General features: G+C 57.6%; 102 protein-coding genes, 2 tRNA genes, 3 rRNA genes and 7 pseudogenes (2 of these 114 running past the window's edge). 46 read left to right on the forward strand and 68 right to left on the reverse strand.

Going from position 1 to position 114,370, the window contains the following annotated elements; genetic code table 11:
• The 5 genes and pseudogenes from TSA66_RS26215 to TSA66_RS13615 all read left to right on the forward strand — a co-directional run.
• Nucleotides 1-237 carry the 3' portion of a DUF2933 domain-containing protein gene (locus TSA66_RS26215; RefSeq protein ID WP_198358800.1) on the forward strand. It extends 33 nt beyond the left edge of the window, so 237 of the gene's 270 nt are visible here — the last part of the coding sequence; its start codon lies beyond the left edge, outside the window; its stop codon occupies nt 235-237.
• Nucleotides 234-893 carry a methyltransferase family protein gene (locus TSA66_RS13605; RefSeq protein ID WP_040040428.1) on the forward strand — a complete coding sequence of 220 codons (660 nt, stop codon included), beginning with the start codon at nt 234-236 and terminating at the stop codon, nt 891-893. The genes TSA66_RS26215 and TSA66_RS13605 overlap by 4 nt, the downstream gene beginning before the upstream one ends.
• 87 nt (nt 894-980) lie before the next feature.
• A pseudogene (locus tag TSA66_RS13610) lies at nt 981-3,602 on the forward strand (heavy metal translocating P-type ATPase); the annotation flags it as partial.
• 485 nt (nt 3,603-4,087) lie between these two features.
• A complete protein-coding gene (locus tag TSA66_RS26945; RefSeq protein ID WP_084199613.1) occupies nt 4,088-4,489 on the forward strand; it encodes a hypothetical protein in 402 nt (133 codons plus the stop codon).
• Nucleotides 4,490-4,641: 152 nt separating this feature from the next.
• Nucleotides 4,642-5,034 (forward strand): DUF302 domain-containing protein, encoded by a 393-nt coding sequence (locus TSA66_RS13615; protein WP_040040429.1) that lies wholly within the window; start codon nt 4,642-4,644, stop codon nt 5,032-5,034.
• A 411-nt stretch (nt 5,035-5,445) separates the two neighbouring features.
• Here the strand turns inward: TSA66_RS13615 and TSA66_RS25620 are convergent, their stop codons facing one another.
• From TSA66_RS25620 to metE, 6 genes and pseudogenes are all read right to left on the reverse strand, one after another.
• On the reverse strand, nt 5,446-6,828 hold the full coding sequence (locus TSA66_RS25620; protein ID WP_157691691.1) for a hypothetical protein: 1,383 nt from the start codon (nt 6,826-6,828) through the stop codon (nt 5,446-5,448).
• Between the two features lie 327 nt (nt 6,829-7,155).
• On the reverse strand, nt 7,156-7,722 hold the full coding sequence (locus tag TSA66_RS27735; RefSeq protein WP_232429374.1) for a transposase: 567 nt from the start codon (nt 7,720-7,722) through the stop codon (nt 7,156-7,158).
• A complete protein-coding gene (locus TSA66_RS27740; protein WP_232429373.1) occupies nt 7,689-8,555 on the reverse strand; it encodes a transposase in 867 nt (288 codons plus the stop codon). Before TSA66_RS27740 ends, TSA66_RS27735 begins: the two co-directional genes overlap by 34 nt.
• Before the next feature lie 420 nt (nt 8,556-8,975).
• Nucleotides 8,976-9,911 (reverse strand): annotated as a pseudogene (locus tag TSA66_RS13630) (IS110 family RNA-guided transposase); the annotation flags it as partial.
• Between the two features lie 3 nt (nt 9,912-9,914).
• Nucleotides 9,915-10,701, reverse strand: a protein-coding gene (locus TSA66_RS26225) for an IS5 family transposase (protein WP_408639505.1) whose coding sequence is annotated in 2 segments (ribosomal slippage) — nt 9,915-10,374 and nt 10,373-10,701 — 789 coding nt in all. Because the reading frame shifts where the segments join, the coding sequence is not laid out codon by codon here.
• Between the two features lie 362 nt (nt 10,702-11,063).
• Nucleotides 11,064-13,355, reverse strand: a complete 2,292-nt coding sequence (gene metE, locus TSA66_RS13645) for a 5-methyltetrahydropteroyltriglutamate--homocysteine S-methyltransferase (protein ID WP_040040432.1) — start codon at nt 13,353-13,355, stop codon at nt 11,064-11,066.
• A gap of 101 nt (nt 13,356-13,456) precedes the next feature.
• Here metE and TSA66_RS13650 point away from each other — a divergent pair, with 101 nt between their 5' ends.
• Nucleotides 13,457-14,401: a LysR family transcriptional regulator gene (locus TSA66_RS13650; RefSeq protein ID WP_052452322.1), complete on the forward strand. Its 945-nt coding sequence runs from the start codon at nt 13,457-13,459 to the stop codon at nt 14,399-14,401.
• A 150-nt stretch (nt 14,402-14,551) separates the two neighbouring features.
• Here TSA66_RS13650 and TSA66_RS13655 read toward each other — a convergent pair whose 3' ends face one another.
• Nucleotides 14,552-15,067, reverse strand: a complete 516-nt coding sequence (locus tag TSA66_RS13655) for a lipocalin-like domain-containing protein (protein ID WP_040040433.1) — start codon at nt 15,065-15,067, stop codon at nt 14,552-14,554.
• Nucleotides 15,068-15,456: 389 nt separating this feature from the next.
• Nucleotides 15,457-16,503 (reverse strand): S49 family peptidase, encoded by a 1,047-nt coding sequence (locus tag TSA66_RS13660; RefSeq protein ID WP_157691692.1) that lies wholly within the window; start codon nt 16,501-16,503, stop codon nt 15,457-15,459.
• A 425-nt stretch (nt 16,504-16,928) separates the two neighbouring features.
• Between TSA66_RS13660 and TSA66_RS13665 the strand changes: the two genes are divergently transcribed.
• A complete protein-coding gene (locus tag TSA66_RS13665) occupies nt 16,929-17,312 on the forward strand; it encodes a hypothetical protein (RefSeq protein WP_040040434.1) in 384 nt (127 codons plus the stop codon).
• 102 nt (nt 17,313-17,414) lie between these two features.
• On the opposite strand, the gene TSA66_RS13670 is transcribed toward TSA66_RS13665, so the two are convergent.
• The 30 genes from TSA66_RS13670 to TSA66_RS13815 all read right to left on the reverse strand — a co-directional run bounded on the left by TSA66_RS13670 (nt 17,415) and on the right by TSA66_RS13815 (nt 48,783).
• Complete coding sequence (locus TSA66_RS13670; protein WP_040040435.1) at nt 17,415-20,216, reverse strand: conjugal transfer protein TraG N-terminal domain-containing protein; 2,802 nt, start codon at nt 20,214-20,216, stop codon at nt 17,415-17,417.
• Between the two features lie 37 nt (nt 20,217-20,253).
• Nucleotides 20,254-21,693 carry a conjugal transfer protein TraH gene (locus tag TSA66_RS13675; RefSeq protein ID WP_040040436.1) on the reverse strand — a complete coding sequence of 480 codons (1,440 nt, stop codon included), beginning with the start codon at nt 21,691-21,693 and terminating at the stop codon, nt 20,254-20,256.
• 12 nt (nt 21,694-21,705) lie between these two features.
• The gene (gene traF, locus TSA66_RS13680; protein ID WP_084199617.1) at nt 21,706-22,539 is read right to left on the reverse strand and encodes a conjugal transfer protein TraF; all 834 of its coding nucleotides are present in this window, start codon (nt 22,537-22,539) and stop codon (nt 21,706-21,708) included.
• Nucleotides 22,540-22,549: 10 nt separating this feature from the next.
• Entirely contained in the window at nt 22,550-22,924 is a 375-nt protein-coding gene (locus TSA66_RS13685; RefSeq protein WP_040040437.1) for a hypothetical protein, read from the reverse strand.
• A complete protein-coding gene (gene traN, locus TSA66_RS13690) occupies nt 22,921-25,317 on the reverse strand; it encodes a type-F conjugative transfer system mating-pair stabilization protein TraN (RefSeq protein ID WP_040040438.1) in 2,397 nt (798 codons plus the stop codon). Before traN ends, TSA66_RS13685 begins: the two co-directional genes overlap by 4 nt.
• Nucleotides 25,318-25,319: 2 nt before the next feature.
• The gene (gene trbC / locus TSA66_RS13695) at nt 25,320-26,321 is read right to left on the reverse strand and encodes a type-F conjugative transfer system pilin assembly protein TrbC (protein WP_198358802.1); all 1,002 of its coding nucleotides are present in this window, start codon (nt 26,319-26,321) and stop codon (nt 25,320-25,322) included.
• On the reverse strand, nt 26,311-27,330 hold the full coding sequence (locus TSA66_RS13700) for a TraU family protein (protein WP_040040439.1): 1,020 nt from the start codon (nt 27,328-27,330) through the stop codon (nt 26,311-26,313). Before TSA66_RS13700 ends, trbC begins: the two co-directional genes overlap by 11 nt.
• The gene (gene traW / locus TSA66_RS13705; RefSeq protein ID WP_040040440.1) at nt 27,327-27,950 is read right to left on the reverse strand and encodes a type-F conjugative transfer system protein TraW; all 624 of its coding nucleotides are present in this window, start codon (nt 27,948-27,950) and stop codon (nt 27,327-27,329) included. Before traW ends, TSA66_RS13700 begins: the two co-directional genes overlap by 4 nt.
• A 3-nt stretch (nt 27,951-27,953) precedes the next feature.
• The gene (locus TSA66_RS13710) at nt 27,954-28,283 is read right to left on the reverse strand and encodes a hypothetical protein (protein ID WP_157691693.1); all 330 of its coding nucleotides are present in this window, start codon (nt 28,281-28,283) and stop codon (nt 27,954-27,956) included.
• Nucleotides 28,284-28,295: 12 nt separating this feature from the next.
• Entirely contained in the window at nt 28,296-28,889 is a 594-nt protein-coding gene (traF, locus tag TSA66_RS13715) for a conjugative transfer signal peptidase TraF (protein ID WP_040040441.1), read from the reverse strand.
• Nucleotides 28,886-29,239 carry a hypothetical protein gene (locus TSA66_RS13720; RefSeq protein ID WP_040040442.1) on the reverse strand — a complete coding sequence of 118 codons (354 nt, stop codon included), beginning with the start codon at nt 29,237-29,239 and terminating at the stop codon, nt 28,886-28,888. Before TSA66_RS13720 ends, traF (TSA66_RS13715) begins: the two co-directional genes overlap by 4 nt.
• Nucleotides 29,236-31,815, reverse strand: a complete 2,580-nt coding sequence (gene traC, locus TSA66_RS13725; RefSeq protein WP_084199619.1) for a type IV secretion system protein TraC — start codon at nt 31,813-31,815, stop codon at nt 29,236-29,238. The genes TSA66_RS13720 and traC overlap by 4 nt, the downstream gene beginning before the upstream one ends.
• 35 nt (nt 31,816-31,850) lie before the next feature.
• Nucleotides 31,851-32,474: a TraV family lipoprotein gene (locus TSA66_RS13730; RefSeq protein ID WP_084199621.1), complete on the reverse strand. Its 624-nt coding sequence runs from the start codon at nt 32,472-32,474 to the stop codon at nt 31,851-31,853.
• A complete protein-coding gene (locus TSA66_RS13735) occupies nt 32,474-33,265 on the reverse strand; it encodes a DsbC family protein (protein WP_232429478.1) in 792 nt (263 codons plus the stop codon). The genes TSA66_RS13730 and TSA66_RS13735 overlap by 1 nt, the downstream gene beginning before the upstream one ends.
• The gene (locus TSA66_RS13740) at nt 33,252-34,664 is read right to left on the reverse strand and encodes a TrbI/VirB10 family protein (protein ID WP_040040444.1); all 1,413 of its coding nucleotides are present in this window, start codon (nt 34,662-34,664) and stop codon (nt 33,252-33,254) included. The genes TSA66_RS13735 and TSA66_RS13740 overlap by 14 nt, the downstream gene beginning before the upstream one ends.
• A gap of 2 nt (nt 34,665-34,666) precedes the next feature.
• Entirely contained in the window at nt 34,667-35,458 is a 792-nt protein-coding gene (locus TSA66_RS13745) for a type-F conjugative transfer system secretin TraK (protein ID WP_084199623.1), read from the reverse strand.
• Complete coding sequence (gene traE / locus TSA66_RS13750; protein WP_052452326.1) at nt 35,403-36,011, reverse strand: type IV conjugative transfer system protein TraE; 609 nt, start codon at nt 36,009-36,011, stop codon at nt 35,403-35,405. The genes TSA66_RS13745 and traE overlap by 56 nt, the downstream gene beginning before the upstream one ends.
• Nucleotides 36,012-36,029: 18 nt before the next feature.
• Entirely contained in the window at nt 36,030-36,329 is a 300-nt protein-coding gene (traL, locus tag TSA66_RS13755) for a type IV conjugative transfer system protein TraL (protein ID WP_040040445.1), read from the reverse strand.
• A gap of 33 nt (nt 36,330-36,362) precedes the next feature.
• Entirely contained in the window at nt 36,363-36,704 is a 342-nt protein-coding gene (locus TSA66_RS13760) for a hypothetical protein (RefSeq protein ID WP_040042595.1), read from the reverse strand.
• Between the two features lie 342 nt (nt 36,705-37,046).
• Nucleotides 37,047-37,739 (reverse strand): OmpA family protein, encoded by a 693-nt coding sequence (locus TSA66_RS13770; RefSeq protein WP_040040447.1) that lies wholly within the window; start codon nt 37,737-37,739, stop codon nt 37,047-37,049.
• On the reverse strand, nt 37,736-38,275 hold the full coding sequence (locus TSA66_RS13775; RefSeq protein ID WP_052452327.1) for a lytic transglycosylase domain-containing protein: 540 nt from the start codon (nt 38,273-38,275) through the stop codon (nt 37,736-37,738). Before TSA66_RS13775 ends, TSA66_RS13770 begins: the two co-directional genes overlap by 4 nt.
• Before the next feature lie 156 nt (nt 38,276-38,431).
• Nucleotides 38,432-38,908 carry a hypothetical protein gene (locus tag TSA66_RS13780; protein ID WP_040040448.1) on the reverse strand — a complete coding sequence of 159 codons (477 nt, stop codon included), beginning with the start codon at nt 38,906-38,908 and terminating at the stop codon, nt 38,432-38,434.
• Between the two features lie 1,381 nt (nt 38,909-40,289).
• Complete coding sequence (locus TSA66_RS28010; RefSeq protein ID WP_269748386.1) at nt 40,290-40,415, reverse strand: hypothetical protein; 126 nt, start codon at nt 40,413-40,415, stop codon at nt 40,290-40,292.
• A 297-nt stretch (nt 40,416-40,712) separates the two neighbouring features.
• Nucleotides 40,713-41,342, reverse strand: a complete 630-nt coding sequence (locus TSA66_RS13785) for a DUF4400 domain-containing protein (protein WP_052452328.1) — start codon at nt 41,340-41,342, stop codon at nt 40,713-40,715.
• Nucleotides 41,339-43,252: a conjugative transfer system coupling protein TraD gene (traD, locus tag TSA66_RS13790; RefSeq protein WP_040042598.1), complete on the reverse strand. Its 1,914-nt coding sequence runs from the start codon at nt 43,250-43,252 to the stop codon at nt 41,339-41,341. Before traD ends, TSA66_RS13785 begins: the two co-directional genes overlap by 4 nt.
• Nucleotides 43,233-44,999, reverse strand: a complete 1,767-nt coding sequence (mobH, locus tag TSA66_RS13795) for a MobH family relaxase (RefSeq protein ID WP_052452329.1) — start codon at nt 44,997-44,999, stop codon at nt 43,233-43,235. Before mobH ends, traD begins: the two co-directional genes overlap by 20 nt.
• Nucleotides 45,000-45,234: 235 nt before the next feature.
• Nucleotides 45,235-45,867, reverse strand: coding sequence for a FlhC family transcriptional regulator (locus tag TSA66_RS13800; protein WP_052452330.1), 633 nt, complete (start codon nt 45,865-45,867; stop codon nt 45,235-45,237).
• 9 nt (nt 45,868-45,876) lie between these two features.
• On the reverse strand, nt 45,877-46,215 hold the full coding sequence (locus TSA66_RS13805; protein WP_040040449.1) for a flagellar transcriptional regulator FlhD: 339 nt from the start codon (nt 46,213-46,215) through the stop codon (nt 45,877-45,879).
• Between the two features lie 307 nt (nt 46,216-46,522).
• Nucleotides 46,523-47,590, reverse strand: coding sequence for a DUF932 domain-containing protein (locus TSA66_RS13810; protein ID WP_040040450.1), 1,068 nt, complete (start codon nt 47,588-47,590; stop codon nt 46,523-46,525).
• Between the two features lie 179 nt (nt 47,591-47,769).
• Entirely contained in the window at nt 47,770-48,783 is a 1,014-nt protein-coding gene (locus TSA66_RS13815) for a DUF7146 domain-containing protein (protein ID WP_040040451.1), read from the reverse strand.
• Between the two features lie 606 nt (nt 48,784-49,389).
• Between TSA66_RS13815 and TSA66_RS13820 the strand changes: the two genes are divergently transcribed.
• Together TSA66_RS13820 and TSA66_RS13825 are read left to right on the forward strand one after the other, a co-directional pair.
• Nucleotides 49,390-50,079 (forward strand): AcaB family transcriptional regulator, encoded by a 690-nt coding sequence (locus TSA66_RS13820; RefSeq protein WP_157691694.1) that lies wholly within the window; start codon nt 49,390-49,392, stop codon nt 50,077-50,079.
• 800 nt (nt 50,080-50,879) lie between these two features.
• Entirely contained in the window at nt 50,880-51,065 is a 186-nt protein-coding gene (locus TSA66_RS13825) for a hypothetical protein (protein ID WP_040040452.1), read from the forward strand.
• A gap of 108 nt (nt 51,066-51,173) precedes the next feature.
• Here TSA66_RS13825 and TSA66_RS27325 read toward each other — a convergent pair whose 3' ends face one another.
• Together TSA66_RS27325 and TSA66_RS27330 are read right to left on the reverse strand one after the other, a co-directional pair.
• Nucleotides 51,174-51,923, reverse strand: a complete 750-nt coding sequence (locus TSA66_RS27325; protein ID WP_198358806.1) for an RNA-guided endonuclease InsQ/TnpB family protein — start codon at nt 51,921-51,923, stop codon at nt 51,174-51,176.
• A 122-nt stretch (nt 51,924-52,045) separates the two neighbouring features.
• Nucleotides 52,046-52,393, reverse strand: a complete 348-nt coding sequence (locus TSA66_RS27330; RefSeq protein WP_198358808.1) for a hypothetical protein — start codon at nt 52,391-52,393, stop codon at nt 52,046-52,048.
• A 973-nt stretch (nt 52,394-53,366) separates the two neighbouring features.
• Between TSA66_RS27330 and TSA66_RS13835 the strand changes: the two genes are divergently transcribed.
• The 9 genes and pseudogenes from TSA66_RS13835 to TSA66_RS26950 all read left to right on the forward strand — a co-directional run.
• Nucleotides 53,367-54,897, forward strand: a 16S ribosomal RNA gene (locus TSA66_RS13835).
• Between the two features lie 63 nt (nt 54,898-54,960).
• Nucleotides 54,961-55,037 (forward strand) — tRNA-Ile (locus tag TSA66_RS13840).
• A gap of 10 nt (nt 55,038-55,047) precedes the next feature.
• A tRNA-Ala gene (locus tag TSA66_RS13845) sits at nt 55,048-55,123 on the forward strand.
• Nucleotides 55,124-55,396: 273 nt separating this feature from the next.
• Nucleotides 55,397-58,272 (forward strand): 23S ribosomal RNA (locus TSA66_RS13850).
• Nucleotides 58,273-58,418: 146 nt separating this feature from the next.
• Nucleotides 58,419-58,531 (forward strand): 5S ribosomal RNA (gene rrf / locus TSA66_RS13855).
• The 16S, 23S and 5S rRNA genes sit together here with 2 tRNA genes alongside, the layout of an rRNA operon.
• Before the next feature lie 198 nt (nt 58,532-58,729).
• Nucleotides 58,730-59,155 (forward strand): IS66-like element accessory protein TnpA, encoded by a 426-nt coding sequence (gene tnpA / locus TSA66_RS13860; RefSeq protein ID WP_040038455.1) that lies wholly within the window; start codon nt 58,730-58,732, stop codon nt 59,153-59,155.
• Entirely contained in the window at nt 59,131-59,481 is a 351-nt protein-coding gene (gene tnpB, locus TSA66_RS13865; RefSeq protein WP_040038456.1) for an IS66 family insertion sequence element accessory protein TnpB, read from the forward strand. The genes tnpA (TSA66_RS13860) and tnpB overlap by 25 nt, the downstream gene beginning before the upstream one ends.
• Before the next feature lie 31 nt (nt 59,482-59,512).
• Nucleotides 59,513-61,084, forward strand: a complete 1,572-nt coding sequence (tnpC, locus tag TSA66_RS13870; protein WP_040039297.1) for an IS66 family transposase — start codon at nt 59,513-59,515, stop codon at nt 61,082-61,084.
• Between the two features lie 146 nt (nt 61,085-61,230).
• Nucleotides 61,231-61,381, forward strand: a pseudogene (locus TSA66_RS26950) (IS5/IS1182 family transposase); the annotation flags it as partial.
• Nucleotides 61,382-61,491: 110 nt separating this feature from the next.
• On the opposite strand, the gene TSA66_RS13875 reads toward TSA66_RS26950, so the two are convergent.
• Both TSA66_RS13875 and TSA66_RS13880 read right to left on the reverse strand, forming a co-directional pair.
• Nucleotides 61,492-63,153, reverse strand: coding sequence for a sensor domain-containing protein (locus TSA66_RS13875; RefSeq protein WP_052451974.1), 1,662 nt, complete (start codon nt 63,151-63,153; stop codon nt 61,492-61,494).
• 363 nt (nt 63,154-63,516) lie between these two features.
• On the reverse strand, nt 63,517-64,947 hold the full coding sequence (locus tag TSA66_RS13880) for an aminotransferase-like domain-containing protein (protein WP_040038586.1): 1,431 nt from the start codon (nt 64,945-64,947) through the stop codon (nt 63,517-63,519).
• Between the two features lie 284 nt (nt 64,948-65,231).
• On the opposite strand from TSA66_RS13880, the pseudogene TSA66_RS26230 reads away from it, so the two are divergent.
• The 4 genes and pseudogenes from TSA66_RS26230 to TSA66_RS13895 all read left to right on the forward strand — a co-directional run.
• A pseudogene (locus TSA66_RS26230) lies at nt 65,232-65,366 on the forward strand (cytochrome ubiquinol oxidase subunit I); the annotation flags it as partial.
• 138 nt (nt 65,367-65,504) lie between these two features.
• Nucleotides 65,505-66,584, forward strand: coding sequence for a histidinol-phosphate transaminase (hisC, locus tag TSA66_RS13885; protein ID WP_040038584.1), 1,080 nt, complete (start codon nt 65,505-65,507; stop codon nt 66,582-66,584).
• The gene (locus tag TSA66_RS13890; protein WP_040038583.1) at nt 66,581-66,913 is read left to right on the forward strand and encodes a CidA/LrgA family protein; all 333 of its coding nucleotides are present in this window, start codon (nt 66,581-66,583) and stop codon (nt 66,911-66,913) included. The genes hisC and TSA66_RS13890 overlap by 4 nt, the downstream gene beginning before the upstream one ends.
• Nucleotides 66,910-67,626, forward strand: coding sequence for an LrgB family protein (locus tag TSA66_RS13895; RefSeq protein ID WP_040038582.1), 717 nt, complete (start codon nt 66,910-66,912; stop codon nt 67,624-67,626). Before TSA66_RS13890 ends, TSA66_RS13895 begins: the two co-directional genes overlap by 4 nt.
• A gap of 267 nt (nt 67,627-67,893) precedes the next feature.
• Here TSA66_RS13895 and TSA66_RS13900 read toward each other — a convergent pair whose 3' ends face one another.
• The 6 genes from TSA66_RS13900 to TSA66_RS13925 form a co-directional block, all read right to left on the reverse strand.
• Entirely contained in the window at nt 67,894-68,085 is a 192-nt protein-coding gene (locus TSA66_RS13900; protein ID WP_040038581.1) for a DUF2970 domain-containing protein, read from the reverse strand.
• 141 nt (nt 68,086-68,226) lie between these two features.
• Entirely contained in the window at nt 68,227-68,496 is a 270-nt protein-coding gene (locus TSA66_RS13905) for a hypothetical protein (RefSeq protein ID WP_040038580.1), read from the reverse strand.
• 3 nt (nt 68,497-68,499) lie between these two features.
• Nucleotides 68,500-69,147, reverse strand: a complete 648-nt coding sequence (locus TSA66_RS13910) for a cytochrome c oxidase subunit 3 family protein (protein ID WP_198358648.1) — start codon at nt 69,145-69,147, stop codon at nt 68,500-68,502.
• 46 nt (nt 69,148-69,193) lie between these two features.
• The gene (gene ccoG / locus TSA66_RS13915; protein WP_040038579.1) at nt 69,194-70,591 is read right to left on the reverse strand and encodes a cytochrome c oxidase accessory protein CcoG; all 1,398 of its coding nucleotides are present in this window, start codon (nt 70,589-70,591) and stop codon (nt 69,194-69,196) included.
• Nucleotides 70,592-70,671: 80 nt separating this feature from the next.
• Nucleotides 70,672-71,187, reverse strand: a complete 516-nt coding sequence (locus TSA66_RS13920; RefSeq protein WP_040038578.1) for a DUF934 domain-containing protein — start codon at nt 71,185-71,187, stop codon at nt 70,672-70,674.
• Between the two features lie 19 nt (nt 71,188-71,206).
• Nucleotides 71,207-72,868 carry a nitrite/sulfite reductase gene (locus tag TSA66_RS13925; RefSeq protein ID WP_040038577.1) on the reverse strand — a complete coding sequence of 554 codons (1,662 nt, stop codon included), beginning with the start codon at nt 72,866-72,868 and terminating at the stop codon, nt 71,207-71,209.
• A gap of 670 nt (nt 72,869-73,538) precedes the next feature.
• Here TSA66_RS13925 and TSA66_RS13930 point away from each other — a divergent pair.
• The 3 genes from TSA66_RS13930 to TSA66_RS26955 all read left to right on the forward strand — a co-directional run bounded on the left by TSA66_RS13930 (nt 73,539) and on the right by TSA66_RS26955 (nt 76,006).
• Nucleotides 73,539-74,048: a c-type cytochrome gene (locus tag TSA66_RS13930; protein ID WP_332309919.1), complete on the forward strand. Its 510-nt coding sequence runs from the start codon at nt 73,539-73,541 to the stop codon at nt 74,046-74,048.
• Nucleotides 74,049-74,062: 14 nt separating this feature from the next.
• The gene (locus TSA66_RS13935) at nt 74,063-75,346 is read left to right on the forward strand and encodes a c-type cytochrome (RefSeq protein WP_084199153.1); all 1,284 of its coding nucleotides are present in this window, start codon (nt 74,063-74,065) and stop codon (nt 75,344-75,346) included.
• 396 nt (nt 75,347-75,742) lie between these two features.
• Nucleotides 75,743-76,006 carry a hypothetical protein gene (locus TSA66_RS26955; protein WP_157691539.1) on the forward strand — a complete coding sequence of 88 codons (264 nt, stop codon included), beginning with the start codon at nt 75,743-75,745 and terminating at the stop codon, nt 76,004-76,006.
• Here TSA66_RS26955 and TSA66_RS13940 read toward each other — a convergent pair.
• Together TSA66_RS13940 and TSA66_RS13945 are read right to left on the reverse strand one after the other, a co-directional pair.
• Nucleotides 76,000-76,401, reverse strand: coding sequence for a GYD domain-containing protein (locus tag TSA66_RS13940; RefSeq protein ID WP_040038575.1), 402 nt, complete (start codon nt 76,399-76,401; stop codon nt 76,000-76,002). The genes TSA66_RS26955 and TSA66_RS13940 overlap by 7 nt on opposite strands.
• Before the next feature lie 338 nt (nt 76,402-76,739).
• Nucleotides 76,740-77,216 (reverse strand): NuoB/complex I 20 kDa subunit family protein, encoded by a 477-nt coding sequence (locus TSA66_RS13945; protein WP_040038601.1) that lies wholly within the window; start codon nt 77,214-77,216, stop codon nt 76,740-76,742.
• A gap of 259 nt (nt 77,217-77,475) precedes the next feature.
• Here TSA66_RS13945 and TSA66_RS13955 point away from each other — a divergent pair.
• A protein-coding gene (locus tag TSA66_RS13955; RefSeq protein ID WP_408639464.1) for an IS3 family transposase occupies nt 77,476-78,614 on the forward strand; the annotation gives its coding sequence in 2 pieces (ribosomal slippage) (nt 77,476-77,734 and nt 77,734-78,614; 1,140 coding nt in all).
• Nucleotides 78,615-78,719: 105 nt separating this feature from the next.
• On the opposite strand, the gene TSA66_RS13960 is transcribed toward TSA66_RS13955, so the two are convergent.
• Nucleotides 78,720-79,067, reverse strand: a complete 348-nt coding sequence (locus tag TSA66_RS13960) for a hypothetical protein (protein WP_040038572.1) — start codon at nt 79,065-79,067, stop codon at nt 78,720-78,722.
• Nucleotides 79,068-79,295, reverse strand: coding sequence for a hypothetical protein (locus TSA66_RS13965; protein WP_040038571.1), 228 nt, complete (start codon nt 79,293-79,295; stop codon nt 79,068-79,070). It abuts the gene before it with no gap.
• 287 nt (nt 79,296-79,582) lie between these two features.
• On the opposite strand from TSA66_RS13965, the gene TSA66_RS13970 reads away from it, so the two are divergent.
• On the forward strand, nt 79,583-80,278 hold the full coding sequence (locus TSA66_RS13970; RefSeq protein ID WP_052451973.1) for a hypothetical protein: 696 nt from the start codon (nt 79,583-79,585) through the stop codon (nt 80,276-80,278).
• An 84-nt stretch (nt 80,279-80,362) separates the two neighbouring features.
• A complete protein-coding gene (locus tag TSA66_RS13975) occupies nt 80,363-81,202 on the forward strand; it encodes a universal stress protein (RefSeq protein ID WP_040038570.1) in 840 nt (279 codons plus the stop codon).
• 97 nt (nt 81,203-81,299) lie between these two features.
• Here the strand turns inward: TSA66_RS13975 and TSA66_RS13980 are convergent, their stop codons facing one another.
• Complete coding sequence (locus TSA66_RS13980; RefSeq protein WP_040040453.1) at nt 81,300-81,650, reverse strand: TCP-1/cpn60 chaperonin family protein; 351 nt, start codon at nt 81,648-81,650, stop codon at nt 81,300-81,302.
• Between the two features lie 204 nt (nt 81,651-81,854).
• On the opposite strand from TSA66_RS13980, the gene TSA66_RS26960 reads away from it, so the two are divergent.
• The 4 genes and pseudogenes from TSA66_RS26960 to TSA66_RS14000 all read left to right on the forward strand — a co-directional run bounded on the left by TSA66_RS26960 (nt 81,855) and on the right by TSA66_RS14000 (nt 84,067).
• Nucleotides 81,855-82,301, forward strand: coding sequence for a hypothetical protein (locus tag TSA66_RS26960; protein ID WP_198358654.1), 447 nt, complete (start codon nt 81,855-81,857; stop codon nt 82,299-82,301).
• A 119-nt stretch (nt 82,302-82,420) separates the two neighbouring features.
• Nucleotides 82,421-82,540 (forward strand): annotated as a pseudogene (locus TSA66_RS27745) (ATP-binding cassette domain-containing protein); the annotation flags it as partial.
• Nucleotides 82,534-83,171: pseudogene (locus TSA66_RS27750) on the forward strand (ABC transporter permease); the annotation flags it as partial. The pseudogenes TSA66_RS27745 and TSA66_RS27750, both read left to right, overlap by 7 nt.
• Nucleotides 83,168-84,067, forward strand: coding sequence for a GGDEF domain-containing protein (locus TSA66_RS14000; RefSeq protein ID WP_040038565.1), 900 nt, complete (start codon nt 83,168-83,170; stop codon nt 84,065-84,067). The pseudogene TSA66_RS27750 and the gene TSA66_RS14000, both read left to right, overlap by 4 nt.
• A gap of 37 nt (nt 84,068-84,104) precedes the next feature.
• Here TSA66_RS14000 and TSA66_RS14005 read toward each other — a convergent pair whose 3' ends face one another.
• Together TSA66_RS14005 and TSA66_RS14010 are read right to left on the reverse strand one after the other, a co-directional pair.
• Nucleotides 84,105-85,169, reverse strand: a complete 1,065-nt coding sequence (locus tag TSA66_RS14005) for a lysylphosphatidylglycerol synthase transmembrane domain-containing protein (protein WP_040040454.1) — start codon at nt 85,167-85,169, stop codon at nt 84,105-84,107.
• A gap of 68 nt (nt 85,170-85,237) precedes the next feature.
• Nucleotides 85,238-85,600: a hypothetical protein gene (locus tag TSA66_RS14010; protein WP_040038563.1), complete on the reverse strand. Its 363-nt coding sequence runs from the start codon at nt 85,598-85,600 to the stop codon at nt 85,238-85,240.
• A gap of 448 nt (nt 85,601-86,048) precedes the next feature.
• Between TSA66_RS14010 and TSA66_RS14015 the strand changes: the two genes are divergently transcribed.
• Complete coding sequence (locus TSA66_RS14015; RefSeq protein ID WP_232429366.1) at nt 86,049-88,244, forward strand: heavy metal translocating P-type ATPase; 2,196 nt, start codon at nt 86,049-86,051, stop codon at nt 88,242-88,244.
• A gap of 273 nt (nt 88,245-88,517) precedes the next feature.
• Here the strand turns inward: TSA66_RS14015 and TSA66_RS14020 are convergent, their stop codons facing one another.
• From TSA66_RS14020 to TSA66_RS14030, 3 genes are all read right to left on the reverse strand, one after another.
• A complete protein-coding gene (locus TSA66_RS14020) occupies nt 88,518-89,372 on the reverse strand; it encodes an ABC transporter permease (RefSeq protein WP_232429365.1) in 855 nt (284 codons plus the stop codon).
• Nucleotides 89,329-90,138 carry an ATP-binding cassette domain-containing protein gene (locus TSA66_RS14025; RefSeq protein ID WP_040038597.1) on the reverse strand — a complete coding sequence of 270 codons (810 nt, stop codon included), beginning with the start codon at nt 90,136-90,138 and terminating at the stop codon, nt 89,329-89,331. The genes TSA66_RS14020 and TSA66_RS14025 overlap by 44 nt, the downstream gene beginning before the upstream one ends.
• A 146-nt stretch (nt 90,139-90,284) precedes the next feature.
• The gene (locus tag TSA66_RS14030; RefSeq protein WP_084199141.1) at nt 90,285-91,757 is read right to left on the reverse strand and encodes a phospholipase D-like domain-containing protein; all 1,473 of its coding nucleotides are present in this window, start codon (nt 91,755-91,757) and stop codon (nt 90,285-90,287) included.
• Nucleotides 91,758-91,922: 165 nt separating this feature from the next.
• On the opposite strand from TSA66_RS14030, the gene mgtA reads away from it, so the two are divergent.
• The 3 genes from mgtA (at nt 91,923) to TSA66_RS14045 (ending at nt 95,706) form a co-directional block, all read left to right on the forward strand.
• Nucleotides 91,923-94,505, forward strand: coding sequence for a magnesium-translocating P-type ATPase (gene mgtA, locus TSA66_RS14035; RefSeq protein ID WP_052451968.1), 2,583 nt, complete (start codon nt 91,923-91,925; stop codon nt 94,503-94,505).
• Between the two features lie 111 nt (nt 94,506-94,616).
• Nucleotides 94,617-95,108, forward strand: a complete 492-nt coding sequence (locus TSA66_RS14040) for a poly-beta-hydroxybutyrate polymerase N-terminal domain-containing protein (RefSeq protein WP_040038562.1) — start codon at nt 94,617-94,619, stop codon at nt 95,106-95,108.
• Complete coding sequence (locus TSA66_RS14045) at nt 95,068-95,706, forward strand: hypothetical protein (RefSeq protein WP_157691536.1); 639 nt, start codon at nt 95,068-95,070, stop codon at nt 95,704-95,706. The genes TSA66_RS14040 and TSA66_RS14045 overlap by 41 nt, the downstream gene beginning before the upstream one ends.
• Nucleotides 95,707-96,308: 602 nt before the next feature.
• Here TSA66_RS14045 and TSA66_RS14055 read toward each other — a convergent pair.
• Genes TSA66_RS14055 through TSA66_RS14065 form a run of 3 tightly spaced genes read right to left on the reverse strand, consistent with a single transcriptional unit; the run spans nt 96,309 to nt 97,918 of the window.
• Complete coding sequence (locus TSA66_RS14055; RefSeq protein ID WP_084199139.1) at nt 96,309-96,827, reverse strand: chlororespiratory reduction 6 domain-containing protein; 519 nt, start codon at nt 96,825-96,827, stop codon at nt 96,309-96,311.
• Nucleotides 96,828-96,842: 15 nt separating this feature from the next.
• Complete coding sequence (locus tag TSA66_RS14060; RefSeq protein WP_052451977.1) at nt 96,843-97,094, reverse strand: hypothetical protein; 252 nt, start codon at nt 97,092-97,094, stop codon at nt 96,843-96,845.
• A 2-nt stretch (nt 97,095-97,096) separates the two neighbouring features.
• Nucleotides 97,097-97,918 (reverse strand): DNA/RNA non-specific endonuclease, encoded by an 822-nt coding sequence (locus TSA66_RS14065; protein WP_040038557.1) that lies wholly within the window; start codon nt 97,916-97,918, stop codon nt 97,097-97,099.
• Between the two features lie 284 nt (nt 97,919-98,202).
• On the opposite strand from TSA66_RS14065, the gene TSA66_RS14070 reads away from it, so the two are divergent.
• Complete coding sequence (locus tag TSA66_RS14070; protein WP_408639465.1) at nt 98,203-98,466, forward strand: hypothetical protein; 264 nt, start codon at nt 98,203-98,205, stop codon at nt 98,464-98,466.
• Nucleotides 98,467-98,514: 48 nt separating this feature from the next.
• Nucleotides 98,515-98,802, forward strand: a complete 288-nt coding sequence (locus tag TSA66_RS14075) for a PsiF family protein (RefSeq protein WP_040038555.1) — start codon at nt 98,515-98,517, stop codon at nt 98,800-98,802.
• Between the two features lie 152 nt (nt 98,803-98,954).
• Here TSA66_RS14075 and TSA66_RS27335 read toward each other — a convergent pair whose 3' ends face one another.
• The 3 genes from TSA66_RS27335 to TSA66_RS14085 all read right to left on the reverse strand — a co-directional run bounded on the left by TSA66_RS27335 (nt 98,955) and on the right by TSA66_RS14085 (nt 100,798).
• On the reverse strand, nt 98,955-99,725 hold the full coding sequence (locus TSA66_RS27335) for a hypothetical protein (protein ID WP_052451967.1): 771 nt from the start codon (nt 99,723-99,725) through the stop codon (nt 98,955-98,957).
• Nucleotides 99,703-99,900: a hypothetical protein gene (locus tag TSA66_RS25635; protein WP_052451966.1), complete on the reverse strand. Its 198-nt coding sequence runs from the start codon at nt 99,898-99,900 to the stop codon at nt 99,703-99,705. The genes TSA66_RS27335 and TSA66_RS25635 overlap by 23 nt, the downstream gene beginning before the upstream one ends.
• 286 nt (nt 99,901-100,186) lie before the next feature.
• Complete coding sequence (locus TSA66_RS14085) at nt 100,187-100,798, reverse strand: DUF4337 domain-containing protein (protein ID WP_040038554.1); 612 nt, start codon at nt 100,796-100,798, stop codon at nt 100,187-100,189.
• 880 nt (nt 100,799-101,678) lie between these two features.
• Here TSA66_RS14085 and TSA66_RS14090 point away from each other — a divergent pair.
• The 5 genes from TSA66_RS14090 to TSA66_RS14105 all read left to right on the forward strand — a co-directional run bounded on the left by TSA66_RS14090 (nt 101,679) and on the right by TSA66_RS14105 (nt 107,231).
• Entirely contained in the window at nt 101,679-103,007 is a 1,329-nt protein-coding gene (locus tag TSA66_RS14090) for a carbohydrate porin (RefSeq protein ID WP_052451965.1), read from the forward strand.
• A 17-nt stretch (nt 103,008-103,024) separates the two neighbouring features.
• Nucleotides 103,025-104,758 carry an ABC transporter permease gene (locus TSA66_RS14095; protein WP_040038553.1) on the forward strand — a complete coding sequence of 578 codons (1,734 nt, stop codon included), beginning with the start codon at nt 103,025-103,027 and terminating at the stop codon, nt 104,756-104,758.
• Between the two features lie 10 nt (nt 104,759-104,768).
• A complete protein-coding gene (locus tag TSA66_RS14100; RefSeq protein ID WP_040038593.1) occupies nt 104,769-106,076 on the forward strand; it encodes an ABC transporter ATP-binding protein in 1,308 nt (435 codons plus the stop codon).
• Between the two features lie 145 nt (nt 106,077-106,221).
• Nucleotides 106,222-106,725 carry a helix-turn-helix domain-containing protein gene (locus TSA66_RS26245; RefSeq protein ID WP_084199137.1) on the forward strand — a complete coding sequence of 168 codons (504 nt, stop codon included), beginning with the start codon at nt 106,222-106,224 and terminating at the stop codon, nt 106,723-106,725.
• Nucleotides 106,671-107,231, forward strand: a complete 561-nt coding sequence (locus TSA66_RS14105) for an IS630 family transposase (RefSeq protein WP_232429364.1) — start codon at nt 106,671-106,673, stop codon at nt 107,229-107,231. The genes TSA66_RS26245 and TSA66_RS14105 overlap by 55 nt, the downstream gene beginning before the upstream one ends.
• A 28-nt stretch (nt 107,232-107,259) precedes the next feature.
• Here TSA66_RS14105 and TSA66_RS14110 read toward each other — a convergent pair whose 3' ends face one another.
• Complete coding sequence (locus TSA66_RS14110; RefSeq protein WP_052451964.1) at nt 107,260-108,057, reverse strand: hypothetical protein; 798 nt, start codon at nt 108,055-108,057, stop codon at nt 107,260-107,262.
• Nucleotides 108,058-108,080: 23 nt separating this feature from the next.
• Here TSA66_RS14110 and tnpA (TSA66_RS28220) point away from each other — a divergent pair.
• Nucleotides 108,081-108,572, forward strand: a pseudogene (gene tnpA / locus TSA66_RS28220) (IS200/IS605 family transposase).
• Here the strand turns inward: tnpA (TSA66_RS28220) and TSA66_RS28225 are convergent.
• Genes TSA66_RS28225 through TSA66_RS14125 form a run of 3 tightly spaced genes read right to left on the reverse strand, consistent with a single transcriptional unit; the run spans nt 108,497 to nt 111,774 of the window.
• Nucleotides 108,497-108,781, reverse strand: coding sequence for a PhnD/SsuA/transferrin family substrate-binding protein (locus TSA66_RS28225; RefSeq protein ID WP_157691534.1), 285 nt, complete (start codon nt 108,779-108,781; stop codon nt 108,497-108,499). The pseudogene tnpA (TSA66_RS28220) and the gene TSA66_RS28225 overlap by 76 nt on opposite strands.
• Nucleotides 108,774-109,418, reverse strand: a complete 645-nt coding sequence (gene phnD / locus TSA66_RS14120) for a phosphate/phosphite/phosphonate ABC transporter substrate-binding protein (RefSeq protein ID WP_052451963.1) — start codon at nt 109,416-109,418, stop codon at nt 108,774-108,776. The genes TSA66_RS28225 and phnD overlap by 8 nt, the downstream gene beginning before the upstream one ends.
• Nucleotides 109,411-111,774: a putative bifunctional diguanylate cyclase/phosphodiesterase gene (locus tag TSA66_RS14125; protein ID WP_084199133.1), complete on the reverse strand. Its 2,364-nt coding sequence runs from the start codon at nt 111,772-111,774 to the stop codon at nt 109,411-109,413. Before TSA66_RS14125 ends, phnD begins: the two co-directional genes overlap by 8 nt.
• A 266-nt stretch (nt 111,775-112,040) precedes the next feature.
• On the opposite strand from TSA66_RS14125, the gene ppk1 reads away from it, so the two are divergent.
• Both ppk1 and TSA66_RS14135 read left to right on the forward strand, forming a co-directional pair.
• Complete coding sequence (gene ppk1, locus TSA66_RS14130) at nt 112,041-114,128, forward strand: polyphosphate kinase 1 (protein WP_040038552.1); 2,088 nt, start codon at nt 112,041-112,043, stop codon at nt 114,126-114,128.
• A 25-nt stretch (nt 114,129-114,153) separates the two neighbouring features.
• Nucleotides 114,154-114,370, forward strand: the 5' end (the start) of a protein-coding gene (locus TSA66_RS14135; protein ID WP_040038551.1) for a SixA phosphatase family protein. Its footprint extends 251 nt past the window's final position; 217 of the gene's 468 nt are visible here — the first part of the coding sequence; the start codon lies at nt 114,154-114,156; the stop codon falls past the right edge of the window.

Consider the following 114,370-nt stretch of genomic DNA (forward strand, 5'->3'; position numbering starts at 1 on the left):
CAATATTCCCGCCGCAGCAAATGGGTGTTGATGGGCTTTCTCGTCGTTGCTGGTTTCTTTTTATGGACAGAACACCGAGCTCATTTACTCGGCATCCTTCCTTACCTTCTGTTCCTGGCTTGCCCGCTGATGCACCTGTTCCACCACGGCCACGGGCACGGCCATCATGGGCATAGCAAAGCCTCTACGACAGAAAGCACAATGCAGGCCGAAAGCCGTGCCGGAGAAAGGCCATGAGCCACGACACAACCGGATACGGCCTGTGGTCACTGGTCGTCCTGAATTCGCTGGTATTCATCCTCTTTGCGTTCAGCTTCACAAAGCCGAAGAACCCGCGCGACTGGCGCTCTTTCGGCGCATTTTCGGCATTCATCGTCGCGTTGTTCACCGAGATGTATGGTTTCCCGCTGACCATTTATCTGTTATTGCCCTGGCTGTCGAAGCACTTTCCGGGCATTGATTTCCTTTCCCACGATGCTGGTCACTTGCTGGAAATGATGTTCGGCTGGAAGACCAACCCGCATTTCGGCCCATTCCACGTACTGAGCAATATCTTTATCTTCGGTGGCTTTCTCATGCTTTCGTCGGCCTGGCGCGTTCTGTACGACGCCCAGACACACCAACGACTTGCGACATCCGAGCTGTACGCGCATATGCGGCATCCGCAATACGTCGCCTTTGTGCTCATCATGTTTGGATTCCTGCTGCAGTGGCCGACGCTCATCACCCTGGCGATGTTTCCGGTGCTGGTTTTCGTGTACGGGCGCCTCGCAAAATCCGAAGAACGGGATATGGTTGCTGCATTTGGATGGGAGTACGAACAATACCGCCGGCAGACCCCGGCGTTTATTCCCACTCTGCGGCGAAAAGGGATGGCAGAAAGCCGTCATTAACCACGAGAAGAACGATTGGACCCGAACATGGACGAGAGAACTCCCCATCATCATGGTCATGGCGATGCGAGTGTAGTAACGCAAGAGATGGACAAGCCATTTACCGACCCGGTATGCGGCATGAAGGTCTCCGTCAATCCCGACAAAACCGTCGATTACGCCGGCGCCGACTATCACTTCTGCAGCATCACGTGCATGGAAAAATTCCGGGCCAACCCACAGGGTTACATTAAGCCGAGTTCGGCAGAGCCGACCCATTCCGTGCAGCAGGAAACGGTATATACCTGCCCGATGCATCCGGAAATCCAGCAGAACGCGCCCGGAAAGTGCCCGAAATGCGGCATGACCTTGGAGCCGATAACGCCGACGCTGAAGGACCAAGAGCGCCGTCACCACCATGATGTTCCGAATGTCGGCATGGCAGCCGCACCAGGGGCGGATAAGCCCTTCACCGACCCGGTATGCGGCATGAAAGTGGCAGCGAACCCGGACAAAACCATCGACCACGCCGGCACTGCCTATCACTTTTGCAGCGTCAAGTGCATGGACAAATTCCGGGCCAGTCCACAGAGCTATATCAAACCGAGCGCGCCGGAGCCGGTTCAGGCTATGCCCGAGGGCACGGTATATACCTGCCCAATGCATCCGGAAATTCGGCAGAATACGCCCGGCAACTGCCCGATATGCGGCATGACGCTCGAACCAGTCATGCCCTCGCTGGAGGAGGAAGAGAATCCGGAGCTGGTCGACTTCAAGCGACGGTTCTGGTGGACCTTGCCGCTCACTGTCATCGTCACAGTCCTGGCCATGGCCGGTCACCGTATCTTCCCGGACGGATTGCCTAATCAGAGCTGGATTGAGCTCCTGATCAGTACGCCGGTCGTTCTCTGGGCCGGCGCGCCATTCTTTACGCGCGCGCTTCAATCTATCAAAAACCGCAGCCCGAACATGTGGACGCTGATTGGCACCGGCGTTGCAGCAGCCTACGGCTACAGTGTCGTGGCGACGGCGGCTCCCGGCCTATTTCCAGAGACGTTCATGATGCATGGCCGTATCGGCGTTTATTTCGAGGCCGCCGCAGTCATTATTTCACTCACCCTATTGGGCCAGATACTGGAACTGAGAGCCCGCTCCCAGACTTCCGCTGCCATCAAATCGCTGCTCGGCCTCGCACCGAAGACAGCCCGGCGCATTAAAGCCGACGGCACTGAGGAAGACGTGCCGCTTACCCATGTTCATATCGGCGACACGTTGCGCGTTCGGCCTGGCGAAAAAGTTCCGGTCGACGGCGAAGTGCTTGAAGGCGAAAGCTCGTTAGATGAATCGATGCTCACTGGCGAGCCGGTTCCGGTAACGAAGCGCTCGGGCGACAAGCTCATTGGCGCGACCATCAATGCCAGCGGTAGCCTCATCATGCGCGCCGAAAAGGTCGGTTCCCAGACCATGCTATCGCAAATCGTCCAGATGGTCGCCAATGCACAACGCTCTCGCGCACCGATGCAACGGCTGGCTGACGTGGTAGCCGGCTATTTCGTTACTATTGTGGTCGGACTAGCCATTCTCACATTGCTTGGGTGGGGGTTCTTCGGACCGCAACCGAGCTGGGTCTACGGTTTTGTTAATGCGGTTGCCGTGCTCATCATTGCCTGCCCGTGTGCGCTCGGCCTGGCGACCCCGATGTCCATCATGGCCGCCACCGGCCGCGCGGCGACCCAGGGCATTCTCTTCCGTGACGCGGCAGCCATTGAAGGCATGCGCAAGGTGACCACGCTGATCGTGGACAAGACCGGAACCCTGACAGAAGGAAAGCCAGCATTTGACCGCGTGGTGCCGGCGCCAGGCTTTACCGAACAGGACGTATTGCAGATTGCCGCAAGCATCGACCAGGGAAGTGAGCATCCTCTGGCGCATGCCATCGTCGATGAAGCCCGCAGGCGCAGTCTGGCACTGGATAAGCCGGAAACGTTTGAGTCGGCCAGCGGCATCGGTGTGCGCGGCGTCGTTTCTGGTCGTCGCATCGCGCTCGGCAACACGGCACTGATGGACACGGAAAAGGTCGACTGGCATGCACTGGTGAATCAAGCTGAAGAGCTGCGCAACGAAGGCGCCAGCGTGATGTACCTTGCCGCCGACGGCCGACTCGTCGGCCTGATTGCAGTGTCCGACCCGGTAAAGGCGACCACGCCGGAAGCATTGAAGACGCTCAGGGACGCCGGTTTGACAGTCGTGATGGCAACCGGCGACGGCGTTACCACGGCGAAGTCGGTGGCTAAGAGACTGGGCATCGACGAGGTGTACGGCGAGGTCAAGCCGCAGGACAAGCTGCAGCTGGTCGAACGCCTGCAGAACGCCGGTAAAGTCGTTGCGATGGCGGGTGACGGCATCAACGACGCGCCGGCACTGGCCAAATCCAACGTCGGCATTGCCATGGGGACCGGCACGGACGTCGCCATCAACAGTGCCCACGTGACCTTGGTGAAAGGAGACCTGCGTGCTATCGCAAGGGCGCGCAACCTGTCCGAGGATACGGTGCGCAACATGCGTCAAAATCTCGGCTTCGCGTTCATCTATAACTCGCTCGGCATTCCCCTCGCTGCCGGCCTGCTGTACCCGTTCACCGGCCAGTTGCTGTCCCCGATGATTGCAGCGCTGGCGATGAGCCTGAGCTCGGTTTCCGTCATTTCCAACGCGCTACGCCTGCGCGGTGCATCAGTCGCCGATGCGAAGAAAAGCCTGAGCACTGCAGGGGCAGCTGTCGCGGCCAGCTCGCGTCCCGCCATGTTCGGTGTCATCGCCTTCATGCTGATGCTCGCTGTGTACTTCGGTGCGCTGACGCTCGTTTCTGGATGGGAGTTCACAGTCAACCAGTTCTCCGAATTCTGGTATTTCGTCCTGCCGTTGGCTGCGGGGTTCGGCCTGCAGGTCGGCCTTTTCGTGCGTCTGCGTGAGATCGTCACGCAGTCGAAGCAGTCCGGCGCAGTAATCGCGGCGTCAGGCACGACGTCCACCGCGGCGATGATTTCTTGCTGTGCCCACTATCTCGCCAATGCCGCACCGGTGCTCGGGGCGACGGGCTTGGTGGCGTTCGCCGCGCAATTCCAGGTAGAGCTGTTCTGGGTAGGCTTGCTCTTTAGCGCCGCCGGAATTGCCTACGTAGGAAACAAGGTCATCAACGCATCCAGGGAGCATGCAAAATGTCACGTCTAATCCTTCGTACGTTCGTGTTACTTGCCGCATTCGCCGCGTGGCATGGCGCGCATGCGGCATCCAGCATGGCACCGCAGGCCACTACTGAGTCCGCCGTGACAGTCAAGGTAACTCCCAAAAACTTGCAAGGACAAACATGGGAATTTGACGTGACGTTTGATACCCATACCCAAGCACTGAATGACGATTTGTCGAAGACTGCCGCACTCATTGCCTCGGACGGCAAGCAATTTTCCCCAGTATCGTGGACCGCAGACCCGCCCGGAGGTCATCATCGAAAGGGCGTGCTTCGGTTTAATGCATTGACGCCCCCGCCATCGGTTGTGGAACTACGTATCACCCGGCCAGGCGAATCAAAGCCGCGTTCGTTCAAGTGGAAGTTGAAATAAAACCGTGCAGCGCCGCAGAGCGATGACTGTTTGCGATGAAAGCACCGGCTCTCTTGTTCAAGGAAAAGATATGGCTGCTCCTCTCAATCCAGTGAAGCGGGCGGCAAAGGCACGTCTTCCTTTTCAATATTCGAAATGGGTGAGAACTTGCTATGGCGACTAAATACGGTTTCGGAAAAACGGTCAATAATTCCTTCTCGGACGCAATCGACCACGTGACAAGGGCGCTTCAACAGGAAGGCTTCGGTGTTTTGAGCGATATTGATGTAGCTGCAGCGCTCAAGAAGAAGCTTAATAAAGACATTCCTCCCTATCGCATCCTGGGCGCATGCAATCCTCCTTTAGCTGACCGTGCCATCACCATCGAACCCTCCATCGGACTGCTTCTTCCATGTAACGTAGTTGTGCGCCAAGACGATGCTGGTCAAGTACACGTTGAATTCATGGATACGGACGCCGTGCTGAAGCTGCTCGACAAGCCGGAAATCGCGGCGCTGGCAAGTGAGGTACGCCAACGATTGGAGCGAGTAATGGCAGCAATATAGAAAACTCGCGGCAAGAAATCCCGCTCTGTCTGTTCCAATAGCATGAATGCTTGTTGGAGGGCGACGTTGACAGTGAATCGCCGTTTGTACCTACTCTGACGCAATATGGGTCAGTCGCAACACCTGAGGCTAAGTGAGGGACGCACTTCGGCGTAGGCGCTCCCAAGCCATTGATTTACCTGACCTGGCGGTTGCAAGCACTGTGGTGCCCTATGGGGATATGGGGCGTCAGAGTTATTGCAATCGACTGAGTTCTTATGTCACGCTCATGCACTCACTGGGCAATCCAGAGGAGGGCATTTTTTCGTCAGGAATGGGACTATGAGCAGTCGCTCGGGTAATGAGAGGGGATTACTGCAAGCGACCCTTAGCTGTCAGTCAGCAATATAGAAAGCGGCCCTTCACGCTCGCTTACCTTGACTGCGCAGAAGCCATTCCTTCCGCCAGCTCGGGGCGCTCTTTGCATGCTTGCGTGATCACCGCTTCAAGCAATTCGTCAGAATATTTCGGAGCAATGGCGGGCAGCATCCCGATTGGCGTTGCAAGCAACGGATGTTCCAGAACCGGGTTTTCCAGCCCTTCGAGCTTGCGCAGATAGAGCACGCTCAGGATTTCAAATGGGTCGTACCACCATGCTCGAACGGGAAAGTCCGGGTCGGTTTTCTCCGAGTTATGTTTGGCGTGATTCGTGTGGCGATCGCATGCGGCCAACAGCAGTGGCGCAATGCTCGCTGGATCCGGCGTTCGCCATTGCTCCAACAATGCGGTGAGCAGAGGATCATCATATGCAGACGGCGGATATTTGTGCTCCGGGTTGCCTTGCCAGTCATCAATGAGCCGCAATAAAAAGAATTGGGTCCGCTGCTTGTCTTGCGCTGCCGCGAAAAAATCGCGCCCAATGCTTTCCTTGGCGTGTTTGGCGAGGCTAAGCGCCCAGTCATGCCACCCAAGCACCAGGCAGTTTCCCACAGTGCCGACCGTGTAATAGAAGATCCCCATGTCTGCGAGTGTCCGCATTTGGCAGGCCCAATAGCAATAGGCGACCGCACGGTGCCAAGCGGGCCGCCAGTTGGCGCCGATTAGCGCCTGCGCCGACTCCTTCGATGACTGGGCAGCCGCCCTGTCTGCAATCCGCTGAAGGGCGACCGGGTCGGTAATTACCTTCTCCGCCGTTTCGGTGGCATACGCCGCTTCTTTCTGATTTTTGCGAGCGGATAGATACGGGGAGCAGGCAAGAATCGCGTGCGCGATCTCCTGTGCGGCATAACCATCCACTGCCAAGGCGCGGGCGATCTCCCAATCCATGCCGGAGAGTTCCTCATCCGATTTCTTCAGATGCTCAGCCGTATTATCGGCATCAAGATAACAGCACGCATACGACATTGGGCCAAGGTAACTTTTCGATCCGGCTTGCTTGCGATACTCCGCGACGGTCGCCTCCATGTCACGAACTGGCGTCTTCGCCGCTCTTTTCTTTGTGACGCCTTTTTTGTTTGTATTGCTATTGGATGGCAGCGCTGCCTGCAGCGCATACCATCTAAGTGCCATTGACACCCGTTCCAAATCGGTGCCGGCGTGATTGAAGGAGTAGCAGATCGGGGTGTCGAAGTGCTTGCTGAACTCGAATCCCGCCCCTTCCGCGCCATAGCGTTGCAGCAGAGGAATCGATTTACTTTCCCAGTTCTCCCATCCAAGCGTGTAGCTCTTCAAGAATGACTTCAATATGGGAAAGCGCGGCGCGATGCCGATTGGTGGCTCCAGCAAAGTATTGGCCGGTGATCGAGTCGCAAACATGGTCTCCCCATTTTCTTGGCTTGGTGAAATGTCCAGATATCGTAGCATCCAACGCGACTAAGGCGCGTGGCGATAATAGGGAATGGCCCACGCACGCCGAACTGGCTGCCGCCAGGGCGGATTGATAACGCACTTATCTAATTGGGAGGCCACTTACGGAAACGACCGGCCGGCAGCAATTGGCCCAGACCGTGTAAAAACACCAGATTTTGATGCGTAAAGGAGCGATGAGAGCTTCGGCTCACTTTGCCAGTGGCAGCGGCAATTTGTATTCTTTGATGCCGGCTTTGAAGTGCCTTCCGGATGGATTGCGATATTAATTGGGCTTTAGGCCCTCATTGCTCGCATTAGCGCCGGTATTGTCATGATATTGAAGACCCGCTTCATGTTGTAGGAAAGCACATGCAGGCTCATTTCGGTTTTGACGTGCCTGAGCGTCTTCATCAGGAAGTGGGCTGAGCCCATCCATAGCTTGAGTGTGCCGAATGGATGCTCGACTGTCGAGCGACGGATACGCATCGCTTCAGGGAACCGGTCCAGCCGTGCCTGCACTTCGTCGAGCACGTCCTCATGCTCCCAGCGTGTCACGCGTCGCTGCTGGCTTGGTGTGCAACGATCCTTCATGGCGCACGTTTGGCAATTCGAACTCCAATACCGGTGCAGCGTCATGCCGCTCTCCTGCCGGGCATCGGCACTCATCCCTGAACGGATCGTAAATGAAATCGTCCTTCCCGAAGGACCTTCTGCCGTGGCATTGGAGGTGGCAGAGTTGGGAACAATCGCGGCAATGCCAGCCTGATCGCACTTGAATATTTCCTCACCGCTGTAGTAACCGCGATCCGCAATGGCGGTGACACTGTTCATTCCCATTGCACGACATGCCTTCTTTGCCATCGAGGAGAGCTGGCCACGGTCTGAACCGGTATTCGTGACTTCATGCTCGACAATGAGGTGTGATGCCGCGTCTCGACCGCAGTTTGGACGTTATAGCCGACAACGCCCGTGCCGCGCGTCTTCATTGATCGCGCATCTGGATCAGTGAGCGAGATTTGGCCGTCAGGTGCTTGAGCAAGTTCTGCCTCGATCACCTTCATGGTTCGCATCTGCTCCTTCAACGCTGCAATCTTCTCCTGCAGGCGTTCAGTGCGCAACTGGCCAATATCCGGCCCCTGCCGGTCGGCTGAATCCATTTCAGACAGATAGCGTGCAATGCTCGATTCGATTTCCTGTATCCGGCGTTGCAGCTTGGCTTGGGTGAAGTTCCTGTCACGGTTGTTCACTGCCTTGAACTTGCTGCCGCTAATGGTAACCAAGGCTTCAGTAAACAGATCGAGCTTGCGGCATACGAGAACAAATTGGCGGCAAACATTGCGAATGCCCTTGCCGTTATCCTTGCGGAAGTTGGCGATCGTCTTGAAGTCGGGAGCGAGCCGGCCAATCAGCCACATCAACTCGACATTGCGCTGCGCTTCCCTCTCCAGCCTGCGGCTGGATTGAATGCGGTTGAGGTAACCGTAGATGTAGAGTTTGAGCAAGACGGCGGGATGGTAAGACGGTCTTCCTGTTCTGGCCGGCGTCACACCGTCGAAACCCAGGGTCGCCAGATCGAGCTCCTCGACGAACGCATCGACCACACGCACCGGATTCTCTTCGCTGATGTAGTCGTCCAGCCGATCCGGCAGCAACGTGCTCTGCGTCCGATGTTCCTCTTGAATGAATCGCTTCATCGATCCTCCGGTGTCTTCAGCCCGACAGCCTATTCAACACTCAAGAATTAATCGCGGTGTTCGAGAGGATCAACAATGAGTAAACAATTTGCGCAACCGCGTTTTTACACATAGATGGTCGCCCCCGGTTTGCCAAGCGTTCAATCGATGATGTCAAGCAGGTGGAGATTGCAGCCATAGATCCGGACTCTTGATCGAGGCTATTGCCTCCGTCCCTGATGGAATATGCTGGCAGGTTCCTAATCACTCTGTCGAGCTTGATGCTCCCTGTGTAAAATAGGTTTGGCCTGCCTCGGTCTGACCTGTTTTGCCATCACTTCATGATTGCCTGTGCAATCGGTGGAGGGTTCCTTCCCTTTGTATTCTTTGTTCTACTACAGGACTCTCTGTTGCATGTTCATTTGCTCTGCATTCGGCTGGTCACCGCGGAGTATTAAAAGCTAGATTGAAGGTTCGGTCGTGAGCAAGCAGCGCCCACATGATTCGGGCATTTCTGTTGGCCAGCGCCACAGCCGCAATGTTGTGATGCCGTCGCTCAGTTAGTTTGGACAGCCAACCGCTCACATAATCTGTCTTTCGCTGGGCAACGCGTAACATAGAACGGGCGCCGTGGATCAACAGCATCCTGAGGTACGAGTCGCCACGCTTACTGATTCCAAGAAGGTTTTGCTTACCACCGCTGGAATGCTGACGAGGCACCAATCCCAGCCAGGCCGCGAGCTCCTTGCCGCTTTTGAAGTTACGCGCGTCACCGATAGTGGCTACAAGCGCACTGGCGGTAATAGGGCCAATGCCTGGAATTTCTGCCAGCCTCTTGCTTGCTTCGTTCTCCCGGTGCCAACGCTGAATCTGCTGCTCGAGTTCCTCCACCTGCCGATCAAGCTCACGTAGATGTTCTACTAGCCGTTGCAGCAGTTGAAGGAACGTGCCCGGCAACTCCGCAGAAGCTGTGGCAAGAATGTCCGGTACCCGTTTCAATATGTGACATATACCTTGCGGCAAGGTGATACCGTATTCAACGAGCATTCCGCGAATTTGGTTAGCCTGTGCAGTACGTGCTTTGACGAATCCTTGGCGTGCCCGGTGCAGCGACAGTACTGCCTGCTGTTCGATGTTCTTGATAGGGACAAAGCGCATATTTGGCCGGGTTACGGCTTCGCAAATTGCCTCTGCGTCGGCAGCATCGTTCTTGTTGGTCTTAACGTAGGGTTTGACGAACTGGGGTGCCATAAGACGTACGGTATGCCCGAGTGATTGCAACTTCCTTGCCCAGTGGTGCGCGCTGCTGCATGCCTCCATACCGATCAAACACGGAGTAATCTTGGCCAGAAACAGTAACACCTGATCACGCTTAAGAGCCTATTTCGATAGGGCGGAGCGCCAAGCAATGAGACCGCACGCGAACTGCAGCATGGCGAGATAGGTATCCTCGCGCTTTTCCCATCGCACGAGCAGCCGGCGAAACCGGTTGAGCCAGCTATGGGTACGCTCGACCACCCAGCGCCGGGCACGTACACCACATTGCTTCTTGTTCTCCCGTTCATCGCGCCGGCCAAGAATGATCGGTTCGAACCCGGCCATGCTGACGATGCGTCGCACCTCGTCGTAGTCATAGCCCAGATCTAGACACAACTCGCTCTTGCGGCCATTCACCGGCCGAGCGCACATCATTCCCGCCAGCGTGGCAGCAACCAGCTTCATGTCATGTCGGTTCGCGGGTGCCACCTCGACAGCCAACGGAACGCCAGCAGCTTCAGTGAGCATGCTGCGTTTGACGCCGCCTTTGGCGCGGTCGCAGGGATTCGGTCCTGTTTTTTTTTCCGCCCAGTGGCGCCTTCGTCAGCGCGCCGTCCATTGCCAGCCAACTCCAGTCGATGCCCTGCAACTCGTCATATTCCAGCAACCCCAGGCGCCAGAACTTCGCAAACACCCCGGCATCAATCCATTCCCGGAATCGCCGGTACGCCGACGAACAGGTGCAGATCCCAGTGCTATCGAGGGCGTTCCACTGCATACCTGTGCGTAGCACCAGCAGGATCGCGTCCATCGCCGCACGATTGGGTACGCGCGGCCGGTGGCATCCCAGCGGATGCGATTTCGCTGCTGGCAACAACGGTTCCATTTGTTCCCAGAGCGTATCGCTCATGCGAAAACCGTCGTCATGCTTGCATTGATTCATGACAGCATCCCTCGGTCGAACTCATTCGCCTTCGACCAGCTCTGCGGCCATTATTTCTTTTTTGTCGACCTATCGAAATACGCTGTAAGTGCCTTCTTCGCCACGGTCCTCCCATGCTGGTTCACTGCGTGGAGTTGGATCACATTCTTTGCTAGGTCCAGGCCAATCGTCGCAATTTGCATTCGTCGCTCCCTTGGTTGATGGTTGTCGCAGCTCCTCAATATATTACTGCGGCGCAATATAGGGAGGGGCGACCATTCCATTACTCTGGGCCGTAAGCGGACCTGCGCCTTTGTTAAAGCCCAGGCCGTGGATGCTTGCTCGCTGCTTCAGGCGGCTTGGCGCAGCGCCTTGGCTGCTAGCACCATGTTAGTCAGCGCAGGAATGACTTCGGCCCATTGACGGGTCTTCAGCCCACAATCAGGGTTGACCCATAGACGCTCCGCAGGAATCCGGTCTGCCGCCTTCTTCATCAGTTGCACGATGTGTTCCTGCGTCGGAATGTTGGGCGAATGGATGTCGTAGACCCCAGGGCCGATCTCGTTTGGATACTTGAAGTTGTCGAACGCATCCAGCAGTTCCATATCCGAACGCGAGGTCTCGATGGTGATGACGTCGGCATCCATGTCGGCGATTGATGCAATGATGTCATTGAATTCCGAATAGCACATGTGGGTGTGAATCTGTGTTTCGTCCGCTACGCCGTTGGCCGTGATGCGGAAGGATTCAATAGCCCAGTCGAGGTATTCCGTCCATTGGACGCGACGCAGCGGCAAACCTTCGCGCAGGGCGGCCTCGTCAATCTGAATCACGCGCACGCCGGCCTTTTCCAGATCCAGCACCTCCTGGCGGATTGCTAATGCCAGTTGTTTGCACGATTCCGAGCGTGGCTGATCGTCGCGGACAAAAGACCAGTTTAGGATCGTCACCGGACCGGTGAGCATGCCCTTCATTGGTTTCTTCGTGAGAGATTGCGCATAGGTGATCCATTCAACCGTCATCGCTTTTGGACGGCTGATGTCGCCGAACAGGATAGGCGGTTTGACGCAACGCGAGCCGTAGGATTGCACCCAGCCGAACTGACTGAAGGCATAGCCTTCGAGCTGTTCGCCAAAGTACTCGACCATGTCGTTACGCTCGGCTTCGCCGTGCACTAGCACGTCCAGATCCAGCGCTTCCTGTTCGCGGACGCTCCGGGCGATTTCCGCCTGCATCGCGGCTTGGTAACCGCTAGCATCGAGGCGTCCGGCCTTGAACTCGCTGCGGGCATGGCGAATTTCCGCAGTCTGCGGGAACGAGCCGATAGTAGTGGTTGGATAGGCTGGCAGTTTCAGCAAGGAAGCTTGTTTTTTCGCGCGTTCGGTATAGGCGCTATCGCGTTGACCGAGCTGGGAGTCGATCTTTGCGATGGCGGTCTTGACCGCAGGATTGTGCACACGACGGGAAGTGCGCCGTTTCTCGATTGCCGCATGGTTCGCAATGAGCGCCTCCTGTACGCCGACTCTTCCGTTGTTCAATGCCTTGCCCAATATCCGTAACTCCTCCAGCTTTTGCAGCGCAAACGCCAGCCAGGACTTGATCTCAGCGTCTAGTTTTTGTTCGCTGTTCAGGTCCACCGGCACGTGCAGCAATGAGCAGGATGGAGCGATCCATAAACGGTCTTGCAACACGCGATGAATTGGCTCCAGCCATTCCAGCGTGGCATGTAGGTCGGTTTTCCAGATATTGCGGCCGTTGATCACGCCCAGAGACAACACCTTGTCCGCAGGCAGTGTGTCCAGCAAAGGCAGCACATCGCTGCGACCGCTGATGGCATCGACATGCAAGCCAGCCACCGGGAGGTGTGCAGCAAGAGAGCGGTTTTCCAGCAATTGACCAAAGTAAGTTGCCAGAAGCAGTTTGACGCGGCAGGCTTTCAATTCACCGTACGCGGTGTTGAAGGCATTTTGCCAGGAGCCATCGAGTTCGGTCACGAGCAGCGGTTCGTCGATCTGTACCCACTCAACGCCTTGCGTAGCAAGCGTGTTGAGCAATTGCGCGTATACAGGCAATAAGCGCGGCAATAAGGCCAGCTTGTTGGAGTTGTCCTTGGCTTTGCCCAACGCGAGGTACGTGACCGGACCAATGATGACCGGTTTGGCGTTCACACCCTGTGCTTTGGCTTCCACCAATTGCGCCAGCAAGCGCGAAGCGTCTAACCTAAATTCAGTTGCGGCGGTGAATTCGGGGACAATGTAGTGGTAATTGGTGTCGAACCACTTGGTCATCTCGCCTGGAGCAACACCGCCGCAGCAAGCGCTATGGTCTTCTACGCTCTGCGCCGAGCGACCACGTGCCACACGGAAGTAGTTATCCAGCCCGTCACCATGAAAACCGCGTACGCGTTCGGGCAGGTTGCCCAGTGTGAAGCTCATGTCGAGCACTTGATCATAGAACGCAAAATCCCCGACAGGGACGAGATCCAGACCGGTCTGGTTGCCCCAGTGGCGCTTGCGCAGCTGCGCGCCAAGCTCCTTCAATGCGTCGCGTGAGGATTCGCCTTTCCAGTAAGATTCCAGCGCGAACTTCAGTTCACGCTTTGCGCCGATACGAGGAAAGCCGAGGTTGTGAATGGTGACCATGAATCGCTCCAAAAAAACAAGAATGGAGCGCATCGTAGGCCTCATTTATTATGAAGTAAAATGGTATTAATTCACAGTTCTATGAATTATGCTCACTTATTATGCTGGAACGTACCCACCTAGCCATTGTGCAGGAACTCGAAAAGCAGGGTTCTCTGACGGGCGCTGCCAACGTGCTATGCGTGACGCAGTCCGCGCTGAGCCACAGTATGAAAAAGCTGGAACAGCAGGTGGGAACGGACATCTGGCTGCGTGAAGGCCGTAGTCTTCGGCTGACGCAAGCGGGACAGTATTTGCTGGCTGTTGCCAATCGGATTTTGCCGCAGTTGACGCTTGCAGAAGAAAGGCTACGCCAGTTCGCACAAGGGGAGCGCGGCACACTACGCATAGGCATGGAGTGCCATCCCTGTTACCAATGGCTGTTGAAGGTCGTATCGCCCTATTTGGCAGCCTGGCCCGATGTCGAGGTTGACGTCAAACAGAAATTCCAGTTCGGCGGCATCGGCGCACTGTTTGGCTATGAAATTGATTTGCTGGTCACGCCAGATCCGCTCCACAAGCCCGGCTTGAAATTCGAGCCCGTGTTCGATTATGAACAGGTGCTGGTGGTCGCCCGTAGCCACGCACTTGCGGGTGCCAAATACGTCAAACCACCGCAGCTCACGCGTGAAGTGCTGATTACTTATCCCGTTGCCACAGACCGCTTGGATATCTATAACCAGTTTCTGTTGCCCGCAGGCGTGACACCCAAGCGCCACAAGACCATCGAGAATACGGACATCATGATGCAGATGGTCGCCAGCGGCCGGGGAGTTGCCGCCTTGCCGCGCTGGCTGGTGCAGGAATACGCCAGCAAGGTCGATGTCGTTCCGGTGCGTCTGGGGCGCGATGGGATCGCCAAGCAGATATTTCTTGGGGCTCGCGACACCGATGGGGACATCGATTATTTGAGAGCGTTCGTCGATCTCGCGCGCCAATCTAGTTGGACGTTTCAACCTGCCAATCAGGCTGCACAATCCACAATACCGGATCTACGTGAATTATGAGTGTCAACTTTTGGCCGGATGTACCTAATCGAAGTTTTTGAGGCGCCGGCAGCTTTATGCGCAGTTGCTGACCTTCGCCTTCTGGTCATGAGTTGGAGCAGGCGACCCTAAGCGGCCCGTGGTCGCCTGTGCAGGATGCCCTTGGCTTCCTTATTCGGCACGCTTCAACACTACTTCAGCAGAACCTCCGCTGGAAGCGGACGGGGTTATCCATTTCAACTCATCGCCAGAAATGCTAAATGGCCTCTTCTGGGATGTGCCATTCCAATTCGGGAACGTACTTGAATCTATTTTGAAGGTAATCGTTTTTTCAGTTTCGTTGACTTCGTACTTGCCAAAATGGGCGATTGACCCTTGCACCACCGCCTTGTACTCGTCAGAGGTGCCCTGATTACGGTCATTGGAGGCGAACTTTGGCTGGCCAGTACGAGAGGTCATCAGCACGTAATTTCCTTTGCTGTCAAACATCGCTCGACCTTGTGGGTGAGGACCAAAGAGCGGTGCCCTACTGCCGTCCGGCTTGACGTTGTCCACGGACACGTACTTCCACGTTCCTACGATTTGTTCCTTGAGGGATTTTTGCTGCCCGATGGCAGTGCTAGGTAGTAGACCGGTGGTGAAAAGTATGAATGCAGAAGGTGCAGCAAAAATTACGCCGTAATTCATGGCGACCTCACTAGGACAAAATCCGTGTCGATACTCGAATGTCTTGAGACCGAGCAATGCCGCCAACACCACGAATGCAGCTTTCGTCTTCGGCCTGTCCAGCCACTGTAAACCGATGCCGTCTGGCCTATTTAATCGGTCTCAAGCTATGGTTCCTGAAAGAGTCGCTGTCATTGACTGAAATTCGACCGTCCGGAAGTGGCCGACTGCTGCCGGACGGCAATTCTTATTGAACGGCCGATTGGTTCTTGAAACCGGACATTGGACAGAGTGGGCGCCTAGTTCGTCCTGGCGCCCACGGTATCAAAATGCCGCTGATTGCCCCGAACAGAGTGTTCACGAGTGCTTGTCGTCCGTCATGCGAGGCGAGCCGTTGTTGTATCGCCGTTCTAGCGCAGCTGCATGCTTTGCTGCGAGATGACGCGCTCGAGGATGTCGGCAAGGATTAAATGAAAACTGGCGGAGAGCGCGCCGAATCCGTCCTGATGCGGGCCGAAATTGTAGGTCTTAAGGCCCCAGGTAGACGCGACAACGTCATCGACAGTACTGATTGCGTCGATCAGGCCCAGTTCCTTGGCTTCAATGCCACCCCAAACCTCGCCACTGCCATAGTCAACCCCTGGTTTCAGGAATGGTCCACGGGAGGTTTTCAGTTCTTCCACGAACGTCTGCCCCATTTGGTCGACCAGCTTCTTTGCCTTCGCGTCGACCTCCGGCGATACCGGTGTGAACGGATTCAGAAAGGACTTGAGCTTGCCCGAGGCGTAAACACGCTGCGAAACGTCGAGTTTGGCCATCGCGCGATGTAACTCCCAGGGCGCCATGATCGCGCCGATGGATCCGACCAGGCTGTATTTGCCGGCGATGACTTTGTCGGCATGCATGGCGATCATATAGGCGGCCGAGGCGCCGACATTATTAATCACCGCAATAACTGGCTTATTGTGCTTCTTCTTCAGCGCTGAGATCGCATTGGTAATTCGCTCCGACTCAACCGGCGCGCCGCCAGGGCTGTCGATGGCCAGCACAACGCCTTTTACATTGGCGTTCGAGAAGGCGCGTTCCAGGACAGGGACGATTTTGTCTGCGGAGGCCGTGGCGCCGGACACGATCTGGCCGTCAATATGCACCACGCCTACAACATCCGTGAATGGGCCGAGACGATAGCCGGCAGTCCCAAGGAAGAAAATGAAGTACAAAAGGCCGATCACGAGTGGGGCGGCGAAGAAGATCCCTTGGAAGAACATTCTCCAGCGTCGTTCTGACTTGCGCTCTGCAGCAGCCAGCTGGTGCTCCGCTTGTAGGTTTTCACGCTGGGCGCGCATTTCCCTGAGCAATTGAAACGCTATAGATTCGCTTTCAGGCGATGGAGAGCCTGGTGTTGCGGCGGTGTGATGAGGCGAGCGCTGGTCGATGGGCGATGTCTCGTTAATCATGCGTTTGCTCCGCAAGAAATGTATTAGATGACTGCACCTGGGGCATGCGATAAGGTCCATCACCAAATTACATTTCGAAACGGGTGGCAGCTACGGGGAAAGTGGCGATTTTCTTGGGGCTTTTGGCATCAGTTCTTGCGAGATTCCTAGACTCGAATTATCGCCATTTCTCTATAACTGCCACTGCCAAAGAGTATTGAAGACAATGGCATGCCTGATACGTCGCGATGGGCCGTAGAAGGCAAACAGAAACGTCCGCCGCACGCCTGTCAGAGAGACTGTGGAAGAGTGGCGGGGAAAATGAGGTGGAACGGCATCTGATTTATCTCTAATTTCAATAAACAAACCACCGGCAGAATATTCAGCACCGCTGTCGCTTGTTGCTGCAGATGCTTGAAACTGTCCATGCATGAAGAAGGGCAACGATGAAGAGCATGATTTGGATAGGAGTAACTTTAGGAACATTGATTGGTGTTCTATCTGCCGCTGGACGGGACGTGTCCACTATGGTTGTTATGGGAATCGTAGGCGCCGGATTCGGTGCTCCAATCGGGGCGGTACTCTCTGCACTGGTCACAGTCGCAAGCAGAAAATGCAAATGGGGGAATGGCGGCAATGTCGGTATGAGGAGAAATGAGTCTCAACAGAGCTACGATACGTATTCTCCGATGATGACCACAGATGAATGGATGGATTACCGACAGCAGTTTCCATTCTATGCAGCTGGGGATACTGCCCCAATGACGAAGGCCATGACGGGATGGCGTGATGCCTCCGATATTCATTACACCAGAGACATCGCCTCGTAAAGAGCATTGTCAAGACAGGTGAGGACGCTTTTTCTATCTTCAAAGCGGTAATGAGCATGCCTGCTCCATACATAATTTGAAACAACCCGCGCAGCGCTAATCCTATTTATCCTGCAAAACCTTTTGAACGATTTCTTTAGCATTCTCGAAGGTATTAGATGCGTCACGGCCGCCCTGGCTCGCTGCATTCAGTAGCAACGATTTGCGCGTTGCCAATGTTCCGTTTTCAGTTTTGGTGATTTCAGTCTCTTTATCAAATTCCTTCGGAGCTGATGAGGTTTTATCCGTGAGCACTTTGCCCCCTTCTTGGATATCCTTCCGAACAGTTTTCAGTTCCGGATTGGGAGCAGAAGCGGCTTGTTCTGGCGCTGAGATTGCCGGGCCATGAGCTTTCACTGCCGAGCGGTTTTTCATATTGATAGTGTCAATATTGGGCTTGAGATTCGGGGCAGCGCTATAGGAATCGTGCTGTTTTGAAGCATCACCGAATGAAACGGGAACTGCAGTTCCATCCGAAAATACGCGATTCGGGCGAGGCGCCTGACGCGCGAGTTCACTGTCAAGCAGGGCATGTGCAGATGCGCTGGTGCCACCATATTGCTCCGCATAGCGCCGAAACATTTCAATATTATGGGGATCGGCGGCAATATCGATGGAAATCGTCTCTCCCTTTTCGCGTGCACTTGATAGTCGTTCGGCAAACGCAACACGCTCAGCGTACTTCGCTTCAGTGCGTTGCGCACGATTGGTCGTGGTAGCTAGGCGCGAGGACAGCTCTGAAGCTTCGCTATTGTCGCGTGATAGGGCGTTGAGCACGCTGGTGTCACGACTGAGGCGGTCGCCGAACTTCTTGAATTCGGCCATCTGGTCCTGCGTGAGGTAACTGAGAACTTTCTGCTCTTCAGCCGAGATGCCCGCACTGTAGTTCTTTCCTGCACTTGCTCTCACCTCGGCGCCTGCGTTCAGAATGGGACTGTTTGTGCCAAAACCAAAATGGCCGGCAGCACCAAAAGCGATTTGCGCAACTTGCTGCTGGGTCAAACCGGTTTTAGAAGCGACTTGATTTGTAATTTGATTGAGATGGTCAAGACTGTTGCCGATCTCTTCATAGCTGCTACGGGAAGATCCGCTGGAACTTCGATGAGAACCGAGCTTGGTCGTGCCTTTGCTAAAAATATCGGCAAGGATCGTAGAGCGCTCGGTGTTTGCCGCGATGGCTTCACTTCGCGCTGCGTCGGCAGATTTATTGGCTTCCGCCACCTCCTGTTCGCCAACCTTAACCGAGACCGTGCGTGACGCAAATCCTTGATTACGCAGCATATTGATCGCGGAGACGCCAGTCAGTGCGTTGGTGCTCAGGGTGTTCCCGGTAATATCGCTCTGGGCACTGCTCATGAATGCTGACGTGCGGTTCGGCGCCAGCTGCATCTGGTCCATGCTGACATTACCCATGTTGACGTTGCCATTGGCCGCTGACCCCGATGTCGAGGACGTCGTCGACTGAAGCCCGGACAATCCGCCGACCAGTGCGTTGCCCAGGTTTTCCATTCGTTTGATCGCCGCCCAGGCAATGACGGGAATGCTGATCGTCAGGTAGCCGACCACTGCCTGCGACGAGATTGCATTCGCAAATATTGGCGACGCCGTCAGCAGCGACAACGCCTTCGCGCCGCTGCCGATATCGGCCGCCGCCGATAATTCCGATGCGGCATAGATGCTCGCCATATAGTTGAGGATCGCATACAGCGGTGGCCAGAGCTGGATCCAGATCAGCACGCCCAGGTAGTTTTTCAACGCCATCATCGTTTCGCGACCACTGGTTAAAAACAGCAGCAAGACCACTAGCGGGAACAGCGCGTAGGCGAGGGCTTCCACCACATTGCGTACCACCGGCAGCGCCTGTTCCGCGATCTTGCCATTGTTGATCCAGGCAGCATTAGTCTGCGCAACCGCCTGTGCCTGGCCGACTGCCAGGATGATGGACGCCGGGTCGTTGATCTTTTGCCCGATGATCTTGCCCGTGTCATTGATCGCGTTGAGCATGGCATTCTGCCGGATGATGTCTGCCGCCGAGGCAGCGGCATTCGCAATATGGTTCCTGATATACGCCTGCTGGATTTGGTTGGCGATCACGGATGAGGCGGCCGCCGCTGGTAGGGTCGGGTTCAGCTGGAATGCCAGTTTTCCTTGGATCAGGCTGACTTGCGCTGGGATCCGCGCAGAGAGGGCGTTATAGGCATTCGGGCAGGTATCAGTGGAGACCGACCCGCCGACGCTGGTGAGCGTGGTAAAGCGCGCGGGATTCGGATTTCCCATCAAGCTCCAGACATCGTCGGACCGGGAAAACGTGGTGGGATCGATGGTGCCATCGATCAGGTCGAACATCGTGCAGTTGTGGATGAAATTGATGAGGTCGGTGCGGAAGTTTGGATCCTGGAACACAACGCTGCCAGTCTCGCGGATCAGGCGGTTGCCGAACAGGAGTCCGTTTTTCTGGTAAGTCAGCTCGCTCGGGAGATTGGCATTGCCGGGAATGACCTGGAACGCGGTTTCGAACAGCTCGGTAATCGTCGTGCCCACCGTGCTCGTGATGCCGCCGAACATGGCCAGACCAAAGGGAACATTGTCGATGATCTTGACGGGCGCGCCGCCGGTTTTATCGACGATGCCGACCGTAACGCGCGGCACGAAAAGGACCGAATAGACCAGCACGACGGTGGCGAGCCATTGCCAGCCTTGCAGTTTTTGTGGGGCAAATGCATAGGCGAGCAGTGCCGCGATAAACCCGCAGAAGGCGACGCCGGCCATCGCGCTCAAATACGTATCCGATCCCCGGATGGCGGCAATGGCGTTGAATATCCCGAACAGGCCGTCCGAATTCTGGTACGCGAAAATTTCCCACATGGGTTGGACTCCGGCGAGAACGTACTGATGTTGAAAACTACCGTCCGAGGTAGGCTGCTTGCTGGCCGAGCATGTCCATCACGTGCTGGGGCATACTGCTGCGCAACTGGCGCTCCAGTTGCTCCAGGTGGGAAGACACGGCCTTGAATGACCCGACCTTTTGATACAGCAGGCTCTTTTCCTGGGCGATCTGCAGCAGCATCGTTTGCGCTCGCTGCCGGATGACCGCCACCTTGCTTTGCTGCGGCGCCAGCAGCGTGAAATCCTTGTCCAGCGCTGCCATGCCGATCCGCAGGTTCTTTTCGAGAAATACGTACGCGTAATCGGCGGCGATCACATCCCGGTATTGATGAATCAGACTGTCGGCCAGGCCGGAGCCCGGAATGGTCGCGCCGATCGATAGCATCTTGTAGACCGGCTCGCTGGTCTGATTGACGAATCCGACCTCGGGCGAATTGTTTGGAATCGCGGTACGCGAGGCGATCTTCGAGGCGATCGAGCGCATCAAGTCTTCGACCTTCTTCGTGAACGGCGTATGCGTGTAGGTGGTATCGAGCGCGACCATATCGCAGTCGGTGTAGTTATTGCATTTCAGGACATGCTGGGTCACATTGCCGGAAGCCGCATCGGCCTGGCCATACAGCAGGTGGCTGATCGACGTCAGGGGCGGCGCAATCGGATCGGGGTCGCGTCCGGATTCGTCCGGATAGAAGATCACTGTGCCGATCATGCTCATGATCAGCTCGCGTTCCTGGTCATCGAGATACGAGCCGGTGAATTGCAGCGCCTTCCATGTGTAGTTGCCGACAAAGGGTGCCTTATTACGGATCGCCGGATCAGTGGACGCGCGTGCAGACGCGAGAATGCTGGGCCGGTCGGTTGCGCACCGGCGGCGTGCCGCATCCCGGTCGGTTTCAAGGCCCATGTCGATGGCGAGGTCGGCGCACGCTTCCTGCGAGCTGTAGCCGACTGCTTCGGCTGCCGTGCTCACGATCGCCTTGGCCGTCTCGCAGGAATTGATGCGCGCATTATTAATCCAGGTCTCCAGACCCTTCGCCCATTTCGTCAGGCCCCCCAGTAATGGCGAGACCGCTTCCAGCGCCAATTGAAAGGCAATGCCGGGCAGCGCCGCAGTAATATTTTTCAGCATGTTCTTGAATTCAGTCGCCGAGATGTGCGAGAACGAACCGCCGAACACGTCGATATTGCCGCAGCCCGCCTTGGCGCTCGGGAACTGGATTGCTGCCAACTGGTAGACCTTGTTCGGTGCGCGCAGCATGAAATTACCGCCTGAATAAGTGTTGTAGGTCTGGCCGCGAAAGGCGCCGGGGGCGGTGTAGTTCCCAACGGCGCCGAGATTGTTGAACATGTTGTTGACTTCCGCATTCAGGTCGCCGGCCTGCATGGAAAGCGGGAGCAAGCCGAACGAGCAGGCCGTCACGGCGGCGACAAAGCGTGTGAAGAGGCGGTTGGGCATGAAATGTCCTTCCTATCGCAAAGAAATCAGTTTGGTGGCATTCGGAACCAGGGCTTCGGTCGATGGATTGGCCACCATCGCAATGCGTTCCAGCAGTTGGGACTCGGACAGCACACCGAAGCCAACCGGCGCGATTTTTCCGGTGAAGGGTTGCGCCAGGAATACCGCTGGCACTTGCGTGACATGGAGGGTGCGGGCAATGCCGTTGTCGCGCCGCGGGTTCGGAAAATTGGGCAAACCACCGCCATCCATGCTCACCGCAATCACCTGGAGGCCGTGCCTGGCCTGGAAAGCCTCCAGCGTCGGCGCGAATGCATGACAGTACGGGCAATCGCCGCGGAAAAAGAAAAACAGCACATGGTCTTTTCCCAGCGCGGCAATCGACCGTGAGCGCGCCTCCAGTTGGTCGTGCTCGAACACTTCCAGGGCCTTCGCGTTGACCGGCCGGCCCTGGAGCGTGGGATCGAGCTCGGGTGTTGCCCACGCGACGCGCTGTGCCACGTCGGCAAAAAGCGATGCCTGGCCGACGACCTTCGATTCCAGCGCCATGTAGCGGCGCACATTCGCTTCGGTCGGATTGATGATGGCGACATTGCGGTATTCCTCCAGTTTTTTCTGGAGACGCTCGAACTGCACGATTTCCGGCCGCTTTTGCGGTTGTGATGCGGGCGCCGCCTTCGGTGGCTCCACGGGTTCGGGCTCCGGCTCTTCGTAGAAATGCCAGCCGCGTGCGCTGTCGCCCCAATATGACGATCCGCCCCCGAAGTTGGCCGACTGTTGCGCGGTATCCTGTGCATTGGCCGCTGCAGCCACGGCGAGCGTGACAATGACGCAAAGACGCTTCATGGTGCCGCCTTCATGACAAGGCGCGCGGTGGCAAGCCATCGCGGCAATAGTTGATGCCGAATTCGATCGTCTGCGTGCGCGGCGCAGCAGCGCCGGGCAGGAGCACGCCGTCCTGCCAGAACCGTACCGAGAGGCGGCTGCAGCCTGGCTGCGCATAGCGCTTGACGGTCGTGACATCGATATAGACCGGCGTTGTAGCCTTGAACTGGTGCGTGATCGCCTGCGCCGTCTGCCCGGTCAGCACGCCATACGCTTGGCCGGAAGGCGAGTCGATCGCTGCCAGCATGAGTGGACGGGGATCCGGTACCGGTGTGCGCACCGCAGCGGTTTGCGCGGTGGCTGCACCGGCGAGCACGAGGAACACCATTGCGTACGGTTTCTTCATTGGCACTTTCCTTTCCCGTAGTAGCAATTGGAGAGTCGTGCCGCATTGGTGGACTGGAGATGGCCGACGTTCGGCATGCTGGGCGCGATCGCGGCGTAGAACTCGGTCAAGTCCATCGCGCCAAAGTCGAGCGATTGCAGCTGGGCGACGGTAAACCCGGAGCAGTCGGGGTTCTCGGCACTGCCCCAGCTCTTGCCGATCTGGGCGCGGCCTTGTTCATTGACGATGCGCGACAGGACCGAGTTGAAGCAGCATTTGGACGTGGTATGTTCGATGCAGGAAATGCAACTGCCGAACACGGTGATGCAGGATGAGCACCAGTTGCCGACGGTATGACACAGGTGCGCGCCTTCCTTCATCGCGAGTTTTCCCTCTTCCTCATTGCACGACATCATCGACATCGCGACGTAGAACACGACGGAAACTGACAGCGACCAGGGATCGAATGCGATGGCCAGGCTATCGGTGGTCGCCAGCGTCATCGAACCGGCGGGCAGCGCCGTGCCGTTGACGGCGACTGTCACACCATACGTGGTCAAGCTGCCGTTAAAACCGCCGGACGCCAGCAGGGCGTGCAGGCCCTGGGTGATGAATTCGCGGTTGTCCGCATTCATCAGGATGTCGTACACCAGGCGCGACCCGGCACCCAGCAGCGACTGGTTCGACATGCCGGCGCCATGGCTGTCTGAGTAACAACAATTCTGCAGAAGCCGGTCGCGGCAGTGATTGCGCTCGCCCTTGAAGACGTGCATGCGGTCCGCGTCCAGATAAACACCGGCCTCGCGCGCCGCCTCCAGGTACGACATGGAACGGGCGAAGTCGGTATCGTTGGGGTAGGCCTTGTTGAAGCAGCTCGCCCCGAGACAAAACACGTCGTTCGGGCAATTGCTTGCCGTCGTCGTGGTCTGTGCCGGCACCGGACAGTGGTAGGTCTCCTCGAACACTTCGCAGGCGCCGGTCGCTGCATTCATTTGGCGGCAGGTCGACGCAGTCGGCGAGCAACCCGATGCGGCAAGCGATGCGCATTCGTCGACTGGAGCACCGCTGGCACAGGAAAACGTGCGATTGTATTGCCAGCAAGGGCGCGTGACGTCCTTGCCATCGATATTCTTGGTCGCGGGGCCGTCGACACAGACGTCGGCGCTGGCCAGCGAACAGCGCGAACCGGCTGCCAGCACCGGGCACTGATCGTCCCATCGATCGGTTTCCGTAAAGCGGGTGGCTGGTTTGGTGTACTGCAGCGACATGCGCGGAATTGCCAGCGGAAAGGCAGGGTTGACTTGCCAGCCGATGACCGGCCGCGGGGCAACCGGCGTCCAATTGGTGGTCGCCGGCGCAGTCACTGACACTCCCGTGTAAGCGGTTGGCGACGCTGACGGCGCATAGCATTGCGCATCGTCCAAGGTCGACAATGCCGGTTCGCAGCCATCACAGGGCCGGCTCGAGAGAGCGATGCTCCCGCCGCTGAGTTGGCCGTCAGGACAGGCGGCATAGATCTTGTTGAAGGGTTCTGCCAAGGAGCAGTTGGCGGCGTCCCCGCTGGTACACGGGATGGCGTAATCGGGAGCGATCAGGGCGGTGACGGCACAGGTCGATGCGGTGCAGGCGTTGTCGACTATCCACACCCGGGTATGGGCGGCAGACGCTGGGCTCCACGGGCTGGTGGCAGCAAGACCAAGATCGACAATAGCTTGTGGGAAAACTCGCGGCGCAGAGACATCGGCATCGAAGTAGGCAAGCACATTGCCCATGGCCGTCACCCGAAAATGCTGTGCGGTGTCGGGGCGGTCGGGCAGGCATAGCACGTCAAAACCGTGATCGCCCGAACCGGCTTGGGAGAACCAGTCGCCGGCATGGCAACTCGTCGTTCTCTCCAGTCCCACGGTCAGGGTGCGCGAGCACGGGAAATTGCCAACGCCGACATAGCGATGACACAGGCGGGGCCGCATCGCGGCCGGCGTGCTGACATCATTCGTGACGCAGCCTGCATAATAGGAGGCGAGGCTGCCGAGGGCGAGCGCAGGATTTCTTGCCATGGCCTTTGCCGTGGCGACATCCGGGTCGTCAGCGGTCACCGCCGGTCGCGCGGTATTGGCAGATGCCACGGCGCCGCGCTGCGCCTCGCACACCGGGTCATTGGGCGCGAGAGCGCAGCTGAGCAGGTGTGCAGTGGCCTGGCTCGACAGATTGGGTTGGCCGTAGTAAGCGGTTTGTGCTGGCGTTGCCGTATAGCCGGGCACCGCAGTGGCGGCGCTGGCCTGGTTGATGGCGCTGCGAATGTCCGGATTGGCCGCATTGCCGGCCGCTATCCCTTCCTCATGCGGTGCTGCCATCGCAAGCGTGCGGGTGCAGGTAACAAAGCACAGGATGATACGGATGAGGGCCTTGCGCATGGCTAGCCCCTGATCCTGTTGAGAAAAATCTGCGCGTCCCTGGCAAAGCGCGGTGCCCGGCGCTCGATGGCTTCCAGCGCGTAATCCAGGCTCACATCGCCGGATACAGCGACATACGCATCCGGCGCAACGCAGCGCCCGGTAGGGCAGGGTGTGCTTTGCGCTCCATCGCGACCCAGCACGAAGGTCGGGACCTGGACGACGGCAAAGCGGTCAAATGCCTGCGGGTCGATCCGAAACGCAACCTGCCTGGAGCCAATCAGTTGCTGCACGCGCGCGACGGTGTCGCGCAGGGATCCATTGACGAGCCCGCGGAGCAAGAGCGCAGCGTGGGTTCGGGCAGCCTGGTCGACGAGGCGTTCCAGCGTCGGCCGTGGCATCGCGAAACTGACGAAGACCATCAGTGCCGGGCCGGAGCGTATTCCCTGCGCGGCGGTAATGCGATCGGCATTTGCTTCATATCCTTTGGACAGGGCCTCCAGGTCGATCAGATGCGATGTCGCGGGTTGTGGCAAGGCATCGAGATCGGGTGCCGACGGGACCGGCACCCGGCTCAAGTCGGCATCGCTCGGCATACGATACTTCCGGCGCGCCTGGTCGATATCGCTTTCGGTGATGACCGGCTGGCTGCGTACGGCGCGGTGGATGGCGTCATCGGTGACGGCTTGTTCCGGCTGTAATGGCGCGGCCCAGGAAACACCGCATGCCACCAGCATCAAAAGAGGCTTCACCGCGGCGCGGGCACAACGAGCGAAGACGTGCAGCGCGTGCGTCGTCGCCCGTCGGGAAGGCTGGGCATGGCGCCCAGAGGCGCAGCTTGCCAGTGTCAGGGTCGGTTCGGCATCGCTCGGGATACGATAGGTGTGGCGCGCGCATCCGATCGAACCGACGGGGACCGCCACCGGGCCTGGCGTCTTTCTGCTTTGCCTGCCTGCCAGTATCGTGGCCCGGCGTCCAGGCGACGCGGCTGCCGCAGTCTCGTTATGCATCGAATTAATAGCCAACACAGCAATTCCTTTTTCTGAAGAGCATGTATGCGAAATCTTCACCCTGTACCGGATACTCCTTGCCAGCGCCCCACAGCACGGTTGTACGTCCGAACGGCTGGCAGCACTTGCCGTTGTCTTTGTCGGTATTCGGGATCGGGTAGGTCAGCTGGGTCTTGTAGGCGCTCTTGTCCATTACAGGCAGGAAGTACGGGCCGCACAATCCAGCCTGGCCATGCCAGCCCCAGGCGAGCAGCTCGCGGTGCATCTTGGCCGTCAGCCGTTGCGCCATCAGCGCCGAGGTGCGCACGCCGCCCATATGCACGGTCGACTGGCCGTCGAGTGGGTAGAGGCTGCCCTGGCAGCCAGCGCACCAGAACAATTCATTGAGCCCAAACCCCACCGACGCCGCGATGCAATCGGCAGCGCATGCGGCCACCGCAATCGGATTGGCGAACAGCACGGCGTCCGGATTGAGGATCAGCGTGAGCTCATCGTCGTTCCACAGCGGGTCGACTTCGGTCAGGTAGGCGAGATCGAAGGATCCGTGCTCTAGGCATGGAAAATCCGTGACCACCTGCAGCCAGTCCATCACTGGATTCACATAAAAATGCGCCTGGTAGAAACTGTTTTGGTCGCCGTCGCCCTGCGCGTGCGTGAAACGTGCCCCCTCCGGTGCCGGGATACCCGGATCGAGGTCCACGCCGCCCAGCGAGGTCAGGCAAAAGGGCTTGCGCACCGCTTCCACCTGGCGCGCCGGTTCCCAGAAACCGATCGACAAGCCAATGGTCGGATTTACGCCGCAACTGCATAGCGGACTGGTCGGATTGGGAATGTCTTCCTGCCCGCCGACATTGGCCAGCGTCGCGCCGCCGATCGTGATCGGCAGGATGCAGCTCCAGCAGATGTCGGTGATCGGGTTCGGAAACTTGCCCGTGCAGGTGGCGATACCGGCGCCGTGGGCCGCCCACGGCAGGCAAAGGCCCGCCAGTGCCAGGATGTGAGAGAAAACGTGGCGTGTTCTCATAGCGCCAGCTCATCGATGCGAAGGCGCAGGCCTTCCTGTGACACAATCGCCGGGACCTGCATGATCTGGAAACGCCTTGTCAGCAAGCCTTGCTGGTCGTAGTACACCGAAATGCGCCACGACTTCATCAGGTCGAGATAGGAGCCGCCCACCAGGATCGGCTTTACCCGGCCATGATAGTGGTCGATCAGTGCGCGGGCGCGCTCCACCTGGCGCTTGTCTCGGGCATCGAAGAACAGCAGGTGCTTCGACATCGACACGACATCGAGCGGGTTCTTGCGCGTTCCGGCGGCAAACAACAAGTGCCCCTTGTCATCAAAAATATTGTGGTCGAGCACAAACGTCGGATCGTAGTAAAACGTCCGTGCCGTTTCCGCTGGCTTGATGCCGGCCAGCGCTTTCGGATGGACGACGGTGTCAATGCCACGCGCGCGTGCCTGCTCTGCCAGTCGCTTCAGTTCGCCGCTGTGCTCCTTGTCGCGCAGGTGCTGGCTGATCATCTCCAGGAAGTGTTGTTCGCCGATCGGATAGACCGGACCGATGGCGCCGAGCGTCTGAGCGCGCGCACTGGCACTGAGCGTCACGAGCAGGGCAGCCACGAAGATGCGGTGGAAAACCATGGCTTATCCGCGCCGCACACAGGAAACGGAGGTGGCGAGGGCGCGCTGTGCGCCGCTGTCCTGTTGGTAGGACGCGCGAATCATCGCCATCAGTACCGGATCCCCCTCGCCGTCGGCTACTGCGCGCCGCAGCTCTTGCGTCGTCAATTCTCTGCCGCAGCGGCGACGATACGCTGTCAGGTAGGCTGCGGCGCCTTCGCGCGCTGCCGGAGAAATGTGGGCGAGTGCGTCCAGGTACACCTCCATCGGGACGTCGCCGCGGTAATCGGGTTGCTGCGCAAGCGCGGCAGGGGCGACGACACAGAAAGCCATCATGACCATGGCATGTCTCATGCGATATCTCTCTTAAAAGACCGGTTTGACGATGGCGAGGATCCGATCGGCCTGCACCAGGCCGCTGGCCTGGTAGCGTGAATCGAAGCTGTCGGGACTGGTGCCCTGTACGTAGTAATGACCGGGAGGAATCACCATCGCTGGAATCGGTGCCAGCGCATGCCCGTCGACGCTGTGCGGCTTGGCCAGCCCCATATCCACGCCGTTTACATGGACATGGCGGTGAACGACGGTGATGCGATCGCCGGCCATACCGCGGATGACCTTGAAGAATGGCTGCTTTTTAAGGCCCGGGTAGAATTGCTGCGCCTCGCCGGCAAACGAGAACACGACGAAGTCGCCGCGTTCGTAGGTGGTACGCCCGTATTGGACGATTGCCAGCGTGTAGGGCAGGCTCGGTGTCATATTGAACAGCACCGGTAAGCGCGGCGTCGGATCGATGAAGACGCGCACGAACGCGAGGCCCCAGATGGCCAGCAGCACCAGGTACACGCACCAATGGCGCCAGACGTGATGCAGAAAGGCGCGCATGTCGGTGTTGCGGCGGCCAAGCCATCCCGTACGCGGAGCCAGCGTATTTGCGGCCTTGACAGATGTCGTCGTCATAAATCGACCTTTCTTTTGAGTAGCGGCGTCAGGTCCACGAGGTGCGTGCTGCTGCCGATAATCGACGACTTCACGACCACCAGGCAGCGACACTCGCGCGGTAGTTCGTCCAGTGCGGCCGGCAGGCGTTGCGCGAATTGCCTGGCGAGCAATATCGCTTGCTGGCGCTCTTGCTCGTTGCTGCCGTGGGTTAATCGTTGCGCAAACTGCGCTTCCTTGGCGCGGTAGACTTCGCCGACGTCGACCACGCCGATTTGCCGGGACGGCTGGAAAATGAGCCGGTCATAGAGCGCCAGCGCGATGGCGACGATCAGGACCGTGGTGCTCAGGTTGACGACGAACGGCTTCATACTTCATACCCCCGGCGACGCAGCACCTCTTTGATCGCCTCGTCGATGCTGTAACCCTGGGCGCGCAGCTGGTCGATCGGCTCGTTGTCGTCGAGCTTGTTCGAGAACAGCAAGTGCGTGGCCGGATCGAGCGCCAGGCGCGCCACGCCTTCGCCCACGGGGGAAGAGATGTACAACTCCGAAAACGCACCCGGCTCGGTGCGCAGCGAGTGCAGCAGACGCTTTTTGGATTCGTCCATCGTCAGGCGGCCCTTGCGGTCGAGCATTTCGATCGATTCCTTCTTTTGCCGCAGCAAAAAGACCCAGTCGGAGCAATTGAATGCCGCCTCCATCTGCGCCGAACCGTAATAGTCATCGGCGCTCTGGGTGGCGGTGCCCAGTGCGCCGCCATATTTGCGGGCACGGCGCGCCGCCTCTTCGACGACCGCCGCCTTGACCGGATCGTCGGCGCCGATGTCGCCGAGCTGCTGCTTCAGTTCGTCGATGAAAAACACTTTCTTGCGATTGCGCGTCAAGTACATTTCGCCCGTGATTTGATACATCAGCAGGATGTTGACGACGGCATGCAGGTCGGGCTTGCGCTTCAATTCCTCGTTTTCGATGACGATGAAGTCGTTGGAAAAGTCGATGTTGCTGCGCCCCTCAAAAAAACGCTCGTACTGGCCCCCCTTGGCATAGGGATTGAGCATCACCGCCAGATCGCGGATGCGCGCATCATTGATCAGGCCAAGCTCTTCAATCGTGCCGGTCTTGAACGCATCGCGCAGGCCAGTGATCGTCAAGTCCTGGCCATAGTGGCGAAAGAGTTTTAACGTCATTGCCGAGATGGCCTTGTACTGCACCTCATCCAGGCGGTGTTGCATGGATGCCATTTTGGAAATGGCCGGCACCAGCATGTCGATGTCTTCGTTGATATCCACCACCGTCGAGTAGGGATTGAGGCAGAGATCGGTATCGGGCCGGAATTCGATATAGGTGCCTTTGGCCTTGCGGCACAACTTCTCGAACGATCGTCCCAAGTCGAGCATCCACACCTTGGCGCCGACGGCGCGGTATGACCAGGCCATTTCGTTCAAGAGCACGGATTTGCCCGAGCCCGGCGCACCGACCACCGCGAAGTTGTAGTTGCCGAGGTCGTTGTCGTACAAGTCCAGCGTCATCAACTGGCCGCGCCGCCCGCCGAACACCAGCGTCGGCGTGCGGGTGCCGCGCCATTCGGCGATCAGCGGCGCCAGGTGGATCGCGTTGGCCATCGTCTTGCGCGTGACGCGACGCATTTTTTTCAGGTCGGCATGGAGGGCTTCCGACAGCGTCATCGGCAGGCAGGCCAGCAGCGCCTGGCGGTGCTGGTAGACGTCGGCGTTGAGTTCAAAGCCGCGTGCGCGCCAGATCGCATTGGCCGTCTCCGCCGCTGACATGGACTTGGCCGGCGTCGTGAAGATCGCCAACTGGTGGTACATGCTGACCAGCGCGCCGCCCACATCCATTGCGTCGGCCGCGGCGTTCCAGTCTTTGAGCTTCTTGCCGACGTCGGGCATGACGGCAGCCATCTTGCTTTGCGCGTTCTGGGTGGCGCGCACGTGGTTGGCAGTCACGGCCGTTCTGGTGGTATTGGCGTCCAGAATGTGCACGCCCATCGTCAAGAGAAACGGTGCACTGTATTGCAACGCCGGTTGCATCAGGTCGCCGATCAAGGAGCCCATTTGCCACAACGGAAAGCGTTCCGGAAACGACTTGATCGAGTAGAAGCGCGCTTCGAGTACGTCGGGATGGCCTTCCTTGAACAGTTGCAAGCCTTGCGGCGTCGCATCCTGGATCGTGTCAAAGTCGACGATCTGGTCACGGATCTCGCGGCCATCGTCATAGTGCAGATTGGGCGCATCGGTGCGCATGATCCGGTCTGGATTGGTAAATAGCGCGCACCAGTTGATCAGGTCGGACGCGTCGCACACGCGATTGGGCAGCGAAGCCGATTTGAGCGTGCTGGCCATCGACTCGCGCAAGGCAATCAATTCCTCCCGTTTGTTCAGGTCGTCTGCGCTGGCTGGAAACGCGACGCTCATCATCAGGCGAAAGTCGCGGATCGTGAAATGAAAGCCGGCCGTCAGTGACTGTTGCGCGCCGCGCAGCAGGTGGCTAACGCGTTGCCGCGCGAGATTACGAAACAGGTTGTCGTTGCGCGCCGGCCGGCCATATCTCCTGGCCCGGTCAGCCTGGTCCTCGTCCTCCATGCGCAGGTTGGCGTAGCGGCGCAATGGCTCGTGCACGTGGGGGGAGCCGAACAGGTGGAACTGGATGCCGGTACCCTTCGGGCAAGACACGTACAGCGAAATCAGCACGTCCACCATCTGGTCATCGGCGCCGGACTGGGGCATCAGCTCCAGCATGAAGCCGATGTTGTCGCGGTTCACAAAAATCCGCTCCTCCGGGATATAGGCAGAATAGGGTAGCCAGCTGGCGAATTGATCGGCCGGCGTTTCAGCATTGCGGCGTAGGCCGAACAGGCTGCCGAACCCTTCCTGGCGGGAAGATGCGCTCCCTTCCCATAGTGCGTTGATGTGCAGGGCGTTTAACATGAATGGCTCCAATCGGGTGCGGGAAGTGTGGACGTTTACTGGTCATCCCCGGCTTGCGTGCGATCGCGCAGGGAATCGATCGTGCGGGCAAGCGGGGTCGTTCGGGTGTCACCGGCTGTGGCGGGACGCAGTACCGGCGACTGGGTATCGGACGGCGCCGCAGATGCCGGCCGTGGGGCGGGAGGCCTGATGGGAGCATAGGCATCGCGCAGCCGTCGCTGGGCATGGTCGATGAGCCAATAGCCGTTGTCGGTCTGGACATAGACGTAGCCCTGATCGTTCAGATCGTGGTCGAGGTCTTCCCAGGGCTTGATCCACAGACGCAGTACACGCGGCTGGGCGCGCAGGGCCTGCGGCACATAAGGCGTGGCAGGGGCGTCGGGTGCAAGCGCCGGCGCCACGCGGGTGGATCGGGAGGCTGGTGGCGCGGTGCCGTCGGAAGACTGGGGGCGATGGCCTTGGCGCTGGCTCGGCAGGTTGTTCTGCAGGGCGTTGGCGTAATTTCCGGAAACGGAATCGCATTTCACGCCTTCCGGCGCCTTGCAGCCATAGTCGGAGGAGCCGCCAAGACCGGATAGGTTGGCGCAACCCGCAAGCGCCGCTACCACTGTAACAGCGAGCGCAACAAGGCGCGACGTGCGCAAAAGGAGCGGCTTCATCACGGCTTCTCCTTTAATGACGCCGTCGGTGCAACGTGCGCCGGCCTGGCAGGCGTGGACAACCGGGATTCGACGGCGGCAGCGCTGGTATAGCCGTCGAGGCGGCGACCATCGGCAAAGACCATGGTCGGCGTGCCGCGTACGTTCAGGCGCTGGGCCAGGGCCAGGTTGCGCTCGATGGGATGCGCGCAGTTCGCCTCGGGATCGAGCAGGGACGTGTCGCCTGCCAGCATGAGCTGGCGCCAGGCCGTCTGGCGATCTGCCGCGCACCAGATTGCCACCGGTTTCTCGGCGCCTTGGAACGGCACCAGGAAGGTATAGATCGTGACGTTGTCCAGCTTGTCGAGTTCGGGCTCCAGGCGCTGGCAGTAGCCGCAGGACGGGTCGGAAAACAGGACCAGCGTGCGCTCGCCGTTACCCTTGACGGTCTTGAGTGCGTCGGCCAGGGGAAATTGGTCCATCGATATCTTGTCCGTGGAGCCCTCGTCCTGCGGGCGTTGCGCGTCTGCCTGCGCGAGTTTGGGCGCGGTGAGGTCTTGCATCGCCACGGTATCGAATAACCGGCCGAACAGGATGTACCGGGTATTGCGGCGGGAGACGTAGGCGACATTTGCACCCATCCACACTTCGTACAGTCCGGCCATCGGGGTGCGCGACACGCCGGAAAACCGGGTCGTGGGATGCGCTTTCTTCAGCGACGCCAGCACGCGCTCCTCGTCGGGCGTGGCCATCGCGGCCGAGGTCGTCACGGTGGCGGCAAGCGCGACCGCCAGGTGGTTAATCCTCATCATCGTCGCCATTCCTTTCATAGCGGTCATCGGTTAAGGCGTCACGCTGCGCGAGCGTGGTGGGGCGGTTCCTGGCTGGGGCACCGGCATCGATGCGCACCCCCTTGGTGATGACGACATCAACCTGGCGACCGGCATCGATTTCGATGACCGGGAAGGTTTGCTCGGCCAGCCGGATGTAGTACTGGGCCAGGCGATCGAGGGCGCGGCCAACGCCGCCACCGATGCCGCGTTCGATTTGCGTGCGCGTGCTGCCGTCAGTGGTCGAAATCGTCCCGAAGGTGGAGCTCGTGACGGTCGATCCTCCCTGGGAGAATCCTTGACCGATGCCACTGACCACACCGGCGGTGAGCGCGTTGGCCAGCATTTGGCCTTGCTTGGTGACGAGGCGGCCGCGCATGCCGACCTTGCCGTCTTCGCCATACACGCTGCCCTGGATCTTGATCTCCAAGGTGGAGCCGTCATTGCGCACGCAGGACAGGTTTTCTGTGCGCAGATAGGCCCGCTCGGAACTGATGTCGCCATAGCCGGCTGCGATGACGAAGCACTCCTTGATGTCGGAGCGGAAGCGGTTCGGCAACACGGCGTTGTCGGCCAGGCGGATTAAGACGGGATGCGGGTTCGACTGCGACTGCCCGCCGGTGGGGGCGTCCAGGCCGCCCAGCAGGATGCCGCGGGTGAAACTGACCGGCAGATAGGTGGCGACGGTGCCAGACCCCGTGTCGCCCTCCTTGCTGATCGCGCCGGACGAAGCGCTTGGTACAGGCGCCGGTTTGGTGCTGGCGCCAACGGAAACACGCACCAGTACCGGGGCCTCGCGCGCCGGTGCCGAGCTGCCCGGAGTGCCGACAGGCATGCCGCCCGCTTGCCCGCCGCGCGGCGCGGGCGGCTGCGGCGGCAAGCCCTGGCCGGCCAATGCCGTCGGTGGCGGATAGGTGGCAGGTATCGGCCCTGGGGGAGGACGCAGGCTGCCGGTTGATGGTCCTGCTGCCGGTCCTGCCGTCGGGCTGCTGCTGATTGCTTGTGATGCGGCCGTTTGCTTTTGTTCGAAGTCGGCAAAGCGCTTCAGGATGTTGTCTTCGAACGCTTTGCGGTCGGCGTTGATCTTGGCCTGTTCCTGCTTTTCGGCATCGTATTGCGCGAGCTTCTTGCCTGCAGTGCCGACCCATTGGTCGACGGGATTGACCTGCTGGCCACCGGGCATCACCCCGATATTGGTCACCGACACCGGTAACCCGCTGGCGGTGGCGGATGCTGCCGGCTTGGGGCTGTTGTCGGTCAAGGCAAACACGGCCCACAGCGCGCCGATGCCGACGGTCATGATGGCTCCGAGCATCGCATATTGGCGCTGCTTGGGCGACAGGCGATTGAGCGCTGATGTCAATGGGGCGGGAAGTGGCATCGTCAGCTCCCCGCGCGAATGACATAGACAGTGGTGCTTTCGCCGGGGCGCAGATTCAGGTTTTCAATCGAGACGGCGAGTACATTGCCTTCTTCGCGATCAAATTCCTGTTCGGCCAGCACCATGGGCGCCATGCTCACATTGGTCAGCTGGTATTTCTCGCCAATCAAGCCGCGCCCTGCATACAGCCGCATCAGCGTGAACGTCGCCTCTGCCCAGAGCGCGCGCGGCTGATGGACTTCGTCGACGCGCACATCGGTTGGCACGCGATCGGACGCCATGGCAATCAGCAGGGACTTCAGGGATCGGATATGACTGGATGATCGCCCCGCCGGACCCGGCGGCGTGCCGTCGACCCTGGCCAGGCGTGCTGTCTTGTCGCGAATGACAATGGTGTCGGCCGGCATGTCGCTCTGACGCAGCAGCAGGGTATAGGTCGCGTTGGCAGAGGAAACGAACAGATTGATCGGCTTGCTCGCCGTGCCGACGGGCCGCACGTATACTTCCCCCTTGTCCCGGTCGCACTCGAGCACGATCTCGCCGGAGGAATTGACTGCCGGCGCAGCCGGCGTCGCCGTGCCGGACGCGGCAGCGCAGTTGCTCGAATAGATATTGCCGAAGATATCGCTGATGGGGGCGCCTTCGATCCGGATGCGCGTCGGCTCCCTGGTCGAGATGATCGCTTCCACCGACACCCCGTCGCGTGCGTCGATGGTCTGCAGGGCGAACGCGGGCGTACTAGCGAGTAGCGCTGCTGCCCACAGCCAGTGCTGGGGCCGGCGTCTGCTGGACATTGGGAATCTCCTTGAAGGTATTGAGGTGCACTCGCCCGCCCGTATAGGCAAACTGGGCCAGGTAGGACTTGGTGTCGGTGGTCGTGTCCTGGCCGTTGACTTGCGTGCGCAGCCGGCCGACCAGAACGACGGATTGGTTGTCTTCATTCGGAATCAGCTGCTTTGGCGCGAAGAAGGTGCTGGCATTCATGCGCTTTAAGCGCTCCGCTTCCAGGTCTTGCCTGGTTTTCATGGCGCCGCTCTGGTCCGGCGGCACAAAGGACAGCAGGATGTCCTTCTTCCAGTCGATCGACTCGGGCGACACGTCGAGGATCAGCCAGCCGACAAAGGCACCCATCTGTTCCAGATATTCCTTGCTGACGCGATCCTTGGTAACCCAGAAACTCTTGTCGATCGACGGCGGCACCACCACCGTACGCTCGCTGCCCCACTGCTTGAGGATGATGACCAGTGCCAGAATGAGGGTGAAGACGAGGCCGGCGACCGCGAGGCCCAGACTGCGGTTACGGCTGCGCAAGTCCCGGATGTCATTGGAAAACTTATCGTGATTCATCGATTGCCTCCATCGCCCTTAACCGATCATGCGGCGGACGTGCGACGGCGGTGTCGCCTGCATCGACGTCATGGGGGTGGTGGGCAAGTGCCAGTACAGCCAGTGGACGGCAAAGGCCGGGTGCTTGTCGGCCTTGATCCTGGACAGCCAGCGGCTGGTGGAAATGCCGGCGGCCATGACGACCGTGAAGGCCAGCTTCGAGCCGGACAAGTACCCGACGAAGAAGCAGAAGAGGATGGGGGAGGCCACGTCGGCATCCCAAAACCCGATCTTCCATTGGTCGTCCAGCCGGCGCGGAATATAGGTGTCTGCTTTCATCCGTCCTCTCCCAGGTCGTACATTGAAATGGCTTCAGACCACCGCGCCCATGATGGCGCCGGCGATCACCAGGCCGACCGCAGCGAAGATCGCCACCCCGACGTAGAACAGCACCGGCCCGAAATTACGCAGCGCGGACAGTGAGATCAGCGCCACCACGAAGCCGACAAAGCCAACTAGCGCCTTGACCGACGGGCCGAGGGCAGCGAGTTGGGCCAGCGCCGAGGTCATGGGGCCGGTAATGCCGGTGAAGGCGACGAGATCGAGCGCGTAGGACGGGAACGCCATACCCAGCCCGGTTGCCAGCAGCACGAACAGCGAGACGACCAGGCCCTTGCGGGATGCAGCGATGGTGTTGATGGAAACAGCGTTCATGAATTCCTCCTTTGTGTGAATGAAAAACAAGGTTGGTGAAAATGCGGATTGCGACCTGCGACGGCGCGTTTCACGATCTCTTCCCGCCTCAGGCCCAGCGCCATCTGAATGCATGCGTTGCTCAGATAGGACAGGCCCAGGGCAGGATCGACCATGGATTTCTGAATGGCCCGCAGCCGCTGCACGCTGTCCTGCCGCGCGATGGCCGCCTCGCCATCCGGGGCGGACCCGCTTTTTTGCTCTGCGGGGATGTCGGCATCGGCGACGACTCTCCTTCTGGGGAAGAGGGCATCGTCGCCTTTGCACGGGGAAAGAGGAGGTCATTGGATTGCATGACAGGGATCAGCCTTGATAGGTGAAAACGACCTCGACACGCCGGTTCGCCTGCCGGCCTTGTGGCGTGTCGTTGTTGGACAGGAAGCAGCACGAGCCTTTTGCGTCGATCGCGATGACGGCGTTGGCGTTTTTCATGCGGCGGCGCAGGTAATCGCGCACCTGCAGGGCACGTGCGAGGGCGATGGTGCGGTTCGCCTGGGTGGGGCCCACGTTGTCAGTGCGGCCCTGGATGGTGATCTTCCTGGCCTGACGTGCGGCTGGCAGCATCCTATCAAGCGCCAGCCGTGCCTTGGCATCGAGGGTCGATGCGCCCGATGAAAACTGCAGCAGCAGGCGAGCTCCTTGTGAGGGCGATGTTGCCGCCGGCACGACCGGTGTGGACGCAGGAGCCGGTGGCATGGTGCTGTGGTCCGACGGGAGCATGGCCGGTTTGGTCGCCACGGACCAACCTGGCTCGGATGACGCCATGGTTTTCGGCGTCACGCGCGGACACGCCGGATCGGTACATAGCCCGTAGGATGCTTGCCTGCCAAAGTCGAGCTGAGCAATGCGCAGGGCATGGCCTGGCTGTCGGGGCAGAGCGGGCATGGTCTGTTGCGCGCCGAAGCGAAACGCTGGCAGGCTGCAGGAGGCGGTCAGCAAGGTGGTGCTGACGGTGGCGCAAATCAGTCCCAGCACGGAGACCAAGAAGGTTTTCATGGCGCCACCCCCGCGGAGAGGAGGACTGGGTGCGGCGTGAAGACTGCGCGCATATCGGCGGAGGTCTTGGAGGCATGGCTCGGGGCTGACTGTCCTGCGAGGCGGCGATAGACACGCCAAGCATAGGCGCTGCGTGCGCGCTGGCAGTGTTCGCCCTTGAGCTGCGAGCACGCGGCGTTGTAGGCGCCGACCGCTTCCCAGCTGACCCCGTAGCGTGCAAACTGCTGAGATAGCAGCCATGCCGCGACAGAGATATTGGTGCAGGCGTCATACAGGTCGGCCTCCCTGATGCCGAAGCGGGCCAGGGCACCCAGATGCGAACTATTGATCTGCATGAGCCCGATGTCGTAGCTGCGGGTACGCCGCAGGTGGCTGCGGTTGACGGCCAGTGGATTGAGGCCGGATTCAACTTGCGCCATTGCATAGAGCAACTGGGGCGATACGCCGTAGCGCTGACCGGCATCGTTCCAGCAATCAAAGGCGGAACACGGCACGGCAATCAGCACGAACAGGGTGGGTAGGGCAATATGTCGCATAGCTCACATGAACAAACCAAGGATTCATCGACACCGACGAGCGATGACGAAGGGGGTAACCGCAAGGCGGTCTGGTCAGTCGGGTAAGCCGGGCGAGGGGGCCGAGGCAGGGTGCGCTACGGGGTGTGCTGCTGGTGACAACAACGAACGGCAGCGTTACTGAGTCAACGGTTCAGTGTGACATCGTTGGGCACCACGTTCGGCGGTATTGCGGCGCGCCTGCTCGAAGATCCGCAGTGTCGTCCCTTGTCCTCTACTGACCAAGGTGATGCAGGCGGTCGTAAAGTGGTCCAGCTTGAATTGCGGATGGGGATGGCGGTTCGCCGGCGAGCGCTGCAGGTCGAGCAAAAGCCGGTACTGCGGCATCCACATCTCTTCCTGCCGGCGCAGGCTATCGGGGTCGCGCAAAATCATTTCGGTGTGCAGGTAATTGAAAATGTGCCTGGCCGGTTCCGGTTCGTTAAACACCAGCGACACGCATGCACTGATCAGGTCCGGCAAGCGAAACTTTGGTGAGCAGTTCTCGGCGCTCTGATACAGCGACTGGAGAAACGCATATTCGTCGATCCACACGCGCGTGCCGATCGTGTCGTCGTTGCGGTTCGAGGCGAGTGGATGCGTAGTGTATGACATGGCCGGTCGGTTAAGCGTTACTTGGGCAGACATTGGACACCCCCTGAGAAACACAACAAAAAATATAGCGTCGATGGAGGTAGCATACCGAGGCCGCCAGCGCATGGCTCGCCAAAATTGGGACGGTTTTTACGGGCTTTCGGAATTAGCGCAGATCGGTGCATGCGCACAGTCATGGCGCCGTACCGTGGGATTCGTCCCGTAAGCGGCAGAGCGCAGATGGCGCCCCGTGCGACAGCAAGCGCGGGATTGGCTTCGAGGTGACAAACGTCCGTGAGGGACATGCCCAGGATCTTCGTCCTGCCCCCATGCGCTATTTGCGCACTGGCCGGATGCCGCCGGCTCCTCGCGGAGCCGCCTTTTCTAAGGAGGGCTCAATGACGACACTGCTCGCTGCTGGCGTGCTGATTTCGCCGATCCTTTCCAATCCGGCTTTGGCGCGACCGCACCACAGAACAAGATGACGGCCTGGCATACGGATGCTGGCAGCACCAAGGCGATGGGCCAAAGTATTCATGAAGAAGTGCCTTCCAAGCATGCCAGGTTAAGGCCTGGGCAGCACGGGACGCTCATGCCATTCGTTTCGCATGCCCGACGCGCCGCCGCTTGCTGGCAGCACGCGAAATCGTATTCAGACGGCAGAGCCGCGCGCGTTCCCGCGATGGATGCAGCGGACGTGGTATTTGCAGGGGGATGAACGGTATGCGTTTCAAGAATATCTGCTATTCGGACAATAAAGCGGCCGAATTCAACGCAGTCACGTATGATGGATTCTGTCTCCTCCAACTCTCCTTGAATTGGATTTCAACCCGCTACCGCAAGGCTAGCGGGTTTTTTTTCGCGTAAAGGATGTTGATTCGTTGCTGGAAAAAAGCCGTGTCGGAAGAATCTTGGGCGCACCTCCTTGTACGTGCCAACAATGCGGCAGCCTGCGAGCAGGGCTCATCGCAAATGTGCGAGCTTACACGGAGCGGGAAAACATCCGTCATTCCTGCCTCGATGCTGCGGCATGACCACCGACACCCTGGCGAAACGCCCCCTTTCAAGCCTGCTGACTGCATGCCCGATATCGTCACGGAGGCGGCAGTGCCTGTGTGAAGGTTGCGCCTTGGATGCCATAGAGCGAGGCGGAACAGCTTGCGCGCGATAGTTGATGGGCACCAGGTGGTCGAGTAGGCCCGCTGCATCATCGCGCATGAGTCTGTAGAACTTCGGTGGAATCATGTACAACTCGTCGGGGTCAGCACAGTGGGGGACACGCTGCGGAAGCGGACAGACTGGATTTGACTTCGCCATCCAGTCTGGCGAGCTCCATGGTGGCCGTGTTTTCTTTGGTTTTGTGCTTAGTCCCCGCGACAAGTGCCCGAAAAATGAGGGCAGATCACAGCTCGCCGAGCGCGCCGCGATTAGCCTCGAAACTTGGCCCTATCAGTAGCTGGTGCACTTCGCCGCCGGGAACCATGTGTTCATGCGTGAACACATCCCACGACGTGAGGTGGTTTGCCATTCTGCGGTTGTAGCGCCTTGAATTCTTCTAAGCGGTTTGTGCGCTGACTGTTGTTCAAGGTGATATTCCACTGCGGCTGAATGGGTGCTGGTGACACTCAAGAAGCGCTGGCCATGGGCGACGCACCTGTTTGCCGGTCCCGCATAGGACAAGCGCCGACTGCTGGATGATGCAACGGTGTCGGCTGGTACATGACTCTGAGCGTCGCATCGATGTCTCTACCGACATAATGTACGTCGCCATGGGCGGCCTGCTGCTCAAGCGCTGAGTCGAGAAAAACTAGTTTTCAAACAGGTGTTAGCCGCGCACATGAAAATGCGCCAGTGCGAGGCCGGCGAACATGCCGATCCCTGCCGGCGCCAACACAAGAATCAGCGGATGCAGGGTGACCGGGATAACGAACGCCACGATGGTACTGCATGCGATCACCATTGCCATGGACGCAGACAGGGCGTACTTCTCCGGATTGTGCTGCAAAAACTCTTTGCTCTTGATGAGCCGCCGCATGGCCCCATCGAACACGGCGGCGAGAACGAAGACCAGCAGGCAGGGAAGCCACTGCGCAAATACGGAAAACCGATAAGTGGCGAGCGCGAACAGCGCATCGAGCGATCTGAAGTATTGATTGGCCGTCAGGCGTGTACTCACTTGTGCCATGTGCGTGGCAACCACGGTGTCGATTTGCCCCGACGCTTGCGCTGCAGTGAATGCACGGGGAATCAGTGATGCTTGCTGGCTTTCCTCGTGGAGATCGAGCATGCGTGACAGGATCTGTAATGCATGCTGGTGGCCCCACACATCGGTATTGAGGGCGTGTTCGATGCGCAGTTGGCTAAGAAAATGCGGCGGCGGATAGGCGGCCGGCAGATACAGGACCGCGATCAATACCACGACTAGGGACACGGCAGAAGCGATCCGAATGATCATTGCGGCCGCTCCTGCCTCTCGTCCCGGGAGGGGCGATCGTAATCCGGATCGAGCAGCGGGAAGCGGCCTTTGATCAAGCGCCCGCCGGACACCGATGCAAAATACTGCAGATTCGGTAGCTTGCCGAGGATGTCTGCGGGAACCGTTTCCTCGAAGCTCTCGGCGACCTGGGTTGAGTGGACAGAAGTGAAGTCGCCGAGATGGGCATCGGCCGCATGGTTCAACCCGACGCGCATCGTATGGATGGCCGTTTTGCCGAAGGTCTCGACAATAAAATCCTGGGTCGGGCGATCCTTGGAGCGCAACGCGATCACATTGTTGAGGTTGCCCAGTGCCATGCGTGCGGCGACTTCGCTGCCCAGCCTCCTGGCCAGGTCGGCTAACGTCTGCATCGCGCAAGTGGTCTGGATGCCCCCTTCCGCGCCCTTGTTGAGTATTTCGATTAAGGGCTGGTTGATCACGTTCGACACTTCATCGACGAACAGGGAAATGCGGCGGTAGCCGCCCAGGTTGTAGCGCATGCCGGCGCGCGCAGCCAAGTCTGCTAGGCCGAGCGCCCCGATGGCGGATGCAACCGACGGATCGGGCAGGGCATCCAGGCACATGTACAGCACATGGCCGGCACGCTCGATCTTTTCGAAATTCATCATCGGGCGCAGGTCATCGGCGTCGAAGGGATCCGGTGACAGGCTCTTGCCGAGATCGCCGGAAGTCAGCATCGACAGGATCGGCAGCAGGTTCGCGGTGATCTTCTGGTAATGCTCGCGGTTATGGCGGAAGGTGCGCACCTGCGAATCGATGACCTTGTTGCGCTGAACTTGCGGCACGTGGTGCTCGTAGAACGCAACGAAAGCGAGCAAGTCATTGCTGGCCGACTCGGACGGGCGCCGGATGGTGCCGCGTGCGGCGCTGTCCAGGAGGCGGCGCATCTCTGCGCACTCGCGCCATGACGGCCCCAGGGTGGCATCGAAGAAGCGCCGTAGCGACGCTTCCAGCACCGGGTCGATGCCGCCTTCAATGTAGCGGGTGAGCTTGACCAGATTCGGCCGGTCTTCGAGATCGACCAACCCCTGCACCACGACATTGATGGCGTCCCAGCCGAACGACGAGAATGCGCCAGCGGTGTCGGGCGGCATAATCGATTGGATGCGGGACGCAATTTCCGTCGGCTTTTGCCAGTTGAACGTGAAGTCCAGGCGGACCCCGGTTTCCGGGAACGCCGGGTGGAACCACTGGAAGGTATCGGGCGGGCGGTAGTCGTCGCAGGCACGTCGCACGATCCGCTGCAGGCGCTTGGAATTTTTCGGGTCGATGATCACGACCACGTCCTGACGCCGGATCGCTTGCGTGATGAGGTTGCCCAGCACCACACCCTTGCCCGCTTGCGTAGTGCCGACCAGGAGCGTCCCACCCTCGAAATTCTGCAATGGCCGGTAAAGCGCCTGTTCACACGGTTCGACGCCATGGATATACGGCAGGCCGATTTCAGCGTCCGGTTGCGGATGGACGGCATGGCCGCGCAGGCGCAGTAGCCACGGGGGCGCCAGGTAGTCGCGATAGTTGACCTTGGCCAATTCGTACAAGCGCTGCGAATGTACAGGTTGCCATACAAATCCGAACCCGAGGAATACCTGCGATAGGTCGGTCGTGAGGTCGGCAAGTCGCCCGGTGGTGATCATTTCCATCGCCTTACCGGACAATGCCGCACGGAGCGTCAGGACATGCATGGCTTGGTGCAGGCGAAGCAGAGCCATCGTCGTACATGCCACCACGAGCGGGATGCCCAGCAGAGTTGGCATCGTGTGCCGCAGTGTCATGACGGCATAGAACACCAGCGCACCCAGCCAAGCCGCGGCGGCAAACAATTCGTCCACCCGGCGCCAGGGCATTTCATAGCGGCGCACGAGCATCATCATTCCCGGGAAGTGTTGTCAGAATGGCATTTCCCGAGGGGCGTAGTCCGCAGATGTATTGCGGTGCAATCACGATGCCGGACATATTGGTCCCTCCGATTGCATGGCAAATAATCTTATTATTCCCCGGGGAATAAGGTGCCAGCATCGTCAAGTCGGACAATGCCCGGATGGCCGTAGCGGTGTCGAGTTGTCGGCGTTCCAGTTCGGCCAACGGGATGAACAGGCCCGTCGGGATGCTGCAGCATGCCGGCGCGCCGGGACCGTTGAGGGTTGCCACAATGTCTGTTAGCGCTGTGCGGAGTGATGGGTTCAGTCGCAACGGCCCTTGGAAACGGAAGGCAGGAGCAGCAGCGCTGCTCGCATGCGATCGCTCGGGGTTTTCAGGTGATGCAGTATCGGCTTCCGTAGGCGCAGTCGCGGGTGCCAGTGGTGGCTGGGGCCGGAGCACGTGCCCAGTCTGCTCCGCGGTAGGTGGATGGGCGCGTTGCCCATCCTCGCGGCCACGCCCGGTGGCGGCTGCGGACATGGCTGTCTTCGGGGCCGCCAGGGGGAAGGGCAATGGGACTGAGGCGCCGGCCAGGGGGGCCAACAGGGATGCGGATGACGTGAATCTGATGGCGTCGATGGGAGAGTTCGTCTCCGGTGGATAAATCGGCCACACCAGTTGCCCGGGCTCGCGTGCGGTAATCACGCCGGCGTCGCGTAGGATGTCGAGCATACTGGCCGCAGATTTCGGCATGCCGGGCAATCGATCGGCGTCGAGCAGGCTGATCACGTCCGCGGCCGCATGAGGCCAGACCAGATACAAGCCGTCCTGGCCATGCCAGACCCGCGATTTTTCGGTATTCGGTGTCCATGCGCGGTGACTGATGACCAGGCGATGCATCGCCTCGAGGATGAAACGGGCCAGGTGCGCTCCGGTTTGCCGCTTGCCGTCCCGGTCCGCATTGGCTTGCAAGTCACGCTCGATCACCAGGGCCGCAGCGTGCCGGACAAGCTGATCGAGCATGTTGTGTTCAGGGTAAATCGGCATGCCGCCGATGGAGGCGATCATGTGCGGGACCACGACTGTATTGCCTTGTGACAGGTGATGCAGTGTGTCGGTCGAGACGATATGGGGCAAGGCCAACACACCGAGCGTGCGCAGTTCCTGGGCATCCGGGAGCCAGCGCACGAAAAATCGCTCGCTGTGTTGCGCCCGCATCCAATCGGTCAAGGGGGCGAGATAGGCGGGCCATTCGTTGCCGCTGGCGTCGCATACGCGCAGGTGGCTCAGGGTGCGGTGCAATTCACTGCATAGGCCGGCAATGAACGTCGCCTGGCGCCAGCGTGGTTCGAGCTGGCGGCGGACCGTGATCGTGGCGCGCCCGGAAAATATCTGGCCATCAGTCGCTTGCAGTGCGTAAAACGCGACCTCCAGGCCAAGACGAAATAAGCCGCCTGCCCCGTGGAAGTAGTTGTCCGGCGTGGCTGGCAAGAGGTTGACGTAGCTGGCGTAGCGCCGCATGACCGTCATCAGATCGTCGGAAAACGTCTCGTCGTCGACGCCGTACGCCAGCTTAATGCGCCGGACCAGGCCGTTATGTGCCGCCAGCATATCGTCGACCGAATGCAGTGGGAAACCTGCAGCGGTCGGCGGAGTGGGGAATGGCCGGGGCGTCGCTGGCTGCGGCGCGCTGCCGGCGACGCCGGCATCCGAGCGGGGGCGGCGCCAGCCAGAAAAGAGCGAACCAAAGACCATGAGGCATCCAGTGCATGGAGATGGCTTCAGTCTGCACGGCAAGGATGGTGCGCCGCCAGCTAGATCTGGATGGTTGGGAGGGGGCTTTCGGTGTTAGCTGTGCTGCATGGGGGAATTGTGGAGGGAGTGAGCGGACATGCGCGAGCACTACGCCGCCGGATACTAACGCTTGTGGCGCCTCGATGCCGCATGGGCGACCATGCGGCGCGGGTGTCTCATGGCGGTCCCTTTGGGTTCACCGCGCGTCGGCATCGGCTGTACCGTTCGCAATGAACACTGCTAATAGACCGAAGTCGGACTGCAAAAGCGGGGGCGTGGAGCAGGGCGCAAACGAGGTTTGCACGCGCTTGTCACAGGAGTAGCGTTTCACGAGCTTGCAGAACGGGCAGGCGTGTTCGCAGCGTGCGCGCTCGCCGAGCGCGGCCAGGAAATGCGAATGACAGGATGGGCAGACGTTCAGGGAAAACTGCACGGTGCGTTGCGCCCACATGCCTTTCAAGTGGCAGACCAGGTCGAATGCACGGTCGAAGCTGATGCGCGCCGGCTGTGCGCATTGGCCGCGGTAAGTCTTGTAGGCACCAACGAGCGCATCGGCCGGTCCCACGCCCAGTGCCGACATCCGCTCGAAAATCGCGCAGAACACCGATGCCTCTACTTTTTCGATGAGGTTGGCCTGGTGGTACCACTCGGGAGACGCCGGTGGCCGGCCGCGCGGCGCCGAATGTGCATCGACGAAGAACAGGCGCACCAGATCCTGGTGCCCTAAGCCGGTAAGGTAGCTGATGGTCTTGATGCGCGCGCCCAATTCGGCACACGTCTTGGCGAGCGACAGCGACTTGATGTGCCGTTCGGCATACGAGGTTTCCATGATGGTTCTTTACCTCACGATCGGGACTGCGCGCCGCTCGGCGGGAGGCGCGAGCGGGCCTTGCGGTTCCGGCACATGCACCGTCGACAACGGTCGCAGTAAGCCGGGCGGTGCTTCGAGCATCTGCAGCAAGTCCTGGCGTAGCGTGAATACGCTTTCGTGGGCCAGGTTGGCGACGAATGCCTGGATTTTTTCCGGGGGGATGTCGGTGAGCTTGGTGGCCACTTCCGCACAGAGCTTGAACTTGTAGCAGGCGGCAACCGGATCGCGCCGAATGCTCGCTTGGATCGCAAGCAAAAAGCTCAGGTTGAGCAACTGGACATCGGAAAACTGCACGGCATTGGTCATAGTGGGATCTCCTGGTAAGCCTCGGGTGTGATGCAGGGTGTTCCTTACGGCCAATGACCTCATCAGGTTATTTGTTTCAAGAAACACTGCGGCCGTAAGGATACGCAAGTCGTGAATGATGCATGTTTGATAACCATCAAACGCGTATCAAAATGTTGCTATTATTGCCATATTCATGGGAGCGAAGGCGGCGCGTTTTGGGTGGCAAGCCCACGCTGCGGTGCCGGCATCGGTTCGGGCGTAGGACGAAAACGTGCCGGCATCCTGACCGGCACGTTTGCCTACGGCCGCCCGTTGGGGCAGCGCTTTATCGCGCGTCGACGATGTCCTGCCAGGCGCGCAGCGACAGTTCGCTCAACTTGCCGCCGAGCGCCTCGAACTCGGTGGCGCGGTCATAGTCGACCACTTCCTGCGCGTACCCGGTCACCGCATTGACCAGTCCATAGGCGGACAAGTCGCCTTGGGCGATCAGGTGGCGCAGTACGCCGTTGCGCTCGCCGTCATTGAGCGCATAGCGATTGGCCAGTACTTCCACGGAGCGCACCGGGTCCCCGCGCAACGGAATGCCCAGGGTTTGCTGCAAGCGCTGCGCGATGACGCGGAAGGTCGCCTCAGACACGGCTGCTTCCACCACGTCGCGCGTCTTCAGAAAAAATGCTTCGTCGTCTGCGCGCAGCGTGTCCTCCTTGAACACGGTCACCGATTCGTCCGGCGATGACTGTGTACGGCCGACATGAGTCTTGCGCAAACCGTGGTCGGGCGCGATCAGGCCGTTCTTGCATACCAGCCGATACAGCAGCGGCTGCACCGACAACGAGCCATAGCCGACTTCGGAGTTGATGACGACGACGCCGGCCTGCACGATATCGCCGGGTGCGATTTCGTAGCGCTGACTGGGCGTGACCACCTTCAAATACATGCGGGTGTCGGTCAGTTCGACCGATTCGACCCGCGCCTGCGGCAAGCGCAGCAGGATCGGCAGCACGCTTTCGGCCAGGTCGACATTGTCCAGCCGCCGGTAGCGATCCGACAGCACGGCGCGCACTTGGCCGTCGAGCGTGCGGATCAGGCGCCGGTCGGCACCGTCGCTCTGCAGCCAGGTGTTGATGTTACGGTCCAGCAGTGCCGGCTGCTCGGTTCGCATGCGCTCGAAATAGGCGTATGGTATCTTGAGTTTGTCGGCCAGCTGCCGGCGCGCCAGTTCCGTCACCGCGTAGTCGCGTGGGCCATCCGCTTCCGTGATGTGCAGCGTGCATACGCCGCCATCATCGGTCTGGTGCCGCATCAGAGAGGCGGGCACGATCATGTCTTTCTTGGCAATGAGCTGGCGCTGCAGTTCGGTAGCCAGCTCAACCAGGGAACGTCCTGTTTTCATAGCAGTCTCCAATCGATGAAGCGAGGACGACCATCCCGCAGCGGGAATGCGTATCCCCGCTGGGTGAAAAAAGCGACCGCAAGGTCGCGTTCAGGCGTGGCATGCACCACGCGTGCTACCTGCGCCACCGTACTGGCAAGCATGCCCAATCCGGCGGCTGCAGTCGGCCAGCGCAGCCTTTACTGCTGCGCGCAGTGTGCGCGGGCAAGGCGCGTGAACCAGACATCGGCCCAGTCGTCGCCCGCGCGTAGCGGGATATAGACGCCAACCTGGCGTGCTCCCGTCTGCTTTTCTTCTTTCTTCAGGCGGCGCGCGAGGATGAATGCCGAGGCCTGTCCGTCGTATTGCGCATCGGCGTCGTTATCTGCATAAATGCCGATGCGGCGCACCGTCGGCGGTATCCACAAGTTCTCCAGGTTGCCTGCGCTAATTGCTGCCCACACAGGCTTGCCGGTACGACAGTGCACCGCCAGCGCCGTTTCGATCCCTTCGGTCACCGCCAACTCGTCGGTGGCGTCGCACAACCGCACCGCGGCCCCCTGAATGCCGCCGCTGAGGATTTTTTTGGACTGGCGGCCGCACGCCTTGTCGCCGTCATGCAGGTAGGTCCGGTGCAGTGCCACGGCACGTCCCTGGGCATCCTGGATGCAGGCGAGCATCGCCGGGTAGTCGCACACCTTCTTCGACTTGCCCGATACCGGGTCCTTTTCGTAGTAGCCCAGGCTCGGGTGGTAGCGCAACGTGGTCGGATACTCGGGCAGACGCAGGCCGCGCTTGCCCAGGTAGCGGTCGACTTCATCACCGGTGCGCACCGGGTGCGCTTCGTCCCAGAGGCATTGCACGAGCTTATTCAGCCTGGCTGCCGAGGCATTTCTCCGCAAGGGTGGCGGTGCGGCGATCTCGGTGCCGACGCATGCCTCAACGCGCCGCAGCGTGGTCGCGAAGTCCCACCCCAGGCAGGCTTGCAAGAGCTTCAAGCCCCCTCCCGGCCCGCAATGACGGCAGTGGTAATTGCCTTCGCCGTATTTGTCGGTGTATTGGAAGCGGTCCGTGCCGCCGCAACGCGGACAGGGCTGGTTGCGCCGGTTCAAGATCGCTTCATCGACACCAAGCATGCGCAGTAGGTCGGTCCAGCGCCCATGTGCGCGGCGCTTTACGTGATCGACACGCACATCGACGTCGTCTTGTCTCATACCGCCTCCCATGCCTGCGGCGTTTGCCCGATAGATGCGGGTGAATGGTCGTCCGCGCGCCTGCGGGTGATACCGGTGCCCAAACGCACCGTCACTAACGCGCCTGCAGCCATCGCATACGATGCTGCTAATGAACAACAGGATGTCGACATCATTGCCTCCAAAAAAAAAGCGGGGGCAACGGATGTCCGCTAGGGACGCGATGTCCCACGCGGGTGGTCAATGGCCGGGTAATACCGGCACTCAATGGACTGGCTTATGATGCGCCGCGGCATGAACCGCGCCGACGGGATGCCAGCTACCGTCGAAGAATCCTTTGGGGGCGAACGACAGGCAGTCAATCGCCTCGAAAGGGCTTTCGACAGCGGCGCGGCAGGTGCGCCGCAATATCGATGGGGCTGGCCAGAGACGTGCAGGGCTAGCTGCTGCTGATGGTGCACTGTAGTCATCGCCAGCGGCGCCTGTCAATGGACGCACCAGCGAAAAGCCCCGGCCAGTCTGGCGCTGGTCCCGATAGCCCCGGCAAGAACCCGTCATTTAGGGTGGTGTGGGCAGTGGGGAAGGGCGATCATCAGCGTACCGGCCGTCAGCCGTGGAGGGAGGACAGTGGCGAACGACGCAATGATCAAGTGGGACCAGAGCGGCATCAATGCCAGAATCCTGGCGAAGGAGGTGAAGGCGGATTTCCGGCGGGTGGAGGCGGCCAGCCGGAAAATCCCGACCGCCTTCTATAGTCCGGAGGCCAAGCGATTGTTCGTGCGCTGCTTTAACAGCCTGCAACTGAACGCGCATTTCATCTCGGTCATCGCACGCACGCGGCTGCCGCACGCCGCTGTCGAAACAGTCGAAGCGCAGCTGCAGCAGCACCTCGACAGACTGGCGGCCGAGCTGGACAAGGCAATTCAGGGTGCGGAGGCACTATGCATTGCCCATGGCATCACCAGCCTGGCCAGCTATGACACTGCACCGCTGGCCATCGAGGTCAAGGTCATCTCGACGTTCGGGCGCCGCTACCTGGAATTGCTGACCCGGGTCGACCAACTGATGCCGATGCTGGAGACGCTGGCGATTGACGGCGTGATCGGCTTGCGCGAACTGGACCGGCGCAAGGCACAGTTCAAGCGGGCCGTGCGCCAGGCCGCCGGCATGGCGCGCAATGTGAAGGGCGGACTGCAGCGCAGAATGAATGCCCAGGCCAATCAACAAGCAGGGAAGCGGGCCGAACCAAACGCCGTGCAGGCACCCGCGGAAAGCGCCCTGGAACCGGAGGGCCAACAAGAAAACCTTGCCCCTTGAACGGCACCGTCGGCAGTAGTAAAAGAACGCTGCAGTCGCAAGCCGGCGCATGATGTCGCCGTCGGGCGCGTCATGCCCGTTGTTCATGCCATATATGTGCGGCAGCCAGACCCGGGCCGCTCGCAAAAGGCCAAGTTCGAGCTCGCCACTGATGGCGCCACCTTGACGTTGATAGAGAGCATAGGGCATCCCCGGTGGCATGCAGGCGGGCCTGAGGACGATGGCGAACGGCCATCCATTTCCTGAGCCGGCTCGGCGGTGGCGGTTCGAACCGTCATGTCCTGACAGGGGGCGAACATACCTACCGCCAACGATTGGGCGCAGCAGCAATGGGACAATGCCGAACTGGGTGACAAGCGCCGCCCCCGACGGGCCGTGGACAGGCAACTGCTGTAGTTCTTATGCCACCTGCGCCAGGTTGATCCGGCCAGCATGACGGTGTATCAGCTCTGGCGCGCATGGCATGATGCGTCTCCGCGCGTCGAAGGTTACCTGCTAACCCAAGGATGTGAGGAATGACACGTCCTGAAGGACGAGGCGTGCTGCGCACGGGGTTAATGCCTGCGCCACCTGTGCTGTGCGCCAGACTGTGCAGTGGATGCTATCTGCACATCCACGATGCAATTTTCCCAATCGGGAATGGTCGGGGACTTTCCGGTCGTGCTGGCGTTTCTGTTTTCAAAAGCCATTGGTTAAGACGATGACCTTAGCCAGTTCGAGTTCTAATTTGATTTATGTCCGTCTTCAGAGTGAATTTGTTTCTGTTAAGATGCATTTTAGGACAAGCAAAGGGAGCACGGATGTCAAAGAAAACTCGGAAGTCAACCGCGGTGGAACCCGATGGATTCATCAACGTTCCAGTGACTCAGGCCACGCGCGCCGGCCTGCATGAGTTGAAGGAAGCGATGGGCGCAGCCAGCCAGGCCGAGGTTATCGAGCGCGCCGTCCAAATTCTGTTGGCCATTCAAAAAGCTGCGCGTGCCTAGTGAGAGGGGCGCTTCGGAGGACAAACCGCGCCGTCATTCTGAACGACCCGAGGGAAAAATGCGCCATGCTCTGACTTGGCCTGTGCGCAAGGGGAGCGGTACGCGGTACTAACGCGTGACTGATGGTGCAGCCACCTGGTGGTGCACGGTGTTTTGTGTTCCCATTTCTGGTTTGTCAGTGCGAGCCGCAGCGAAGCGGGCGCCGATCCTTGCGGCAGCCGCGATGCATTTCCTGTCCCCTAATCGCCCGGGCTTTTTTGACGTCCTTACCGGCCTAAAGCCGGGGATTCCTGCTGCCAGATGGCGACGTCCCGCCACGAGAATGTTCTTGGCAGCGTTGGCATCACGGTCGTGAAGTGTGCCGCATCCCGTGCAAGCCCATTCTCTTATTCCAAGGCCTGCGATACCTTTCGGCCTCGAATCGGGTAAGCAGCCACCAGACGAGCAGGTTTGGGTGGAAAACACTTCGTTGCCGCCCTCGAACGATATGCCGGCCGCCATCGACTTGTACTGAAGCATTGTTCGGAACGACGACCAGTCCGCATCCAAGACGGATTTAGCCATCTTGGTTTTGGCCAGACCCGCCATGTTCACGTTGCCAACGAAGATCGCACCATGCTCGGACCCGAGTCGGGTGCTGAGTTTGTGCAGAACGTCTTTCTTGCGATGTCCCATCTGAGCATGCATCGCCTTGACGCGGTCTTTCTTGTTTGCCTGCTGTGCAACAGTGAGCCCCTGCTGCCCACGGCGATCGATGCGCTGCGCTTCAAACTTTTCACCGAGGGACAGCGCAGCGAAGTCTTTCGGGCCCCCGACCCATCTCGACCGAGGTTGTTCCCGCTGATTTGGGTTTCTCAACTTCCACACACATTGGCGTACCACGGGCCTCGTGCATCCTGACTGAAGTTGCCCGACCTTAGCTGGTAACCACCAAGGCCATCGCTGTCCCAGACACTGAAGAACTGGCCCGCGTAGCGCAGTTACCCGTTCCTGTACGTGACTGCACCTGCCTTGAATGGAATCCAGCCGAGCGACTTTCGCGCGCCGCGAGATATACGCCAGCGTAGCTTGGCCTTCCTGAACTGCTTGCGGCGGGTGACGTATGCCTCGGTGCCACCCTGCACGGTTTGGCTGTGCACCGTCAATCCTTCCTTGCAGGCACCCAGCGTGTATTTGGCAATGTCATCGGCGCTAAAGAATAGCCCTGTGCGCTGCGTATGTGTGACGCACCGTTCATTGACGTCATTCCCAATCATGTTGCACTCACATGCCATCGCGTCGAGCGACTTGGCATGTTTATCTTTGATCTGGACTCGCAGCGTTTTCATGCCACCATGATCGTTAGCCAATGAAGCAAAACAACGTCATCCGGCGCGGCAGGCACTGCGTATGCGCACCGCATGTGCCTTTGGTCTTAAAGGTGTGTCGAGTCGCGTGATTCACACGAAGAACTATCCGAGACTGCGCAAGAACCTCCGGGAAAGCGTACTGTGGTCGCCTCCTACGTTGCCGGCCGTTGTGGCGGCACGCCGATCACAGTGCTGCGTCGATACTTTGAATAGCAAAGGGCGTCGGATTAGCAATGCCAGGACGGCGTTGCCGTCCTGGCGCTACATCCCTGCCCTGAAGGGCGAAGCTTTGCGCGAAAATCACTGATAAAAATGGTTGGCGTCGAATGCGGCCCCGCAAACCGACATCATGGTCGCGCCGGTGGATGCATGCTGTCGCATGGTCGAGATCGTCAGGGGATAGACAATGGATGACGATGGGGGATCAGTATTGTGGCGACCACACTGGGGAGGTTGCCGTTTTATGGTCGGGCATTGGCATGGCTGTGCAGTACAGATCTTGCAAAGAATGTCGGCGTTCGAGGGTTGGATGCGTGGCGCATCCTGACGGATTGCGAGCATTCCCGCAGCGCTCACAGAGCGACATGAATTTTTTTGAAAAGCTCTTGTGGCGAGCAATTGGCTTTGCTATAGTTCGCCTCCCGTCGCAAAACGCGAATCGACAAAGCGCTGCAAGCAGCGCTGCGGCTCGGGAAAAACGCAGGCAAACACGATGTTTTGCCGGTGTCGCGACACACATGCGTGATGTCAGCGGAACAAGTTCTTTAACAAATAACAGCCGATAAGTGTGGGCGCTTGGTGGCAGTGCGGCGGTGGCGAAAGTTGCCGAAGCTCAAAGCATATCAAGTGCTCACAAAGAAATACAGGTAAGTTCGCAAGAACGGACCTAGTCAGTATTTTGAGTGAGCGACGGTTCTACGGAACCTGCCAGAGATGGCACAAAACAGGAATTAAACTGAAGAGTTTGATCCTGGCTCAGATTGAACGCTGGCGGCATGCCTTACACATGCAAGTCGAACGGCAGCGCGGGAGCAATCCTGGCGGCGAGTGGCGAACGGGTGAGTAATATATCGGAACGTGCCTTAGAGTGGGGGATAACTAGTCGAAAGACTAGCTAATACCGCATACGACCTACGGGTGAAAGTGGGGGATCGCAAGACCTCATGCTCTTAGAGCGGCCGATATCTGATTAGCTAGTTGGTGGGGTAAAAGCCTACCAAGGCGACGATCAGTAGCTGGTCTGAGAGGACGACCAGCCACACTGGGACTGAGACACGGCCCAGACTCCTACGGGAGGCAGCAGTGGGGAATTTTGGACAATGGGGGCAACCCTGATCCAGCAATGCCGCGTGTGTGAAGAAGGCCTTCGGGTTGTAAAGCACTTTTGTTCGGGAAGAAATCCCTTGGGCTAATACCCCGGGGGGATGACGGTACCGGAAGAATAAGCACCGGCTAACTACGTGCCAGCAGCCGCGGTAATACGTAGGGTGCAAGCGTTAATCGGAATTACTGGGCGTAAAGCGTGCGCAGGCGGTTGTGCAAGACAGATGTGAAATCCCCGGGCTTAACCTGGGAACTGCATTTGTGACTGCACGGCTAGAGTGTGTCAGAGGGGGGTAGAATTCCACGTGTAGCAGTGAAATGCGTAGATATGTGGAGGAATACCGATGGCGAAGGCAGCCCCCTGGGATAACACTGACGCTCATGCACGAAAGCGTGGGGAGCAAACAGGATTAGATACCCTGGTAGTCCACGCCCTAAACGATGTCAACTAGTTGTCGGGTCTTAATTGACTTGGTAACGCAGCTAACGCGTGAAGTTGACCGCCTGGGGAGTACGGTCGCAAGATTAAAACTCAAAGGAATTGACGGGGACCCGCACAAGCGGTGGATGATGTGGATTAATTCGATGCAACGCGAAAAACCTTACCTACCCTTGACATGGAAGGAATCCTCGAGAGATCGGGGAGTGCCCGAAAGGGAGCCTTCACACAGGTGCTGCATGGCTGTCGTCAGCTCGTGTCGTGAGATGTTGGGTTAAGTCCCGCAACGAGCGCAACCCTTGTCATTAGTTGCTACGAAAGGGCACTCTAATGAGACTGCCGGTGACAAACCGGAGGAAGGTGGGGATGACGTCAAGTCCTCATGGCCCTTATGGGTAGGGCTTCACACGTCATACAATGGTACATACAGAGGGCTGCCAACCCGCGAGGGGGAGCTAATCCCAGAAAGTGTATCGTAGTCCGGATTGTAGTCTGCAACTCGACTACATGAAGTTGGAATCGCTAGTAATCGCGGATCAGCATGTCGCGGTGAATACGTTCCCGGGTCTTGTACACACCGCCCGTCACACCATGGGAGCGGGTTTTACCAGAAGTAGGTAGCCTAACCGCAAGGAGGGCGCTTACCACGGTAGGATTCGTGACTGGGGTGAAGTCGTAACAAGGTAGCCGTATCGGAAGGTGCGGCTGGATCACCTCCTTTCTAGAGTATTCGCACGAAAATCAAGCGTTCACACTTATCGGTGTGTTATTCGAGAACAGCAATGGGTCTGTAGCTCAGCTGGTTAGAGCACCGTGTTGATAACGCGGGGGTCGTTGGTTCGAGCCCAACTAGACCCACCATCAAGGTTTCGGGGGTTTAGCTCAGCTGGGAGAGCACCTGCTTTGCAAGCAGGGGGTCGTCGGTTCGATCCCGTCAACCTCCACCAAGACATCAAACCTAAGTCATCGCTTCGATGGCGACGTGATTTAGGTTTGATCTTTTAGATCATTGGCTGTTTTTGTTCTTTAACAATCTGGAAGAAGTAGTAAAGATTTATCAGTTGGAGCTGATGCGTTGTGATGACGTGTTGGTGAAGACTGGTGGGTTGTGATTGTATCAATCAATAGTATGAAAGAGTTCTCGTAACAACGAGAGTCTGGAATACGGCACGCAAACTCAAGCTCTATAGCGTTTCTCGCAAGAGAAGCTAACGTTATAGGGACAAGCGAATAAGTGCACATGGTGGATGCCTTGGCGATATCAGGCGATGAAGGACGTTGTAGCCTGCGATAAGCTGCGGGGAGCTGGCAAACAAGCTTTGATCCGCAGATTTCCGAATGGGGAAACCCGGCCCTTTGGGTCATCTCACACTGAATACATAGGTGTGTGAAGCGAACGTGGCGAACTGAAACATCTAAGTAGCTACAGGAAAAGAAATCAACCGAGATTCCCAAAGTAGTGGCGAGCGAAATGGGAACAGCCTGCAAGATTTAGCAGTCGAGATAGCAAAATGCTCTGGAAAGTGCAGCCATAGCGGGTGATAGCCCCGTATGCGAAATCTGGATTGTGGAACTAAGCTTGCGACAAGTAGGGCGGGGCACGTGAAACCCTGTCTGAACATGGGGGGACCATCCTCCAAGGCTAAATACTCGATATCGACCGATAGTGAACCAGTACCGTGAGGGAAAGGCGAAAAGAACCCCGGAAGGGGAGTGAAATAGATCCTGAAACCGTGTGCATACAAACAGTAGGAGCCTCGCAAGGGGTGACTGCGTACCTTTTGTATAATGGGTCAGCGACTTACATTCAGTGGCAAGCTTAACCGTGTAGGGAAGGCGTAGCGAAAGCGAGTCCGAATAGGGCGTTCAGTCGCTGGGTGTAGACCCGAAACCAGATGATCTATCCATGGCCAGGATGAAGGTGCGGTAACACGCACTGGAGGTCCGAACCCACTAGTGTTGAAAAACTAGGGGATGAGCTGTGGATAGGGGTGAAAGGCTAAACAAATCTGGAAATAGCTGGTTCTCTCCGAAAACTATTTAGGTAGTGCCTCAAGTATCACCATCGGGGGTAGAGCACTGTTATGGCTAGGGGGTCATCGCGACTTACCAAACCATTGCAAACTCCGAATACCGATGAGTGCGAGCTTGGGAGACAGACGCCGGGTGCTAACGTCCGACGTCAAGAGGGAAACAACCCAGACCGCCAGCTAAGGTCCCCAAGATTGGCTAAGTGGAAAACGAAGTGGGAAGGCTAAAACAGTCAGGAGGTTGGCTTAGAAGCAGCCATCCTTTAAAGAAAGCGTAATAGCTCACTGATCGAGTCGTCCTGCGCGGAAGATGTAACGGGGCTAAGCCAGTCACCGAAGCTGCGGATCTGCAGTAATGCAGATGGTAGGAGAGCGTTCTGTAAGCCTGCGAAGGTGTCTTGTAAAGGATGCTGGAGGTATCAGAAGTGCGAATGCTGACATGAGTAGCGATAATGCGGGTGAAAAGCCCGCACGCCGTAAGCCCAAGGTTTCCTGTTCAACGTTCATCGGAGCAGGGTGAGTCGGCCCCTAAGGCGAGGCAGAGATGCGTAGCTGATGGGAAGCAGGTTAATATTCCTGCACCGTCGTGTGATGCGATGGGGGGACGGATCGCGGAAGGTTGTCCGGGTGTTGGATGTCCCGGTTCCTAACTCAAAGAAGGCCAGTAGGCAAATCCGCTGGCGTAATTCAAGGGGTTGGGACGAGCGGCTTTATGCCGCGAAGCAATCGGAAGTGGTTCCAAGAAAAGCCTCTAAGCTTCAGTCATACGAGACCGTACCGCAAACCGACACAGGTGGGCGAGATGAGTATTCTAAGGCGCTTGAGAGAACTCGGGAGAAGGAACTCGGCAAATTGGTACCGTAACTTCGGGATAAGGTACGCCCTTGTAGCTTGACTGGCCTGCGCCAGGAGGGTGAAGGGGTTGCAATAAACTGGTGGCTGCGACTGTTTAATAAAAACACAGCACTCTGCAAACACGAAAGTGGACGTATAGGGTGTGACGCCTGCCCGGTGCTGGAAGATTAAATGATGGGGTGCAAGCTCTTGATTGAAGTCCCAGTAAACGGCGGCCGTAACTATAACGGTCCTAAGGTAGCGAAATTCCTTGTCGGGTAAGTTCCGACCTGCACGAATGGCGTAACGATGGCCACACTGTCTCCTCCCGAGACTCAGCGAAGTTGAAGTGTTTGTGATGATGCAATCTACCCGCGGCTAGACGGAAAGACCCCATGAACCTTTACTGTAGCTTTGCATTGGACTTTGAACCAATCTGTGTAGGATAGGTGGGAGGCTTTGAAGCGGTGACGCCAGTTGCCGTGGAGCCAACCTTGAAATACCACCCTGGTTTGTTTGAGGTTCTAACCTTGGCCCGTTATCCGGGTCGGGGACAGTGCATGGTAGGCAGTTTGACTGGGGCGGTCTCCTCCCAAAGTGTAACGGAGGAGTTCGAAGGTACGCTAGGTACGGTCGGACATCGTGCTAATAGTGCAATGGCATAAGCGTGCTTAACTGCGAGACTGACAAGTCGAGCAGGTACGAAAGTAGGACATAGTGATCCGGTGGTTCTGTATGGAAGGGCCATCGCTCAACGGATAAAAGGTACTCTGGGGATAACAGGCTGATTCCTCCCAAGAGTTCATATCGACGGGGGAGTTTGGCACCTCGATGTCGGCTCATCACATCCTGGGGCTGTAGCCGGTCCCAAGGGTATGGCTGTTCGCCATTTAAAGTGGTACGTGAGCTGGGTTTAAAACGTCGTGAGACAGTTTGGTCCCTATCTGCCGTGGGCGTTGGAAGTTTGAGGGGGGCTGCTCCTAGTACGAGAGGACCGGAGTGGACGAACCTCTGGTGTACCGGTTGTCACGCCAGTGGCATTGCCGGGTAGCTAAGTTCGGAAGAGATAACCGCTGAAAGCATCTAAGCGGGAAACTTGCCTCAAGATGAGACTTCCCGGGAACTTGATTCCCCTAAAGGGTCGTTCGAGACCAGGACGTTGATAGGTCAGGTGTGGAAGCGCAGTAATGCGTTAAGCTAACTGATACTAATTGCCCGTGCGGCTTGTCCCTATAACCTTAGCAGGTATAGGCAAGAGTAGCGTGTGACTCGATTGAGCATCACACCCGCCAATATATGTAGTACCCCTACTGCTTCTTCCCAGATTGCGTTGTTTGATGCGCCAGTGCACCGGCCTCAAGCAACACTACAAGTTATGCCTGATGACCATAGCGAGTTGGTACCACCCCTTCCCATCCCGAACAGGACCGTGAAACGACTTCGCGCCGATGATAGTGCTGCAACCAGTGTGAAAGTAGGTTATCGTCAGGCTAGTTACTCCTAAAACGCCCCCAGCATCCCCTTGCTGGGGGCGTTTTGCTTTGCACCCCGCCTTTTGCCTGCCCCGATCAAAAACGCATCTGCAGCAACACGGGGCACTCAAATCGAGGTAAGCGATCCATCATCGGCGTCTTGAATCGCGGAGTTTGAGCAGTCAGGATATGTCCACCTACATGGAGGTGGACACCTATGGCAGAGCATGACTCAGAGCTGTTGCAGCGGCTGGTTGTCGGCAGCAAGCGGGATGGACGCCGGCGATATGACAAACAGGCGAAGGCCGAGCTGGTCCAGACATGCCTCAAGCCAGGCGTGTCAGTGGCGCGCGTGGCGCTCAAGCATGGCATCAACGCGAACCTGCTGCGCAAGTGGATCAGCCTGCACCTGCAGAAACAGGAGCAATCTCCTGTTGCGACATCACAGTCTGTCGCGCCTTCACCGCCTCCATTCATACCGGTCGTGCCGGCGGGCTCCTGCAGCAAGCCCACAGAGTCCGGGTTACGAGTGCGGCTGCCCAACGGCATCGAGATTTGTCTGAGTGGGCATGGCGAAGATGAGCTGTCGTGCTTGTTGCGCCTGCTGTGCACACTGCCATGTTCCGTCTCGACCCGGCTCTGAAGGTATTCCTGCACCGCGAGCCGGTGGACGGCCGCAAGAACATCAATGGCCTGGCTGCGCTGGTCGAACAAGGCCTCGGGCTCGATCCCTTTGCTCGGGCGGTCTACGTCTTCAGCAATAAGCGGCGCGACCGCATCAAACTGCTGCTGTGGGATCGCACCGGATTCTGGCTTCTGTTCAAGCGGCTGGAAGCGGACCGCTTCGTCTGGCCGAAAGCGTCAGCGGTGGTCGAGCTCAGCGTCGAGCAGCTGCAATGGCTGCTCGATGGGATCGACCTGGAAGCCATGCGCGGCCATCCTGTGCGCCATTACCGTCGCACGGCGTGAACCGGGGCGGCAGAGCGTTGTCAAAAAGTCCATGCAAAACGTCATGATCACGGCCGAGGAACTGGAAGCGTTGCGCCAGGCAGCGCAGGAGCGTGACGCGTTGCGCGGTGAGCTGCGGGTCGTGACGCTCGAGCGGGGCCTGCTCAAGGAACGCGTGCAGGCGTATCTGCACAAGCTGTATGCGGCACGCAGCGAAGCACGCAGTGCCGGGCAAAAGGATCTGTTCTTTAACGAGGCCGAGACCCTGGCGCCGACTGCCTCCGCTGAGCCTGCCAAAGAGGACGAGCCAGGCGTTGAAGTGGCGAGCCATCTGCGCAAAAAGCGTGGTGGCCGCAAGCCGCTCGATCCCGCGCTACCGCGCGACGTCGTGCGTCACGAGCTGCCCGAATCCGAGCGTATTTGCCCGCATGACGGCAGCGTCCTGATCGAAATCGGTGCCGAGATCAGCGAACAGCTCGACATCATTCCCCAGCAGGTACGCGTGATCCAGCATCAGCGCATCAAGTACGCCTGCCCGTGCTGCGATGGCGGCATCAAGGTCACGCCTGCCGCAGCGCGCGTCATCCCCAAGGGCCTGCTGACCGAAGCGGCGCTGGCGTGGATCGTGACGGCGAAGTATCAGGATGGCTTGCCGCTGTATCGGCAAGCGGCCTTGCTGCGCCGCTTTGGCGGCGACCTGTCGCGCACCACGCTGGCCGCCAGCGTGGTGCGCGTTGGTCAGGCAGTGCAGCCGATCATCAACCTGCTGCGCGACGTGCTGCTGGAATCCGAGCTGGTGTACGGCGACGAGACGGAACTGCAGGTGCTCAAGGAACCGGGCCGCTCGCCGCAGACCCAAAGCTATCTGTGGGCGCAGATGAATGGCACGGGACCGCCGGTGCGCTTGTTCGGCTACTCTCCCGGTCGGGGAACCAGCCATGCGCTCAAACTCTATGCCGGCATGGCCAAAGGCGCAGTGCTGATGACGGATGGCTATGAGGTCTACAACGCCATCGCGGCGACCCATGGTCTGGTGCACCTCGGATGCTGGGTCCATTGTCGACGCTACTTCATCGAGGCCGAGGACGTGCTGCCGAAAGAGTCGCGCACACCGCAGCAGCCTGCCACGCAATTCATTGCAGCCATCGGCAAGCTCTATGCCGCCGAGGCCCGAGCCAGGCACGCCGACGCGGCCCACCGACAACGGCTGCGCGCCCGCTACAGCGCCCATGTGCTCAAGCACATCGAGCGCCTGCTGCTGACGTATCAGCCGATCGTCACGCCCAACAGCAAGCTCGGCCGTGCTCTTGCCTATCTGAGTGGGCAGTGGTCCAAACTGACGCGCTACATCGAGAACGGCCTCTGGCCGATTGACAACAACCAGTGCGAAAACGCGATCCGTCCCTTCGTGATCGGGCGAAAGGGCTGGCTGTTTGCGGACACCGTCGGCGGCGCTACTGCCAGCGCCAATCTGTATTCCATCATCGAGACCTGCAAGGCCAATAACGTCAATCCGTACGCCTACCTGATCAAACTGCTCCGCGCGCTGCCTCTGGCAACTACGGCCGATGATTACGAGGCGCTGCTGCCCTGGAAAATCTCCCTCCCGACGACTCGGTTGTAATCGCGCTAACAACACGCGAGACTATCCGACAAGGGACGTCCGTCATGGATCGCTTACATCCAATCGACAACTTGTAGACGCGGTTTACTGATACATTCGGCCACGGCACTCCAAAGTGGGTCAACTTCCGGTGAACGTCAACAGTCCGTGCTCACCGCTGGGTGGTAGGGAACAAACAGCTGACTGAACCGGTTTCGCCGACTGCTGGTGCGATGGGAAAAGCGTGCAGACACATACCTGGCGATGCTGCAGTTCGCTTGTGGCCTCATTACATGGCGGTTCGCCCTATCGAAATAGGCTGGAAATATGGAAAGGATTCGCTTTTTATTTTTATTTCATAAGTCCATTTCTTTTGCCTGGCAATCATGTGTCTTCACCGAGGGCATTCAGTAAGTTCAGTGCCTGCGCTACAAGGTATCGGAGAAATACACGAACCGGTCTCGCCCGCGCATCTTTGCAACATACATCGCTTCGTCCGCATGTTTGACAAGCGATTGGAGATTGTCGGAATCGGACGGATACACAGTAATACCAATGCTGGCCGATACCTTCCCCTGAACGCCCCCAAGTTCGAATGCGCTACGCAGGTCCTGAACGATTTCTGTCGCAATACGATCAACTGTTTCCTTGCCACCATATTCCGGGATAATGATGGTGAACTCGTCTCCACCTAAACGTGCGAACGTGTCGGTTCCGCGAATTAGGCGTTGAATTCGCCGAACTGCCTCTTTTAACAACAAGTCCCCCTTGTCGTGGCCAAGCTTGTCGTTGATTTCCTTGAAGTTGTCGAGATCGATGAACAGGATTGCAAGCGGCAAGCCGGTGCGCTTTGCCTTCTTTAGTTCATGTTCCAAGCGGTCGAGAAACAGCCGCCTGTTCGGGATGTCCGTCAATTGATCGTAGTTGGCCTGATGCCAGATCAATTCATCCTGCTGGCGTCTTTCGGTAATGTTCGAGAACTGTGCAACATAGCGGTAAACGCGGCCGTCGGCGCTACGGATTATGCTGACGTTCAGCCATTTTCCGAGCAAATGCCCGTCCTTGTGGTGATCCCACATTTCGCCCTGCCAGCACCCGTTTTTGTTAAGCGAATACCAGAACTGAACGTAGAACTCCTTGTTGTGCAGTCCGGACTGCATCAACTTCGGGTTCTTGCCCTTGATCTCGTCCAGTTGATATCCAGTGATGCGGGTGAATGCGGGATTGACGTCAAGAATCCGGTTTTCTTCGTCGGTCACCATGATGCCTTCATTGCTCGACAGGTAAATCAATGAAGCGAGCTTCATGGATTCGTCCAGCTTTCTGGCATTGGTAATATCCTCGACAAGCGACCAGACGCAGGGCTGGGTGCCAGGTCCAGGAATTTGTACGCCGGTCAATCTCACCGGAGTCCGCTCGCCGTCCTTCCGCAGGTACTCTTTTTTATACGGACCGTAGCTGCCACTACGCTCAAGCGACTCAAGCTGCACCTCATCCTCTGCATCATATTCCGGAGGAGTGAGCGACCGGTAGTCGAGGGCATGGAGCTCGTCTGCGGTGTGCCCGGTGATTAGCTCAAACGCCCGGTTGAATTCAAGAAAGCGACCATCACAATCCGTCAGCACAATCCCAACCGGGGCAGATTGAAAGAGGCCTCGCAACATGGCGTCGCTTGCACGCACTTTTGCGTCGGCATGCTTCTGGACTGTGACATCAATCGTTATGCAGATAAGATAGAGCGGCGTTCCATCGTCATCGAAAACAGGCCTTTTCGAGGTGTTGCCAACGCGATTTTCCTTGAGGGACTCGTTCCAATAGCTCTCTTCGAAGTCGACCGCAGTTCGACTGGCCCACACATGACGGTCCATTTCGAGGAAGTGTTCCATCTGGTCCGGGGGAAAGAATCCGCTGCCATCGGTCCCGTATAAGTCGTCAAACGCGATCCCCCACTGCTCCTCGCATGCGCGGTTCATCAGGATGATCCTGCTTAAACGATCCTTAACGAAAAAGGCTGCCGGAATCGCGTTGACGATATCCCTGGCACCTCGATTCAGAAACTCACGCTCTGCGAAGATGGTGCGGGCGTCCATGGGCGCTTTCGATAATAACAATTTGAAATTTAAGGATAATCGAACGGAACGACTTTCGCTACTAAAATGCAACTTTCCCTCACGTCCCACCTGTTTTTTCTAAAGAGCTAATTCTCAGTGTCAACGGGCGTCCTCTGGTTCTTTCTCGACCTGCGTCCTGCTCTATATCTGGGATGATTAAACTTTTGGAGAACCTTGAAGGCGCAATCGATGTTCTTTCCTTATTAGATACGCATAGGCTTCAATCAGCCGAGCTAAAAAGTAGTGAATGGCAAAGCGTCTACTCATACATAGACCGCTTAAGCAAGGTTCTGAAACGTGCGTATGCTGCCTGCAAGGTATGCGTGCGATAGCAAATTGAGATCATTCTCTTTTTGCTTCCATATTTGCAGCAATCAAGCGACCGAGCGTGGTTAACGCTGCCTCCGTTCGCTCATCCCACGGATGTCCATAGTTAAGACGAAGGCAATTCGCAAATCCGCGGTGCGCGGAAAACATCGGTCCCGGCGCGATGCTGATTCCCAGTGAGAACGCTTGCCTGTGCACTTCAAGCGTATTGATTTTGCCCGGCAGCTCTATCCACAAGAAATACCCACCGCTTGGGCGAGTCGCTTTTGTGCCCTTGGGGAAATGACGCACAACGGCTTGCACCATTGCGCTTTGTTGCACGGATAACGCGTGGCGCAATTGGCGCAAATGCTTGTCGTATCCACCTTTGGCCAGGTAGTCGGCAAGCGCCGCCTGTGCCGGCGCCGAGGCGGACAGCGTCGTCGTGACCTTTAAGCGAGCCACGCGCTGGGTAAATCGCCCTGGCACTGCCCAGCCTATCCGGTAGCCCGGCGCCAAACATTTCGAGAAGGAGGCGCAATGCATCACCAACCCCTTCGTGTCGAACGCTTTTGCGGAAATGGGACGCTTGCTTCCAAAATAAAGCTCACCGTAGACGTCATCCTCGATTAACGGCACATCATGGGAGGTCAGCAGCTCAACCAGTGCCTGCTTTTTTTCATCTGACATCAGGCTACCCAGCGGATTCTGGAAGTTCGTCATCAACCAGCATGCCTTCGGTTTGTGACGTTCCAAAGCTAGCGCCATCGCTTCAAGGTCGACACCTTCCCGCGGGTGCGTCGGCACCTCGATTGCCTTCAGCCCAACGCGTTCCAGCGCCTGGAGTGCTGCATAAAAGGTTGGAGATTCAATGAGCACGCAATCGCCCGGGCGGGTGACCGCCTGAAGACATAAATTCAGCGCTTCCAGCGCACCATTGGTAATCACGATTTCATCGGTGTGGATATGCAGGCCGTCAGCGAGGTAGCGCAAAGCGATTTGACGACGCAATGCCGCATTTCCCGGCGTCAGATCATCCACCGTGCTCCACGGGTCCATCTCCTGCACGCTGCTCGCCATCGAACGTGCGAGCCGCTGCAGCGGGAACAGCAACGGGCTCGGAAAGGCAGAGCCAAACGGAATCACGTCACGTGTCTTGAGCGACTCAAGCACATCAAAAACCAGCTGGCTGACGTCAACGTTAGTCGAATCCCCGCTTGGCTGGGAAGAAATGTCGGGTTCGGGCGGAAGCGATTTTGCCCCTGCGGTCACGTAATATCCGGACCGCTCGCGTGCGCGTATCAGCCCCCGCGCTTCCAACAGGTAATACGCCTCAAAGACTGTCGAGGGGCTGACCCCGCGGCTCGTGCTTGCCTGCCGAACTGAAGGGAGACGATCGCCTAGTTTCATCACCCCGGTGCGAATGGACTGAGCAATTTCCTCGGCAAGTGCTTCATAGCGTTTCATAAAGACCTTGGGTTAAGCGCTGAAATAAACTTTCTTGAGGCATGACATCTGATACGGTAAGCAAACACAAAGACATTCTGCTCCGTATCACGTTGCTGCTGTTGTATTTCACCATAGCACTCGTTAGAAAGTACAGGTACAGGAACGAATTTTTTGAATAATCAAGATGGCTCTGATCTGGTTTTTAAAGCCGTCCCTGATCCTGTTATTCAACAACACTTTGGAGCATACTCAATGGCGCCGATCTCGTTTTTCCGATTGGTAAAGAACTTGAGGGAATGACTATGCTGGGCTCGACCGCGCTTGAACTCGCCCGAATTCAATTCGGGTTCACCATTTCCTATCACATCGTTTTTCCTGTCATTACCATCGGCCTCACCTGTTACCTGTCTGAGCTGGAAGCGTGCTTGCCGCGCACCTGGCAAGAGGTATCGCCGCCCAGATCAAAGGCAAGTCAATACCCGTAGCCCTCCCGATTTCCAGTAAATGAGGGAATTTGTTCGCAGCACAGTCCTTCCCTCAAACAGCCCGCTCAAACACGCTCAATCAACACGAAGATGAATCGATACTGGAGCCCAGGCGTAGGGAATTTGACACCCTACTCCCCGGGCGAGCAGCCGGCAGGTGAACATGTCGTCAAGCTGAACACGAACGAAAGCCCGTTCGGGCCTTCGCCGCTGGCGCTTTCTGCCATTCAAGAAGCCGCCACGGATAGCCTGCGGCTCTATCCCGATCCGAACGCGGCCGCCCTAAAGGAAGTCCTCGCGCGTTACCACGGCGTATCTCCCGACGAGATCTTTGTCGGTAACGGATCGGACGAAGTGCTCGCCCTGGCCTTCCTCGCGCTGCTAAAACATGATGCGCCGCTATTGTTTCCCGATGTGACGTATAGCTTTTATCGCGTCTACTGCAAGTTGTATGGCATCGGATTGCGTGAGATTCCTCTATCGGACTCCATGGAAATCAATACGAAGGATTATGACCAGCATTGTGGTGGAATCATTTTTCCGAATCCGAATGCGCCGACAGGGATAGGACTGCCCTTGGTCGCGGTTGAAGACCTGGTTGCAGCTCATCCTCACGCAGTCGTCGTGGTTGATGAAGCCTACATCGATTTCGGCGGCGAATCCGCCATACCGCTGATTCATCGCTATTCCAACCTGTTGGTCATCCGGACCTTCTCGAAGTCCAGGTCGCTTGCGGGGCTGCGTATCGGATTCGCCGTCGGGCATGTGGGCCTCATCGAGGCATTAAATTGCGTCAAGAACTCCTTTAACGCTTACCCTCTTGACCGCGTTGCGATCGCCGCTGCCATCGCATCCTATAACGACGAGAAATATTTTCAAACGAACCGCATTGCAATCATGACGACTCGGGACGCGTTGGTACAGAAACTTTCTGCGATGGGCTTTGAAGTGCTGCCATCCATCGCGAACTTCGTATTCATGCGCCACCCGGCTGTGGAAGCGCCCCTACTCGCAAAACCCCTGCGCGAAATGTCTATCTTCGTACGGCATTTTGCGCAGCCTCGCATTAATCAATATCTTCGTGTAACTGTCGGAACGGCAACGGAATGTGCGCGATTGGTCGATGCGTTAAGCGACATGGTGGGCAAACAGAAGAGCGCCTTCGAATGATGAATAGCGTCATAAAGATCCTCATGTTCCAGGCCCTGGGAGAGGCAGTCGCATACGAGCTCTCGCTCCCCATACCAGGAGCCGTCATCGGCATGCTGTTCCTGTTTTTCTATCTGCTGGCCCGAGACACGGAAGATAAAAGCCTGCTGACATTCTCAACTCGGTTCCTTGGTTACATGACTTTGCTGTTTGTCCCGGCGGCCGTCGGCATCATGTTGCATATGGAGCGCATTGCCAATGAATGGCTTCCCATTACGGTTGCGTTGACAACAAGCACAGTCGCATCGATAGCGATTACGGCGTTCGTTGTTCGCCGCTTAAGAAAATGACGACTTCTCCGACTTCTTTATTGAATTTTCTAGCGGCCTCACCACTGCTATGGCTACTGGCGACATTGCTTGTGTATCAACAGGCGCTCGCCATTTACGCTAGGGCTGGATTCAACCCATTGCTTCATCCTGTGGTCGTATCCGTGGCAATCCTCGTGGCAGTGCTAAAGTTCACCGGAACGCCATACCAGACGTATTTCAACGGTGTCCGGTTCATCCACTTCCTGCTGGGACCGGCCACCGTTACCCTCGCGGTTCCGCTATACCGCCAAGTGAAGGCGATCAGGCGCAACTGGCTTGCGCTTCTCTTCGCTGCCGCGGCCGGTTCCGCCGCCTCCGTTGCGATTGCGATGGGAACGGGCGCATTACTTGGAGCGTCCCGTCCAACGGTTTTATCCCTGGCAGCAAAATCGGTCACAATGCCTATCGCAATGAGTGTCACCGAAAAGATCGGCGGCTCCCCTTCTCTGACATCCGCACTGGTGATGCTTACCGGGATCTTTGGCACCTGTGTAGCACAGATCGTTCTGCGCGGGATGAAGATTCCTGATGCGGATGCAGGCGGCTTCGCGCTTGGTGTGGCAGCGCATGGCATAGGAACATCAAGGGCGCTGCAGATAAGCCAGGAGATGGGGGCATTCGCCGGCCTCGCAATGGGGCTGGCCGGCATGCTCACCGCCTTTGTCCTGCCATTCCTTATTCAGGCGCGATAGGTCATTTAATCGGCCGCACGCGCCGGTTGGAGCTCGCCGGCGGCAACAAATCCACCACGGGACGATCATGACTGCCGGCTGTCTTGCCAGTCGCCGATATTGCGATTCGCCTCCCGGAAAATCAATCAGCGCAAATCAAGGCGGCTCTGGCAAGTGGCTAACAGCCTGTGTGGGTAGGTCGATAACCGGAGTGAGGCTGGCAGCCAAGCCGATGCCAGGAAAGGAAGACACCAGCTTTTATGGTTATCGACCTACCCAAACAGGCTGTTAATGAACGACCAAGTGCACGACCGCCATAAGAATCGCAATAAATGTCGCGCCGCCGATCAAGCCGGCAAGAACGACGTATAGCGGGTTTAACCTGCCTACATCCTGCTCAAAATCTTTTCTCCTGCGCAGGCCAACAAAGGACCATGCCACGGCATTTATCGTAGAGAAAAAGGAGCGCTTGGTTGACATGTCGGAGGTCCTGTGTGGTATTTGGCTGCTACAAGGAGAAGTTAGACACCTATCCGTTATGCGCGACAACGCCGGTACATCGGTCAGAAGGTTTTACTGGCGTTCATGTGCATTCTCATTTCAGAACTGCTGATGCGCCGACTATTTTTGGAGCAGCGTGGTGAGCAGCAATGCGACAGGCGCGATGGCCACGAAACCGCGCAGCAGCCAGGCGATGAACGGATGCGCGGAGCGCGATTCCAGAAAATAGCGGGTCACCACGGTTCCCTTGAGCCACATAACGGCGGCGACGACGAAAGGCATCCACGAAGCATGGCCAACCTTCTGCCCCAATAGCAGGCTGATGCCGGTGAGCGCGAGCAGTGCCAGCCAGGCCGGCACCGGCAGCGATTTTTTTGTGGTTTGATTCATCGTTCAAGCCAATACGTAAAACAACGGGAAAAGGACCAACCAGATAATGTCGGTTGCGTGCCAGTAGCATGCCAGCGCTTCCAGGCCGTCGTGCTGCTCTGCGGAGTAAGCCTTGGTCGACAACCTGAAAAATGCCCAGCACATGCCCAATATGCCCCAACACGCATGCACCAGATGGTTGAACGTCAGGTAGTAGTAGACCGTGTAGAAAATCCCGGCCTTGCCATCGATGCCGTGCGCCAGGTTCCAGTCGACTTCCAGCAGCTTGACCACGGGGTAACCCAGTGCCGTCACGATGGCTGCCGCCAGCCAGAACCTGGCGCGGCGAAGTTGCGCATTCTTGACGGAGGCGAGCGAACAGGCCACGAAAAAGCTGCTCGTCACCATGATGAGCGTGTTCACAGCGCCGGCCGTGGTCCAGATCAGCTCCGGCCCCTTCCGAAACGCCTCCGGGTAGTGATACCTGGCGATGAAGTACACCGAAAACATCAGGGCGAACTCGACGAATTCGCAGGTAATACCAACCCATATCCCCTTGTTTCCTGGTATGCGCCCCGCCAGCTGCCGCGTAATGGCTTCCGACGTAGGCTTCGGGGAGTGCTCCGCATCTGCCGCCGCATGCGCGGGAGCGTAAGTCGCTTCCATCATCATCTTGAACGTCCTTTATGTTACAGCTTGAATATCGATAATGAGGGGCTTATCGTGGCACGAAAAACACGGCCTTTTCTTTCACCTGAAGCTGCACGTCATCCTGCGCTTGCAAGCCGAATGTCACCGTGTTGGATCCCGCCTTTCCCTTATCCTTGGGAATGTGAACCGTCACCGGGACCGCGCGCGATTCCGCCCCCTGCAGTTGAACCTCGTCCTGCGTCACCAGGGAAATGCCCTCAATTCCAGTGACCGAAATCTTGTAGCGGTGCGGATGCTCGTCGGTGCTCATGATCTGGAGACGGAATGCATTTTCGATCATGCCCTCCTCCACCTCGCGCCCCATTGCACCGCGGTCGCGAATGACATCCATTTTCAGGGGCGTCCGGGTAAGCAGCGAGACCCAGAACGCGCTCATGACTAGTACGAGAATGCCTGTGTAGATGAGCACGCGCGGGCGCAGGACGCGCCGTGCAATCTGTTTGGGAGCGAGATTGTTGCGCAAGGCATTCTCCGTCGTGAAACGAATCAAGCCACGCGCGGCACCAATCTTGTCCATCACCGAATTGCAGGCGTCCACACAAGCGGCGCATCCGATGCAGTCGGACTGGAGGCCATTGCGAATATCAATCCCGGTCGGACAGACTTGGACGCACAGTGAACAATCGATGCACGAACCCGAGGCCAGGTTCTTTGCGGTGGCCTTCGCAAGTGCGTTGCGCGGCTCGCCGCGCTTCTGGTCGTAGCTGACAATGAGCGTGTCCGGATCAAACATCGAACTCTGGAAGCGCGCGTACGGGCACATGTAGCGGCAGACCTGTTCGCGCAGCCAACCGGCGTTGCCATAGGTCGCGAAGCCATAGAACAGAATCCAGAACGACTGCCAAGGCCCGAGCGCCAAAGTGGCAGCCTCGAGCGCGAGCGTGCGAGCCGGCGTGAAGTAGGCAACCAAGGTAAATCCCGTCCATAACGCAAACAGCCCCCAGGCCGCGTGCTTGGACGCCTTCCTTGAAAACTTGGCGATTGACCACGGTTGCCGGTCCAGGCGCATGCGGGCACTGCGCTCCCCCTCGATCTTGCGCTCGAACCACATGAATATCTCCGTATATACCGTCTGTGGGCATGAGAACCCGCACCAGACGCGACCGGCCACCGCAGTAAACAGAAAGAGCGAAAAGGCAGCGATAATCAGCAGCAAGGCCAGGTAGATGAGATCCTGCGGCCAAAGCACAATGCCGAACAGATAAAACTTGCGCGCCGCGAGATCGAACAGCACGGCTTGGCGCCCATTCCATGATAGCCATGGCAACCCGTAGAAGATGAGTTGCGTCAGCCAGACGCAGGCCCAGCGCCAGTTTGCATACACACCGTTCGCCGCTCTCGCATAGATCTGCTCGCGTGGCGCATACATCTTCACAACTGACACTGTCTGGGCGGATTGGCTCATGATCGTTATTCGCTTGATCGGGATGGAGACGGGCTCAAAGGCCGGTTATATGGACAGGGGCAACGGGTAAAGAACTGCGCTTATCCGTGGTTCCCGCTTCTGCGCCGGAACAGCGGAAGCGGCTCGTCGACCGAGCCCTGGTATTTGACCGAGTAGTGGTTGAAACTCAGGAGCGCATCGTGGATGTCCTTGTCAGCGCGCACCGCAAAGGAATCGAACCCGCAGCGCCGCATGTAGTTGAGCTGATCCCGTAACACATCGCCAATGGCGCGCAATTCGCCGGTCCACCGGTATCGGGAGCGCAGCAGAGTAGCAATGCTGTAGCCGCGGCCGTCACGGAAGCTGGGAAAATCGACGGCAATCAGGTCGAGCTGGCGCAGATGCGGCGCAAGTGGCTCAAAGTCGTCGTCCGGCGAAATCCAGACCGCGCGACACTTCGACGTGTCGGCGCGGATGCCAGCAGTATGAAAATACGACAGCGGCACGATCTTGTTGGATAAGTTGATTTCATCGAGCAATTCGACGTCTCGAATCACTCCCCAAAGGTCATCCACGATGTGCGGAGAACCACCGACCAGCTTGATTATCTTCGGCATAAAAGCACTGAAAAATTGATTAGGCCGCCTCGCGGTAAACACCGGACCTGAACGGCTCGGCGCCGACACGGGCCAATGTCTCAATGAAAGGCTCATCGTGCACGCGTAGCCGACAAAACGTTTCGACTAGCCGCTCTATGACCGTCGACATTTCTTCGGCGCGGAACGAAGGACCGATGACTTTGCCGAGCGCCGATTCCATTCCTTGGGCGCCGCCGATGGTGACTTGGTACCATTCCTCGCCATCCTTATCGACCCCGAGAACGCCGATGTTTCCTATGTGGTGATGGCCGCATGCATTAATACAGCCGGAAATGTTGAGGGACAGATCGCCAAGCTCGCACAGGAAGTCCAGGTCCTCGAAGCGCTGCGCAATGGCTGCCGCAACAGGAAGCGACCGGGCATTGGCGAGCGAGCAGTAGTCTCCGCCAGGGCAGGCAATAATATCGGTCAGCAGGCCAAGATTGGCCGTTCCAAGGCCATTTGCTGTTGCCTTCACCCAGAGCGTGTACAGATCGCGCTTGCGTACGTCCGGCAGGATGACATTCTGTTCGTGCGCGACCCGGATTTCGCCGAATCCGAACTCTTCCGCCCATGCCGCGATCTGTTCCATTTGACCGGCCGTCACGTCGCCTGGTGGCGTTGCAACGCCCGGCTTGGTCGACAGCGTCACGCATGCGTATCCGGCCACCTTATGCTCGCGCACATTCCTTTTCACCCATTGGGCGAAGCGCCTGTTTTCCGACAGATACTGTGCGAATGCAACGTCCTCGTCGTCGAGCGGTTCATATCGCTTGTACTGGAAAAATTGGGCGACGCGCTCGTACTCCTGTTCGGTCAAGGTAGACGGACCATCCTTAAGATGGCGCCACTCCTCTTCCACCTCGGCGGAAAACGTTTCGACGCCAAGCGCCTTGACCAGAATCTTGATCCGGGCCTTGTATTTGTTGTCCCTGCGGCCATACCGGTTATACACCCGCAGAATGGCCTCCACATAGGAGAGAAGGTGTTCCCATGGCAGGTTATCCCGGATCTGCGAACTGAGAATCGGCGTGCGACCCAAGCCGCCGCCGGCAAATACGCGTAGCATCTTTTGCCCGGCCTCGTTCTTGTACAGATAGATACCGACATCATGCATGCGCACGGCGGCGCGGTCCTCCATCGAAGAAGAAAGCGCAATCTTGAACTTGCGTGGCAAAAAAGCGAATTCCGGATTCAGCGTCGACCATTGGCGCAATATCTCGGCGAGAGGACGCGGGTCAATCAGTTCATCCTTTGCGACACCAGCAAACTGCTCTGTCGTGATGTTGCGTACGCAGTTGCCGGACGTCTGAATCGCATGCATCTGGACAGTCGCGAGTTCGGCAAGAATGTCGGGCGCTTCCTCCAGCTTGATCCAGTTGTATTGAATGTTTTGGCGCGTGGTGAAATGGCCGTAGCCGCGGTCATACTTGCGCGCGATATGCGCCAGCATTCTGAGCTGAGTAGAAGACAGCACGCCGTAAGGAATGGCCACGCGCAGCATGTACGCATGTTTTTGCATGTACAACCCGTTCTGCAATCGCAGCGGCAGAAACTCTTCCTCCGACAAAGCTCCCGAAATTCTGCGGGCAACCTGGTCGCGAAACTCTGCCACGCGCTCGTTCACAAGAATCGCGTCGTACTCATCGTATTGATACATCTACCTACCCCTGTTTCAACCAATGCCTGAATCGCGGCGCCAGGTGGCGTTCAGGAAATCAAGACATTTCGTTGTTCTTGTCCGTTGCATCTGATTGTCTGTCTTTAACGATGTCCAAAACAGATTCAGAACCCTGAAAAAACACCGTATCAGATCGATGTGTCAGCGAGGCAGTTGATGCCGTGGCCGTAACCAACATCCAGAGAGCAAAAGCCTGGAGAGGTGATGTGGAGAGCGCAGTCCGCCAACATTTGGTTCGTGCCAGATCAGAAGGCCGTCTGATATGCAAAAAGAAGGCGCTACTGACACTGTTTTGGAGGGCGTTCGAACAGCAAAATGTCGGCTGATACCAAAAGCGTTGTCTTGTTACTAATGGTGAGCTCCAATGTATTGAGCGCATTAACCCAATTTTGACGTTATGAAGAGAACTTCAAGGAGTTCACACGACCGAGAGCGGCCCCGCCGTCTCGCCACAGGCCGCATAAATTTGATTTGCGCGTGCTTCGCAGGCGTCCTTGCATCGGGCGCGCAAAGTGTCCAGGCGCAGCAGTCGCAAATTCCCGACACGATCGCACAGCGCGCCATTGCTTGTGCCGCCTGCCATGGTAAAGAAGGACGGGCCACGAATGATGGCTTCTTTCCCCGCATAGCGGGAAAACCAGCTGGGTACTTGTATAACCAGCTAGTCAATTTCCGCGACGGACGCCGGCAGAACCCGCAAATGACCTATATGGTCGGGCATATGTCGAATGCCTTCCTGCAGGAGCTAGCCGAATATTTCGCCAGCCTGCACCCGCCCTATCCGCCGCCCCAGCTCTCCAATGCGGCGTCCACTGCCCTGGAGCGCGGACGTACCTTGGTCATGTCCGGAGATCGGTCAAGGAATATTCCTGCATGCGTGGCTTGCCATGGACAAAAACTGAGTGGCACGCTCCCGGCGATTCCCAGCCTGTTGGGTCTGCCGCGCGATTACCTGAACTCCCAGTTCGGCGCGTGGAAGACAGGCACCCGCCGTGCCGCCGCGCCCGACTGCATGGCAAAAATCAGCAGGCAGCTCAGCCCGGAAGACATCAGTGCCGTGTCGAGTTGGCTCGCTTCGCAGCCGATTCCGAATGACATGACGCCTTCCCCAGCGTCATCCATCAAGCTGCCTATCGCTTGCGGCAGTGTGCCGCAATGACCAAGCGTCACCTCATGAAACGCCTTTTCCTCATTGTTCTTGCCATGGGTATTTTTGTGCCTGCCTGCGTGATCGGCCTCGAGTTGGTCCGCGAGCCGGGCAGCGACCAGGTCAGCACGTTGGCGGCCGACTCGAACGGTCAGATTGCGCGGGGTGCGTATTTGGCGCGCGCCGGGAACTGCATGGCCTGCCATACGACACGAGGCGGGCAGGAGTACGCAGGAGGAAGAGCGATTTCTACGCCATTCGGCAATATTTATTCGTCGAATATTACGCCGGACAAAAAGACTGGAATCGGAACATGGACATCAAACGACTTTTGGCGGGCGATCCATAACGGCAAATCGAAAGATGGCAGCTTCCTGTATCCAGCCTTTCCGTATACCAGCTACACAAAGGTAACGCGAGCGGATTCCGACGCCATCTTTGCGTACCTCAGGACGCTTACACCCGTGGCACAGGAAAACCGGCAGCATGAGCTGCAGTTTCCATTTAGCCAGCGCATCTTGCTGGCATTCTGGCGGATGCTCTATTTCAGTCCCGGCGCCTATCAGGAGCAAGGGAACCAGAGCCCCGAATGGAACCGCGGCGCCTACCTGGTCCAAGGACTTGGACATTGCAGTGCCTGCCATACGAGTAGAAACTTCCTTGGCGGATCGGCGGACACGGCGGCCCTCACCGGGGGAATGATTCCCACTCTGAACTGGTATGCGTCTTCGCTTGCATTGGACGCCGGGGCCGCTCGTCGTGATTGGCAGACGAAAGACCTTGCCGACTTATTAAAGACTGGCGTGTCCTCCAAGGGAGCGGTGTTTGGGCCGATGGCTGAAGTCATTAGCGGCAGCCTGCAGCATCTTTCGGCCAGCGATATCAACGCAATGGCCATCTATTTGAAGTCCATTCCTCATGTCGACACTATCGCGCAATCAGAGTTGGGCGAAGTATCGAAGCAAGAAGAGGCAGTATTAAAACAAGGCGCAAAGCTCTATGAGAAATATTGCGCAGAATGTCACAAGTCGGACGGAAAAGGAGCACCTCCGGGGTATCCCCCGCTGGTCGGAACGCGATCGCTGGCCGCGCGCTCTCCCATTAATCCGATTCGCATTGTATTGAACGGTGGGTATCCCCCAACCACAAAGGGAAATCCGCGACCATATGGTATGCCCCCATTTGCGGTCGAGTTAAACGATAGTGAAGTGGCGGCAGTTGTGTCTTACATTCGTACGAGTTGGGGGAATAAGGGAAACATGGTGTCGCCGATCGACGTCGGCCGGTTTCGCGGGGCTCCCATAGAATAATCACCTTCGCTTTGCCACATCCGGTTATTAACGGTCCGCTTTCGGGTAGAAATTTGGATGTTGAGAGACTGCTTGTGGCCGAGCTGGACTTTTCTTTGCTTGTCGAGTTTATGCCGTAAGGCGGACGCTTGGCGCTCCCGGGGGGGGCGCAGGCAATGTTAGTGTCCGCAATAATTCCGATCGTCCTGCGTTCGGAAAACATCGTAATACGCCCCTACTCCGTCTATCGGACTATCTGGCAGCGGTACTAGACATTATGCTCATAATGTTGAAAGTGCCGCCCCACTGATTGTGCTGTTCTCACTTCACAGAAAAGCCAGCCCTATGCTTTTTTCTGGGGAAAGCTGTGAACACAGAAAGGTCCTCGCTTTCCAAATAAGAAAACGGAGGCGACTCATGATCATCGTTTTGGAAGATAGATATGCCACAGCTGGAACTCATGATGTGCGACGCGCCATGGCAGCACATCGGGATGCCTTTCTCCAAGAAGGAAAATCGAAACCGGTCGTGGCGTCGTCGATAATCGGCTTTCGATTGAGGCCGTTCTATTGGAATGCACAACCATCCCATGGCGTGGCCTGTCGATTTCGGCCAAGGCGAATGCCGCATCCGCGTTCAATGAGTCATCAAATTTATGACGGGCATATTTTTATTCATTGATTTCTTTTACCAGTCGAATCTCGAGCAAGATGTCCGCCCTCGCTATCCCACTTGGCCACTTCGGCTTGGTCAATTTCATACCCGGGAGGTCGATAAGTGCCGGTCTTCGTCACAGCCTCGTCAATTTCCTGAGGGGTAAGCAGCACAGTCGTTTTGCACTGGGTTACTCCAGCGGCATTGACTCTGATAGCAAGTGCCGCGGCAGTAGCATTGTCAGGGAGATCGGCAATGATGAAAACGTCCTCGTTGCCAAAGGCAAAATAAAATGCTTCAACGGTTCCGCCCATCGATTTGAATAATTCATCAACAGCATCACGTCGCCCCGTCCCCCCCTCTTTGAGCAGGCCCTTTACGCCGTCGGTGAGATAGTTGGCTTGAATGAGATATTTTGGCATTTGAATCTCCTTCCAGGTTTTGCGCACCTTCCTGGGACACCAGTCTGACAACGCCAATCGGTCAATTCGTCAGCGCGCGTCAAACGCTACAGCGTTTGTTGACGCGCGAAGGCCAGCTCGCCCGCCATGGTCAACACTGCTTTCCTGATCGCTGGCACAAGCGCCATCGAGCCGGAGGCGCAGTAGTAGCGGGTTTGCCGAAGTGGCGCCCACGATCGTCACCGGCCTTCAAATTGTCGGGTATCCGATACGACTGAACGGATCTCTGCATGACGTCCGTCAAACTCGTTGTCCTTCGCACAGACTAGTACAGCTGCTGAATAGGGGTAAAAAAATGGTTAACGTGCGATCGTGTTGGTGCGCTTGATCTTGCTGTGTAACTGGATGAGGCCGTAAATCAGCTGCTCTGCAGTCGGCGGGCAGCCCGGCACATAAATGTCGACTGGGATGATGCGATCACAACCACGCACAACGGAATATGAATAGTGATAATAGCCACCTCCATTCGCGCACGACCCCATTGATACCACCCAGCGTGGCTCAGCCATCTGATCGTACACCTTACGTAGAGCCGGTGCCATTTTGTTGCATAAAGTACCGGCGACAATCATCAGATCGGACTGCCGTGGAGACGCGCGAAACATGATACCGAATCGGTCCATATCGTAACGCGACGCACCAGCATGCATCATTTCCACTGCGCAGCAGGCCAAGCCAAACGCCATTGGCCACATCGAGCCGGTACGGACCCAGTTGACAAGCTTGTCCACTTCCGTTGTAACGAACCCTTCGTTTAACACGCCTTCGATTAACATGATGCGCTCCTGATTCGGAACATTTCCCGCATGGCCGACATCCCGCATTTATTTGACAATGCAACTCGGCAGAAAATGCATGGCACCCGATGAACCGCAATTTAGTCATTCGTTTCGAGCGCCCGCCATGATGAGATGAGCGAACGGCGGGCTACGTATTTTTCGGTGCTCAGAGGTGGCCCCGGAATTTCGGACAGTAGGATAAGTGGCAGCTTTGCTTCACAATCTGGGCCGCAAGGCCGATTACAGGAGCAAAAGCATGACCAAAAGAACAAGGCGCAACCACTCAGGGAGTTTCAAAGCAAAGGTGGCGTTGGCAGCGCTACGCGGCGACAAGACATTGACCGAGGTAGCGCAGCAGTACGAAGTCCATCCCAACCAGGTCACCGAATGGAAGCGGCAGTTGCTGGAGCGGGCTGCCGACGTATTTGACGGTGGCGCTGCGGTCAGCGAGAAAGAGAGCGTGCCGGACCTGAAGGAGTTGCACGCCAAGATCGGGCAGCAGGCATTGGAAATCGATTTTTTAAGCGGCGCGCTCACCAAAGCGGGATTGGTGAGCGCAAAGAAATGATCGACCGAACCCATGAACTGCCGGTGTCCCGGCAATGCCAGATCCTGTCCCTGGCACGCTCGACGGCGTACTACCGGCCGCAGCAAGCCAGTGAAGCGGACCTGGAATTGATGCGGCGGATCGACGAGCTGCACACGCAGCATCCATTCGCCGGCAGCCGCATGCTGCGCGACATGCTCCGTCGGGAGGGTCATCAGATCGGCCGCAAGCACGTAGCGACGCTGATGAAGAAGATAGGCATCGAGGCGCTGTACAAGAAGCCCAATACCAGCCGCCGCCATCCGGCACATCCGGTCTATCCGTACCTGCTGCGCAATCTGGAGATCAATCGTCCCAACCAGGTGTTCGCTGCCGACATCACCTACATTCCGATGAAACGCGGCTTCGTGTACCTGTTCGCGGTGATGGACTGGGCCAGCCGGCGGGTGCTGTCATGGCGTCTGTCGAACACGCTGACGACGGATTTCTGCATCGAGGCCGTGCAGGAGGCGATTCACCGCTACGGCGTACCGGACATCTTCAACACCGACCAGGGCGCCCAGTTCACCAGTCTCGAATTTACGCAACTGCTCAAGGACAACGGCATCGCCATCAGCATGGACGGCCGTGACTGCTGGCGCGACAACGTGTTCGTCGAACGGCTGTGGAAATCGATCAAGTACGAGGAGGTGTATTTGCACGCGTATGAAACGGTGAGCGCGGCAAAGAGCGGGATCGGTCGGTATCTGGATTTTTACAATTCTCGGAGGCCACACAGCGCACTTGACGGCAGCACGCCGGATGCGTTCTACTTCGCCAACCTGCCCGCGTGGCAACAGGCGGCGTAGATGGCAGGCCGGGTTCCCCACCGCGCCGCACGCTCTTGCCCTGCCCATCGGGCGGCGAGCGGCGCCGTGGATAACCCTACATCCGCAAAGCTCCACTTAACGAAGTCAAATTCGTGTCCAACAAAACGGGGCCACCTCTCTCGTCAGCACCCGCAACTGGTCAATTCTGTTATAGGTGGATACTTCCATCAGGAACACATAGCGGAGGCGCTTGGCAGTGCGCAAACGGGGCGCAGCGTTGACGACGTCATGCACCAGTTCGTCGGTGTGCAGACTGCCTCCCATGAGTGCTTCACACTCGCTGGACCGGCAGAGCGCCATCGTCCGTGCTGCAGCCTCATGGCTGTGCTCCGTGGTGACGAGCCGGCAAGACGAAATATCGATGCCTGAGCCTTTGGCAATGGCATGTATTTTCGTGGGCGGACCGACCAGGACCGGGTTGATCAATTGCATCTAGGCCACTTCCATTTCACCAAGCAGCGACACGTCGCTACAGGGAGGGCAAATGGCGATGCTAACAAGCTCCAGTGAGCGGCCCAGGTCGATGAGGCTTTGGCGTGCCGGGGAAGTCTTATTCATTGTCAGCATCTTTGCTCTCGATGCGCCAAATTCCAGAAAAATGGCCTCTACCACTCGATTCAAAGTTTGCCTTTGATTATCAATGATCCCGATTTCATGCATACAGGGTTTTGCGTGTAAAACGCTTCTGCACCAATTGATTTTGGACAGTGCAGTGCGCCTAGTAAAAACGTTTGTGGTGCATCAGTGGTTCGGCTCAAATCCATTTCCAAACGCGATTCCAGCAACTACAACAACAGGGTATATAGCACGACGAAGTAGCCTGGAAACACTGATGCGAATTAGCATAGGCGCGCAAAAAACTTTCACCACAAGATTGCAACGTATGGCGCTGCGCTCGCGATGGGCGCGATACGATAAGTTGCAAAGTCAACGAATGGAGGTGCAATATGGCAGAGCGTGAGACGAAGTCGCGCACAGCGCACTCACATGAAGCGGGATCGGATGCGACGAAACAAAGGCGTCACGCGGCCCCTGCATCCACCGATGCATCGAAAGCATCTTCTCCAGTAGCCGGGAAGGTCAAAGAGGGCATCGCACGACGGCTCTCCGACATCAACGATATTGAAGCAGATATCACCAAGCTTGTCAGGACGACCGTATCCGATACTTTGCGCGCTGGCGGAGATGCGACAGCCCAGCTGACCAACGTCGTGGAGAATACCGTAACAGGCGCAATCCAGGCTGCCGAAAAAGTCGGCACGGGGCTGACAATGAGTGCCAAAAGCGTCGCTACGGGAATCGTGATGGGTGTGCATGACGTTGGGGGTGATGTCGCAAAAGCGTCTACAGAAACTATTCGCACAATCATCAGGCAGACAGCGACCATAGGTGCCGACATTGGTGCGGTAGCGAAGCGCACGGTGGACGGAATTATCGAAGCCACTGCCGAGGTTGGGGAAAACGTCGCAGAAATTAGCAAAAAGTCTGCCGAAGGTGCCATTGAAGAAGCGGCACACATCAGCAATATGGCCGTCCAGGCGGTGCAAGATGTATTAACAGGCATCCGGGGCGGGATCAGTGAGTCTGCCGCCGTTCCCGCACGTCGTGGCGGCGCTGCACAGCACGGGCATACCACGCATTAGGAGGATGGAATTGCTCGTTCTGACTGGAAGGAAATGACGTAAGCTGAAAAAACCTCGCATCAGCGCTGCGAAAAGAGTGGTGTTATGTCCTATAAAACGATTCTGGTACATGTCGACGATGGCCGGAATTGTGACATCCGTGTCGAACTGGCGGCCCGGCTGGCGATGCTGGAAGATGCACACCTCATCGGCGTCGCCATGACAGGCGTGTCCCGCTTTCTGATCGAAGCTGTCGCCATCGATGTCACCCCTGAGAGCCTTCAGCCATATCTCGATATCCTGCGCCAACGCGCCGAGCGGTCACTCGTTCCTTTTGAAAAAATCATCCGGCAGGCGGGACTTGCATCCTATGAGCAACGCCTGAGTGACGACGAAGCCGCCGGCGGCCTGGCTCTTCAGGCGGGATACTGTGACTTGGCCGTTCTGGGGCAATACGATCCAGAGGGAGCGGCGCCATCGGTCTATGCCAATCTGCCGGAATACGTCGCGATGACGAGCGGTTGCCCTGTCCTCGTAGTTCCTTATGCGGCTACGACAACGAGTTGTGGCGAACGGATTTTGGTCGGATGGAATGGCAGCCCCGAGGCCGCCAAAGCCGTGCGCAATGCAATTCCTTTGTTGCGCCGGGCAAAGATCGTGGAAGTAGCCGTGTTCAACCCGGATCGTCCATCCGATGCTCACGGTGAACAGCCCGGCGCCGATATCGCGTTATATCTTGCACGCCACAACATCAGAGTGGACGTGATGCAAGAAAGGACAGAAACAGATGTCGGCGAAGCGCTCCTGTCTCTCGCTGCCAATTTGAATAGCGACTTGCTGGTGATGGGGTGTTACGGGCATTCACGCTTTCGCGAAATTCTACTGGGGGGCGTTACGCGCACGATGCTGAACGCGATGACAATTCCCGTTTTCATGTCGCATTGAGGAAAAGGAAAGCGGCATCAGAATCCCATTTCCCCTGGCATTGCTTCGGGCGATGCCCTTGCCTGCGATGGTGCTTCCATGACGATGCAATCCGTGGTCAGCACCGGCTTGCGATCGCGGCCGCGTTGGCCAGCGCGAGGCGCGTGACTTTGGTGGGATCGATGATTCCCATTTTCATCAGATTCCTGTACCTGTCATCCGCCGCGTTGTACCCGAAATCACCGGTGCCGTCGGTTACTGCCTCGATCACCGCGTCAGGGTCGCCACCAGCATTGAAAACAATTTGGCGCAACGGCTCTTCCAGCGCACGGTGAACGATCTTTACCCCGGAATCTTGCGCCAGGTTATGGAGCTGAAGATTTTCAAGAGCGCTGCGAGCACGAAGCGAGGCCACTCCGCCAGCGGCACCGATGCCCTCCTCGACTGCGCGCGCGTCGCATGTCCGCATACGTGCGCGAAGAAATACTTGCTCTTGAAAATGTTAAGACTCCTCGGGAATGAGCGATCTCAAGCCCCGTACGGCATGCATGACTATGCTGAATTGCAGGCACATGCCCACTTCTGAATGAGATACGTTGTCTTGATTGCGCCAAGGTGGCATGGGGATTCTTACATGAAAAAAAACTTCAGAATCATGCCTCCAGTTTTTCCAATGATGCTCTTAATGCTGTTGGGAGTTCCCGGCGTGGCACAGGAGCGCCATGGACGTTTGGAACATGAAGAGCACGATGTCGAGCGTGCCGAACGGGGTCGTGCAGCACCCGGACGCAGTCATACCCCACGGCACTGGAGCGGCGATATCCGGCGCTTTCATGAACATGACCTGGCGCTTTGGCGCGGCGGCCGCTGGCTCCATGGACGACATGGTGACCAATCAGGTTGGTGGTGGATCGTCGGCGCGACCTGGTACTTTTATCCGGCACCAATCTACCCCTATCCGAATCCCTATCAACCGCCGCCCATGGCGTCGATCGCCCCGCCGAGCGACCCGTCGGCGATGCCGCAATACTGGTACTACTGTGCCGATCCTCCCGGCTACTACCCCTACGTGCCACAGTGCCGCGTCAATTGGCGCGCCGTGCCAGCGACTCCGCCGTGAACACGGTGGTGAAGCCAGCGCTGGCGATTCGGGCAAACACGATCGTGAAGTACTTTGGCAAAGGTGAAGCCAGGACGGTCGCCTTCAACCGCGCCAGCATCGTCACCTGCTTTGGTGAAATGCTCTCTATCGTCGGCCCCTCCGGCAGCGGCAAGACGACGTTCTTGCGCATCCTCTCGGGAATCTTGTTCCCGAATGAAGGCAGTGTCATGGTGGAGGAAACCGATATGTGCCCACGCTCTACGCTAGCTATTGCCGGGCGCTCCGGTACTTTCCGTCAACTCGATTACGATTTCCTACATCCTGGCCGAGCTGAAAGACCCGGCCGACGCACCAGCGATACAGAAAGAAGTGGCGCGCCTTGCCTACTTCGCGTTGACCAAGGGCGAGTTCATTCAACGCATCAGCAATTTCTACAAGTGCCAGACCGCCATCGGCACCAATATTTTTCTGATGACGATCATCAGCGTCATTGCCGGACCGTCGATGTCGGGACAGGCTTTTTACACTTTCACTCTGGAGAACCTGGAGAAGTTCGGCGCGTTGAAAGCCATCGACGCGAAGGGCCGGGAACTGGTCTACATGATCCGGTTCCCGGCAACGATTAAGGCATTGACGGGTTAGGGCATCGAAGTGGGTTGATGCACGCGCTTGATTGGCGTGGCGAAGCTCCGGCTACCGGATTATGCATCGTTGATCACGTTCTACAACTTCGGGAAAGCATTTGGCATGGTGATGCTGATCGCGACCAGCTCCAGTTACATCGGCATTCGCAAGGTGCTCAAGATCGCGCCGTTCGATATTTTCAGCGGGTGGGAGTACGCAGCCAATCTGCTTTGGTCGTCGCACAAAATCAATTTCCACGCATGATGAGTCTCAAGTCCGCACTGTCCAATGCTGATCGCTGGCTTCAAGATGCGTCGTTCAGCACAACTTTTCTATTGGCGCTCGCCAGCGTTATTGCGATCGGCATTCCAGACTACCTGTTTGGAGTCGATATTTCCCTCTTCATTCTTTATATCGTGCCAGTCGGTATCGGCACGTGGTATGCAGGAAAACATTGCGGGATCTTCCTCGCCATCCTGTCAAGCACTCCGTTGATGATGGAACAAGTCAACGCACATTATTTCGTAAATCGCCAAGGTCTGTTCTTTTGGAATCTGTTCATGCATGTCTGCACCTTGCTGGTCATCGTGTACTTGCTCGACGTGCTTGTAGTTCACTTGCGAAATGAAGCCGCGCTCGCGCGCGTTGATGCCGTCACCGGAGTTTTTAACCGCCTTGGCTTTTTTGAGCGCCTGGAGTTCAGCGTCAACCTGATGGCACGCCAGCAGATAGGATTCGGTTTGGTGTATATCGATCTTGATGACTTCAAGAAAATAAACGACAAGTACGGCCACGACGAGGGAGACAGGGTTCTTCGGCTCACTGCAAGCCTATTGGGAAAGTCTGTTCGCCATAGCGATGTTGCGGCCCGGCTTGGCGGCGACGAATTCGCGCTGCTCCTTCACGGAGTCGATCGGCATCAGGCCGTGATTCTCATTGAAAAACTCCGCGTTGCGCTTCATCGGGCCTTTCAAATGGAGCGGGTGGCGGTGACTTGCAGTATCGGATGCGTGACGTTCCGTTCTTTCATCCCCGATCCCCATAGCGCAATCAAGGCGGCAGACCTATTGATGTATGAAGTCAAGCGTCATGGAAAAAACAACGTCCTTGTCGAAGAATATGAAGCCATGACTGCGCACAGCGCGACGAAGCCACAATGAATTCGACCGTTTCAAAATGCAAGTACGTTCCACTATGTCATGTCGCCTTCTTTATGTCGCGGGAGAAGAACAGGCCTGGCACCATTGGCAGCCAGAAGCTCACCCCTCGGAACAACAAGGTCGCCGCGAGCGACGCCGGGATCGACACTCCCGCGTGCTGCAACGCCACGACCGAGGTCGCTTCAAATACACCCAGCCCGCCAGGCACGATACTGATGGTCCGAAGCAACGAGGAAGCGATGAAGCTCGTATATACGCCGGTAGGTGACGCCACCTCGCCAAGCGAGCGAATGAGAACCCATACTGTGCCTGTGTCAAGCAGCACAATGGCGAGGTGAAACAATACGCTCTTGAGAATGAGCGGGAAGCTACGGACAAGCGTCGGGTCGGCCTCGCCGAGTAGCGAAAGCATGTTCGCCAGCAGCGGAACGCGCCCGAGCCAAGCAGGCGTCGTGCGCCGTCGTCCCGCAAGGGCAAGGGCGGCTGTGGTCAGCGCGACGCTGAAGACGACCAGGCATAGGGCGACCGCGAGAATGAGCGGGTTCACTCGGCCCTCCACCATCGAGATGAGAAGCGCGAGAACAAGGGTCAGGACATAGGCGGCATAGTATGAGACGCCATCGACGAGCACCGAAGCCATGACAACGCTACGCGGAACTCCGCGTAGCTCGAGCGCCCGGGCGACGACCACCGTCCCGCTGACGCCGCCAGATGGAAGAGCCTGGCTGATGAACAGCTGGGCGAGGCTGAGTTTGAAGGCCACCCACAACGGCAGCACAATTCCGGCCGCCCGCGTGACCACGCGCCAAGTCTCGCCCTGCGCCAGATAGGTTCCGACTTGCAGAACGATCGCGACGGCCAGCCACCATGGCTGCGCCCTCTCTGCGAGGCGCAAGAACTCCTGTTCTTCCGAGAAGTGGAGCGCGGCGATGATGACCGCCGCAAGCATTGCGAAACCGAAAATCCAGGAAAACCAGCGAGCAGCACGCAATGCTGACCGGTGCTCGCCGGTTCCAAGGCCGGTGCCCGGTCCAACTTCTGCGCCATTGCCGTTCACATGCAAAGTTATCGAAGTGGTACCTTTTGCATTTTCCTCACTCATCGTTGGGATATCCTCACATGCTTGCTTTTTTTTGATGACGTGATATTGGCGCGTGCGACGGCAACGCATCACGGCGCAGTGCCTGGCGGAGCTGCCTCGGCTTGCGCGTCGCCCAGGACGACGGCGAACAGTTGCAGCGTGTCTAGGTAGCGCTGAGCCTTGGCGCGCGCATCGCCGAGCCTGGCCTGCTGATCGAGGCGCTGCGCCTCGATGACTTGCGGGAAGCAGGTCTGCTCTGCCTGGTAACTTTGCTGCGTGAGGTCCCGTGTCGATTGCGCCGCATCCAAGGCCTTGCGTTGCGCCTCGAGCAGCGTCGCTTCATTTGCCAGCGCCTGAAGCACATATGCAACCTGCGCGAATGCCCGCAGCACGGTATTGCTTATCAGCGTCAGCCTGCTTGCGCGCCACTGCGTCAGTAGGACATCGGCCAAGGCTTCAGCCTACGCGACGCGATGGGCCGTTGCACCAACTGCGCCAACATCGTACGACAATGCCGGCCCGATGGCCAAGCTATTCATTGGTCGTGCGCATAAACATCTCCGTCAGGACAACTTGGGCGTAACGGCACATTGGACCATGCATGCCGCTGGAAAGAGTATGTTTCCGATCTGATGCCGCTACGCCGTGACTGCGCCACACCCGCCGCGGCGTCTTGGAACAAACGTATCCAAAACCATTTGACTTGGATCATGCATATGGAACGTACCCGCTCCTAGCATGCTTATCAGGCATCACGACCATCATTCCGCCTTTCCGAAACCGGTTTCATCAGCAGCGCCATGGGACGCCTCCATGATGTCTGGAAATCGACTTAATCTGCTGCAAGTGACCGTATGCGCCATTACCTTGGCTGCCGGTAGCGTCTTGCATCTACAGGGGATGGAAGACATTGCCGATTGGATGTGGTGCGGCGGTGCCAGCCTCGTTCTCCTGTCGGTGCTGATCGATACCGTGGTCGCGATATGGCAAAGGAAATTTGGGCTTGACCTCATCGCCTTGGTGTCAATCGCCGGCGCGATCACGTTGCAGGAATATCTAACAGCATCCGTGATCACATTGATGTTTGCCGGGGGCCGTGCGCTGGAAGGACTTGCGGAAAGACGCGCGCAGGAAGAAATGTCCGCATTATTGGCAAAAGCACCTCAATTTGCCAATCGATATGACGGCAGCGTCATCGCTCAGGTGCCGATGACAGCTGTTCGCCCCGGCGATCGCATCCTTGTGCGATCCGGGGAAACGGTGCCGGTTGACGGGACGCTTCTTGCTGCGGCCGTCGTGGATCGATCGAGCCTGACCGGCGAATCTTTGCCGGTGTCATATTCTGCGGGAAATGCAATAGCCAGCGGCAGCATCAATGCCGGGGATGCATTCGATTTGCTGGCCACCAACACTTCCCAAGACAGCACATTTTCCAACATCATTCGTCTTGTCCACGCCGCGCAACATTCAAAAGCGCCTGCAGCGCGACTGGCTGATCGCTATGCGCTGCTATTTGTCCCGCTGGCTTTAGGGGTCGCAGGCTTGTCCTGGCTGTTGTCCGGTGATCCGAATCGCGCTTTGGCCGTCGTCGTGGTCGCCACGCCCTGCCCTTTGATTTTGGCGGTGCCGGTTGCGATTGTCTGTGCCATGTCCCGCTGCGCACAACGTGGGGTGTTAATCAAACACGGCGGCGCACTCGAAAAAATGGCACAGGTCAAGACCTTGTTCCTCGACAAGACCGGTACGCTCACCGTTGGCAGGGCTCGCCTGACTGCCATGGCCACCGCACCGACGGTGCCGCATGAAGAGGTGCTCAGGTTGGCGGCATCGCTGGAACAAATGTCCAACCATGCCATCGCGCAAGCTGTGGTCTGCGCCGCGATCGGACGCGGACTGGCGCTATCCATTCCTGAGCATGCGTCCGAGCAGCCCGGTGCCGGACTGTCCGGTCGAGTAGACGGCATAGAGGTCCGTGTCGGCGGAATCGAATACGTTTTGGGCAGCGCGGCGATGCCATCGTGGTCGATGGGCCTGGGCGAGCGCGTTGGATACGAAGGCACCGCAGGCGTCTATGTCGCCATTGATGGGCGGTTCTGCGGTGTGCTTCACATGGCAGACGAAATCCGCTTGGACACACCGCGTGCCATGCGGCTGATGCGGGCATCCGGCGTAGAACGCATCATCATGCTCACCGGAGATCGGCGTGACGTGGCCGCCACCATTGGCAATTCCTTGGGTGTAGATACCGTCATGGCGGAGCAGACGCCTGCTTCGAAACTTGCCGCAATTGCAGATGCACGCAGGAACAGCGTGACGATGATGGTCGGTGACGGAATCAACGATGCGCCGGCACTGGCCGCCGCCGACATCGGCGTCGCCATGGGTGCACGAGGTGCGGCTGCGGCGGCCGAGTCTGCACAAGTCGTGTTGTTGGTCGATCGCCTGGATCGACTGGCATTTGCAGTTCGTATTGCGCAGCAGACCCGGACCATCGCCTTGCAATGCGTCGCGGCAGGCATGGGGCTTTCGATGTTCGCGATGCTGGTCGCCGCCTTCGGCTATTTACCGCCCGTGGCCGGAGCCATCTTTCAAGAGGTGATCGACGTCACTGTCATCCTGAATGCACTTCGTGTTCTTCGCCTGGAGAAAGAAAAAGCGGCAGAACGTCTTTCGGCGGACGATGTCAGCAAACTGCAAGAAGAGCATGCTCGCCTGTTGCCCGTTATTGACCGCCTGAGATGGCTGGCAGATCGGGCTGATGAGTTACCGGCTTCGACGATCAGGGAAGAACTGGCTTCCTTGAGCACGTCACTTCAAGACCAGATCTTGCCGCACGAATCGACGGACGATGCCACGCTTTATCCGCGCGTCGCGCGTTTGATCGGCGGCCAGGATCCGATGGCATCCATGAGCAGCACGCACCGGGAAATTTACCGCCTGAGTCGCACCGTCGATCGGCTCGCCACGAAGATGCCTAGCGAGAAGCGCGACAAAGCGTCCATGCAGGAAATGCGCCGAACCTTGTATGCGCTCGATGCCATTCTGCGACTGCATTTCGCGCAGGAAGAAGAGATTTATCACGGCTTGTCCTCGTGAGCAAACCGGCATTTGAATGGAAAAACCATGACCCGCCGCCCAACTGCAGGCGCTAATCTAACGGCACCGGCCTTGCCCTGGATTACCGCGATACTTGTGCTGACTGCAGTCATTTTCGGCCCGGAAGGATCCGAACAGCGGATTTACGACCCCGGTCGCGATTTTGTTCGTCGGCTTCACGAAACAGTCGGACTGACAGTGCTTGGCCTTACCATCCAAAATCGATAGGTTGGCGCGCAGCCGGACCGAACGGAATCGCAGGTCAGGCAGGCTTTACGTTGCGATGCGTGAATAGATCCAGCCTGCCATCATCACGAGGACCATGAGCGCCACTGTGAGAACGGTAAAATCGGCCGGGAGTCCGAGCGGACTGGTGCCGCCAGCCAGCATCAACGCGCGCAAACCGTCGACTTCATAGGTCAGCGGATTTCCGTGGGCGACCCATCGCAGCCAGTCCGGCATGATCGCCGTTGGATAAATGGCGTTGCTCGCAAAAAAGAGCGGCATCGTCAATACTTGGCCAATGCCCATGAAGCGTTCACGGGTCTTGACGATGCAAGCAATGATCAAGGAAAACGTGGAGAACAATGCGGCGCCCAGCAGCACCAGCGCGATCACGCCGAGCATCGGCGCAAGCTGCCATTGCATCTTGACGCCGAGTGCCAGCGCGAGCAGGTAGACGATCACTGCTTGCGAGAGAGCCCGTACGCCGGCGGAAATCGCCTTGCCAAGCACGAGCGCGGTGCGCGGCACAGGGCTGACGAGAAACTTGTGCACGATGCCCAGATCGCGCTCCCAGATGATCGAGATGCCATAGAAGATCGCAACGAACAACACACTCTGCGCGAGCACGCCGGGTGCCAAAAAATCAACGTAATTGAGATTACCGGTTGGAATGGCGTGACTGCGCGCAAAAACTTGGCCGAACACGAGCAACCACAGCATCGGCTGTATCGCGCGTGTCAGTAATTCAGTCGGGTCGTGGCGCAGCTTGCGCGTTTCCATTTCGGCGATCGCGTACACTTTCGCGCCATAGCGCACGAGCGCCGAAAGCCAGCCCGACCGCGCATCGCGTGCCCGCGGCTTAGCCGAGCCGCTGGGCGGTGCGCCGGGTGTCGGCGGTGTCACGATAGTCTCCCTGGGCTTCGAGATGATCTTCGGTGTAGTGCGCGAATACGTCATCAAGCGTAATTTTCTTACCCTCCGGTTGATGCAGGGACGCGCGCAATTCGTCGATCGATCCAGCAACAACGATCGCGCCATGCTGCATGATAGCGACCCGCGTACAGAGGCGCGCGGCTTCGTCCATATAATGCGTGGTCAGAAAAATCGTCATGCCATATTCGGCGCGCAACCTCTGGATATGCTGCCATACAGCGTCACGCGCCACCGGATCAAGGCCGACCGTCGGTTCGTCCAGAAACAAAAGTCGCGGCCGGTGCAGCATCGATTGCGCGATTTCCAAACGACGTATCATGCCGCCGGAATACGTGCTCACCAGCCGATCGGCAGCGTCGCTCAAGTCCATGAAGGCGAGCCCTTCGCCGATACGCGCTTTGCGGGCACTGCGCGGGATGTCGTAGAGCCGCGCGAACACATCCAGATTCTCATAGCCGGTAAGTTCGCCATCGGCGGACAGCGCTTGCGGAACGTAGCCGATGACACGGCGAACCTGTGCAGCCTCGCGCACAATGTCGAATCCTGATACCGTTGCACTGCCCGACGTCGGAGGCAGCAGCGTCGTCAGCATCTTGATCAGCGTGCTCTTGCCTGCGGCGTTACGTCCGAGAAGGCCGAACGTCTCGCCCGCGGCAATCGAGAATGTCGCACCATCAACGGCCACGATGTCGCCAAAGCGGCGCGTCAACGATTGCGTGGTCAAGATGAACGGCATTTCCGAGGCCCCGATCTTGAAAGGACATGGCATCCTCGTTGTATTCCCAACACAAGGCGCACTGATGGCCACTCTAGTCGAAGCACTTAGATGGCTCTTGATCCATATCACCTCGACACGCCGTATCGAATCTCCTCATCCGGCGCTCAGAGTTGAAAGCCGACCACGCGCACAATGCCTTCTATCAGGTCGCGCCACCAGGATGGCTCCTGTGCTTCATAACGATCAGATTGTTGCACGTACCGCATCGCCCAAGCGGTAAGCCACTGAATTTCCGTTCGGCCATAAAATGCCGTCATCAATTCAAAGTTCAGAAACAGGCTGCGCCCATCCAGATTGGCTGACCCGCATAGCGCAAGATCGTCGTCGATGATGACCGCCTTTGCGTGCAACATGGCGGGAAACAAATACACTTCGGCGCCTGCGAGGCACAGATCGCGCAATGCCCGCTCCCGAGCCCAATCCGCCAGCCGGTGATTCGATCGCACGGGTATCAGCAGTATGACGCGCACACCGCGGCGACACGCCATGCACCACGCGCCAAGGAGCGCCTCGTCCGGCACAAAGTAAGGGGTAACGGCTACAATTTTCTGTTGAGCCTGATACGCCGCCGTCAGCAATAATGCATACACAGTGTCGTCCGCATAATCTGGCCCGCTCGGCACAAGTTGCGCGAGGCTTCCTGTCGCAGCAGGCGGTCTGCCAAATGATATGGAATGTGCATTGCCTGCGGCCGCACGCCAGTCGCACTCGAACAGCAACGCCGCTTGCGAGGCAAGCGGCCCCGTGACGACAAAACTCAAATCCAGCCACGCGGAATGCCCTTGACTGCCTGTGAAATATTCGGAAGCAAAGTTGCGCCCGCCGCTCCACAGGGACTCCCCGTCGCAGACCACTAGCTTGCGGTGATTGCGCAGGTTAATGTGTGCATGTAGAGGCGTGTGCAGCAACGGCATGAACCAGCGAACATCAATACCGACGTCGCGCATCGCGCGTAGCTGCGACCGCGCGCACCGCAGCCCGCCAATCCTGTCAAGCAATACGCGGATGCGCACACCACCCTGAGCACTTTTCACCATCGCCGCGACCAAAGCGTTGCCGAGCGCGTCGTCGCCAAGAATAAAGGTGCACAGGTCAATGCGTTGCCGTGCCTGCTCAATCAACGTCAATACCGCGCGCTGTGATGCAAGACCATCTTCATGAAAGCGGACCATCTGATTATGCGTCTGCGGCGGCGCAGCCAATACTGCGAGCAGTCTGGTCGCCCATACCGGCCCCGCTTGATCGGCATCGAGAGGAAACGAAGGATGATCGGGGCGATGCGGGCGCACCAATTTACGCGCGCCAAACAGCAAAAATAGTGGAATGCCGATATAGGGAATGACGGCAATGGTCAGAACCCAGGCAAATGCCGCAGAGGGATGCCGGCGCTGACGGCCGATCCGGGTCACCAGCACGTAAAGCAGCAATCCACTGAACACGAAAGCGCCATGCGCCAGTGCCGACAGCGAGACGATCCAGCGAATATCCGGGCCAATATTACTTGCCACGCGAACGGCTCGCCGGTTGACATGGATCAGCCAATTGCATTTTCTTCTCGTCTCATCCCGCCCTGTCATTGCGACCGCATGTCGCGGCCCATAGAATGACCATTCTAAGCCGGCAATTGCAATTTGCACACCATGCAGAACAGCATTGAACCGGGTTCTGCGGCACAGTGAGTGACATGGTGCTGCATGCTCCTTACCCGGCCTTTGCGAGCCGAACCCACCGGGAGCCGTGAGATGCCGATAGACCAGACGCCGGTACCGTGGTGGCTTGCGCCGTCGTCAGTAGAAACGACGCAGCGTGCGGTCGAGGCGAGCGGCCTGTCGGAGGCGCAGGCCGCAGCCCGGCTCACCCAATACGGCCCCAATCTGTTCCGCGAACGGAAAGACAAACCGCTCCTGCTGCAGTATCTCACCCGGTTCAAGAATCCTCTCGTCCTTATTCTCCTCGCCGCCAGTGCAGTTTCGGCAGCAACCGGGGAGGTCACCAACTTCCTCATTATCAGTAGCATCGTTTTGCTCAGCGTTACGCTGGATTTCGTCCAGGAGTACCGTGCCAACGCGGCGGCAGAGAAATTGCGTCAAACGGTTTCCGTACGGGCCACGGTCATACGCGATGGCAAGCCATCGGACATTGCCGTGACCCAGATCGTACCTGGTGACGTCGCGCTGCTATCGGCCGGAGATTTGATTCCGGCCGACGGGTTCGTGCTTGACGCGCATGACTTCTTCGTCAAGCAGGCGCTGCTGACCGGAGAGTCCTACCCAGTGGAAAAACGTCCGGGCGCGCTTCCGGAAACGGCCACGGAGCTGGAGGAAGCGACCAACGCGGTGTTCATGGGGACATCGGTCATCAGCGGCAGCGCCCGCATACTAGTGGTCAAGACTGGGACCACCACCGCAATTGGAGCAATCGCCGACAGCATCTCCCGCCAGTCGCCGCCAACATCGTTCGAGCTCGGTACCCGCCGTTTCGGCATGCTGATCATGCGACTGACGATCTTGATGGTGATGTTCGTTCTGCTGGTGAACACCTTGTTTCACAAGCCTTGGCTGGAGTCCTTCCTGTTCGCGGTGGCCCTTGCCGTCGGCCTGACGCCGGAATTGTTGCCCATGATCGTCTCGGTCACGTTGGCGCGCGGCGCGCTGCGCATAGCAAAGCAGCATATGATCGTCAAACGCATGACTGCTATCCAGGACTTGGGCTCGATGGATATCCTGTGCACGGACAAGACCGGCACCTTGACCGAGGCGAGCATCCAGATGGAGCGGCATGTAGACGCGAATGGCCGGCCCAGCGGGCGGGTGCTGGAACTGGCCTATTTCAACAGTTATTTTGAAACCGGCCTGAAAAGCCCGCTCGATGACGCCATCCTCAGGCACCAGCATATTGAAATCGGCCACTGGAGAAAGATCGACGAGGTGCCGTTTGATTTCGAACGGCGCCGCGTCTCCGTACTGATCGACAATGGCGAAACGCGTTGGCTGGTGGTGAAGGGCGCACCCGATGAAATCGTGGGGCTCTGTACCCATTACGAAATGGAAGGTGCGGCGCGCCAGCAGCCCATCGATGAAACGGCGCTGGTCAACATTCATGATCAGTACCATGCGCTGGAAGAACAAGGTCTACGCGTGCTGGGCATCGCCTGGCGCCAAGTGCCGCTGGACCATCCGCATGCTGTCGTGAGCGACGAAGCAGCGCTGGTGCTGGCCGGGTTTGCTGCCTTCCTCGACCCACCCAAGGAGAGCGCTGCCTCCGCGCTTCAGGCGCTCAAGCACGCCGGCGTCGCGATCAAGATCGTCACGGGCGATAGCGACCTGGTCACACGCCATGTCTGTACCCAATTGCAGATTCCGGTCGTGGGGATTCTGACTGGCAAGGAGATCGCGCGGATGGATGATCACGCCCTGCGCGCGCGGGTAGAGACGGCCAACCTGTTCTGCCGAATCAATCCGGCGGAAAAAAATCGGGTGATCCTGGCGCTCAAGGCACGCGGCCATGTGGTGGGTTATCTGGGCGACGGCATCAACGACGCACCGTCGCTGCACGCCGCCGACGTCGGCCTGTCGGTCGATTCGGCCGTTGACGTAGCCAAGGAAGCGGCAGACATGATTCTCCTCAAGCAGGACTTGCATGTGCTTCACGCTGGCGTTCTGGAAGGGAGACGTACCTTTGGCAACATCATGAAATACATCATGATGGGAACCAGTTCCAACTTCGGAAACATGTTCAGCATGGCCGGCGCATCGCTGTTTTTGCCATTCTTGCCGATGTTGCCGACACAGATCCTGCTCAACAACATTCTCTACGACATATCGGAGGTACCGATTCCGCTGGACAAGGTCGATGCGGGGGAAACCAGCCACCCGCGCGTGCTCGACTTGCACTTCATCCGCAACTTCATGCTCGTGATCGGGCCGATCAGTTCGCTATTCGATTTCCTGACCTTCTACATCCTGCTGACGGTGCTTCAGGCCGGCGAGAAATTGTTTCATACCGGCTGGTTCGTTGAATCGCTGTGCACACAGGTGCTGGTGATCTTTATCATCCGTACCCGCGGCAATCCGCTGAAAAGCCGAGCCCATCCGTGGCTGGCGGCAACCTCGCTGACGGTCGTGGGCATTGCGGTGGTGTTGCCGTTCACACCGATGGGAAGGTATTTCGGATTGGAGCCCCCGCCCGCCCGGTTCTATTTCCTCCTCGGGGGCATGGTGCTGCTCTATCTCTTTGTTGTCGAAGTAGCCAAACAGGGCTTCTATCGCTGGTATTCGACGGCAAAGCCGATCGTGCAGCCTGGCGATCCCGATCGCATTGCCTGATCTGCTGCGAAGTCATCCACCCGGCGCCTGTCGAGACACACTATCTGACGCAGTAACTGATTTTGTGAGAAATCATTACCACGAAATCGTCGGATCCGCAGCAACGACCTCATGAACGCCTCATCGCGCGGTAGCGCATCGGAGACCGCTCCCGTCTCGCATCCGAATTTCTGGAAAACCTGGACCAGCCCACCCAATGCGAACCTGGCGCGCCTCACGCTCGGCGTCTTTCCCCTTGCGCTGGCATCCGACTTTGGAGACTGGGCCACGCATCTTGCTGCCGCACCTGGCAAGCATCAGCAACTCGTGCGCAAGACAGTGTTCAAGAACATGCGCTTTGCCCGATATGTGCTGCAGTGGCTGTACGAACTGGCGACATTCGCACAGTTGCCTCGCGCAGAGGAATTGCCGGATCGATGGGCGTGCGTTCATCCAGGATGGGCAAACGATGGAATGGCGACGGTGCGGCGCTCATCGGATTTTTCCATTGAACCAGTTATCCAATATCCCGCCGATATCTATCTGGTACGATTAGGTTTCGCTCATGCAAAGGGAGAGGAGCATGTCAACATCATCTATCGGGATAGCTACTTGGTTAAATAGCAACTTGACCACATCGTCCCAATCGTCTCAAAAGACAACGTCCATCCTTTCTGATATGGGAAGCACGACGAGCGCAAACCAGACCATGGCGTCGGCAACGGATGCGGTCAACAATAGTTCGCTTTCCGCCGCCATTCAACAGGCGCTGGCCCAGGTGAATGCGGGCGCAGACTTAACCAGTCTCCTGCCCCAGGATTCCCAGCAAGCCAGCTCCGACTTCATGGGAAGCCTGCTTGCGGCGCTACCGATGCCCGCCTCATTGAGTAGCTCATCGGCAAATTCCTTGCCTGCCCTGTCCGCATATACGTCGGCGCAGGCTGGCGCGTCGGTCGCGTTAAACCAGTCAAGCCCGACAATCAAGCTGCAGACGGCGATCCAGAAGCTAATTTCCCAACTCGACAGCAACAGCAATAGCGACGAGCTGCCTGGCACGGAAGCAGCGCCCGGGCTCGGGAATCTGAAGCAATCGTTCAATCAGCTGATTACCTCGAGTGGCGGCAACCCGAGCGAGGCATCATTGCAGTCCTTCCTGAAAACCGTGGCCCTGAACGTCCAACACAGCGTGTCCATCGGCAGCCTTCTGGATGCGAGTGCCTGATTGGCACCGCTCCTGCTCGACGTGGTTGCATGAACCGTGTTTTCGCAGGGGGATGGCAGCACGCTGGGTTCATGCCTAGAGAGGTTACCAAGGCCTATTTACATCCGAGCGTGCGTCGCGCATCCAAACCGGTGATTTCGACGCCGGACATCGTCTTCGCGGTAATCGCCTCACCTGTTGACAAGGTCATCTTGAACTGGCTTGGGACTGCATAAAGCGGACCGACATCGGTGCCCACCGACGCTGTGCCGTTTGGCAGGTCGACCTGAATTACAGGCGCTGGGTAATTCAGCAAGAACATGCTGTGGTAACAGAAGCGTCGTAAAACGTGACTCCTCGCAAAGTCGGTAGCGGGAACTGAACTTGACTGGGTAGGTTCTGTATAAGTGCGCCGTCGTCGAGTGTCGCAAAATCAATTGAAGTTGGTGTTCCCCCTTCTGCAGTGGAATATACTGAACAGCCAGCATAGGTGCTCACGTTGGCATATGCAGTTTGGAATGCAGACATAACCATTACCGCTGACGTGGCCCCCTTTTGGGAGGCGTCACTTCCCACGTTGTAGGAAAATTTTCCCAATGAAGCGCTGAAGTTCTGCTGGCTACTCACGCGCCAGCGACATTGGAAAAATAGCTGATGACCAAATCCGCAATCCGCTCACTTTCATCCACGTCGAATTTGTGCGTTGCATGCAAAGCGCGCATCGCAATCATGCGCTGCCCGACGAAATCGTTCAGATCGTCGTTCGAAAATTGATACCCGATTGCGCCGGGCGGGTCATCAAGCGCAACAGGTTCCAAGTCGGCCAGCATGGCAAAGATCATGCGCAGTGAATGCTCGATGCGCGTGCAGACATGAAACCAGAACGGGAATTGCTCGTCGAGCTCCTGAAAAAAGGCGCGTACCTCGGGAATCAGGTGGAGTTCTCGCGGATCGTTGTCGTAGCCGCTCACCATGAGCGAAATCGTGCCATTGCTGGCCTCCAGTGCTTCCCGCGAGTCGATCAGTCGGTTCAGGGATGCCAGTGCCTGTTCGAGATCACGACGTTCGATATCCTCCCGTTGAATGGTAATCACGACGACCTTGGTGCCGACCAAGCCACCGTACAGATTGCGCATACTCATGCCGTCACTCTTTTCTCAGCCGAACGGGTTCTTGACCTTCTCGGTCGGCTTCACCTGCACATGCTCGGGCAAGGATTTTTCCTTTTCCAGCGCGGCCACGACGGCATCGACGACCTCCTTCAATGCCCTCGCCTGCGCCAAGCCGGCCTTGTCCTTCGTGAATTCGACCGAGCCGTAGACCGATACCCGGTCCAAGCGGTTTTCGATATTGAGGTCGCCGATGGCGAGTGCCTCTTCCTCGTTCTGAAACGGTTTGATGGATGCCATGATCATTGCCTTTCAGGGGGATCGACTTCGACGGGTTTGCTCTTTGCGCTGCGCCGGCCATGCGGCGTGGGCACCGGCATGGGCATTTTCATCGCCTTGACTTCCGGCGCCAGTTTCGGGAAGACCGTGATGTGGATACGTTGCTCCAGGTCTGCAATCGACATCGTCTGATATTCCATGCCTTCCGCATTCGGCGTCACATAAGCACCTGCCTGTTTTTGCGCCGGATCATAGATCGCCTTGTAGACGGAAGTCGGCACCAGCACCCGGCCATTGATGCGCGCCAGGTCATTGCCCTCGAAGATCGGCCCTGTCACCACGTACAGTTCCTTGTCTTCGCGTGCCAGCTCGCGGGTGGCCTCTTCAATGCCTTCCCACAGGATTTGATTGTTCTTCGGATTCTGCGGGATGATGTTTACCAGCGAAAAGCTTTCGTACTGCGCATTCTCGGTCGGCATATCGCCGTTCGGCGCCATGTGGCCGCGGTCAAAACCGGAACGCACATAATCCGCCAGCTCCGAGCGATCCGCCGGCGGCAATTGCTCTTCCATGTGAAATGCATTCTTGCGCTTCAGCCGCCCCGCTTCATCCACCCGCTTCTCGGTCAGATGTTCGGCCGACCATAACGGCGTACGTGACACACCACTGTATGTGACAGCGTACCCCTCGAAGCACAGCATCGTGGTTTTCTTTGCCAGATTGGGGCTGGTAATGACAGGGGCCTGCCCGTCCAGGAAATGGTCTGCACAGGAGGTCGGCTTTGTCGTGCAGCCGGAGGTCGCCAGCAGGAGCACAGCGATGCCAAGCACTAATCGGAATTTCATCGAGGTCACGGTTTCAGCAGAAGCTGGATGACACGCAATCGTGTCATTCTATGCGAGCCGGGACTGCGAGCCGGGGCTACTTATCGAATGATTGCTGTCAGACACAGTTTGTTACAAAATCCACATACTTCCTGTCGTCCAGACAATGCTGGGCCTCGTTAAGGAGGGGCAGCACCATGCAACCAATATACCGACTGAAAGGGACCATCATGTTGACCTCCAAGCAAAAAGCCGCTCTCGCCTCCGTGCTGATCGCCGCATTTGCCGCCAGCGCTGGCAGTGCGATGGCTGAAACCAAGTGGGAAAAAAATCATCCGCGCCGTGACCAAGTGAATGACCGCTTAGAGCGACAGAATCGCCGGATTACACAAGAACGCAAGGAAGGCGAGATCACGAAACAGCAAGCACAGGCACTGCGCAAGGAAGATCGCCAGATTCGCCAGGAAGAGCGCGATATGGCAGCGCAGAACCACGGTCATATCACCCGCGCCGAACAACGCGTGCTGAACCAGCAAGAAAATGCGGTCAGCAAGCAGATCGGCAAGTAATCGTCCTGCTCCTGAACCAGAATTTTCAATCTTTTCAAGGAAGATACCGTGAAAAAACTGTTTGCCGCATTGATACTGGCGTCGCCGTTCCTGTTGAACGCTGCCCATGCCGCGACCGCACAGCAAAACAAGATGACCACCTGCAACAAGGAAGCCGGCGACAAAAAGGGGGGCGAGCGCCAAGCCTTCATGAAGGAATGCCTAAGCGCCAAGCCAAAGGTCAGCGACGCGCAGAAGGCGCAACAAGACAAGATGAAGACGTGCAACGCCGAAGCCAAAGATAAGAAAGGCGACGAGCGCAAGAAATTCATGAGCGCATGCCTGAAGAAGGCATAAGGAGCTGGCACCCGCGATAAAGCTGGGGGTCTTTCCCTTCCTTGTCTGAAGGAAGTAAACTTTACGGCTAGCACAAAAATTCAAGCCAGGGGAAGACGAGAGCCACGAGTCCGCACGCCACAGGCGTCACAAGATTTTTTCTTACCACCCTCTTATTCGCAATGAAAATATCTGTTATTCGTTAACTGAATCGGACATTTCGCTTGCATATAAGTATTATTTTCTCTGTCTCCTCCAACCCTCCCTGACTTGGATTGAACCCGCTGCCGCAAGGTCAGCGGGTTTTTTTTCGTCTTTTTTTGTGCCGACCATATCGCGTTGTTTGCATGCCCGCAGGCGGTACATACAAACCGCGCCTGCGTGGTCCAATTGTGGGCCGACCGGTGGTCGCAGCACGGGCAGGTGCGGCGCACGTCGGCGATGTGGGCATGCAGGCGCTGCACGCGCACCTTTGCCTTCTTCCAGTTGCGGCTGAATTTCTGTTTGTGGCTCATCGCCTGCTGCACGGTGCCGGACGCTGTTGGCCGGCGCGTAGGACATGCCTGCCAACAGCGTGGCGAAGCGGGCAATGCCCACGTCGATACCGGCCGCACCGATCCTGGGAACGGAGTGGTTGACCTCGCCCTCGGTCTGGTGCGATATCCGGCAGAGTGGCACACGGTGAAGTTCTTCACCGTGCCCAGCACACCCCGGCTGAAGCGCACTCGCAGCCAGCCGAGCTTGGGCAGGAACAGGCGGCCGGTGCGCTGATCGAGGTGGATCTGCTGCAGGTCGGAATAGCGCAAGCTGTCGTGGCGGCCCTTCTTCTTGAAGCGGGTAAATGCAGCGCGCTGCGCAAAGAAATTGGTATACGCGTGTTCCAGGTCAGCGAGCGCCTGCTGCAGCGGGTGCACCGGCGCTTCAGATAGCCAGGCCGTGCGCACTTTGGCGCCATTGCGTCAGCCGCTTGTACAGGCCGGCGTAGCCGAACTTGCTGTCGCCCAGAGCACGGCGTTCCTGCTGCAGCGCCAGCGCAATTGAACACGAAGCGGTGCAGTTGCCGCTCCTGCCAGCCGTCGGGTCGACAACCGATCGGCGACAGCGATTCGCGCAAATCATCCTCGCTACCGGAAGCAACCAATTTCCGTAATTGACGCTGTCTCGCAACCCCGCTGCGATGGCCAGGCATGCCACGATTACGCATAGCCCCGCGCATGTTTGGTCTCCAAAATGACCGGGGCTGACAGTCAGTCGGCCCGAAGCGGGAATGCAATACGACACGAAGTGCACTGCCTGCTCTTTGAGCGGACCAGGTGCCGGCGGATCAGGACAACGTGCCGCTATGGCAGCCATACCGCTTGTCGTGACGTCGAGCAAGGCTGACGCCCCTTTTAACAAACAATCGCTAAGACAATAGCCGAATCAGGGCCGCCGGATGAATTGTCCAGCCTAATAAGCCGGCCAAGCCCATCAATATTCCGAAGCCTGTCGGCACCATCGCAACGACAAACAACCAACGCTTACGTGTGAGCGATGTTACGGCCAATAGCGATATGGAAATCGCTAACAACGCATCGGACAGGTCGAACTGATCATCACGGAAGTTTGCGTCGTCGTATGCCTTCTGATCCTGATCAGCCAACTTCTTCAATTCTTCCTTCTTGCGACTCTGTTCATCGACCAGCTTCTGGTAATAAGCGATTGACTCGTCGTATCGCGACCTGTCCGGCGCACTGGCGGCACCAAGCTGCAATTGCACCAAGGTTGCTTTCGCAATTTCCTCGCGTATATTGCGCGCCTGATAGAACGCCCAATGATCGATCTTGTTTGCCTGGGCCTGCTGCATGGATTGCACGATATTGTCATCCTTTACCTTACACACCCCCATGAAAGTCGCAAGAATAGCGACCGTGATCGCTACCAGCGTGTTTAGCTTCGAGGTGGCTCGGTCTTCGGCGGCTTGCGCGACGCTGCGCTCATTCGCTTGTGCAACAGCTTCCAGTGGATCGACATCCATTTCTCTTCCCGATACGATGTGACGCAGGAATCATACTGAAGAACACATGTGGCGTCACGCTGGCAACATTTTTACGCCGGCATGTGTAGTCCAGTGTTCGGCTGCAGCCCGTCCGGCGACGTAAGCTGCCACGTTGGTGATGATAATCACCGTCGGCTAGCTGCGTGAAAGTGCCTGGAGTCCTTTTTTGAGGACATGCGGTAATCAACTCCGAGAGATCGTTTCAGGCGATACACAGCGTACATGCACTGGAACGAGCCTATGTGTCGATCGCCCCTTAGTCGGTGATTCATTTTCCAGAAAATAACGCCATGCGTGCGATCGGTGGATGTCTTGGAAATATAGGCTCCTCCAGTGAACGACCCAGATCGTATCTGCTCAATGAGTGCTCCCGCCCCCGATCTGAAAGCGCATCGTTTGGACTGCGGCATCAAGAACAATTCCTTTGTCGCTTGTTATTCGGACGATGCAATAGATTGATTGATATTTTTCTTGACGCAATAAAGTCTGCCCTTTTAGAATCCGCCTGTTTTCATCTATATGGAGTCCCTTTAATGGGCACTTGTTCGAGTGATAGTTGTTGCCGGATTTTGTCCGGTTCCGCCTCGGCAAGATAACGCAGGTTTCCATCCTCCTGCCGTCATTGCGCCGTAGGCTGATGATGGTATCCCGATTCCGGCCTGTTCCGGATAGTCTGAATTCCAACAAGCAATTCATTAATGTCAGGGGCGCCGTTCTCATTTCCGGTGGTCGTGATAGCGTTCCCCGTATTGTCTTGCTAAGGGCAGTTGCAGCAGGACAGTGATCCTGCTTTTGCGGGATCGATGGCATTGGCAAGCGCAAATGAAAGGCACACCCGTTCACTCTGACGGAGGTACCCATGTTTCAACCGAAGGCCAATACCGCAAGCGCTCTCTGGTTGGCAGCCCTCGCGGGTTTGCCACTGCTGTCCTATGGGGACGATATCCAGGAAGCGGCCTGGAGCGCGCACTTCCAGACAACGTACATCTGGGAGGCAAAAGCCCCGTTTTCCGCTCCGTATACTGGCGAGTTCAGCCTACGCCCCGAGCGCGAAAAGGGTTATTCCTTCAGCGCCACGGCGGCCCTCGGGTTTAGGCCCTGGACCGGCGGCGAGCTCTATTTCGACCCGGAGGCGGTCCAGGGCGTGCCGCTGTCGAACCTGCGTGGCCTGGGCGGCATGACCAATGGCGAGCAGCAGAAGACCAGCGGCCCGAACCCCACGTTGTACCGCGCACGACTCTTTCTGCGCCAAACCTGGAACCTGGGAGGAGAAAAGGAAGCCGTCGAATCGGATTTCAACCAGATGGCAGGCCTGCTAGACAAGCGGCGCATCGTCGTTACCGCTGGCAATCTCTCGGTCACCGACATTTTTGACAATAGCGCTTATGCACATGATGCGAGGACCCAATTTATGAACTGGGCGTTGCTCGCGCACGGTGCCTATGATTTTGCCGCCGATGCGCGTGGCTATACCTGGGGGGCGGTCATCGAATATTTTGACGATGATTGGGCGATTCGCGCCGGGCGCTTCATGCAGCCCGCTGAATCCAACGGCCTGGCTCTGGATAAACGGATTTTCACCCATTATGGTGACCAGGTTGAAGTTGAGCATGGGCATGTCTGGGGCGACCAACCGGGCAAGGCACGTGTACTGGTCTTCCGCAATCGTGCCACTATGGGGGGCTTCCGAGATGCCTTAGCGGAGGCTCCGAATAATGGCGGCGTGCCGGATGTCGCGCGTGTCCGCACGGAGCGGAGCAAGATTGGATTTGGCTTTAGCGCAGAGCAAGGCTTGACTTCCGATATCGGCGTCTTTGCACGGGCGAGCTGGAACGACGGCGCTTCAGAGACATACGCTTTTACGGAAATCGAGCGTTCGTTCTCGGTCGGTGCCGCTGTCAGAGGAGGTGCTTGGAATCGAGCCGACGACACGTTAGGAATTGCGTGGGTCCGCAACGGGCTATCGCAGGCGCACCGGGATTATCTGGCGGCGGGTGGCGTCGGTGCGTTTATTGGTGATGGCAGGTTGAATTACCGGCCAGAATCAATAACTGAGGCTTATTACAGCTTCAAGTTGGCCAAAGCCGTCACCTTGTCGCTGGATGCGCAACACATCGTGAATCCAGCCTATAACGCCGAGCGCGGCCCCGTGAATGTCGGCTCGATCCGCCTGCATGCCCAATATTAAGAAAACGAGACGACTTCATGTTCGAGCTCTTCACTCCCGGACGAACTGGCCGGTCCTTCCTGACGACAACGCCCAACCGTTGGGATTGGGCGCTGTTGCCGCTGGTGCTTGCTGTGCTGGCCGCCCTGGCTTTCGGTGCTATGCAGATGAGCCGGCCCTTTACGGTAGGTCAGCCGACGCCAATTTCCCTCGACCCGCTGTATCTGCCTTATTACCTGCTGCGGACCATGCTGCGCATGTTTACGGCGCTGGGATTCGCGCTGCTGTTTACGTTTGTGTTTGCAGCTCTTGCAGCAAAATACCGTACGGCCGAAAAGGTTTTGATTCCATTGCTCGACGTTCTGCAGTCGGTCCCGATTCTCGGCTTTCAGGCGATTGCAATAGCACCATTTATTGCGCTGTTCCCCGGCAATCTCCTCGGGGTCGAATGCGCGGCGATTTTTGCCATTTTTACCTCACAGGCGTGGAACATGGCGTTCAGTCTGTACCAATCAATCAAGACGATTCCACCGGAGTTGAATGAAGCAGCATGTGTATTCCGGCTATCCGCCTGGCAGCGCTTCTGGCGACTGGAGCTTCCTTTTGCAATGCCCGGACTGCTGTGGAACATGATGATGTCGATGTCCGGCGGTTGGTTCTTCCTCGTGGCGGCAGAGGCGATTTCGGTTGCCAATCAGGACATCAAGCTGCCGGGTATCGGTGCTTACATTGCCGTCGCTATCGACGGCAAAAGTGGCGCCGCCATTGCTTGGGCGATCGGGGCTATGTTGTCTGGAATCCTCCTGTACGACCAATTGTTCTTCCGGCCCTTGCTCGCATGGGCAGACAAGTTCCGTTTCGAGGAGTCACAGGGCGACACTGCGCAACAGTCCTGGCTGCTCGACTGGGGCCGGCGCAGCGTGTGGCTACGCGCGGTGACCGATCGCTTCTGGACCATGCTGGGCCGCACGCTTGGCTGGTTCAGCCGCCGTCAGGACAGCCCCATCAAGCAACGCGAATCGCAACCCCGAAATATCTTGTGGTCCAGGGCTTGGGACGCGCTGATTCTGGCTGTCGCTGTATTCGCGGCCTGGCGCTTTGTGGTCTTTGTACACAGCGACGTTGGCTGGGGCGAGGCCGCCCATGTCATTGGTCTCGGTTTCATTACGCTGGTCCGTGTACTGTTGCTGATTGCGCTGGCTTCTGCTGTATGGGTTCCCATCGCGGTCTGGATCGGCTTGCGCCCGCAATACTCGCAAAAAGTGCAGGCCGTCGCCCAATTTCTGGCGGCATTTCCGGTCAACCTGATGTTTCCGCTCGTGGTCTATGTGCTGGTGACCTATCGGCTGAACCCCAACATCTGGCTCAGCCCGCTGATGGTGTTCGGCACTCAATGGTACATCCTGTTCAATGTGGTGGCCGGTGCATCGACGCTGCCCAATGAATTGCGATTGGCAGCCGACAACCTGGGACTGAAAGGCTGGCTCAAGTGGAAACGGGTGTACTTGCCTGCGGTATTTCCGAGTTTCATCACCGGCGCCATCACCGCCAGCGGCGGTTCCTGGAACGCCAGCATCGTCGCCGAATACGTAACCTGGGGCAAAACTTCTCTCGTTGCCGACGGACTGGGAAGCTATATCAAGCAAATGACCGACGCCGGTGATTTCCACCGGATCGCACTGGGCATTGGTGTGATGTGCGTGTTTGTGATGTTGTTGAACCGATTCTTCTGGCGCAAGCTGTACCTGCTTGCCGAAGACCGTAGCCATTGAGGCAGGCAAGATGAACAACAAGAGTGCATTGGTTGAATTGAATGGCGTTGCCAAGTCCTTCCGCAGCGCGGACGGCGCGCCGCGCAAAGTACTGGACGACGTAAACTTCTCCCTGGCCGAAGGCGAAATTGTCGCTTTGCTCGGAAAGTCAGGATCGGGCAAGTCGACCTTGCTGCGTATTATTGCGGGATTGATTCCCGCCGATGCTGGAAAAGTCACCTATCGTGGACAACGGATTCAGGGCCCGGCATCCGGCATTACGATGGTATTCCAGTCATTTGCGCTATTCCCATGGCTGACGGTGCAGCAAAATGTCGCGCTGGGTCTTGAAGCACAGGGCATTGCGCCGGAAGAGCGCGCCAAGCGCGCGGACGCCATGCTCGAACTAATCGGTCTGGCCGGTTTTGGCGGCGCGCTGCCCAGGGAGCTGTCAGGCGGGATGCGGCAGCGCGTCGGTATCGCCCGAGCGCTGGTCACCGACCCGGACGTCCTGCTGATGGACGAAGCCTTCTCGGCTCTGGATGTGCTGACTGGCGAAACGCTACGCAGCGATATTCTCGACCTATGGGACAGCAACCGGATTCCGACCAAGGGCCTCCTGGTTGTATCTCACAATATCGAGGAAGCGGTGATGATGGCGGACCGGATCATCATCCTGGCAAGCGACCCGGGGCGCATACGCAATGAAATCACCATTGGGCTTGAACGGCCACGCAATGTTGATTCACCGGAAGTTCGCAGCCTCATCGATGAAGTGTACGGACTGATGACGATGCGCCCGGTGCAAGAGCCTGTTACTGGCACCTCGCCACCCATTACGCATCCCGGCTATCGCTTGCCCGATACCGATGTCACTCGTATTGAAGGCGTGCTCGACCTGCTGGCCAATACGCCTTTTAACGGCCGGGCCGACCTTCCACACCTCGCGGAGGAATCGGAGCTGCAGGATGAAGAGTTGTTTCCCACTTATGAAGCACTTGGTATGCTTGGATTGGCGCAAGTCGAAAAGGGAGACATTACACTCACGCCGCTTGGTGTGCGCTATGCGGAGGCTGAGCACACACTCAGGCAGGAAATCTTTGGCCAGCAATTGCTGACGCACGTCCCGCTGGCTTCACATATCCGGCAGCAACTGGAAGCAGAACCGAGCGGCGCATTGCCGGAGAAGCAATTTCTGGAGTTGTTGGAAGAATTTTTAAAAGCCGATGAAGCCAAGCGTGTACTCGAAATTGCCATTGAATGGGGGCGCTACGGCGAAGCCTACGAATACGACTTTCATACCGGTCGGCTGAAGCTTCCTGACCAAGCGGAGGAATAGGCGTCGACCGCGGCGCACACTGTCGATGGCAGATGAAACCACACTGAGCCGGCCTGGCTGGCGCCACAGCCACGTCATATAGCGACTGACGAGTTCTGCAATGGCCTTGGCGAGCTAGAGCGCATTTCATAAATGCAAAGGGAACATGAGGCTTTATGTAGAGTCGTACGGCCAACTTTGCAACAGTCATGGTGCAATCATGGCCGCTCGGTATTCAGTGGATTTACGCCGCAGAATTGTGCAGGCGTGTGAAAGAGGAACGCAATCGCAACGCGAGGTGGCAGAGTTTTTCAATGTCAGCCTGTCCTTCGTTGAATCTCTTCTGCAATATTACCGTCGCAGCGGGGGTGAGTTGGTTCGGCCGCAGCGCCGGCGCGGCAGGCACGCTCTACTTGACGATGCGTGCCGTGAACGATTACGGCACTGGCTGCACGAACAGTCCGACATGACCTTGAAGGAATTGGTCGAGCGTCTGCACGGCTGCACAGGCATGACCGTGAGCGAGCCGACTATGTGCCGAGTGCTGCATCAGATGGGCATGCGTCGAAAAAAAAGACTGTCCATGCCACAGAACGGGACAGCTTGCGCGTACGTGTGGCACGCCGCCGATACCGCAGGAAAATCGCAAAATACTCGGTCAAAAGGCTGAAATTTGTCGACGAGTCTGGATTGAACATTGCTATGAGCCGGCGCTATGGAAGGGCCGAGCGCGGCAGGCGCGTGCATGATGCGGTTCCCAAGAACTTCGGACGCAATGTCACCATTCTTGGCATGTTGTCCTGGTATGGCATGCATGCCGTCATGACGGTCGAAGGCGCTACCGATGCCGCCGTATTCCGTGCCTACGTGGGGCAGGTTCTGGCTCCAACCCTGCGACCTGGCGATGTAGTGGTGATGGACAACCTGAGCGCGCATAAAATCCAGGACATTGAAGCCATGATTACGGCTACTGGCGCGGAATTAGTCTACCTGCCGCCATATTCTCCCGATTGGTCTCCGATTGAACCCTGCTGGTCCAAAATCAAAACGCGCCTGCGCGGCATGAAAGCCCGAACCCGTGAAGCGCTAGATATGGCACTGACGAAAGTCATTAACAAAATCAGTAATAGCGACGCCAGAGGCTGGTTTGCCCATTGCGGCTATTCCCTACACTAATTTGAAAACCGCTCTAGAAGAAGACTATCTACACGCCATGAATATACCCGCCTCTGAACGCTTCGCGTTGTCGTAGGCGGTTTCTCGTTTCACAGACTGCAGCACACGCGAACCAGACTGCTTTCGCGTGCGTCTGACGCGCGTCTCCACGAGCGTGGGCGAACCGAGGTCCGCCGGTTCGGAGCATCCCGCCCCTACCTCTTTCTTCTGTTGCTGCTTCGTGGTGACGCCAGCTGTGCTGGCGCAACCAGGCTGCCGTGTGGTCGTCCTTTGGCTCGATGGCGCCATCGTCGTACGAGAAAGACAGATGCCAGCGGCCGTGCTCAATGGAAAGATGAACGCTGTTCGGCGGCTGGAATGGCACGTGCACGTGAAACGGGATGGTGCCGACCGGGTGTTTCTGCGTGCCGATCTCGAGCGCATAGTCGCCGGCGGGCACCTCGCCCTTGCCCACCGCTGGCAGGCGGAACAGTTCACGGGTGATCGACACCGCCCGCCTGCCATGGCGTTGCTTGAACCCTGGGCGGCCCGCCAGCTTTTTGAAGAAGCGCTGATAGGCCTGGTACCACGTTGCTGCGCCATTGCGCAGGATCTGGCTGGGCATGCTACGGATCCAGTCAATTGCGTTCGCGTGGAAGTGGCAGTAGACCTGATCAACCGGAGGATGCTGTCCCGCCAGCGCCAGGCACTTGCGCGCGAACGTGCGGAAGTACCGGTCCTCGCCACTGTGGGCGGTGTCGATGAATTCCTGCGCGCCGATCCACTGCCAGAGAGTGTCTTGCAGCGCGGGGGCGGGATAGCAGCGCAGGCGTTTTCCGGTTTGCATGCAGCGATGCGATCTTGGGCCGCATGGAACCTCAAGCCATCACATCGGCGTCGCATGCCGTATTTGCGCTTCAGCTACCTATCGTGTTCGTCACGAAATACCGGCGCAAGATCCTGCATCCCGAGACGCAGGACTCCCTGCGCGGTACGTTCGAGGAGATTCTCCTGGAATGGCGCTGCTCGAATTTGGCGCCGGAGAGGATCATGTCCATTTGCTGGTGAGCATTCACCCGGCGCTCAATATCTCGACGTTGATGAACAACCTGAAGACGGCTACCGCCAGGCGCGCGCAACCGGTTTCCGCAGCATCTCGCGCAGTGCTACGGGAAGCCGTATTTCTGGCACCGGGCCTATTATGTGGGCAGCGTCGGCGGCGCTTCTCTGGAGGGGGTGAAACAGTACGTCGCCAGCCAGAGTCAGGTGGAACGCCCGCGGTCCCGCTACCCCCCTCCCGGCTGGCGCCCAGGCAGGGGAATGCGTGAAACCTTTATGTTCAAGTTCCTGATAACGTCGTAATCGCTATCGTCAATGGGTAGAAAGCGAATGCCATGCATGTCGCCGAGAACGGTTTTACTTGGCTCACTTTGGCGAAAGAAGGTGGCACGAATTTTTTCCTTCACGTCCTGACATAATTCACCGCGGTAGACAAATGGATCCATCGGTACGGGGGCCGAACGCCACAGCACGCGAAAATCGCCTTTTCTTGCTGTTCCGTTATTAACCAAGTAAAAGGTGCAAGCTGGATATGAAGGCAGCGTCTACCCGACCGTCTAGTAGCGCTTCCGCCGCAAGTTGATGACTTCCAGCATATGAAATGCTTGCAAAATGGGTGTGCAATGGCCCTTGTAGAACGCGGCCGAAATACAGTCGTGGTATTTTATTCCCGGAAGTGCTTTCAGGGTCCACTAGTGCCAGGCGCTTTCCCCTCAAGTCGTCATACGTCCGGAAAGGCTTCTTGGCCAGTACAACCAGCATCGAATAATAGAATGCGCCCTCTTCCTGAAATGTACTTGCCTGTTGAGAGAAAGTGGCGAAAGGTGTGATTTTTGAGTTTCTTCCCTTTACGGCAATATACGCTGCCGGGCCAAGCCGTGCGACATGGACCGCGCCACTGGTGAGCGCTTCAATCACTGCGCCGTATGAAGCTGGCGTCACAACATCCACCGGCACACCAAGAGATTCACTTAATTCCGTCAACAGCGGCCGGAATCGCGTAAGGTCCTGTTCGACGCTACCTTCAGGCACCATGGAATAAACGAGACGCTTTGGCCTTTCACAGCCAGAGGCGCTAGAACCCACCACGCCCATCAGCACTAGCGGCATGAAAAAAGAGAAAAGGAACCTTACCAACGGCTTATGCATAAGCACGCATACTCTCTACAGGAAGACGGCCGAAATTTTGCAAGCTCACAGCAACATCTGACGCCGGAGCGGGCCGATGAAAATAGAATCCCTGTACTTCGTCACAACCGGCCGTTTTTAAATGCACGACTTGCTCTTTTGTCTCAACACCTTCAGCGACGACTTTCAAGCCGAGATTGTGGGACAGGGCGATCGTTGAGGAGACGATCATCGCATCGCTCGTATCGTTACGGATGTCGCGAATAAAGGACCGATCAATTTTCACCGCACTGATCGGCAACTGCTTCAAATGGCTGAGGCCGGAAAAACCCGTGCCATAATCGTCCAGAGAAATTTGAATGCCTGCTTGCTGAAGCTTTTCCAATACGCGTTGCGCCGTCTCCGGGCACTCCAGAAAACAGCTTTCGGTCACTTCTATCTCAATTAGCTCTACCGGGATATTTTTTTCCCGGATATTGCTCAAGATGACGTCCACCAGGCTGTCATCAGACAACTGCCTGGCGGATATATTGATGGCAACTGGTAAGAGAGGATTTCCGGCGTCACGCCACTGCGCAAGCTGTGTGCACACTGCCGTGACGATCCAATGCCCCAACGGCGTAATGTAATTATGCTCTTCTGCAATGCCGATAAAATCGCCAGGAAAAATCAGGCCATGTTTGGGATGCTGCCAGCGCAGTAATGCCTCCATGCCGACGGGGCGAAGATCCTTAAGGGAAATGCGCATTTGATAATGAAGACAGAACTCGTTGTCCCTGATCGCACGTCGGAAACGCGTGAGTAGTTCCAGGGAACGTGCGGAGGACGTATTAAGTGAATCGTCATAGAAGCGATATTTTCCTCGACCACTCCGCTTCGCACTGTACATTGCCGCATCGGCATTCAAAATCAGGGTATCGATGTCCTGTCCATCCCTTGGGCAGAGGGCAATGCCGATACTGGGTGTCGTATCAACACTATGTCCATTCATCTCAAGATATGGCGCCGACAGGCAATCAACCAGCTTTTCCGCAATCTTGCTCGCCCGCTCCTCCGAGTTCAATTCAGAAACGAGGATGATGAATTCATCTCCACCAAATCGGGCCACCAAATCGTACTCGCGCAATGCGCCACGCAGGCGTTCTGCCACTGCCTTGAGAAGAAGATCACCGACGGCATGCCCAAGCGTATCGTTAATTGCCTTGAATTTATCCAAATCCAGGAAGTAGACCGCATATAAATTTCGGCTTCTCCGCGCGCGCGCCAGCTCAACTGTCGCAAGCTCATAAAACATCATGCGATTCGGAAGGCCTGTCAAAAAATCATGCGACGCAAGCTGGAAGGCTCGTGCCTTTTCCTGCTCAAGCTGTTCGATGAGCGCCTGCTTTTGCACTTCCGACTCTGTGAGTTCCTGATACAGCCTGCGCTGGCGTTGAGCCAAAACTGTCAGGCCCGCTGAAAGCAGAATGGTTACGACCGACATAAGTATGCCTCGCCAAAGGTAGCTTCGGTGACGCTCCGTCAACTCCCCCTCCACGGCAACACTGTCTCGTGTAATGGCAACTGCGATCGGAAACCGATCCAATATGTGGTAGCTCCCAATGCGGGTAATATTATTTGCCTGCGATGCTACTTCGATGCGTCCCAATTTCTTGCCGCGGCCAATGACGCCGCTGTAACTCGACAGGGCATCATGGTCGCTATCTGACACCATTCCACCGCGTATTTCAAACAGCTGCTGCCCATGAAAATCCAGCACTTCCAATGCGGTATCTTTACTACTGGTCGACTCTTTATATAAGCGTAGAAGATAGCCAAGATCGATATTTGCGGCGAATACACCGATTGGCTCGTCGCCGGAGACAATTGGTACCGCGACGGGAATGGTCCAATTTGCCGCTGGCCGCCCGATGAAAGGACGACGTTGCCTGTGGAGCGCGCTGCTGTCCTGCAGGACGACACGGACTAGCTCCCGCATTTCAGGCTCTATCTCGCCACGTGATGATACGTACTTCAGCTCGGCGTTCGAACCGAAAACCGCAAGCCGCAAATACGCGGAGTCCCCAAAGGTAAGGGGTGCAGGAATCGATGGCGTGTCGCCATTCGGTTTCAGTGCACTGCTGCTTAACTGTGCGTACAGAAGCGCACGTCCAAAGACCTCGTCGATGTCGGCGGCGACAATAGAAGAGATATTTTGGCTCGCCAGAATCGATTGCTCTACCGCTTGCCGCCTTTCGCCCAGCACTAAAGAAATGGTGATCAGCCATATGATTGCAAGACAAAGTACGGCGAGGAGGATAGTGCCGACGACAAGCCAGCGCCCCTCTTGCGCAATTGATTTTAAGGTACTGAACTTGAACGGCTGATACAAAATCATCGCCCTAGGGAGAAGCAGAAATGCAGTCGATTTTACTTTTGAAATATTTCCGGAGGACTACATTATTGCCATCTCCGTAGCAGCGCAAATAGTCATCAATCACGTGTAAAGCGGACAGATTGCCGCTGCTTCGGCGCGGCAATGTGATGGAGCCTATCCAGGCTTAAGCAGGAGGAATATGACAAAAACACGAACACGTGTTTGGCTTGTCATTGAATTGTCATATATGCATCCTAAACTGTAGGGCCCTAGGGATCATTCCTTCTATGAGCGCAAAAATAAAAGCAGTAGCACCAGTGCTGACTCTACCGTCTACCAACATATATTTAAACCGGGAGCTTTCGCAACTGGCGTTTAACCGCAGGGTTTTAGCGCAAGCAGAGGATGCGACTCTTCCTCTGCTCGAACGCCTGCGCTATCTGTGTATTGTCAGTAGCAATCTGGACGAGTTCTTTGAGGTTCGTATCGCCAGTCTGTTGGCCCATGATCGCATGGAGGGTAGAAAGTCCGAGCCCCCGGCGTTGACTGCCGCACTGGAGAGAACGAGCATCGAATGCCACCAACTCGTCGAACGCCAATACGAGTTGCTCAATCGGGATATCCTGCCGCAGTTGTCTGAAAAGGGAGTGCATTTATTACGGCATCACGAGAGAAATGATGCGCAACGCGCCTGGGTAAAAGAGTACTTTGATCGCGAAGTACGCCCCCTGCTAACACCAATTGCCCTCGATCCGGCACACCCCTTTCCGCAAGTCGTTAACAAGAGTCTTAACTTTATTGTCGAGTTATCTGGAAAAGATGCTTTCGGCCGTGGCACAGGCATTGCCATCTTAAAGGCTCCACGAGTATTGCCGCGGGTAATTCGCCTGCCTGACCATCTATCAACGAACGGTGTTGTATTTTGCCTCCTGTCGTCCGTCATTCATGCACATATTGCAGATCTATTTACCGGGCGCGAAGTCGTTGCCTATTCCCAGTTCCGTGTGACGCGCAACAGCGACCTGTGGGTCGACGAGGAAGAGGTCAAGAACTTGCGACAGGCATTGCAGAGTGAGCTGCAAAGTCGTCAATTCGGTTTTGCTGTCCGCCTCGAGGTCGCACGGAATTGTCCTCCGCATTTGGCTTCCTTCCTGCTCGAACAATTCTCCATCGACAAGAGCCGGTTATACGCCGTAGACGGTCCTGTTAATATGGTCCGCCTGTTGGAATTGATCAATAGCGTCCAGCAGCCGATACTGCATTTCCCCGCTTTCCAGCCCGGGCTGCCGCAGACGCTGGTTGACGGTGACATGTTTGCATTGCTGCGCAAGCGCGACGTGTTGCTGCATCATCCGTTCCAGTCGTTTCAGCCGATTGTCGAATTTATCCGTTGCGCCGCGCTCGACCCGAATGTCGTCGCAATCAAGCAGACCATCTATCGTACCGGCATGAATTCCTCGCTGATGGAGTCACTCATCATCGCGGCGCAGCGTGGCAAGGAAGTGACCGTAATTGTGGAGTTGATGGCGCGCTTCGATGAAGAGGCAAATATCAACTGGGCCGAGCGGCTCGAGCGCGTCGGTGCCCAGGTGGTTTATGGGGTGGTAGGGCTGAAAACGCATGCCAAACTCGCACTAGTTTTGCGCCGCGAAGCCAGCGAATTGCGTCACTATGCGCACCTTGGCACCGGCAACTACCATCCGACGACGACCAAGTTTTATACGGATTTTGGCTTGCTGACTGCACATCCGGCGCTGACGGCGGAAGTCAATGAAGTCTTCATCCACTTGACCAGCCTTACCAAGCCGAAAAAACTGAACTACCTTTGGCTGGCGCCATTTGACTTGCAAAAGGAAATCATCCGCGCCATTCGAAATGAAGCGGCAATTGCGCGCGAAGGTCGCCCTGCCCGCATTATTGCCAAGATGAATGCGCTGCTGGACGAGTCAGTGATCCGAGCGCTTTATGCAGCCTCTGCCGACGGCGTCAAAATCGACTTGATCGTACGCGGCGCATGTGCACTCCGCCCCGGAGTGCCGCATCTATCGGAAAACATACGCGTACGTTCGATTGTCGGCCGGTTTCTGGAACATAGCCGCATCTATTTTTTCCGTAACGATCGAAAGAATGACGTCTATCTTGCCAGTGCCGATTGGATGAACCGCAACCTCTTCCGACGCGTTGAAGTGGCATTTCCGGTATTGGATCCGAAACTGAAACGGCAAGTAATCGCCCAAGGCTTGAATCCCTACTTGAAGGACAACACCAACTCCTGGGAATTGGTATCCGACGGAAGCTACCGCAAGCGCAAGCCCATCGGCAAGCAACGTGCTTTCTGCGCGCAGCAATACCTCGCGCAGACACTCGGCGCCTAAAGCGTATGGCGAGAAAGGAGATGCGATGGAACTCATTTTATGGCGTCATGCTGAGGCTGAAGCAGGCGACATCGACCAACCCGATGCCGCGCGGGCTCTCACGCCAAAAGGACAGAAGCAGGCAGCAAAGATGGCCGAATGGCTGGATCGCGTTTTACCCAATACCTGCCGCGTCCTGACCAGCCCAACCACGCGGACTGTACAAACCGCATCAGCGCTGGGACGCAAATTCAAGATCATGC

This window comes from Noviherbaspirillum autotrophicum (genome assembly GCF_000818395.1).
Taxonomy (GTDB): domain Bacteria; phylum Pseudomonadota; class Gammaproteobacteria; order Burkholderiales; family Burkholderiaceae_D; genus Noviherbaspirillum; species Noviherbaspirillum autotrophicum.

Excerpts from the sequence above, each read along its gene's own strand:
- TSA66_RS13605 (WP_040040428.1), top strand. The coding sequence starts at position 234 with ATGAGCCACGACACAACCGGATACGGCCTGTGGTCACTGGTCGTCCTG.
- TSA66_RS26945 (WP_084199613.1), top strand. The coding sequence starts at position 4,088 with ATGTCACGTCTAATCCTTCGTACGTTCGTGTTACTTGCCGCATTCGCC.
- TSA66_RS13615 (WP_040040429.1), top strand. The coding sequence starts at position 4,642 with ATGGCGACTAAATACGGTTTCGGAAAAACGGTCAATAATTCCTTCTCG.
- TSA66_RS25620 (WP_157691691.1), bottom strand. The coding sequence starts at position 6,828 with ATGTTTGCGACTCGATCACCGGCCAATACTTTGCTGGAGCCACCAATC.
- TSA66_RS27735 (WP_232429374.1), bottom strand. The coding sequence starts at position 7,722 with ATGGCAAAGAAGGCATGTCGTGCAATGGGAATGAACAGTGTCACCGCC.
- TSA66_RS27740 (WP_232429373.1), bottom strand. The coding sequence starts at position 8,555 with ATGAAGCGATTCATTCAAGAGGAACATCGGACGCAGAGCACGTTGCTG.
- metE (WP_040040432.1), bottom strand. The coding sequence starts at position 13,355 with ATGGTCACCATTCACAACCTCGGCTTTCCTCGTATCGGCGCAAAGCGT.
- TSA66_RS13650 (WP_052452322.1), top strand. The coding sequence starts at position 13,457 with ATGCTGGAACGTACCCACCTAGCCATTGTGCAGGAACTCGAAAAGCAG.
- TSA66_RS13655 (WP_040040433.1), bottom strand. The coding sequence starts at position 15,067 with ATGAATTACGGCGTAATTTTTGCTGCACCTTCTGCATTCATACTTTTC.
- TSA66_RS13660 (WP_157691692.1), bottom strand. The coding sequence starts at position 16,503 with ATGATTAACGAGACATCGCCCATCGACCAGCGCTCGCCTCATCACACC.
- TSA66_RS13665 (WP_040040434.1), top strand. The coding sequence starts at position 16,929 with ATGAAGAGCATGATTTGGATAGGAGTAACTTTAGGAACATTGATTGGT.
- TSA66_RS13670 (WP_040040435.1), bottom strand. The coding sequence starts at position 20,216 with ATGTGGGAAATTTTCGCGTACCAGAATTCGGACGGCCTGTTCGGGATA.
- TSA66_RS13675 (WP_040040436.1), bottom strand. The coding sequence starts at position 21,693 with ATGCCCAACCGCCTCTTCACACGCTTTGTCGCCGCCGTGACGGCCTGC.
- traF (WP_084199617.1), bottom strand. The coding sequence starts at position 22,539 with ATGAAGCGTCTTTGCGTCATTGTCACGCTCGCCGTGGCTGCAGCGGCC.
- TSA66_RS13685 (WP_040040437.1), bottom strand. The coding sequence starts at position 22,924 with ATGAAGAAACCGTACGCAATGGTGTTCCTCGTGCTCGCCGGTGCAGCC.
- traN (WP_040040438.1), bottom strand. The coding sequence starts at position 25,317 with ATGCGCAAGGCCCTCATCCGTATCATCCTGTGCTTTGTTACCTGCACC.
- TSA66_RS13700 (WP_040040439.1), bottom strand. The coding sequence starts at position 27,330 with ATGAGAACACGCCACGTTTTCTCTCACATCCTGGCACTGGCGGGCCTT.
- traW (WP_040040440.1), bottom strand. The coding sequence starts at position 27,950 with ATGGTTTTCCACCGCATCTTCGTGGCTGCCCTGCTCGTGACGCTCAGT.
- TSA66_RS13710 (WP_157691693.1), bottom strand. The coding sequence starts at position 28,283 with ATGAGACATGCCATGGTCATGATGGCTTTCTGTGTCGTCGCCCCTGCC.
- traF (WP_040040441.1), bottom strand. The coding sequence starts at position 28,889 with ATGACGACGACATCTGTCAAGGCCGCAAATACGCTGGCTCCGCGTACG.
- TSA66_RS13720 (WP_040040442.1), bottom strand. The coding sequence starts at position 29,239 with ATGAAGCCGTTCGTCGTCAACCTGAGCACCACGGTCCTGATCGTCGCC.
- traC (WP_084199619.1), bottom strand. The coding sequence starts at position 31,815 with ATGTTAAACGCCCTGCACATCAACGCACTATGGGAAGGGAGCGCATCT.
- TSA66_RS13730 (WP_084199621.1), bottom strand. The coding sequence starts at position 32,474 with ATGAAGCCGCTCCTTTTGCGCACGTCGCGCCTTGTTGCGCTCGCTGTT.
- TSA66_RS13735 (WP_232429478.1), bottom strand. The coding sequence starts at position 33,265 with ATGATGAGGATTAACCACCTGGCGGTCGCGCTTGCCGCCACCGTGACG.
- TSA66_RS13740 (WP_040040444.1), bottom strand. The coding sequence starts at position 34,664 with ATGCCACTTCCCGCCCCATTGACATCAGCGCTCAATCGCCTGTCGCCC.
- TSA66_RS13745 (WP_084199623.1), bottom strand. The coding sequence starts at position 35,458 with ATGTCCAGCAGACGCCGGCCCCAGCACTGGCTGTGGGCAGCAGCGCTA.
- traE (WP_052452326.1), bottom strand. The coding sequence starts at position 36,011 with ATGAATCACGATAAGTTTTCCAATGACATCCGGGACTTGCGCAGCCGT.
- traL (WP_040040445.1), bottom strand. The coding sequence starts at position 36,329 with ATGAAAGCAGACACCTATATTCCGCGCCGGCTGGACGACCAATGGAAG.
- TSA66_RS13760 (WP_040042595.1), bottom strand. The coding sequence starts at position 36,704 with ATGAACGCTGTTTCCATCAACACCATCGCTGCATCCCGCAAGGGCCTG.
- TSA66_RS13770 (WP_040040447.1), bottom strand. The coding sequence starts at position 37,739 with ATGAAAACCTTCTTGGTCTCCGTGCTGGGACTGATTTGCGCCACCGTC.
- TSA66_RS13775 (WP_052452327.1), bottom strand. The coding sequence starts at position 38,275 with ATGCGACATATTGCCCTACCCACCCTGTTCGTGCTGATTGCCGTGCCG.
- TSA66_RS13780 (WP_040040448.1), bottom strand. The coding sequence starts at position 38,908 with ATGTCATACACTACGCATCCACTCGCCTCGAACCGCAACGACGACACG.
- TSA66_RS28010 (WP_269748386.1), bottom strand. The coding sequence starts at position 40,415 with ATGGCAAACCACCTCACGTCGTGGGATGTGTTCACGCATGAACACATG.
- TSA66_RS13785 (WP_052452328.1), bottom strand. The coding sequence starts at position 41,342 with ATGATCATTCGGATCGCTTCTGCCGTGTCCCTAGTCGTGGTATTGATC.
- traD (WP_040042598.1), bottom strand. The coding sequence starts at position 43,252 with ATGCTCGTGCGCCGCTATGAAATGCCCTGGCGCCGGGTGGACGAATTG.
- mobH (WP_052452329.1), bottom strand. The coding sequence starts at position 44,999 with ATGGTCTTTGGTTCGCTCTTTTCTGGCTGGCGCCGCCCCCGCTCGGAT.
- TSA66_RS13800 (WP_052452330.1), bottom strand. The coding sequence starts at position 45,867 with ATGGAAACCTCGTATGCCGAACGGCACATCAAGTCGCTGTCGCTCGCC.
- TSA66_RS13805 (WP_040040449.1), bottom strand. The coding sequence starts at position 46,215 with ATGACCAATGCCGTGCAGTTTTCCGATGTCCAGTTGCTCAACCTGAGC.
- TSA66_RS13810 (WP_040040450.1), bottom strand. The coding sequence starts at position 47,590 with ATGAAAACAGGACGTTCCCTGGTTGAGCTGGCTACCGAACTGCAGCGC.
- TSA66_RS13815 (WP_040040451.1), bottom strand. The coding sequence starts at position 48,783 with ATGAGACAAGACGACGTCGATGTGCGTGTCGATCACGTAAAGCGCCGC.
- TSA66_RS13825 (WP_040040452.1), top strand. The coding sequence starts at position 50,880 with ATGTCAAAGAAAACTCGGAAGTCAACCGCGGTGGAACCCGATGGATTC.
- TSA66_RS27330 (WP_198358808.1), bottom strand. The coding sequence starts at position 52,393 with ATGAAAACGCTGCGAGTCCAGATCAAAGATAAACATGCCAAGTCGCTC.
- tnpA (WP_040038455.1), top strand. The coding sequence starts at position 58,730 with ATGGCAGAGCATGACTCAGAGCTGTTGCAGCGGCTGGTTGTCGGCAGC.
- tnpB (WP_040038456.1), top strand. The coding sequence starts at position 59,131 with ATGTTCCGTCTCGACCCGGCTCTGAAGGTATTCCTGCACCGCGAGCCG.
- tnpC (WP_040039297.1), top strand. The coding sequence starts at position 59,513 with ATGCAAAACGTCATGATCACGGCCGAGGAACTGGAAGCGTTGCGCCAG.
- TSA66_RS13875 (WP_052451974.1), bottom strand. The coding sequence starts at position 63,153 with ATGGACGCCCGCACCATCTTCGCAGAGCGTGAGTTTCTGAATCGAGGT.
- TSA66_RS13880 (WP_040038586.1), bottom strand. The coding sequence starts at position 64,947 with ATGAAACGCTATGAAGCACTTGCCGAGGAAATTGCTCAGTCCATTCGC.
- hisC (WP_040038584.1), top strand. The coding sequence starts at position 65,505 with ATGAATCGATACTGGAGCCCAGGCGTAGGGAATTTGACACCCTACTCC.
- TSA66_RS13890 (WP_040038583.1), top strand. The coding sequence starts at position 66,581 with ATGATGAATAGCGTCATAAAGATCCTCATGTTCCAGGCCCTGGGAGAG.
- TSA66_RS13895 (WP_040038582.1), top strand. The coding sequence starts at position 66,910 with ATGACGACTTCTCCGACTTCTTTATTGAATTTTCTAGCGGCCTCACCA.
- TSA66_RS13900 (WP_040038581.1), bottom strand. The coding sequence starts at position 68,085 with ATGTCAACCAAGCGCTCCTTTTTCTCTACGATAAATGCCGTGGCATGG.
- TSA66_RS13905 (WP_040038580.1), bottom strand. The coding sequence starts at position 68,496 with ATGAATCAAACCACAAAAAAATCGCTGCCGGTGCCGGCCTGGCTGGCA.
- TSA66_RS13910 (WP_198358648.1), bottom strand. The coding sequence starts at position 69,147 with ATGATGATGGAAGCGACTTACGCTCCCGCGCATGCGGCGGCAGATGCG.
- ccoG (WP_040038579.1), bottom strand. The coding sequence starts at position 70,591 with ATGAGCCAATCCGCCCAGACAGTGTCAGTTGTGAAGATGTATGCGCCA.
- TSA66_RS13920 (WP_040038578.1), bottom strand. The coding sequence starts at position 71,187 with ATGCCGAAGATAATCAAGCTGGTCGGTGGTTCTCCGCACATCGTGGAT.
- TSA66_RS13925 (WP_040038577.1), bottom strand. The coding sequence starts at position 72,868 with ATGTATCAATACGATGAGTACGACGCGATTCTTGTGAACGAGCGCGTG.
- TSA66_RS13935 (WP_084199153.1), top strand. The coding sequence starts at position 74,063 with ATGAAACGCCTTTTCCTCATTGTTCTTGCCATGGGTATTTTTGTGCCT.
- TSA66_RS26955 (WP_157691539.1), top strand. The coding sequence starts at position 75,743 with ATGATCATCGTTTTGGAAGATAGATATGCCACAGCTGGAACTCATGAT.
- TSA66_RS13940 (WP_040038575.1), bottom strand. The coding sequence starts at position 76,401 with ATGCCAAAATATCTCATTCAAGCCAACTATCTCACCGACGGCGTAAAG.
- TSA66_RS13945 (WP_040038601.1), bottom strand. The coding sequence starts at position 77,216 with ATGTTAATCGAAGGCGTGTTAAACGAAGGGTTCGTTACAACGGAAGTG.
- TSA66_RS13960 (WP_040038572.1), bottom strand. The coding sequence starts at position 79,067 with ATGCAATTGATCAACCCGGTCCTGGTCGGTCCGCCCACGAAAATACAT.
- TSA66_RS13965 (WP_040038571.1), bottom strand. The coding sequence starts at position 79,295 with ATGCATGAAATCGGGATCATTGATAATCAAAGGCAAACTTTGAATCGA.
- TSA66_RS13970 (WP_052451973.1), top strand. The coding sequence starts at position 79,583 with ATGGCAGAGCGTGAGACGAAGTCGCGCACAGCGCACTCACATGAAGCG.
- TSA66_RS13975 (WP_040038570.1), top strand. The coding sequence starts at position 80,363 with ATGTCCTATAAAACGATTCTGGTACATGTCGACGATGGCCGGAATTGT.
- TSA66_RS13980 (WP_040040453.1), bottom strand. The coding sequence starts at position 81,650 with ATGCGGACATGCGACGCGCGCGCAGTCGAGGAGGGCATCGGTGCCGCT.
- TSA66_RS26960 (WP_198358654.1), top strand. The coding sequence starts at position 81,855 with ATGATGCTCTTAATGCTGTTGGGAGTTCCCGGCGTGGCACAGGAGCGC.
- TSA66_RS14000 (WP_040038565.1), top strand. The coding sequence starts at position 83,168 with ATGATGAGTCTCAAGTCCGCACTGTCCAATGCTGATCGCTGGCTTCAA.
- TSA66_RS14005 (WP_040040454.1), bottom strand. The coding sequence starts at position 85,169 with ATGAGTGAGGAAAATGCAAAAGGTACCACTTCGATAACTTTGCATGTG.
- TSA66_RS14015 (WP_232429366.1), top strand. The coding sequence starts at position 86,049 with ATGGAAGACATTGCCGATTGGATGTGGTGCGGCGGTGCCAGCCTCGTT.
- TSA66_RS14025 (WP_040038597.1), bottom strand. The coding sequence starts at position 90,138 with ATGCCGTTCATCTTGACCACGCAATCGTTGACGCGCCGCTTTGGCGAC.
- TSA66_RS14030 (WP_084199141.1), bottom strand. The coding sequence starts at position 91,757 with ATGACAGGGCGGGATGAGACGAGAAGAAAATGCAATTGGCTGATCCAT.
- mgtA (WP_052451968.1), top strand. The coding sequence starts at position 91,923 with ATGCCGATAGACCAGACGCCGGTACCGTGGTGGCTTGCGCCGTCGTCA.
- TSA66_RS14040 (WP_040038562.1), top strand. The coding sequence starts at position 94,617 with ATGAACGCCTCATCGCGCGGTAGCGCATCGGAGACCGCTCCCGTCTCG.
- TSA66_RS14045 (WP_157691536.1), top strand. The coding sequence starts at position 95,068 with ATGTCAACATCATCTATCGGGATAGCTACTTGGTTAAATAGCAACTTG.
- TSA66_RS14055 (WP_084199139.1), bottom strand. The coding sequence starts at position 96,827 with ATGAGTATGCGCAATCTGTACGGTGGCTTGGTCGGCACCAAGGTCGTC.
- TSA66_RS14060 (WP_052451977.1), bottom strand. The coding sequence starts at position 97,094 with ATGGCATCCATCAAACCGTTTCAGAACGAGGAAGAGGCACTCGCCATC.
- TSA66_RS14065 (WP_040038557.1), bottom strand. The coding sequence starts at position 97,918 with ATGAAATTCCGATTAGTGCTTGGCATCGCTGTGCTCCTGCTGGCGACC.
- TSA66_RS14070 (WP_408639465.1), top strand. The coding sequence starts at position 98,203 with ATGGCTGAAACCAAGTGGGAAAAAAATCATCCGCGCCGTGACCAAGTG.
- TSA66_RS25635 (WP_052451966.1), bottom strand. The coding sequence starts at position 99,900 with ATGATTTGCGCGAATCGCTGTCGCCGATCGGTTGTCGACCCGACGGCT.
- TSA66_RS14085 (WP_040038554.1), bottom strand. The coding sequence starts at position 100,798 with ATGGATGTCGATCCACTGGAAGCTGTTGCACAAGCGAATGAGCGCAGC.
- TSA66_RS14090 (WP_052451965.1), top strand. The coding sequence starts at position 101,679 with ATGTTTCAACCGAAGGCCAATACCGCAAGCGCTCTCTGGTTGGCAGCC.
- TSA66_RS14095 (WP_040038553.1), top strand. The coding sequence starts at position 103,025 with ATGTTCGAGCTCTTCACTCCCGGACGAACTGGCCGGTCCTTCCTGACG.
- TSA66_RS14100 (WP_040038593.1), top strand. The coding sequence starts at position 104,769 with ATGAACAACAAGAGTGCATTGGTTGAATTGAATGGCGTTGCCAAGTCC.
- TSA66_RS26245 (WP_084199137.1), top strand. The coding sequence starts at position 106,222 with ATGAGGCTTTATGTAGAGTCGTACGGCCAACTTTGCAACAGTCATGGT.
- TSA66_RS14110 (WP_052451964.1), bottom strand. The coding sequence starts at position 108,057 with ATGCAAACCGGAAAACGCCTGCGCTGCTATCCCGCCCCCGCGCTGCAA.
- phnD (WP_052451963.1), bottom strand. The coding sequence starts at position 109,418 with ATGCATAAGCCGTTGGTAAGGTTCCTTTTCTCTTTTTTCATGCCGCTA.
- TSA66_RS14125 (WP_084199133.1), bottom strand. The coding sequence starts at position 111,774 with ATGATTTTGTATCAGCCGTTCAAGTTCAGTACCTTAAAATCAATTGCG.
- ppk1 (WP_040038552.1), top strand. The coding sequence starts at position 112,041 with ATGAGCGCAAAAATAAAAGCAGTAGCACCAGTGCTGACTCTACCGTCT.